Genomic DNA, 112517 nt, shown 5'->3' with positions numbered 1-112517 from the left:
ATCATGCGCAGCAGCGGCGCGGGCGGCGGCTTCGACCTCTGCATCAGTGGCATTAGGGCGACCAAAGCGGATGTTTTCCCGCGCCGAGGCGGCAAAGATAATCGGATCCTGCGGCACCATGGCGATATGTTTGCGGAAGGCATCCCGGCGCAGATCGCTGAGCACAACACCATCCAGGCGCACCGCACCCGCGTTCGGGTCATAAAACCGCTGGATCAGCTGAATGATCGTCGTCTTGCCTGCGCCCGACGGGCCGACAAAGGCCACCGTTTCACCGGGTTCGATGGAGAGAGAAACATCGTCCAGCGCCAGCACATCGGGGCGCGCGGGATAGCGGAACATCACGTTTTCAAAACTGATTTCGCCGCTCACCGGCTCAACCAGCGCCTTGGGCGCGCTGGGATCGTTGACGGCATCCTCGGCATTCAGCAACTCGACCAGCCGTTCGGTGGCCCCGGCCGCCCGTTGCAATTCGCTCCAGATTTCCGACAGGGCGGCGACGGAGCCCGCCACCAGAACCGAGTAGATGACGAATTGGATCAGGGTTCCTTCGGTCATCACACCGGCGCGCACGTCGATGGCGCCCATCCACAGCACCCCGACGATGCCGGAAAACACCAGGAAGATCACGATGACTGTCAGAAACGCCCGCGTGCGGATCCGCTTGCGCGAAACGTCATAGGAGGTTTCGGTCATCTGCGCGAATTGCAGGCGGCTTGCGTCCTCATGAGTAAAGGCCTGCACGGTCTGCACCGCACCCAGCGCCTCTCCGGCATTGCCAGAGGAGGCCGCGATCCAGTCTTGGTTTTCGCGGCTGATAGCTCGCAAGCGCCGTCCCAGCACCAGAATCGGCACAATGACGGCAGGGACGATCAGCAGCACCAGACCGGTCAGCTTGGCCGAGGTCAGCAGCATCAGGAACAGCCCCCCGCCAAACAGCAGCATATTGCGCAGGGCGATGGAAACGGAAGAGCCGAGAACCGATTGGATCAGCGTGGTATCGGTGGTGATCCGGCTCAGCACCTCGCCGGTCATAATCCGCTCGTAGAACACGGGGCTCATCCCGATGACACGGTCGAACACCGCCTTGCGGATATCAGCCACTACCCGTTCACCCAGCCGCGTCACCAGCGCATAGCGCAGGCCGGTGCCCACAGCCAAAAGGGCCGCCATCGCCAAGGCGGCCATGAAATACTGGTTCAGCAACGCATTGTCGGAAATACGGAAGTTGTCCACCACCCGGCGCACGGCCAGCGGCAGGCTCAGCGACACGCCTGCGGTCAGGACCAGCGCGCAGGTGGCAACGAACATCAGCGCCTTGTAGGGGCGCATGAAAGGCCACAGCGCCGCCAGCACTCCGATTTTGCGCGAACTTTGCCGCTCTTCTTTCGCGTTCGGGGCTGCCGTCTTGCGCGCCATTGCTGATCCTTATGACAATTTCCTGGCAAAGCCATGAGCCTTGCGGTCCAGTGTGGTTCATGGCCCTCAAGGCCCCGCAGGTCAAGCGTTCCGCCCAAGGGCATCTGGACGCACACCTTGTCAAAAGTGGCAAACGGCCCCTGAAACTGTGACCAATCAACAGAAGACCGTGCCGGTAAATCAGAAAATCTATGCTTGGGGGAGTTTCTGGAGCGGGTAGCGGGAATCGAACCCGCACCTTAAGCTTGGAAGGCTCTTATGATACCATTTCACCATACCCGCTCAGAGTAATCCGTGATTTATTTGAAGCCGCAGGTGAGGTCAACCACCTTCTTGACCACAAAACCCAGGATAAGGGATGCGCGCCCCTCCTGGCGCGAAAACTTCTATATCAAAGGGGCTTGCGTGGAATTCTTGCCCGAACCTAAGGGCAGCACACGCCCGCTCCAGCGGTCATCTCCCATCAATGTGCAACCGGCTGCGGCTCTGATCTTTCGGCCTTTGTCACAATCAGGATAGACAGGCGCCTGAGCGGCCCTAATTGTCACCCTACGCCATCGTTTTGCCGCCACAATCGCTGCCTTGGAAACTGCCTCCATGACCACAAAGACCGCCATTCTGACATCCCACGGGCAACCTTCGGCGCCTGAGCCGCCGGAACAAGCCTTTGCCGCCCTGGCGGCAGAGGTTGCGGCATTCCTCCCCGGCTGGGATATTCGCTCCGCCACCCTGGCCAATCCCGGCAGGCTCGATGCGGTGATGACAGACGGCGCGATCATCTACCCATTTTTCATGGCACGCGGCTGGTTCACCGCAAAGGTCCTGCCCGAGCGGCTGTCGGGACGTGATTACACCATGGCCTGCCCCTTTGGGCTGGATCCCTCCCTGCCCGGTCTGACCGCAGCTGCCCTGCAAGACGTGCAAAGAGAGGCCGGATGGGTCGAGGACAACCTCTCCGTGCTGCTCGCCGCGCATGGCTCCGCCCGCGGCCCAAAGGCAGCCGAAGCCGCAGAGGCATTCGCCACCCACTTGCGCGCCCTTCTACCCGGCGCCCAGATCAGCCCCGCCTTTGTGGAGCAAGCCCCCGGCATCGACACGATCGCACGCGCCCTGCCCCGCCGGACCCTATGCCTGCCGTTTTTCGCTCAGGCCGGTGATCATGTACGCGAGGATATTCCACAAGCGCTTGCCAGCGCCGCGTTCGAGGGACAGGTTCTGCCGGTTGTCGGCGCCCTTCCCAGCACCGCGGCCCTGATCGCAAAGGCCATTGCCGCCGCCGACAGCGAGTAACAACAGCCAATCGATCGGCAAGCCATGACAAACGCATGCCTACTGGCGGGCATCTGCTTGTTTTCAGAAAATTTGTCGCCGTGGAGGATTGGAGGCGAGTACCGGAATCGAACCGGTGTACACGGATTTGCAATCCGCTGCGTCACCACTCCGCCAACTCGCCTTTTGCCCTGTCGCCAAGGTCTTTGTGGTGTGGCGCTGGGAGTAGCGTGATTCATTTCCAAGCACAAGGCCAAACCTGCATTCCGCGCCATTCATGGACAGCCCTTGCCCCACCTTCGGGACAAGAGCCCCAGAAGGATCAACCTTTCAGGCGGAACCTTTGGATCTTTCCGGTTTCCGTCTTGGGCAGAGCTTTGGTGAAAACCACTGAACGCGGGTACTTGTAAGGCGCGATGCTCGCCTTCACGTGGTCCTGCAACAGCTTGACCAGCGCATCAGAGGGCATATGCCCGGCGGTCAGCACCACATGCGCCTCGACGATCTGGCCGCGCGCCTCGTCCGGGGCGCCGACGACAGCGCATTCAGAAACGGCTTCATGCGCCAGAAGCGCGGCTTCCACCTCGGGGCCGGCAATATTGTAGCCGGAGGAGATGATCATATCGTCATTGCGGGCGGCGAAATGCAGGTAACCCTCTTCATCCATTACAAAGCTGTCGCCAGTGACGTTCCAGCCGTCCTGGACATAGGTTTTCTGGCGCGCGTCCGCCATGTAACGGCACCCCGTGGGTCCCTTGACCGCCAGACGGCCGATTTCTCCGCGCGGTGCCTCATTCCCATCGGCGTCCAGCACCCGAACCTGATAGCCTGAGACGGGTTTGCCGGTGCAGGCGGGCTTGTGGTCGGTGAACCGGTTGGTGATGAAGATATGCAGCATTTCGGTGGCACCGATGCCGTCCAGCATCGGCTTGCCGGTCTTCGCCATCCAGTCATCATAGACCGGCGCCGGCAGGGTTTCGCCGGCCGAAACAGCCGCCCGCAGGGACGACAGGTCGGCGCCGTCCTCCATCGCCTGCAGCATCACCCGATAGGCAGTGGGCGCGGTAAAGCAGACAGTCGCCTTGTATTTCTCAATAATTTCAATCAGATTTGGCGGTGATGCATTTTCCAAAAGCGTTGCGGCAGCGCCAAAGCGCAGCGGGAAAATCGCCAATCCGCCAAGGCCAAAGGTAAAGGCCAGCGGCGGCGAGCCGACAAAGATATCCTCGGGCTGCACATCAAGCACTTCGCGCGCATAGCCATCCGCGATGATCAGAAGATCGCGGTGGAAATGCATGGTCGCCTTGGGCGATCCCGTGGTGCCCGAGGTAAAGCCCAACAGCGCTACATCATCGCGCCCGGTTTCAACCGCATCAAAGGTCACCGGTTTTTCCAGCGCCAGACGGTCAAGTTCCGCATCGTGGTTGGAGGTGCCATCAAAGCCAACCACCGAGGTCAGGAAGTCCGAGGTCTTGGCGCAGGAGACCAGCTCATCCATCAGCCGCGTATCGCAGAGCGCGTGGCTGATCTCGGCCTTGTCGACGATTGCGGCCAGTTCCCCGGCGCGCAGCATCGGCATGGTGTTGACCACCACCGCGCCCGCCTTGGTCGCGGCCAGCCAGCAGGCCACCATGGCCGGGTTGTTGGCTGAGCGGATCAGCACCCGATTGCCCGGTTTAACGCCGAGATCCTCGGTCAGCACATTGGCCAGCCGGTTGGTCCAGTCCGACAGTTCCTTGTAGGTGCGGCGGCGTCCGTTGCCGATCAGGGCGGTGTGATCGCCAAACCCCTTTTCCACCATGGCATCGGTCAGCTCGACCGCGGCGTTCAGCCGTTCCGGATAGTCGAAGCCCTCTAGCAGAAAGTCCGGCCACTGGTCCGCAGGTGGCAGGTTATCGCGGGTGAAGGTGTCGCTATGTGCAGTCGGTCCCAGCATCTCAGTTGCCTCCTTCAAAGGCGCCAAGGGTCTGGCGCGCGATCACCACTCGCTGCACGTCTGATGCGCCCTCATAGATGCGCAAGGCGCGGATATCGCGGTAAAGTTCCTCGACCTTCTGACCGTGGCGCACGCCATCTCCGCCGTGTAGCTGCACCGCCTTGTCGATGACCTGCTGCGCCTGATCGGTGGAAAAGAGCTTCGCCATCGCCGCTTCGCGGGTCACGCGGGCGGCACCGGAATCCTTGGTCCAGGCGGCACGGTAGACCAGCAGAGCCGCCGCATCCACATCCAGCGCCATATCGGCGATATGCCCCTGCACCATCTGCAGATCGAACAGAGGCGCGCCCTGCACCTGGCGGCTGGTGACACGGCTTAGCGCCTCGTCCAGCGCCCGGCGGGCAAAGCCAAGCGCCGCGGCCGCAACGGTAGAGCGGAAGACGTCCAGAACCGACATGGCGATCCGGAACCCCTGCCCCGGTCCGCCGATCATCGCGCTTGCCGGGATCCGGCAATCGGTGAAGCGCAGGGTGGCAAGCGGGTGCGGCGCGATCACCTGCTGGCGTTCGACCACCTCGAACCCCGGCAGCCCAGCAGGGACGATGAAGGCGGACAACCCCTTGGCGCCCGGTCCCTCTCCGGTGCGGGCAAACAGGGTGTAAACGTCTGCAATCCCGCCGTTTGAGATCCAGGTCTTTTCTCCATTCAGCACATATTCATCGCCATCCAGCGTCGCTGTCATTGTGGAATTTGCCACATCCGAACCAGATTGCGGTTCCGTGAGCGCAAATGCCGAAATCGCCTGCCCCGAGCGGGTCAGCGGCAGCCATTCTGCCTGTTGCGATTCGTTGCCGAACAGAGAAATCGCCCCGGTTCCAAGCCCTTGCATGGCAAAGGCAAAATCGGCGAGCCCATCGTGACGGGCCAGAGTTTCCCGGATCAGGCACAGGCTGCGCACATCCAGGGTTTCACCGGCTGGCGCGCCGGAATGCTGCGCCCAGCCGCCCTCTCCAAGCGCGGTCACAAGCGCCCGGCAGGCGGCATCGGTGTCCGAATGGTCGATCCCGCTGACGGTCTCGGCCGCCCAGGCATCCAGATCCGCTGCCAGCGTTCTGTGCCGGTCCTCGAAGAATGGCCAGTTCAGAAATGTCCGGTCCGCCATGATGAAACTCCCCTTTGGCTGTCTTGTGCAGCTCTTCTCCGTCAATGCGAAGCCCGCCGCGGCATAGACCGGGCGGGCGATAGAACTCAGTCTCCTTCGAAGACCGGTTTTTCCTTGTTTACAAAGGCATGGTAGGCGCGTTCAAAGTCCGCTGTCTGCATGCAGATAGCCTGCGCCTGGGCCTCAGCCTCGATCGCCTGTTCGATGGACATCGACCATTCCTGCGCCAGCATTGTCTTGGTCATCATGTGACCAAAATTCGGCCCCGCCGCGATCCGCGTCGCCCATTGGCGCGCCTCTGCGGCCAAATCTTCGGCCGGGACCAGCTTGTTATGGAAACCCCAGACGGCGCCTTCCTCGGCGCTCATCGAACGGCCAGTATAAAGCAGCTCCGCCGCGCGGCCCTGACCGATAATCCGGGGCAGGATGGCGCAGGCCCCCATATCACAGCCCGCCAGCCCGACGCGGGTGAACAGAAATGCCGTCTTGGCCTCCGGCGTGGCAATACGCAGATCCGACGCCATCGCGATGATCGCCCCGGCGCCCACGCAGATACCATCAATCGCCGCAATCACCGGCTTGCCGCAGTTCACCATCGCCTTGACCAGATCGCCAGTCATCCGCGTAAAGGCCAGCAGTTCCTTCATGCTCATCTTGGTGAGGGGGCCAATAATATCATGTACATCGCCGCCCGAGCTGAAGTTGCCGCCATTGGAGGCAAAGATCACCGCCTTGATGTCATCGTCATAGTGCAACTCGCGGAACCAGTCGCGCATCTCGGCATAGCTGTCAAAGGTCAGCGGGTTCTTACGCTCGGGCCGGTCCAGCGACACGGTCGCAATGCCATCTTCAACGTGGCAGAGAAAATGTTTGGTATCCGTATTGATCATCGACTTTCATCCTTGTTTTCCAAACGGCGGGCGACAGCATCCAGCGCCTCGGCCATGGTCTGGGCCGCCTCGGGGGGCACATCCGCAAACATCTTGTCGATCCAGGCCTCATGCGCTTCGGCCTGCCGTGCGAATTCGGCGCGGCCCTGCTCGGTCATCCGCACCAGGCTGGCGCGGCGATCACCGGGCACCGGTTCACGCTGTACGTGGCCATCCTCGACCAGACGTTCGATGATGCCGGTCACGTTGCCGTTCGACACTTTCAGCACGCCAGAGAGCTGGCTCATCTTGAGCCCGTCTTCGTGCTGGACCAGCGCTGCCATCACATCGAAACGCGGCAGGGTGGTCGAAAAATCGCGGCGCAGGTTTTCGCGGATCTCGCTTTCCACCGCGCGGGTCGCCTTCAGCACCCGCAGCCACAGCCGCAATCTGTCTTTTGAGGTTTCCGCCACGTTCAGATCTCGCCTCCTGATATGGGCAGGGCAGAACCGTTCACCGATCCCGCCCCCTCGCTTGCCAGCCACAACGCCGCTTCGGCAACCTCGGCAGGTTGGATGAAACGACCCTGCGGATTGCTGGCGCGCAGTGATTTTTCCGCCTTCTCAGGGGTCATCCCGGTCTTGGCGACGATATTATCCACCGATCTTTGCAGGAGCGGCGTTTCAATGAAACCCGGACAAATCGAATTTACCGTGATGCCGGTGCGTGCCAGTTCCAGCGAGAGCGCCCGCGTCAACCCGATGACCCCGTGTTTCGCCGCGCAATAGCCTGAAACATAGGGGTATCCCTTCAACCCCGCGGTCGAGGCGATGGCGATCATACGGCCCCAGCCTGCCTCTTTCATGCCCGGCAGAGCCGCCTGCCAGAGGTTGAAAACCCCCGCCAGATTGACCGACAAAGCCGCGCCGAAATCCTCGGCGCTCATCCGGTCAAAGGGTTTGGAGGGCGCCGCCCCGGCATTGGCTAGGGCAATGGCGACCGGTCCGTTCTTGGCCGCCGCCTCGGTGAGCGCTGCCTCAACGGCAGCGCGGTCGGTGACATCGCAGGTCAGCGGCAGGGCCTTGGTCGCCGCGCTGACCTCTTCCAGGGGCTCCATCCGGCGCCCCAGGATGGTCACGCGGGCGCCCTGGCCCGCGAACTGTGCCGCCAGTTCGGCGCCAACGCCAGAGCCACCGCCAGAGATGACGACGTGTTTGCCCGCGACACTCATGCCCGGATCACCTCTGCGTCGCGGTCCGCCAGACGCCAGGCCTGATCCCGGCCCGCCTCGTAGGGCAACGGCCAGGCGGCCTGTCGATCCCCGATCCGGGTGGCTTCGTGCAGTGTCCAGTAGGGATCCGCCAGATGTGGGCGCCCCACACAGATCAGATCGGCGCGGCCTGCCATCAGGATCGAATTGGCATGATCAGCCTCGTAGATATTGCCGACAGCCATGGTCGCGATACCTGCCTCATTCCGGATGCGGTCCGAAAACGGCGTCTGGAACATGCGCCCATAGACCGGTTTCGCGTCGATCGAGGTCTGACCGGCAGAGACGTCGATAATATCGGCGCCTGCTTCAGAGAAGGCCTTGGCGATCTCGACCGCCTCTTCCGGTGTCACACCTTCGTCGCCGATCCAGTCGTTGGCCGAGATCCGGACCGACATCGGTTTATGGGCAGGCCAGACGTCACGCATCGCCTTGAAGACCTCCAGCGGGTACCGCAGGCGGTTTTCCAGGGAGCCGCCGAACTCATCCTCACGAATATTGGATTTTGGCGAAATGAAGGAGGAGATCAGATAACCATGCGCCGCATGAAGTTCGATCATGTCAAATCCGGCGCGCTCTGCCATCTCGGCCGAAGCGACGAATTCAGCCTTCACGGCCTCCATTTCTGCGCGGGTGATTTCGCGCGGGGTGGCGTTATTGGGGGACCAAGGCAAGGGTGAGGCCGAGACCAGATCCCAGTTGTCCTCTTTCAAAGGCGCGTCCATTACTTCCCAGCCAACCTGAGTCGAACCCTTGCGGCCCGAATGGCCGATCTGGCAGCAAATCTTGGCCCGGGTTTCGCTATGTACGAAATCGGTCAGACGGGTCCAGGCGGCTTCATGTTCTGGCGCGTAAAGACCGGGACAGCCAGGGGTGATCCGCCCTTCGGCGCTGACGCAGGTCATTTCCGTATAGACCATTCCGGCGCCGCCCTTGGCGCGCTCACCATAGTGGATCAGGTGCCAATCCGTGGGACAGCCATCCACCGCCTTGTACTGCGCCATGGGGGAGACGACGATGCGGTTTTCCAACGTCATGTCGCGCAGTTTATAGGGGGCAAACATCGGCGCGCGCACTGGCGCCTCCGCCGGAACACCCGCCCGCTCCTGGAACCATTTCTCCGCGGATTTCAGCCAGTCGGGATCACGCAGACGCAGGTTTTCGTGGGAGATCCGCTGCGAGCGGGTCAGCAGAGAATAATTGAACTGAACCGGATCCATATCCAGATAGCGTTCGACTTCCTCAAACCATTCCAATGAGTTACGCGCAGCTGACTGCAGGCGCAACACATCAAGCCGCCGCTCGTCCTGATAGCGTTCAAAGGCACGTTCCATAGACGGTTCTACCGTCAGCAACTCGGCCAAGGCGATGGCGCTGTCAAAGGCCAGCCGCGATCCGGAGCCGATGGAGAAATGCGCCGTGGCCGAGGCATCGCCCAGCAGCACGACGTTTTCGTGGTGCCATTTTTCGCACAGCACCCGCGGGAAGTTGATCCAGACAGCCGATCCGCGCAGGTGGTCGGCGTTGGACATCAGATTGTGGCCACCCAGATGGTCGGCAAAGATCTCTTCGCAGGTGCGAATAATCTCTTCCTTGCTCATATCCTCAAAGCCCCAGTTGTCCCAGGTCTCTGCCGAACACTCCACGATCACGGTCGCCGTATCCGCATCGAATTGGTAGGCGTGGATCCAGACCCAGCCGTGTTTGGTGTTTTCGAACACGAATGTGAAGGCGTCATCGAACTTCTGATGGGTGCCCAGCCAGATAAACTTGCACGGGCGCACGTCGATATTGGGTTTAAAGTGTTCCGCGAACTCATTGCGGACGCTGGAATTAAGCCCATCACAGGCAACCACGATGTCATAGTCATCCTGATAGTCCGCTGCCGGTCCGACCTCGGTCTCAAACTGCAGGTTCACCCCGAGCTCCCGCGCGCGCTCCTGCAGGATCAGCAGCATCTTCTTACGCCCGATCCCGGCAAACCCGTGACCGCCGGACACCGTACGCACGCCGTTGTGCACCACCGCGATGTCATCCCAATAGGCAAAGTTCCGACGGATTTCGGCGGCGCTTTCAGGGTCATTTTCCGTAAGATTTTCAAGCGCATCATCGGAAAGGACAACACCCCAGCCAAAGGTGTCGTCCGCCTTGTTTCGCTCAAACACCGTGACATCAGCGTCCGGCTGACGCAGCTTCATTGAAATCGCGAAGTAGAGCCCCGCGGGACCACCTCCCAAACAGGCAACTTTCATGATCCTACCCTCCGCATGAGATTGTTATGTTGGGATCAGGATAAGCGAGACGACAAACACTTCAAGCTTAAAGTTTCATACTTGAAATTTAAACGCCCCATTCCGGGGCCCGTCGTTTACCACTTAGCAACCAAGAGAAGGTAAAATTGAATGCAAATAATTTGAGATTTGCAGGGCGTGCAGAGATCCTATCCCCCCGATTGGTTTGCCTTTTGTGTTTTTACATCAATACACAGGCATCATACATTAATGTGGATAAACCTGGGATAACTTTGGGATAAGACATCCCGTTTGGCGAGATCGTGAGCCACATCAGTATGCGATCCGGCGCCCCACTGCCAATCTGACGCAGACCTCACCGGATATCCTTCGAACCTTCGCCAGAACAGAAGCCCCTCCTGTGGATGAACATGTGGGCAACATTTGAATGAATCTGGCGAACCAGTCAAAATCATTGAATTTTGTAAATTTGGAGAGGCCAAGGACGATCACACGTCAAATTTGCTAATATTTTAGACAAACCTTATCCCCCCGCAGTTTCATCTGATTCCCCCCTGTTCTCCCCTAAAATCCAGCATCACAAACGGTTCGGCTGACTGTAGCGGCTAATGGGACAAGCGCCTGGCCAATCTGCGGCAACCCAGCAGAAAAAGGCCCTGTTTCCAGAGCCGCACCATTGTTTACTGTCAGGAAGGTCGCCGCGCTCAGAGTTCCCGCAGGTATCGCATCACAGCAGGTCTTACGGATTGATCGCCCCGGTGGCGGGAGTCCGAAATAATCTTGCGAACATCCGAAAGGTTAACACGCATTAACAAAGACTTGACCGGCCCAATTGAAGCAGGCCGCATCGACAGCGTCCGGATACCCATTGCAGCAAGACAGACAGCCTCGATCGGCCGCCCAGCGTCTTCGCCGCAGAAACTCAGCGGTGTTTCGAACCGGTCGCAGCGCTCCACGATCTGCTCGATAAAGGTCAAAAAGCTGACGTTCAGCGTGTCATAGCGTTTGCGGACGCGCTCATTCTCTCGGTCGGCAGCAAAGAAGAACTGCTTCAGATCGTTGCCGCCGATCGAGAGAAAATCGACTTCTTCAAAGAACTTATGCGGCGCAAATGCCAGCGAGGGGGTTTCCAGCATCGCCCCCACTTCCAGCCGTTCCGGCAGCGCGTGGCCAAGGATTCGCTCGCGCTCCAGCGTTTTGTCGATCTCCTGGCGCGCAGCACGGTATTCTTCGAATTGCGCAACAAAGGGGAACATAATCGACAGCGGCCGCCCATTGGCCGCCCGCATCAACGCCTGCAGCTGCATGCGCATGACGCCCGGTTTATCGAGACCCACCCGGATCGCCCGCCAGCCGAGGGCCGGGTTCGGCTCATCCGTCGGTTTCATATAGGGCAGAACCTTGTCCGACCCGATGTCGAGCGTCCGGAACACCACCCGCTTGCCGTGCGATGCATCCAGAACCCGCTGATAGAGCGTCACCAGCTCAGACCGCTTAGGCATCTGATCACGCACAAGAAACTGCAGCTCGGTGCGGAACAGCCCCACCCCTTCGGCGCCGGATCCTTCGAGCGACGGCAAATCCGCCATCAACCCGGCGTTCATCAGCAAGGTGACATGTTGCTCGTCTTGCGTAATGGCAGGTTTTTCCCGGATCGAGGCATAGCGCTCCTGGGCATCGGCCTGCATCGCGATCTTGTCCCGAAAGGCGCTAACCACGGTTTCATCCGGGCGCAGGTGCACGACCCCCTGATCGCCATCCACCATGATATGATCGCCGTTCAGCGCCTCGGTGGTGATGCGTTTGGCGTTCACCACCAGAGGAATCGCCAATGCCCGCGCTACGATCGCCGCGTGCGAGCCGACAGAGCCTTCCTCCAGCACGATGCCACGCAGCGAGCGGCCGTATTCCAGCAACTCTGCCGGGCCGATATTGCGGGCAATCAGAATCGGGTCCACTGGCAGATCGGCGCCGGTTTCGGCGCCCTGCCCGGTCAGAATCCTAAGCAGCCGATTCGACAGATCATCAAGATCACTCAGCCGTTCCCGCAGGTAGGCATCCTGCACCTGAGACATACGCGCTCGGGCCTGGGACTGCTCCTTTTCAACCGCGGCCTCGGCGCTCAACCCGCGCGAGATGTCTTCTTCCATGCGCCGCATCCAGCCTTTGGAATTGGCGAACATGCGATAGGTTTCAAGAACTTGCAGCTGATCCTTGTCTCCGTTTTCAGAGATCTTCAGCATCTTGTCGACGCCGACGCGCAGCTCTTCCACTGCTTCGTTCAGGCGCTCCAACTCTCGGTGGGGATCATCGGCAATCGGGTTGGTTACCACGACGCGCGGTTCGTGCAGCCAGACATGGCCTTCGGCAGCGCCTTCCTGCGCGGCAGTTGCACTCAGCAGAACCGGCTGCTGGTGCATCGGAGACAAGGCTGCGCCCTCCCCGACAAAGGCACCGAGTTCCGCCATTTCGGCGATCACCATCGCCACCACTTCGAGCGCGTAAACCGCATCAGAGGAGAATTCGCGCGCTTCCTTGGACTGGACGACGAGCACGCCCATCATCTCGCCCAGACGCTGGATCGGAATGCCAAGGAAGGAAGAATACCGCTCTTCGCCGGTTTCCGGCATATAGCGGAACCCCTTGGCGTTCGGGGCATCGGGAGTATTGACCACCTTGCCGTATCTGGCCACCCGGCCCACCAGACCTTCGCCAATCCGCATACGGGTCTGGTGCACGGATTCGACGTTCAAACCCTCTGTCGCGCAAAGCTCAAGCGTCTCGTCATCGCGGAACAGGTAGACCGAGCAGACCTCGGTCCCCATGCTGTCGGCAATCAGGTGAGTGATCTTGTCCAGACGGGCCTGGCCAGGGTCATCCCCGGCCATGGCCTCGCGCAGGCGGCCTAGCAACCTGCGGCTCTCGGATTCAGTACTTTCGACCATGGGCCCTGTTCACGTGGTTATTGTGCCAGGCAGCCCACGCACGATCAGGCTGCCTTATCCAGTTCAAAGGCATCATGCAGTGCCTGAACAGCAAGTTCCATGTATTTCCGGTCGATGAGTACGGAAATTTTGATCTCTGAGGTTGTAATGACCTTGATGTTGATCCCCTCATCCGAGAGGACCTTGAACATCTTGGCCGCCACGCCCGATTGCGAGCGCATGCCAATCCCCACGACCGAAACCTTTGCAACGTCCTTGTCGGCGACCAGTTCGGCGTAGTTGAGATCGCCCTTTTCCTTGCTCTCCTGCAAGGCCTGTTCGGCGCGCGCCACCTGATCGGTGGGGCAGGAAAAGGTCATATCCGTGCGGCCCTCGTCCGAGATGTCCTGCACGATCATGTCCACATTCACGCCTGCATCAGACAGGCAGGTAAAGATGGTTGCCGCAATGCCGGGACGGTCGGCGACCGATTGCACGGTCAGCTTGGCTTCGTCGCGGGAATAGGCCACACCGGCCACAACGTTGGATTCCATGATGTCCTCCTCGGCACAGACCAGCGTGCCAGCATTGTCATTTTGTTCTTCGAAACTGGACAGGACGCGCAGCCGTACCTGATAGCGCATCGCCAGCTCGACCGAGCGGGTCTGCAGGACCTTCGCCCCCAGAGAGGCCAGTTCCAGCATCTCTTCGAATGCGATCTTGTCAAGCTTGCGGGCCTTATCGCAGATGCGTGGGTCCGTGGTATAGACGCCGTCCACATCCGTGTAGATATCGCAGCGTTCTGCATCAAAGGCAGCCGCAAAGGCCACCGCCGTGGTGTCCGAACCGCCCCGGCCCAGCGTGGTGATGCGCCCTTCGGGGCTGATGCCCTGGAAACCGGCAACAACGGCCACGCGCATGCCTTCGGCAAATTTGGCGCTGATATTCTCGGTCGGGATTTCTTCGATCCGCGCCTGGCTGTGGGCGCTGGTCGTCTTCAGCGGCACCTGCCAGCCCTGCCAGCTGCGCGCGGGAACATCCATTTCCTGCAGCGTCAGCGCCATCAGACCGGCGGTGACGTTTTCGCCGGAAGAAACCACTGCGTCATATTCGCGGGCGTCAAACAGCGGCGAGGTTTCATTGACCCAGCCAACAAGCTCGTTGGTCTTTCCCGACATGGCCGAGACGATGACAATGACATCATAGCCTTTGGCCACTTCGACACCGACCCGCTTTGCCGCGCGCCGGATCCGGTCAAGGTTGGCGACAGAGGTGCCGCCGAATTTCATTACTAGAACGGGCATGGGGCATTCGTCTCCGTGCGCTCGCAGATTCCGATCACCGCCTCATAGGGGAGGTCCGTGATCAGGGCAAGACTGCGGATTGTAGCAATACAAGGGCCAAACCGCCGCAGGGGGCCCTGCCTGAGGCCCCAATCCCCCTTACACGCCCCCAGAGCTCCGGCACGGTGTCAGTTGCGCCAGAACCGCAACGTCAGGATCGCGTAGACCGCCATCAGTTCCAGACGCCCGATCAGCATGGCCGCGCTCAGGATCCATTTAGCCGCATCATTCAGGGTGGAAAAATTGCCCGCAGGCCCGATGATATCGCCCAGCCCCGGCCCGACATTGGCCACTGCGGTTGCCGCGCCCGAGACGGCTGTGATGAAGTCCAGCCCTGTCAGAGCCAGCCCCCAGGACACAACCCCCAGCGTCACCACGAAGAACATGAAAAAGGAAATCACCGAGCTGAGGACATCCGGCCCGACCGGGCGTCCGTCAAAGCGCGGAATGAAGATACCGTTGGGGGAGCGGATACGCTGGATCTGAACCCGGATCGAGGCAAACAGGATCTGATAGCGGAACACCTTGACCGAACAGGCTGTGGAACCCGCGCAGCCACCGATCAGACCGATGAAAAAGAACACCATGATCAGGAAGCTGCCCCACTCCATATAGTCGACGCTGGCATAGCCGGTGCCGGAAATGATCGAGGTGATGTTGAACAGCGCCTCGCGCAGCGCCTGCTCGGGGTGGTGCGGGAAGATATAGAGCAGCACGCTGGCGGTCACGATGATCAGCACCAGAATAGTACCCAGAAAGGCGCGGATCTGGCTGTCGCGCAGCAGCGGCTGCCCCTGCCCGTTGATCAGCTGTACGTAGCGCACGAAGGGCAGCGCCGCCATGATCATGAAGAACGATGCCGCATATTCGGCCGGACCGGAGAAGGTGCCGAAAGAGGCATCGTAATTCGAAAAGCCACCGGTCGACATGGTGGTCAGGGCATGCACCAGCGCATCGAACAGCCCCATGCCCAGCACCACATAGACCACCATGCACAGCAGCGTCAGCGCCACGTAGATCAACGAGATCTGACGTGCGATCGTCTGCGCACGGGGCAGGATCTTCCCCAAGGTATCAAAAGCTTCGGAGCGGAAGATCTGCATACCCCCGACCCGTAGCTCGGGCAGAAACACCATGGCGACGACAATGATACCAATCCCGCCGAGCCACTGCAGGATACCCCGCCACAAGAGGATCCCCCGTGGCAGGTCATCAAGGCCGGAGATTACCGTGGACCCGGTGGTCGTCAGCCCCGACATCGCTTCGAAAAACGCATCTGTAAAGCTGAGCTCGGTCGCCCCCATCATCAGCGGGATCGCACCGAACACCGGCAGCGCCGCCCAGACCGAAGTGGTCAGCAGAAAGGTCTGACGAATGCTGAGCCCCTGCCGCACTGAATTACCACAGCTGAGCGCCAGCAGCCCGCCCGCCAGAATGGTGATCAGGCCGCTTTCGAGAAACACCGGCCATTCGCCCTGCCCATCGTAAAGATCGATCAGGAACGGAAAGACCATCATGGCGCCAAGAATGACGACCAACAGGCCAATGACATATGCGACCGGGCGAAGATCCAACATGACGGGCAGCGTTGGCGCCCCCTGCGCAAAGTGTCAAGTCAAAGGCGGCGTCATGCCTTCTCGGCGTCACTCTTTGCCGCGGAGCGCTCTGGCAGCGCCGGAGGCTTGGACGGCGCACGTTTTGCCTTGGACGCGGTGGATTGTGCCGGTGCCGCTGTGGTGGCTTCAGCCTTATTCGCCTGTGGCGGAGTGGATGCCGCAGCGGACGGCTTGGCTGTCGCCTTGGCCGCAGTAGTATCCGCTGCGGGCTTTGTTGCTGCAGGTTTGGCCGAGGAAGGTTTCGTTGGGGAGGCTTTTGCCGGTGCGGGTTTTGCTGCTGCGGTCTTGGTGGGTGTTCGTGTCGCTGGTGCAGGCTTAGCAGGCGATGTTTTGGGCGCGGTCGTCTTTGCCGCTGTCGACTTAGGCGTTGTCGCCGCAGGCTTGGGTGTTGTCGCCTTGCGGACCGCAGCCTTGCTCTCAGTCTTACTCGCAGTCGCTGTGGTAGCAGCCGCCTTGGGCGTTGCGGGTCTGGCCGCGACCGGTTTCTCTGCGGCAGGTTTGGCAGCAGGCGATTTGCGCGCCGTAGCCCTGGCCGCCAGGGCGGCTTTGCTTTTGCGTGCCGGACGCCGCGCAGGGGTCTTGGTTTTGGCGGCTGGACTTTCGCCGGTTGCCCGTTTCGCAGGTGTTTTCGCTTTTTGCGGCGCCGGGGCCGGAGCAGCAACAGCAGCCGGTCTGAACACCGCCGTTCCGGCGGTCAACAGTACATGCGTCAGGCGTATCTGTTCGTAAGGCGCATGAACCGCCAGCGCCGTCATCGCACGCCAGCATCGCAATTGGGTCCCGGCAGAATAGCCGACCCATTGCGGCAGCGTTGCAGGCTGATCTTGGAGGATAGGCGAAAAGAACATCGGGAACTCCTTACATCAAAGAGATCCGGCATGGATATCTGGCCAGCAGAAGGATTCCGTAGCCATCTGGGTCCGGACCTGATGGAAGGCTAACACGAGAATGCGGCAACGCAGCAAAAAATGCGGCATTGCAGCGGAAATTCGTGCTTGAGTGATACCGGAACAGGCAGGAGGCGGCGCAACGTGCGCCGCTGCCAACCTGTTACCCCCGATGGATCAGGGTCGAGAACAGCCCCGGATCAAGGCTGGTTTCGGCAAACAGTGGCCCTTGGGTCAGCACGCTGACTGCATCGTGGCTGTGCAGGCTTTCCTGATGGCTGGCCACCACGCGAAAATCGCCAATGCGCGGATCGCTTTGCAGGGCTTCGCAGAACAGGCGCGCAGCATCCTCGACAAAGATCGGGTTGGCAGCGTTCAGTTCGGCAAAGGCCTGTTCGTCCTCGCGCTTGACCATGACCTGCGTCTCGGTAGGCACCGCGCGGCGGCAATGATCGATCAGATCCTCGAACCACAGGCAGGGGGCCTCGGGGTCGATCTGCACCGACAGCCGCGCCACTGACCGCTGCGAATGCGGGGTTGCCAGTTGCCCGCGCGACTGACGCGCGTGTTCCGACAATTCCAGCGAACAGGGGCAGGTCGAGGAATAGACATAGTCCAGATGCACGATCTTGTTGCGCACCCCGTCCCGATCCACCAGTTCCAGCGCGATATCGTAATATTGATAGCCCGACAGTCCCGAACGCAGGCTGTCGATCTTCACCGGAAAGGAGAACCGCATCTGGATGCGCGCGTCCATGCTGCCGAGATCGCTGAGGTAATCCTCAAGCGCGGCCTCAATCACCTCAAAGCTGAAGGTCTTTTCTGCGTGTTTGTAAAAGGACCGCATGATCCGGGACATGTTGATGCCCTTCTTGTCGGCCTCAAGGCTGACGGTGCCAGTCACGCTGGTTTCCAGCGTCAGATCGCCATTGTCCCGTGTGTGAAAGCGAATCGGCAGACGGAAGTTGGAGATCCCCACATGCTGGATCTGCTCATTGGCGCCCCGGATCAGGCTGGAGGGGCCGTTCTGCAGGTCGGGCAATGTGGCGCGATAGCCCTCATCCGCCACAAAATCCTCGGGGTAGTTGCGCGACAGATCGGGGTAGTTCTGCACCGCCCGCTCTGGCAGAAGCCGGGCAACGGCTGGGTCAAGCTGCGCAATTTCCGTCTGGGTGGCTGTCGCGGCCCATTGGCGAAGCGTCTCAAGAGCCGCCTCAGCCTCGGTCCGGTCCGGTGTCTCGTCCACGCCGCGCATATGGATATTCATACGACCACTTCCTCCGCTGCTGCTACGCCCCGGGGCGCAGCGATGTTCAGTATTACTCTGTTACGCGGGAAAACACAAAATGGATCAGACAAATACGGCAGGTTCCGGCCCGGAACTGACCCCGCACCACAAGTAAGCCCGCCCCGGCCCGCGAACAACGCGGGCCGCAGCGTCCCCAAGACTTCAGCCGCCACAGGCATCCAATGCCTGCGTTAGATCCGCAATCAGATCCTCCGGATCCTCAAGCCCAACCGAGAAGCGCACCAGACCCGGCGTGATGCCCAGCGCCACCTTCTGATCATCGGGCAGCCGCTGGTGGGTGGTGGTGGCCGGATGGGTTGCGATGGATTTCGCATCGCCCAGGTTGTTGGAAATCACCGGAATCGTCAGGGCGTTCAGGAAGGCAAAGGCCGCCTCCTTGCCACCCTTCAGATCCAGCGACAGGACCGTTCCGCCCTTACCGCCCAATTGCCGCTGCACCAGCGCGTTCTGAGCATGATCGGCTAGGCCGGGATAGATCGTGCGCGCCAGCTTCGGATGCCCCTGAAGGGCAGTCGCAATCTGCAGCGCCGTTTCGGCCTGTGCATTCACCCGCAGGGAAATCGTCTCCAGCCCCTTTAGCAGCGTCCAGGCGTTGAACGGGCTAAGGGAACCGCCGGTGTGCTTCATATAGGGCTCAACCGTGCCGCGGATGAAATCGCGTGTGCCAAGGATGACACCGCCCAGAACCCGGCCCTGACCGTCGATATGTTTGGTGGCCGAGTAGACCACCACATCCGCGCCTTGTGCGATGGCGTCAGAGAAGACCGGCGTCGAGAACACGTTGTCCACCACTACCATCGCGCCGACGGCATGGGCGATTTCCGCGACCGCAGCCACGTCGATCACTTCCAGCGTCGGGTTCGACATGGATTCAAAGAAAACCGCCTTGGTGTCCGGTCGTACCGCAGCGCGCCATTGCTCCAGATCGGTGCCATCGACGAATGTCACTTCGACTCCGAAGCGGGTCAGGATGTTTTCAAGGATATAAAGGCAAGAGCCAAACAGCGCCCGCGCCGACACAACGTGATCGCCCGCCTTAAGAAGCGAGGTCAGCGCGCCATTGACCGCTGCCATGCCAGAAGCGGTGGCAAAGGCATCCTCTGCGCCCTCAAGCGCGGCGATCCGCTCTTCGAACATCGCCACGGTCGGGTTGCCATAGCGGGCATAGATGAACTCATCCGGGCCGGTTTCGATGAACCGGGCCTCGGCCTGTTCGGCGCTGTCATAGACAAAGCCCTGAGTCAGGAAGATCGCTTCGCTCACCTCGCCCCATTGGCTGCGGCGGGTGCCGCCGTGCACCAGTTTGGTGCGGCTGTTCCAGTTGCTGTCTTTCGTGTCGTTCATGGCACACACTCCTGCGCGTCGGCGCAATAAAAAACCCCATTCGGCCAAGCGAAAGGGGTTCCTTTGCGTCCTGACCTCTTTAGCGGTGTGTTTAACGTGGCCCGCAATCCGGTAACAAATCCCACACGTCCAAGGTGGCAAACCTCAGAAATTCGGCGGGACAGAAACCGGAGAATTAACCGATTTCTTTCATGGGGTCTTTGCCGCGACCGCGCCCCTCTCACCAGCAGTTCGATTGGGGCGACCCCAGACGACCGGTAAGGCTTGCGCCTTAACGCAGGCCGCCGCAACTGCGCAAGTCCAAATGCACCGCCCCTCGTCAGATTGAGCAGGCCTCGCACTCGCGTGCCGCCCACACAGGCAGGTATCACCGTCTCCAGACGGCTTCGCGGCCGCGAACGTCGATCCTGTCGGCCAGACCGGAAAACTCACCCTTGAGGAACTTCTGAAACCGGGACACTGCGGGGCGCACCGGGCGGTCGTTGCGCCAGAGCAAACCCAGTTGCCGGTCCGGGTGTTCAAGCTTCACCGGCAGCGCTGTGACCATATTGGACGGTCGCTGCATGAACACCACTGAATAAGGCAGCACCGTCAGCGCATCCGATCCGGACATGATGCGCAGGATCGCCGCCAGCGAGCCGCCAGTAAAACTGACGCGAAAATCGGTGATGCCTACGATCTCCAGCGCGTTTTTCAGGTCCGCATAAAGAGGGCTGCCCGCCGGGGGGGCGATCCAAGGGTATTGGGCGATATCTTCCAATCGAAACGTGGATTTACGCGCCAATGGGTGCGACGGCGCACAGGCAATCACGTTGCGGCCACGCAGGATCGGTTCAAACGACAGCTCTTCCGGGATGTCATCGCCGCGCATCGGGCAGATCGCCAGATCGATGTTCCCCGTCTTCAGCTGTTCAGACAGCTCCGCGAAATAGCCATAGCTTTGCTGGATCGCCACATCCGGGAAAGCAGATTGGAACGACGCGATCATGTAGGAGATCACTCCATCCATGAAGATGGGCGTCCCGGCGATCCGCGCGGTGCCCGCCTTGCCCCCTGAATAAAGCTCGGCTGCGATGCGCGCCGCCTCACTTGCCTGACCGATCACCCGGCCCTGTTCGGCCAGCGACATACACAGCTCGGTCGGCCGCAGCGGCCGGATACCCTTTTCAAATAATCGTGAACCGAGCCGCGACTCCAGCATCGCAACCGTGCGCGACAGGCTGGGCTGGGATTTGTTTAGCGCGGCCGCGCCTTCACTTAGCCCGCCCGAGTCGACGATCGCTGCCAGGATGCGCAGGTGATTGGGATCGATGTACATAACATCGTGGTATATTAAATGCCGTAATCTCGATCAACAGACCATTCACTGAGGTTTAACGTCCGGCACAACCGGAGGAGAAAGGTCTGAAATGACACAAGAGGCAGAAACCGCAACAGATGATGTGCGCGTTGTATTCCAGGCTGGGGTGAAGGACATCCTTGTCGCAGAGACTCAGCGGCTGGGCGCGAAGAACGCCCTGGTTCTGTCCACCCCTCAGCAATCCGACGCAGCGCTGGAAATGGCCGAAACACTGGGCGAACTGGCCGCTGGCGTTTTCTGTCAGGCGGCGATGCACACCCCCGTCACCGTCACCAATGCGGCCATGGCCCACGCCAAAGAGGTCGCAGCGGACTGCATCATCTCAATCGGCGGCGGTTCGACCATCGGGCTGGGCAAGGCAATCGCCTATCGCACAGGCCTGCCGCAGATCGTGATCCCGACCACCTACGCCGGCAGTGAAGCGACGCCGATCCTCGGTCAGACCGAGAACGGCATCAAGACGACGCTGAGCCACCCCGAGGTGCTGCCCGAAGTCATCCTCTATGATCCCGAGCGCGTCGCAACGCTGCCGGTTGCCATGACCGTGACCTCGGCGCTTAACGCCATGGCGCATGCAGCCGAGGCGCTTTATGCGCGCGACCGCACCGAAAAGACGGTGCATTTGGCCATCGACGGGCTGAAGGCCTTCGTCGACGGCCTGCCCCGCGTTCTGGCCGCGCCTGCGGATCTCGCAGCCCGCGCCGAGACGCAGCGCGGCGCATGGGCCTGTGGCACGGTGCTGGGCCAGGTCGGCATGGCCCTGCATCACAAGCTGTGCCACACGCTGGGCGGCTCATTCGACCTGCCCCACGCCGAAACCCACGCAATCGTTCTGCCCCATGCCATTGCCTATAACGCCCGCGCGGCAGCGACCGAACTGCTGCCGATCTGCGATCTTCTGGGCGGCGAGAATGCCGGGCGCGCCTTGTATGACTTTGCACAAAAACTCGGGGGGCCGCTGGCGCTGCGCGATCTGGGTCTGAAGGAGGAAGACCTGGACCGCGCAGCCGAACTGGCCACCACCAAACCCTACCCCAATCCACAGCCTGTCACGCGCGACGATATCCGCGCGCTGCTGCAGGCGGCCTGGGCGGGAACACCACCCGCCCACTGAACCGGGGCTTCGCGAACACTTTTGATGACGTCAGGGAGGACATCATGATTACACGCCGTAAACTGCTCAAATCCACCGCCGCCACCGGCCTCACGCTTGCTGCCGGGGGGCTGGCGGCACCAGTTCTGGCCCGGGATGCCAAGATCCGGCTGGGCTATGTCAGCCCGCAATCCGGCCCGCTGGCCGCATTTTCTGACGCCGACCGGTTCATCATCGAGGGTTTTCTAGCCTCGGATGCAGGCAGCAACTTCGAAGTGATCGTCAAGGACAGCCAGTCCAACCCCAACCGCGCCGCAGAGGTCGCCAAGGAACTGATCATCGACGACGAGATCGACATGATGCTCGTCGCCTCGACCCCCGAGACGACCAATCCGGTCGCCACCACCTGCGAGGCCGAGGAAATCCCGGTGATCTCCACCGTGGCCCCGTGGCAACCCTATTTCATCGGTCAGCAAGGCAACCCGGGCGATCCCGGCAGCTGGCGGCCGTTTGATTTCAGCTTCCATTTCTTCTGGGGACTGGAAGACGTGATTTCCACCTTCACGGCGATGTGGAACCAACTCGACACCAATAAATCGGTTGGTGCGATCTTCCCCAACGATGGCGATGGCAACGCCTGGGGCGATCCCAACGTGGGCTTCCCGCCAGTGCTGGACGCCCAAGGGTATAAGCTGACCGACACCGGCCGCTATCAGAACCTCACCGATGACTTCAGCGCCCAGATCAATGCCTTCAAGGCGGCAAATGCCGAAATCGTCACCGGCGTCCCGATCCCGCCGGATTTCACCACCTTCTGGACACAGGCCAAACAGCAGGGCTTCACCCCCAAGGCCGCAAGCATCGGCAAGGCCATCCTGTTCCCGCAGGCGGTCGAGGCTCTGGGCGATCAGGGGCACAACCTGTCCTCCGAGGTCTGGTGGTCACCGAACCATCCGTTCTCTTCCTCCCTGACCGGGCAATCCGCTGCCGATCTGGCCGCAGGCTACAGCCAGGCGACCGGCAAGCAGTGGACCCAGCCCATCGGTTTCGTGCACGCGCTGTTCGAAATGGCGGCCAGTGTCATGGGTCGCGTCGAAGACAGCCGCGACCCGGATGAAGTTGCAGCCGCGATCGCCGCAACGCAGCTGGATTCGATGGTCGGACGCATCGCATTCGACGGCAAGGGCCTGCCGCCATTCGCCGCCGCGAATGTCGCCAAGACCCCGCTTGTGGGCGGTCAGTGGCGGCTTCAGGACGATGGCAGCTATGATCTCGTGGTGGTGGACAACTCCGATCACCCGGAGATCCCGACCGGCGGCAAGATGGAAGAGATTTCCTGATCCCATCCTGCCCTTGCGGGTCCTGCTGCACGTAGGACCCGCGCCCTCCCCCGGCCTTTTCACACCCCGTCCTGCGGACTGGCAAAGGACCTTTCATGTCGATCCTCTCTCTCCAATCGGTTTCAAAAAGCTTTGGCGCCCTGACCGTGACCGACGATGTCACCTTCGAGGTGCCACAGGGCCAGGCGCTGGGTATCATCGGCCCCAATGGCGCCGGGAAATCGACGCTGTTCAACCTGATCACCGGCAACCTGACCGCCAATTCTGGTACCATCAATTTCGAAGGGCGCGACGTCACCCGCACCTCGGCAATGGACCGCTGCATGGCGGGAATCGGGCGTTCCTTCCAGATCCCGCAGCCGTTCGAAAAACTGACCGTCTACGAAAACCTTCTGGTCGCCGCCACCCATGGCCGCCGCCTGGGTGAGGCCGCCGTACGGGACGATTGCGCCGATATCCTGGAACGCACGGAGATGATCCGGCGTGCCAACACCCCGGCCGGACAGTTGTCGCTGTTGGAGCGCAAGCGTCTGGAACTGGCCCGCGCCATGGCGACCCAGCCCAAGCTGTTGCTACTGGACGAAATCGCAGGCGGCCTGACCGAGGCCGAGTGCCAGTCGCTGATCGGCACCATCCGGGACATCCACGCGCAGGGCGTGACGATCATCTGGATCGAGCATGTCCTGCACGCGCTCACCTCGGTGGTGGAGCGCCTGCTGGTGCTCGATTTCGGCAAGGTCATCGGTCTGGGTGACCCCGACGCCATCATGGCCAGCCGCGAAGTGCAGCAAATCTATCTGGGGATCGAAGTCTGATGTCATTGCTGGAAACCCATAACCTGACCGCCCACTACGGTGATTTTCAGGCCCTGTTCGGGGTGGATATCACCCTTGAAGAGGCGGAAACCGTGGCCATCATCGGCGCCAATGGCGCGGGTAAGACCACGCTGATGCGCTCGATTGCCGGGGTGCTGCGCAATGCAGCCGAGGCAGTCACCTACGATGGCCGCCCCGTTGGCGCGCAGCCCGCTGATGAAATCATGGCGCAGGGCGTCGCCATGGTGCCCGAGGGGCGCAAGCTGTTCCCCTCTCTCTCGGTCGAGGAGAACCTCCTGATCGGGACCTACGGGCGCAAAAAAGGCGGCCACTGGACGCTGAACACCGTCTACGACCTGTTCCCCATCCTGCGGGAGCGCCGCAACAGCCCCGGCACGGCCCTGTCAGGTGGCCAGCAGCAGATGGTCGCCATCGGCCGCGCCCTGATGAGCAACCCGCGGGTTCTCTTGTGTGATGAGATCAGCCTTGGCCTTGCCCCGGTGGTGATCAAGGACATCTACGCCGCCGTCCCGGCGATCAAGGCGGCGGGCGCCTCGCTGGTGGTGGTGGAACAGGACATCGCCCAGGCAATGGCCGTCGCCGACCGCGTCTACTGCATGATGGAAGGCCGCATCACCCTGTCCGGCACCCCCGAGAGCCTCAGCCGCGAGGCCATCCACGACGCCTATTTCGGAGCAGCCGTATGATCTGGATCGACACGATAATCCAAGGCATCCTTCTGGGTGGCCTTTATGCCCTTTTTGCCGCCGGGCTGAGCCTGGTGTTCGGCATCATGCGGCTGGTAAACCTCGCGCATGGCGATCTGATCGTGATGGGTGCCTACCTGATCCTGTTGCTGGTGACGCTGCTCGGGATCTCTCCCTTTCTCGCGCTGCTCATTGCCATGCCGGTGATGTTCGTCCTTGGCTGGGCCTTGCAGAAGTTCCTGCTGAACCGGACGCTGGGGGATGACATCCTGCCGCCGCTGCTGATCACCTTTGGCCTGTCGATTGCGCTGCAAAACGCGCTCTTGGAAGTCTTTTCCGCCGACAGCCAGCGCCTGCCGCCCAACGCGCTGACCACGGCATCGGTGCAGATGGGGCCGATCTCGCTTGGCGTGATGCCGCTGCTGACCTTTGCCTCTGCCGTTCTGGTCATCGTCGGGCTGAACCAGTTGTTCTACCGCACCGAACTGGGGCGCGCCTTCCGCGCCACCTCGGATGATCCGACCACGGCCAGCCTGATGGGGATCAAGCCCGCAAACATCTTTGCGACCGCGACCGGGATCGCATTGATCATCGTGACCATCGCCGCCCTTTACCTGGGCCTGCGCGCCAACTTCGACCCCAACATCGGACCGGCCCGGCTGATCTATGCCTTCGAGGCGGTGATCATCGGCGGGCTTGGCTCTCTCTGGGGCACGCTGGCGGGCGGCATCATCATCGGGGTGGCGCAGACCCTCGGGGCCGCGATCACCCCGGAATGGCAAATCCTGGCCGGGCATGTCGCCTTCCTTCTGGTGCTGCTGATCAAACCGCGGGGGCTGTTCCCCCGGGCACACGACTAAAGAGGGCAGACATGACGTATACTGTATCCACCCGAACCCCTGTCTCGCGCATCGCGGCAATCCTTGGCCTTGGCGGCACGCTAGCCCTGGCGGCCCTGCCCTTCTTTGCCGGGCGCGGAACCATTCAGGACATGTTTTTCATCCTGACGATGCTGGTGCTGGCGCAGTTCTGGAACCTTCTGGCGGGCTATGGCGGTCTCGTCAGCATCGGTCAGCAGGCATTCGTCGGCATGGGCGCCTATGCGCTGTTTGGCGGCGTGATCCTTTGGGGACTTGATCCGGTTTCCGCCATCCTTCTGGGCGGCATCGCGGCGCTGGTGATTGCCGTGCCCACCGCATTTTTCGCCTTCCGCCTGAACGGCGCCTACTTTGCCATTGGGACATGGGTGATCGCCGAGGTTGTCCGCCTCACCGTCGCCCAGTGGAAGACGCTTGGCGGCGGCACCGGCACCTCACTGCCGCGCAGCGCCACCCGCGACATGTGGCTGGTCGAGATGATCGAAGAGGTGCTGGACGTGCGCTCTGCTGCGGCGCGCGATATCCTCGCCTATTGGCTGGCGCTGGTGCTGGCGCTGGCGACGATTGGCGGCATCTACTGGCTGCTGCGCAGCAAGAACGGACTGGCCCTCGCTGCGGTGCGTGACAACACCGAAGCGGCCAAATCCGTTGGCGTCGACGCCGGACGCATGAAGCTGGTGGTGTTCCTGACCTCGGCCTTTGGCACCGGCCTCACCGGGGCGCTGATCTACCTGCAAAAAGCCCGGATTTCGCCCGAGGCCGCCTTCAGCGTCACCGACTGGACCGCCTATGTGCTGTTCATCGTGGTGATCGGCGGCATCGGCACCATCGAAGGTCCGATCCTCGGCGTTCTCATTTTCTTTGCGCTGCAATCCCTGCTGGCCGATTTCGGCAGCTGGTACCTGCTGACGCTGGGCCTTCTGGCCATTGCCATCATGCTGATCGCCCCGCGTGGGCTCTGGGGACTGATCTCCGAGCGCACAGGGCTGCACCTTTTCCCAATTCGCCGAACCCTTCGGGGCGGCAAACTATCACCATCGGAGGAATAAACATGGCTGACATCACCACAGAGGTTCTGATCATCGGCACCGGGCCTGCAGGGTCGGTCGCGGCGGCACTGTTGTCGAGCTATGGCATCGAGAATGTCGCGATCAATCGCTATCACTGGCTAGCCAATACCCCGCGCGCGCACATCACCAACCAGCGCACGATGGAGGTCCTGCGCGATCTGGGCAAAGAGGTCGAAGACGAGGTCTACCTCAACGCGATGGACCAGAGCATCATGGGCGAGAACGTCTTCTGCGAAAGCCTCGCCGGTGAGGAAATCGGCCGGATGAAATCCTGGGGCACCCATCCCCTGTCCAAGGCCGAGCACATGCTCTCCTCGCCGACCTTCATGAACGATCTGCCGCAGACCTTTATGGAGCCGATCCTGTTCAAGACCGCCTGTAAACGCGGCACCCGGGCGCGGATGAGCACCGAGTACAAAAGCCACGTGCAGGACGCTGAAGGTGTCACCACCACCTGCTATGACCGGATGACCGGGCAAGAGTTGACGATCCGCTCGAAATATCTGATCGGCGCCGATGGTGGCAATTCTCTGGTGGCCGAGAATGAAAACCTGCCCTTCGAAGGCCAGATGGGCGTCGGCGGCTCGATGAACATCGTGTTCCGGGCTGACCTGTCCAAATACGTCGCCCATCGTCCTTCGGTCCTTTACTGGGTGATGCAGCCCGGCGCGGATGTCGGCGGCATCGGCATGGGGCTGGTGCGCTGTGTGCGCCCGTGGAACGAATGGCTGATCGTCTGGGGCTATGACATCAACGAGCCCGCCCCCAACGTGGATGAGGCCATGGCGACGGATGTGGCCCGGCAGCTGGTGGGCGATCCCGAGCTTGAGATCGAATTGCTCAGCGCCAACACTTGGACGGTGAACGACACCTACGCCACCCAGATGTCGCGCGGACGTGTCTTTATCATGGGCGACGCTGCCCACCGCCACCCGCCGTCAAACGGTCTGGGCTCCAATACATCGATCCAGGATGCCTTCAACCTGGCGTGGAAACTTGCCGCCGTGGTCAAAGGTCAGGCCGGGGAACGGCTGTTGGAAACCTATTCCGAAGAGCGCGCGCCGGTGGCCAAGCAGATCGTCACCCGCGCCAACCAGTCCATCGGCGAATTCGGTCCCATCTTCGAGGCCCTTGGCATGACCGGCGGCACCGACATTACCAAGATCAAGGCCAACATGGACGCCCGCTGTGACTCCACCCCCGAAGCCGAGGCCCAGCGCGAGGCGCTGAACAAGGCCATCGCCTTCAAGAAGTACGAGTTCGATGCCCATGGTGTCGAGATGAACCAACGTTACCGGTCAGATGCGACCGTGACCGATGGTCAGATCGAGCCGGATTTCAAACTGGATGCCGACCTGCACTACCAGCCAACCACGTGGCCCGGGGCACGCATTCCCCATGCCTGGTTGTTCGACGCGGCGGGGCAGAAACACTCCACACTTGATCTGGCGGGCGGCGGTGCCTTCACCATCTTTACCGGCCTTGGCGGCGAAGCCTGGGTCGAAGCGGCCAGCAAGATCGCAAAGGAGTTCGGCATCACGCTCAACGCCCATGTCATCGGCCCGCGTCAGGAATACATGGATTACACCGGCGACTGGGCCCGCGCCCGCGAGGTCGGCGATAGCGGCTGCATCATCACCCGCCCCGACCAGCATGTCTGCTGGCGTCACGATGGCGCGCCCGACAATGCCGAGGCCAAGCTGACCCGCGTCTTCAAAACCATTCTGGCCCGATAGGAGGCGACAATGAGCGATCAGGAACAAGGGTATTTCACCGAAGAAAACTCAGCCGAGGTTGTCATCAGCCGCAATGCCAACGCCAAGAATGAACGCCTCGCCGAGGTCATGGCGGTGGTGACAAAGCATCTGCATGCCGCCGTGAAGGAGATCGAGCCAACGCAGGAGGAATGGTTCGAGGCGATCCAGTTTCTGACCAAGGTGGGCCACGCCTGCAACGACTGGCGGCAGGAGTTCATCCTGCTGTCCGACAGTCTGGGCGTCTCCATGCTGGTCGATGCGATCAACAACCGCAAACCCTCCGGCGCCTCGGAATCCACCGTCCTCGGCCCCTTCCACGTCGAGGACGCGCCGGAGCTGCCCATGGGCGCGGATATCTGCCTGGATCAGAAGGGTGAGCCGATGCTGGTCAAGGGCCGCATCACCGGCACCGATGGCCAACCCATCGCCAATGCCAAGATTGACGTCTGGCAGGCCAATGACGAAGGTTTCTACGACGTGCAGCAAAAGGGCCTTCAGCCCGATTTCAACCTGCGCGGCGTCTTCCGCACCGGGGCCGATGGCACCTATCATTTCAAAGGGGTGAAACCGAAATACTACCCGATCCCCGATGATGGCCCGGTGGGGCAGATGCTGACGCAACTGGGGCGCCACCCCTACCGGCCCGCGCATCTGCACTACATCCTCGAGGCAGACGGATTTGATACGCTGATCACCCATATCTTTGACCCGGATGATCCCTATATCCACTCCGATGCGGTCTTTGGCGTAAAGGAAAGCCTGCTGGCTAAGTTCGATCTGATCGAAGATCCCGCCCGGATCAGCGCAGCCGGTTTCGACCGCCCCTATTACGAGGTCTTGCACGACTTCGTGCTGGCGCCGAAATCATGACGGCGCCCTGCATCATCTGCGTGGCAATCACCGGCAGCTTGCCACGCAAGGAAAACAATCCCGCCGTGCCGATCACCGTCAGCGAACAGATCGAAAGCACCCATGAGGCTTTTGAAGCGGGCGCTGCCATCGTGCACGCCCATGTGCGCAACGACGATGAAACCCCCTCCAGCGATCCGGACAAGTTCGCAGCGCTGAAGGAAGGTATCGAAAAACACTGCTCGGGGATGATCATTCAGTTCTCCACCGGCGGGCGGTCCGGCGCGGGCAAGACGCGCGGCGGCATGCTGCCGCTTGCACCGGACATGGCGTCCTTGTCGGTGGGATCGAACAACTTTCCCAACCGGGTCTATGAAAACCCGCCGGATCTGGTCGACTGGCTCGCCTCTGAAATGCGCAGTTATCAGATCAAGCCCGAGATCGAGGCCTTTGATCTGTCGCATATCCTGAAGGCCTCCCAGATGCATGCGTCCGGGCAGATCACGGACACGCCCTATGTGCAGTTTGTCATGGGGGTGAAGAACGCCATGCCCGCGGACAAGGTGGTGTTCGATTTCTACGTCGAAACGGTAAAGCGCCTGTTCGGCGCGGACGCGCCCTGGTGCGCGGCTGGGATCGGGGCAAACCAATCCGTTCTCAACGAATGGTCCGTGGCCGCGGGCGGGCATGCCCGCACCGGGCTCGAGGATAATATCCGGCTCGACAAGGATCGCCTCGCCCCCTCGAACGCGGCGTTGGTGCAGCGAGTTGTGGCGCTATGTGAGCAGAATGGCCGCAGCGTTGCCGATGCCGCCACCGCGCGCCGGATCCTGGGCCTGCGCCAAGGCGCGCAGTAGCGCAGCATCGCGTGCAGCTTCCCCGGCCGTCCCAAGCCGACCGGGGAAGCCCTGATTGCGGCGTCCTCTTAGGTGCCGCGCCTTTCGTTCCTCCCCTCCCTCTGCTCCCAACAGCTGCCGCCTGCGATCACAGAGTTGTGCGCGCGCCGCTGGTCGTCTTGCTGCCCCGGGGCGATCTATGATCACATGGCGCATCCAATCGCAGGCGACACCGGAACAAGGGGAACAGGGCATTGCAGGAACCGATCGATCTTTACTACTGGCCAACGCCGAACGGCTGGAAGGTCTCCATCGCGCTTGAGGAAATGGGCCTCCCCTATCGGGTGCATCTGATCAATATCGGCAAAGGCGATCAGTTCGCGCCGGATTTCCTCAAGATCGCCCCCAACAACCGCATGCCCGCGATTGTCGATCCCGCTGGCCCGGGAGATGCGCCCCTCTCCCTGTTCGAAAGCGGCGCCATCCTGCAGTATCTCGCGCGCAAGACCGGACGCTTCTACGGCGCCGATGAACGGACGCGCCTAGTGGTGGATCAATGGCTAATGTGGCAGATGGGCGGGGTTGGCCCGATGGCTGGTCAGGCGCATCACTTCCTGAAATACGCGCCCCAGGACCTGCCCTATGCCAAGGACCGCTACAGGTCCGAGGTCGCCCGGATCTATGGCGTGCTGGACCGGCAGCTGGCCGAGAATGAATATGTGGCGGGGGATGAATTCACCATCGCCGATATGGCGATCTGGCCTTGGGCGTCGCTCTGGGAAGGACAGGAACAGACGCTTGAGGACAAACCGCATCTGGCCCGCTGGCTGGACCTTCTGTGGCAACGCCCCGGCCTGGTGGCAGGGCGTGCCCTCCACGCCGATCTGCGCGCCGACCGCTCGGACAGCAAGGCGCAGGAAATCCTCTTTGGCGGCAAGGGCTGACAGCGCCTTCATGATGCCAACCGCAGCGCGCCCTGCGCGCTGCCCGGCCCAAGGCTGTTTGTGGCGCATCCTTGATGCGCCACACAGGCGCGGGAGCCCTGCGCCCCGGAAATCTACGCCTTAGGGTCTTCGACCTCTTCGTCGTCCTCAAGACCGTATTTTTGCAGCAGCGGCCCCTGGGTCATGAAGAACAGGAACATCGCCACCGGCAGGCCGAAGGTCTTGAAATAGACCCATGTGTCAGTGGTGAAGAACCGCCAGATCACCTCGTTGGCCACGGCGAGCCCCAGGAAAAAACCGCAGATCCGCCGGGTGAGGATCATCCAGCCCGTCTCTTCCATCGGCATGACCTCTTCCATCACCACCTTCAGCCAGCTTTCGCCGCGCATCAGCCCGACGGCCAGCAGCCCGCCGAACAACAGGTAGATCATCGTCGGCTTCATCTTGAAGAACCGCTCGTCGTTGAACCAGACCGACAGCCCGCCGAACAGCACCACCAGCACCAGCGTCGCCAGCTGCATCTTGGACAGATGCCCGGTCAGCTTCCACAGGGCAGCGGTCGACATCATCATCAGCGGCACAAAGGCAGCTGTCACCAGGATGAAACCCTTGTATTCCTCGCCCCCGATCAGAAAGATCTCATCCTTCAGCTTTAGGTAACCGATGAAAAACAGCACGATGGGGCCGAACTCCAGCACCATCTTCAGGATCGGATTGATTTTCTTGCCAGCCATTGGCGCTCCTGTTCGGTTGTCTCCCGGCAGCCCTTGTCAGCCGCCCACTTCCACAATCACCGCGCCCAGCGCGATCAGGGACATCAGCGCGATCCGCCGCGGCCCCACGGTTTCTTTCAGCACCAGCCAGCCGATCAGCGCGGCAAAGACGGTCGAGGTTTCCCGCAGCACCGCCGCTTCGCCCACCTTATCGAGCCGCGTCGCCAGCATCACCGCCCCGAAAGAGGCAAAGGCCACCAGCCCGCCAAAGACGCCCCGGACCAAAAGCGGCCCCGGATCCGGGCGCTCTGCCATCTTGCGCCAGCGCAGGTAGGCGACCGGAGGCATGGCGATTGCGTCGATCATGAAGAACCAGGCCAGAAAGGTGAACGGGTTCGCGGTGGCGCGGATACCATATGCGTCATAGGTGGTATAAAGTGCCACAAACAGCCCCGTCAAAACCGCAAGGCCCAGCGCCACCATCAGCGTGTCGCGGTTGGTTTCCAGATAGCGGTAGTTATAGGCCGCCAAACCAAAAATCCCCATGAGCAGCACCGCAACGCCCATCCATTGCATCACCGTGAAGGTCTCGGAAAACAGGTAATAGGCGCCGATGACGGTGAATAGCGGGCCAGTGCCTCGGACCACCGGATAAACCACCGTGTAGCTGCCCTTGGTATAGGCCAGCGCTTGCAGCACCTTGTAGGCGACGTGAATGACCCAGACCACGGCGAAGATCGGCCACATATGCGGCTCGGGCCAGGGCACGACGAAAAGCGCGAACGGCGCTGCCATCAGCCCGTAGGAGGCGTCAATCGCCCCGCGTGACAGCCAGGGATCGTGTCGCCCTTTTTGAAGTGCACCAAAGACCGCGTGCAGGAAAGCCGCCATCAAGGCCAGCATTAGTGCAGCCTGGTGGCCCGCCTCGGTGCCCTCCAGCGAGATCAGCCAGTCGCTCATCCGCGGTGGCCCTCAGGGCGCGACGGCGCCGGGACAGTGGACCTCATCCGGCCGACGAACCGGCGGCTCAAGATCGGTCCAGCCCGGTCAGGGCCGCGGCAAATTCTTCTGGATCAAAGGGCGCAAGGTCATCGATCTGCTCACCCACACCGATGGCATGGATCGGCAGGCCGAACTTGTCCGCCAGCGCCACCAGCACGCCGCCCTTGGCGGTGCCGTCCAGCTTGGTCATCACCAGCCCCGAAACATCGGCCAGCTTCTGGAAGGTGTCGACCTGGTTCAGCGCGTTCTGGCCAGTGGTCGCATCCAGCACCAAAAGCGTATTGTGCGGCGCGGTCTCGTCCTTTTTGCGGATCACCCGCACGATCTTGGCCAGCTCCTCCATCAGGTCGGCGCGGTTCTGCAGCCGCCCGGCGGTGTCGATCAGCAACAGATCCGCCCCGTCCGCTTCGGCGCGGGCCATCGCGTCAAAGGCGAGGCTCGCCGGATCCGATCCTTCGGGCGCGGTCAGTACCGGCACCCCGGCGCGATCGCCCCAGACCTGCAGCTGTTCCACCGCCGCGGCGCGGAAGGTATCGCCGGCCGCGATCACCACGTTCTTACCCGCCGCCTTGAACTGGCTGGCCAGCTTGCCGATGGTGGTGGTCTTGCCGGATCCGTTGACGCCGACGACCAGCACCACCTGCGGTCGCTTGGCGTAGATCGGCAGTGGCTTGGCCACCGGCTCCATCACGCGGGCGATCTCGGCCGAGAGCAGTTCCTTGATCTCCTGCGTGGACAGGCGTTTTCCGAAACGGCCTTCGGCCATATTCGCGGTCACCCGCAGGGCCGTATCCACCCCCATGTCCGAAGCGATCAGCAGCTCTTCCAACTGCTCCAGCATATCGTCGTCCAGCACCCGGCGCGGCGCAGTGCCCCCGGCGCGCCCCATGAGCCGCCCCAGCAGCCCCGGCGATTTCTGCGGCTTTTCAGGCTCTGGTTCGGGGATTGGTTCAGCAACAGGTTTGGGGGCGGCGGGCTTCGGTTCAGTCGCGGCAGGCTGCGGCGTGGGCACCTCCTCCGCGACGGGCTGCGGTTCTTCCGATACAGCCTCGGACGCGGCTTCAGGTGCAGCGGCATTCTCGACTGCAGCCTTATCCTCGGCCTTATCGTCGGCCCCTTCTGCAACAATTGCATCCAGCCCATCCTCCAGTTTCGAAGAGGATTTGAACAACCGGTCCTTGAGCTTTGTGAAAAACGCCATCGGGGTCTCCGCAGTAAGTCTGTAACTCACCTAATGCGGTTTGCTCGCGGTTGCAAAGCGGATGACAGCCCTGAGGTCAGGAAAATGCATACCAAAAGCCAAGCTGGGCGCCCCAATAGAGCGGCCAGACCGCATAGGGGGCAATCCGGCGAAACCGGTGCCCCTCCGGCAGTACGAAGGTTTCAAAGGCCAGAACCACGTCCGATGCGACAAAGGCAAGGGCAGCAGGCAGCGCCCAGACCAACGCGCCCTGCCCAGGCAGGGTGGCGGCAGCCGCCCCCATCGACAGGATGATCGGGATATAGGCCAGCACCGCGCCCTTCAGCGCCCCTGCGCGCGGCGCAAGTACCCGCACCATGATACCGCCCAGAAGGACCAGAGCGGTCAAGATGAGAAGGCCTGACATCTGCAAGAGCCGCCCGGGATCGCTTCCCGGCGTGCTGAGGAACAGCACAACATAGGCCAGATGCCCGGCGGCAAAGGCCCCGACCCCGGCCATGAAGGCACCCTCGCCCTCGCGGGACAGGCAGTAATCGCCCAGCGCGCAGAGCAGCAACCCCAGCGCCAGCAGGACCGGTGCCCCGGCAATCAGCCCCAGCAAAGCCAGCAAGGCAACAGAGGAGGTTTTGAGAATACTGCGCAGCAGCCCTGCGGGGCGTGCCGTGAAAAACAGATAGGCCAGCGCGCAGCCTGCCGCGGCACTCAGCAATACGGTTTCCATTCTGGCCTCTCTCCCCTGCCTCATCTTGCTGCGGCGGATGCAGCGCGTCATTGCCCCGCATGCTTGCCCGAGGCGATGGCTTCGGTCAAAGGTAACCAAGGGAAAAGCACGCCTTCATCCCTTTGCACCTGCACAAGGACCGCCCCATGTTCTGGTTTTCCATTGCCAGCCTGACGCCGCCCGTTCTGATCGGGCTTGCCAGCCTCTGGGGCGGGGTCTGGAGCTGGGCAGCCCTTGGATCCATGTCCGCACTGGTGCTGGTACTGGACCGGATCGGGCGACAGGCGCGGAACCACAGCGGCGCGCGCGGTGCAGTGCTGCTTCAGGTCGTTCTGGCCCTTGCCCATATTGCCCTGCTGCTGCCCGTGGCAACGGCGCTGCCCCGGATCGGCTGGGGCGCGACGGTTCCACTGGTTCTGGCGCAGGGGCTGTTCATGGGACAGATCTCGCACCCCAACGCGCATGAGCTGATCCACCGACCGGGCCGGGCTTTGCGCCGCCTCGGCGTACTGGTCTATGCCACCATGCTGATCGGGCACCATGCCTCTGCGCATCTGAAGGTGCATCATGTGCATGTAGCTACCCCACAGGACCCCAATACGGCCCGGCGCGGCGAAGGCTTTTACCGGTTCCTGCCGCGGGCGTGGATTGGCTCTTTTCGCGCAGGGCTGGCTGCTGAAAACGCCGCGCGGCAGCGCAAGCAGGTCCCCCCTTCGACCCTCAGCCATCCTTATGTGGCCTATATCGCTATCGCCGTACTGTGCTGTGCGGCTGCCTATCTGGCGGGCGGGATCATCGCCCTCTTTCTTTTCCTGTTTGCCACAGCCCATGCGCAGATGCAGATCTTTCTGGCCGATTACGTGCAGCACTACGGGCTGCTGCGCCAAACCCGTGACACGGGCCGCCCGGTGCCCGTCGGGCCGCAGCATTCCTGGAACGCACCGCATTGGTATTCTTCGGCGATGATGCTGAACGCGCCGCGCCATTCCGACCACCACGTCGTGCCCGCCCGCCGGTTCCCCGAACTGCGGCTCACGCCCGATATGCCGACACTGCCGCATTCCCTGCCCGTGATGGGCGCGATTGCGCTGATCCCCTCCCTCTGGCGGCGCAAGATGGGGCGGGAACTGGCCAAACTAAGCGGCAAGCGGTCCGAAGGCTTGGACTGAGCCCCACCTGTCTGGCACACTTCACTCCATGCGGACCTTGTTGATGATTCCCCTCTGCGCTTTGCTGGCTGTCCCCGGGATGGGCAAAGCCGCTGAGCCGATGGGCGCTGAGGAGTTCGACAGCTACACACGGGGCAAGACGCTGTTCTATGGCTTTGATGGCACCGCCTACGGGGTAGAACGCTATCTGCCGAACCGCCGTGTCATCTGGTCCTTCCTCGATGGCCGCTGTCAGGAAGGGCACTGGTACCAGCAAGCCGATCAGATCTGTTTCCTCTATGAGGACCGCAATGATCCCCAGTGCTGGCGGTTCTCCCTTACCCCCAACGGTCTCAGCGCGCGGTTCCAGAATGACCCCGAAGCCACCGAGCTTTATGAGGCCGAGGATATCGGCGAAGAGATGATCTGCCTCGGCCCTGACGTCGGGGTCTGACGCGCGCTCACTCCGCGCCGAATAGTGAGGTACGGGTCGGCAGGATCAAATTGCTATCAGAACAGCGATCCCTGCTCCCCATCATCCGGGGTGCTCTTGGGTTTGGCCTTGGGCTTGCTGGCCTTTGGCTTGGCTGTCGACGCCCCCCCTCCGCCTGTCTTTGCGGCTGGCGCAGGTGCACCGCCCAGATCGAGCCGTCCGTCTTTGAACTCGATTTCCAATGGCCCCGCTGTTTCGGCCGCGGCGCGGGTGGTGATGACGGTCTGACCGGACCGCACCACAGCATAGCCACGCTCCAGCGTTGCCTTGTAGCTGAGGATCTCAAGCTGCCGCCCCGCCGCCGAAAGCTGTTGCCGCTGCCGGTCAAGCCGTTGCCGCTGCACAGTGTCCAGCCGCTGTCCCAGCTGGGTGATCCGATCCTGACGCCGCTGGATTTCCTGCTGGATGGGTCGCAAAGACAGCCGCGATGACAGGTTGCGTAAACGGTCCGTCCGCCCCGCCACAAGCTGCCGCAGGGTGGAGGGGCGCAGGCTTGCTGCCGCCTCGCTCAGCTGCACGCGGCGGCGCTGCACCACCGAGGTCAGCGCACGCGGCAAGCCATCGCTGGCCTGATCCAGCCGCTGCCGTGGCGTTTCCAGCAAGGTTTCCGGGCGGGGCAAGGCGCGCGACAGGTCATTCAGGCGTTGGCGACGCAGCTGCACCGCCTGCCCTGCGGCACGCGCCAGCCGGGCACCCTGATTCTCGCTCCAGCCCAGAAGATCCAGCCGCACCGGCACCGCCAGCTCGGCCGCCGCCGTCGGCGTCGGCGCCCTACGGTCCGATACAAAATCAATGAGAGTGGTGTCGGTTTCGTGCCCAACGGCAGAGATCAGCGGAATATCCGAGGCCGCTGCTGCCCGGGCCACGATTTCCTCGTTGAAGCCCCAGAGATCCTCGATCGAGCCACCGCCGCGCGCCACGATGATCAGATCGGGGCGCGGCAGAGCGCCGCCCGGGGTCATGCGGTTGAAACCTTCGATGGCGCGGGTCACCTCCGGGGCGCAATTGCTGCCCTGAACGGCAACTGGCCAGACCAGAACCTTGCGCGGGAACCGGTCCCGCAGCCGGTGCAGGATATCGCGGATCACCGCCCCCGAAGGCGAGGTCACGACCCCGATGATTCCCGGCAGATAAGGCAGCGGCTTCTTGCGCTCAGGCGCGAACAAACCCTCGGCCTCAAGCTGTTTTTTGCGTTTTTCCAGCAGCGCCATCAGCGCGCCCTGCCCGGCGACCGCGACTTCTTCGACGTTCATGTTGTACTTGGACTGCGCCCCGAAGGCCGTGAGGCGGCCGGTGACGATCACCTCAAGCCCCTCTTCGGGCACCACCGACAGACCCGCGACCTGACCTTTCCAGGTGGTACAGGCCAGCACATTCCGGTCGTCCTTGATGTCGTAATACAGATGCCCCGAACGCGCCTTGAACACCCGCCCTACCTCGCCGCGTACACGGATCCGGCCAAAGGTGCTTTCGAGGGTGCGTTTCACCTCACCCGAGATCTCGGAAACGGTGAATTCCGGCGCGTTCTGACCGGGGGTGGGATCGTCGAGCAGGTCGGACATCGGCGGATCTTTCGGACTGTTATCTGGGCAGTTGAGGTGACGGCAGGCCTGCGACCATACGCAGTTCTTGTTTTACAGGCCCGCGCAGCATAGAACCCGCGACAAGCATGGCAAGCCCCCGGCGCAGGTGTCATTTCCTGCTCCAGACAGGCCGCTGCCGCATGGCGATATACGCTCCGGTTCCGGGGCGGACAGACCGGAGAAGACGCGATGAATATCCTTATCCTTGGCAGTGGCGGGCGCGAACATGCTCTGGCCTGGGCGGTGATGCAGAACCCCAAATGCGACAAGCTGATCGTGGCGCCGGGCAATGCGGGCATTGCCCAGATCGCCGATTGTGCCAGCCTTGATATCGAGCAAGGCGGCGCGGTGGTGACCTTTGCCGAGGAAAACGCCATCGATTTCGTCATCGTCGGCCCCGAGGCGCCGCTGGCCGCTGGTGTTGCCGACCGGCTGCGCGAAGCGGGCATTCTGGTCTTTGGCCCCTCGCAGGCGGCAGCGGAACTGGAAGCCTCCAAAAGCTTTACCAAGGAGATCTGCGACGCGGCCAAGGCGCCGACCGCAGCCTATGGCCATTTCACCGATGCCGAGGCCGCCAAGGCCTATGTGAAGCAACAAGGCGCCCCCATCGTGGTCAAGGCCGACGGTCTGGCGGCAGGCAAGGGCGTCATCGTCGCGATGGATGAACAGACCGCGCTGGATGCCATCGAGGACATGTTCGGTGGCAGCTTCGGCGGCGCCGGCGCCGAGGTGGTGATCGAGGAGTTCATGGAGGGCGAGGAAGCCTCGCTTTTCGTACTGGTGGATGGCGAGGACGTGCTGTCCATCGGCACCGCGCAGGATCACAAACGCGTCGGCGAAGGCGATACGGGCCTCAACACCGGCGGCATGGGCGCCTATTCCCCGGCCCCCGTGCTATCGGCCGAGATCGAAGCCCGCGCCATGGAAGAGATCGTCAAACCCACCATGGCCGAGATGGCCCGGCGCGGCGCGCCTTATCAGGGCGTTCTTTATGCAGGCCTGATGATCAAGGACGGCCAACCGCGTCTGGTGGAATACAACGTGCGCTTTGGCGATCCGGAATGTCAGGTTCTGATGATGCGTCTTGGCGCCCAGGCGCTCGACCTGATGCACGCCGCCGCCGAAGGCCGCCTGAGTGACGCGCAGGTGAACTGGGGCGATGACCACGCCATCACCGTTGTCATGGCGGCAAACGGCTATCCCGGCTCTTACGAAAAAGGCACCGAGATCGGCGGCCTGGATGCCCTGCCCGAGGACAGCAGCAACATGGTCTTCCATGCCGGCACCAAGGCAGACGGCGGCAAGGTTCTGGCCAATGGCGGCCGGGTGCTGAACGTCACCGCCCGCGGCGACAGCCTGGCTGAAGCCCGCGACCGGGCCTATGCGATGGTCGACCAGATCGACTGGAAAGACGGGTTCTTCCGCCGTGACATCGGCTGGCGCGCCCTGTCGTAGCAGGTACAGTTTCCGGGGGCTGCCGACCTGGTCCGGGGCAGCCCTCAGTTGACCACTCCCACTTTTGTTGAAGGACCCTGCCGATGATCCTGCGCGAAAAGCCCGGCATTGTGGCGTTGCTGTTTGCGGTGCGTGGCTCTGTCCTGCCCCGCATACTGCCGCGCATTCTTGCGGTCTCCGCACTGGCCGCTGTGGTGGTCTGGCTGGACGGAAATATTCTTGCGCTGCCCCACACCAACGCCGCGCCCTTTGCGGTCTTCGGCGTGGCCCTGTCGCTGTTTCTCGGTTTTCGCAACAACGCCGCCTATGAACGCTGGTGGGAGGGGCGCTGCCTCTGGGGGCAGCTGCTGGCCGATCTGCGGGCGCTTGGCCGCGATGCGGAGCTGTTCCTGCCGCAGCGCGAAGATCGGCAGCAGCTGTTGCGACTGGCGCTGGGGTTCATCCACCTGCACCGGATCAATCTGCGCAAATCATCGGATTTCACCCAGGCAAACGCATGGGCCGGTGAGGATTTCTCGCAAACGCCGCATCCGCCCTGCGCCGTGATGAACCGGATGACGACATTGGCCGCAACATCCGCGCCCGACGGGTTTGCCCGCAAGGCGCTGTCAGAGCGCCTGTCCTCGATCACCCTGGCCCAGGCCGGATGCGAACGGATCGCCGCGACGCCTCTGCCTTACGTCTACTCGCTGCTGGTGTTCCGGACCACCTATCTCTACTGCCTGCTGATCCCCTTTGCGCTGCTGGAAAGCACCGGCTGGATGACCCCCGTCTTTGTCGCCATCGTGGCCTATGTGTTCTTCGGCCTTGCCGAGGTGACCGAGGAATTGTCGCACCCATTCGGCGAAACCGTTAACGGCCTGCCGCTGGATGCGGTGTGCCGGACGGCCGAGATTTCTCTATGCGACCATCTGGAGCAAACCCCGCCCGCGCCGATGACACCGCAGAACTATATCCTGACCTGAGAGCGCGCCCATTGCCCGGCACACCCTGCGGCTTTTGCGCTGTCTATAAGTGTTTTCAGCGGCTTTGCGGTAGGTTACTAACTTGGGTCAAGCCTGGGAGGCACAATGCACAATGGACAAACACCCGGATCCCGCCACGCTGGACAGGCTCTATGCCGACCGCGATCTGGCACAACTTGCCTTTGAATATTCCCCCGTCGGCATCGTGGTGACGGAAAACCGCGTGCTGCGGGAATGCAATCAACGCTTCTGCGACATGTTTGGTTATGCCCGCGAAGAGCTGCTGGACCAGCTGTTTTCCTTCCTCTACCCGTCGGATGAAGAGTTCCAGAACCTGCGAAACCGCGGTGACAAGAGCCTTGGACAGGGCAATCCCTACTGGGACGAGCGGGTGATGAAGCGCAAGACCGGGGATCTGTTCTGGGTGCGGGTGCGGGGCCATACCTTTACCCCAGATGAGCCGCTGGGCCGCGCGGTCTGGAGCTTTGCCGATCTGTCGGGCGTGCGCCCCTATCAGCCGCTCACCCGGCGCGAACGCGAGGTCTATTCGCTGCTGCGTGAAGGCAAGACCAGCAAGGAGATCGCCCGGATCCTGACGCTCAGCTATCGCACGGTCGAGGTGCACCGGGCGCGGCTTCTGAAAAAGGTTGGAGCCAACAATACCGCCAGCCTGTTCTCCTCGCTCGGGGACATCGGCGGCGATCACGTGGTGGGCGGCAACAGCCCGTGACCGACGATGCCTGACGCGCCACGCCTGACACCAGAACAGCTGACACCAGAGCGCCTGACCGCGTCGGATGCACGTCTTGAGGTGGTTCTCGACCTGATCCGGCGCAGCTTTGCCTTCATGGAGGGGCGCATTGACCCGCCCTCCTCGATGCGGCGTCTGACGGTAGAGGCGCTGCAGGAACAATGCCGACGCGGCGAGATCTGGATCCTTGGCACGCCGCCCTTGGCCTGCGTGTTCCTGACCCCGAAACCGGACTGTCTGTATCTTGGAAAACTGGCGGTGGAGGAAAGCAGCCGCGGAGCCGGTCTGGCGCGCATTCTGGTGGATCACGCCGCCCAGCGGGCAAGGGAACTGGGCCTGCCCGCCGTGGAGCTACAAACCCGCGTGGAGCTGGAGGAAAACCATCAGGCCTTTTCACGGCTGGGATTTGTGCAGGTCAGCGCCACGGCGCATTCCGGCTATGACCGGCCAACCTCGCTGACATTTCGTCGCCCTGTCTGAGGCTGCCCTGTCTGAAGGTGTATCGTCGCCCTCCCGTCCGCTGAGGCACATTCACGGAATGCTTCCAGCCCTTGGGCCCGGCGCCGCCTGGTGGTGCAGCGCTCCCACGCTCCTCGGCGGGCATGCCGCCTTATTCGCAGGTTAGGGCATCCTCAACCGACTGCGTCCCGGAAAAGGGGCCAATGTCGCGGGTCTTGATCCCCGCGACGGTCAGGCGAGAGGCCATGATGCGGGACCAGCTGGCATTGGCGGTCACAATCTCGGGGCCGTTTTCACAGTTGCGAATGCCGGAGGTGATGAAATCCTGCCCGATCCGGTGATTGGTTACCCCCGGCAGGTTTGCAACCTCGGTCAGCGTCCTGCCGTCATAGCGCCAGATGCGCAGTGTCTTGGCCAGATGCGGTCGGTCGATATAGGCAAGCTCCACATGGCCATCGCCATCCAGATCTGCAGCGCCGATAGGGGCCAGCCAGCGGTTGCTTTGCCCGATGTGTGGCGTCTCCGCGATCTTCCCATCAGCGCCATAAAGCGCCAGCGCCGCCCCCCGCGCCATATCCGTTTCCACGACCATGACGGCGTCGGCACGGCCATCCAGTGACAGATCCACGAGGCGCGGTTTCAGATCTTCGAACACGTGATCCTTGGGTAATTCGATCTCGACACGCATGGCGGTGCCATTCGGGCCTGCAAATGTCAGGGAAAGACCGGACCATTCTACCCCGTCCCCCAGCACGCCATGGGCATAGCGTGTCGTCGGGCCGGTATACTCGGCGGACAGGATCTCGCTTCCGCTCGGGTACCAATGAGCGATGTCATTTTTTCCCATTTGCGCAGTGGCCGAACCGCTGCCAAAAACTCCCCCGCACAGGAGCCACAGGCACAACACCTGCCCGGCGCGGCGAATGGACCGGGGCCAGGATCGTAACGGCAGACGCCGCGCTCCCATCCCCGGCAACTTCATCAGATCTGCTTTTCGGGCATCTTTACAACGAGACCGTCCAGAGCATCCGTCACCTTCAGCTGACAGGTCAGACGGGAGCGCTCGGGATCGGGCTCAAAGGCGAAATCCAGCATGTCCTCTTCCATGTCGTCCTTGGCGGGTAGCTTCTCGACCCAGGCAGGATCGACATAGACGTGGCAGGTAGAGCAGGCACAGGCGCCGCCGCAGTCGGCTTCGATCCCCGGAATATTGTTATCCCGCGCGCCTTCCATCACGGTCAGCCCGTTGGCCACTTCCACAACATGCTCGGTGCCGTTGTGCTCGACATAGGTAATCTTTGCCATGGTCGTTTCTTCCCCTTCTCGGTCCTTCCCGCCTGTTTATCCAAGGCCCCGCCGCTGCACCAGTCCAATCTGCCCTGACCCGGGCCAGGGGTGGACTTTGGTGGCAAATGTTCTATTTTTGTTCTAAAATATCCAAACCACCAAAGCGCCACGATGACACCCGCCCTACCACAGCAAAGCCGCACCGCCCCCGGATGGCCCCGCCCGCCCGCCTGTCTGCAGGCCGACCGGTTGGAGCGGGTGCCGCAACAGGCCCGCGTCACGGTGGCCGGGCTGGTGATCCTGCGCCAGCGCCCCGGCACCGCCAAGGGGGTGATCTTCATCACGCTGGAGGATGAAACCGGAGTGGTGAATGTCATCGTCTGGCGCAAGGTATACGAAGCCTACCGCCGCGCCGTCATTTCCGGGCGGCTTCTGCGGATCACCGGCCGCCTGCAACGCGGCGACGGTGTCACCCATGTGATTGCCGAAGGGATCGAGGATATCTCGGGCATGCTGGACATCCTGCTGAGCCGTCAGGGACGCAGCGAGGACCCGGCCTTTGCGCCAGTGCAGAAAATGGACTAACCTGCGGTAAAACCCGCCGGTCTGCCTGCAGACCCTCAGAGGTCCGAGCATATGATCAGCGCCCCCTTGCCGAGGCTCCAGATACGACAGCTGAAACGCCCGTCGATGCCGCCCCAGATAAGACATCTGGCAGGGTTGCTGCGGCGGCCCCCGCTCCAGTCCTCGGTCATCCTTCTGACATTCGCAGCGCTCAGCGCCTGTACACCGGCCAGTGCTCCCGGCACCGGCGCCGATGCGCGCTCCCGACCTGCCGCTCCGCCCGGCGCAGCGCCGGACAGTTGCTGGGACCGCCATGTCAGCCCCGCCATCATCGAAACGGTAACTGTCCAGGTTTTGGCCGAGCCGGAACAGCGCGACGCCGATGGCCGGATTGTTCAGCCCGCTGTCTTCCGCACCGAAACCCGGCAGGACATCGTGCGCCCGCGCACCGAAAGCTGGCTGCAGATCACCTGCCCCGTCGACATGACGCCGGACTTCATCGCCTCGCTACAGCGCGCCTTGGCCGTGCGGGGGCACTACAAGGGCAGCGTTACCGGCAAGCTGGACCGGCCCACGCGGCAGGCGATCCTGCGCTATCAGCAGCGACACGGCCTTGAGAGCCACATCCTGTCGCTGGACAGCGCCCGCCGTCTGGGCCTGATCGCGATCCCGAAATCGTAAGCGCAACAGCAGTTCCCCGCCCGCCCCGCCTCTGATAGTGTCTGGCGCAAAAGACCGTACCGGCGCCGGACAACGGCATGCCGGGCAAACCTCTGCGGAGATGACACGATGCGACATGACCGCCTGCCGGAAACAGGGTTCCTTTCCGGGGCCTCGGCGCCGCTGCGGCAGATGCTGGAAAGCCAGGCCAGTGACATCCGGCTGTCCCAAGGCGAAGTTCTGTTCGAACAAGGCGATACCGGCGATGCGCTTTATGCCATCATCGAGGGCGCCCTGGAGTTCTCGATCCTGTCCATCGCGGGACGCAAACTGACGCTCGATCTGATGCGCCCCGGAGCGGTGTTTGGAGAGATTGCCCTGTTTGATCCGGGCGCTCGCACCGCGACAGTCACCGCCAGTGAGCCCAGCCGTATCCGGCGACTGCGCAATCGGGATGTGCTGGCTCAGATCCAGCAACATCCCGAACTGGCCGGGGACCTGTTGCGACTGGCGGGGCAGCGCATGCGCTGGATGAATGCACAGCTGAACGAACAGGTGTTTCTGCCGATGCCGGTCCGGCTGGCCCGCAAATTGCTGTACCTTACCCCGGACAGCGGCGACGGGCGACTGGGGCTGTCGCAAAGTGAGCTTGCCGAATTCGTCGGCGCCACCCGCGAGGCGGTGTCGAAAACACTGTCGAACTGGAAACGCAGCGGCATCATCGAAATCAACCGCGGCGCCCTGCAGATCCTCGACCGCACAGCCCTGGGCCTGCTGGCGGAACCGGAACTGATCTAAGCCAAACAATCCAAAAACACATTTTCTGACATTGGTGTGAACTGGGTCACAGAGCCGGGACCGCTGATCTGCGAAGGTCATTTCAAGGGCAGGCATTTACCGTTCCATCCCAATGCCCGCCTGTACCTACAAGAGCCATGTGCCCGCCAGCACATGGCTCTTTTCTATTCGCGCCCAGAGCCCAGAGCCCAGAGCCCAGAGCCCAGCGTGGCGCCACCCGCCTCCGGCCCCAAATAGAAAAGGCCGGGACAATGCCCGGCCTTTTGCACGAAGTCCTGCGCCGCGCCCGGCGACAGGCCCGCGGATTATTCCGCCAGATTGAGCGCCACGAAACGCGGCTCACCGTTGCGGCGGACCAGCAGCAGGAGCGACTTGCGGCCTGCTTCCTTGGCCTCGTCGATACGGGCCTCCAGATCGCTGATGCCAGAGAGTTTCTGCTGCCCGGCTTCGGTGATCACATCACCTGCGCGCAGCCCCTTCTCCCAGGCTTCCGAGGTTTCGTCGACCGACAGGATCACCAGACCATTGGTGCCTTCGGGGACATTCAGCTCACCACGTAGCTGGTCGTTCAGAACGCCAACCGACAGACCCAGAAGCTGCTTCTCGGTCTGCTCCTGCGGGGTATCGTCCCCACCGGCAGGACCGGCCTTGCGCTCGGCATCTTCACGACGACCCAGCGTGACCTTGAGCGTCTCAGTCTTGCCTTCACGGTAGACGATCACGCGCACGGTCTTGCCGACTTCGGTGTTACCCACGGTGCGCACCAGGCTGCGGGTGTCTTCGACATCGTTGCCGTCAAAGCTGAGGATCACATCGCCCGCCAGCATGCCAGCCTCTTGTGCCGGACCTTCGGGAACGTCTGTAACCAGAGCGCCTTTGGCTTTGTCCATGCCCATCGCCTCGGCCACGTCACTGGTCACGTCCTGGATCCGCACACCCAGCCAGCCACGGCGGGTTTCGCCGAATTCCTTCAGCTGTTTAACCACCTTGCTGACCACGTTCGACGCCATCGAAAAGCCAATCCCGATGGAGCCGCCATTAGGCGACAGGATCGCGGTGTTCACGCCGACAACCGAACCATCCATGTTGAACAGCGGCCCGCCCGAGTTGCCCCGGTTGATGGCTGCGTCCGTCTGAATGTAGTCGTCATAGGAACCCGAAAGTTCCCGGTTACGAGCGGAGACGATACCGGCCGACAGGGAGAACCCCTGCCCCAGTGGGTTGCCCATGGCAATCACCCAGTCGCCGACACGGGCGGTGTCGCTGTCGCCAAAGGTCACGAATTTCAGCGGCATCGGCGCATCGACCTTCAGCAGGGCGATATCGGTGTTGGGGTCGGTGCCGACCACCTTCGCCGGGAGCGGCTGCGCAGGCTGACCGTCGCCCGGGAAGAATTCGATCTCGATCTCGTCGGCGGATTCGATCACGTGGTTGTTGGTGACGATGTAGCCGTCTTCGGAGATCACGAAGCCGGAGCCAAGTGCCGAAGAGCGGCGCGGACGGTCATTGCCGCCATTGCTTCCATTGCGGTCCTGGAACTCGCGAAAGAAATCTTCGAAGGGAGAGCCTTCGGGGACGATCCCCTGTGGACCAGACCGGCCTTCGATCACGGTCGTGGTGGTGATGTTGACTACAGCAGGGCTGACTTTTTCCGCCAGCGGTGCCAGGCTTTCGGGGCGGGCCTGGGCCATCAGGACCTGGGCCAGTACCATGATGCTGCTGATCAGGGCGAGCATCAGAAGCCGCCACGGCGCCCCTGTCCTGTCCTGCGCATCCGAATAAGAAATTGCCTGTGCTTGCACGGCACTACTCCTTGTCATCGCCATTCCGGTTTTTCCTCCTGACCTCTGCCTGCGGTTCCACGCGTGATCGGCAGAAGTACAGGATGGGATTAATGTAGGGACTCTCTCCCTCGCTGCAATGAATGTTGCACGTCTTCGAGGCAAAGTGAAAGCGGTAGAGAACCGGAGCACGCCATTTTCCCCCATTTAATCCGTCACTTAAAGGGCACCAAGAATCCACCAGGATGCCCGGCGCGGCGATCATCACAAGGTTTTGAACAAAATTGCAGGTTTGGTGCAGCTCAGGGTGTTCCTTGCAGCCCCTGCCTTTTCCCGCCTTTTTCCCGCCAGACCAAGACTGGGGAGACACCGACAGCGGACGTCAGCCCGGCTGCCCCTCCAACGCGACGCAAGCCACGCAGAGAAAATGAAAAGGGGGCCGACGCAATGTCGGCCCCCTTTTATTTTTGAAACTCTTCGAAACCCTGTGAAAACAGCGCGTTATCGCGTCGAAACTCCACCGGTCGAGGATTTCAGGTAGTTGAAGAACTCGCTGTCCGGCGACAGAACCATCGAGGAATTGCCGTCCTGCATCGACCGCGCATAGGCGGTGAGGCTACGGTAGAACTCGAAGAACTCCGGATCGCGGCCATAGGCTTCGGCGAAGATCGCGTTGCGCTCCGCATCCGCTTCACCGCGAATGACTTCGGCTTCGCGTTCAGCTTCGGACACCAATTCGACCTCGGTCCGGTCCGCTTGCGCACGCACTCGCTGGGCGGCTTCCTCACCGCGGGCGATCTCGTCGGCGGCCTCTCGCTCACGCTCAGCGCGCATCCGCGCAAAGGTAGCATCGAGGTTCGCCTGCGGCAGGTCGGTACGCTTCAGACGCACGTCGATCACCTCGATCCCGAAACCGCTGGCCTCGCTGATCGCACCGTTGCGGATGCGCAGCATCAGGGCAGCCCGGTCCGAAGACAGGATGTCATTCGAGCTGACGGAGCCCAGCACCTCACGCGTCTGAGCGCGCATGATTTTGTCCAGACGGTTTTCTGCGCCCGGAATGCCGGAGGCACCCACCGCCTCACGGAATTGACGCAGATCGGTGATCCGGTAGCGGGCAAAGGCATCGACCACCAGACGGCGGTCATCCTCGGGCGTGACTTCCAGCGGACCAACCTCAAGGCTGAGGATCCGGTCATCATAGGTGACAACTTCGTCGATCAGCGGCACCTTGAAGGCCAGACCGGGCTGTTCCTGTACCGCGACCACACGGCCAAAGCGCAGCACCAGCGCCTTTTCGCGTTCGTCCACGATGAAGACAGCGGACAGGGCCGCGACAACGGCGATCACCAGAATGGGGAGGATAAACGTAGTCTTTTTCATCACTTGCCCTCCGTCCGGCGCAACTCGTTAAGCGGCAGATAAGGCACCACGCCCTGGCCGCCTTCGCCGACGGACGAGTCGATGATGACCTTGTCCACGTTGCCCAGCACCTCTTCCATGGTCTCCAGATACAGACGCTTGCGGGTCACCTCAGGAGCCTTTTCATATTCGGCAAGAACCGCCGAGAAACGGCTGGCTTCACCGCTGGCCTGGTTGACCACCTGAGCACGATAGGCTTCGGCCTCTTCCAGCGTCTGTGCGGATTGACCCCGTGCGGAGGCCAGTTTCCGGTTGGCATAGGCATCCGCTTGTTTTTCCAGACGGTCACGTTCCTGACCGGCGGACTGCACTTCGCGGAAGGCATCCTTCACAGGCTCTGGCGGATCGGCACCATCAAAGTTGACCCTGACGATGTTCACGCCACTGTCGTAGCTGTCCAGCGTCGACTGGATCAGCTCCTCAAGCCGCGAGGTAATCACACCCCGGTCCCGGTTGAGGATCGGTGCCAGTTCGGACTGGGCAATGATTTCCCGCATAGCGGATTCGGCGACAGCCTGAATCGTGGCCCGCGGATCACGCAGGTTGAACAGGTACTTGTCCGGCTCGTTGATGTTCCAGACGACCTGGAAATCGACGTCGATGATATTCTCATCGCCCGTCAGCATCAGCCCGGCATCAACTCCGCGCGAGCCTGCCCCGATGTTCTCGGTCTGCTCGACCAGAACCGGGATCACCTCGTAGGTGACCAGCGGCCAGGGGGCAAAGTTCAGACCGGGCTGGCCGGTATCCCAGTATTCGCCAAGGAACAGTTCGACAGAGCGTTCTTCGGTCTTGACCGAATAGAAGCTGGCCATGCCCCACAAAACCGCAGCGGCAATCGCGCCAATGGCTACGGTGCCTTTGGTGAACAGCGGCGCACCGCCGCCGGAACCACCGCGACCACCACCACCGGAGCCATCACCGCCCCGGCCGCCCATCAGGACCCGGAATTGCTCCTGGCCTTTCTTGAGCAGCTCGTCGATTTCGGGAATCTGAGGATCCTCGGGGCGACGGCCACCGCCGCCGCCACCGCCGTTGTTATCGCCTCGGTTGCCTCCACCGCCACCGGAAGAGCCTCCGCCCCCCCAGGGACCACCGCTATTTCCCGCCATGTGTCTCCTATCCCTTTGCTGCCGCATGGTTGCGGCACATGTTTTCCTGCGACCTAACCTGTGGTCCGAAACCGATAATTCAAGCGGTCCGGACCGGAGTCTTCATCGTCACAAGCTCTTCGGACATGGTCGGGTGTACCGCCACGGTCCGGTCAAAGTCTTCTTTTGTCGCGCCCATCTTGACCGCAATGCCTGCCAGCTGGATCATCTCGCCTGCGCCGGGTGCGACGATATGGCATCCCAGCACCTTGCGAGTGGCCTGGCTGACGACCAGTTTCATCAGCACCCGCTGGGCGCGCCCGGCAAAGGCCTGCTGCATCGGCTTGAACGATGTCGCATAGACCTCGATCGGCTCCTGCTTGGCTGCGTCTTCCTCGCTCAGACCCACGGTGCCCATTTCAGGCTGGGTAAAGATCGCCGTCGGGATCAGCTCGTGATCCGGGCTGGTCGGGTTGCCATTGAACACGGTTTCGACAAAGGCCATGCCTTCGCGGATCGCCACCGGCGTCAGGTTCACCCGATCGGTCACATCGCCGATCGCATAGACAGACGGCACCCCGGTCTGGCTGTACTCATCGACCAGAATCTCGCCCTTGCGGCCGCGTTCGATGCCAAGACCTTCGAGCCCCAGATCATCGGCATTGGGCGCACGACCGGTGGCATACATCACCTGATCGAACAGCGCCTCGTCGCCATTGGTGGCCTTGACGCGGATCTTGTCGCCCTCGCGGGCCATCTCGATCACATTGGTGCCCAGATGCAGGTTGATCCCAGCCTGGCACATTTCATCGGAGACCAGACCGCGCGCCTCATCGTCGAAGCCGCGCAGGATCTGCGCACCGCGGTAGTATTGCGTGGTTTTCACGCCCAGCCCGTTCATGATGCCGGCAAATTCGCAGGCGATATAGCCGCCGCCGACAATCAGGATGCTCTCGGGCAGTTTATCAAGGTGGAAGATATCGTTTGAGGTGATCGCCAGATCGCTGCCCGGGAATTCCGGCACGATGGGGCGGCCACCGGTGGCGATCAGGATGTGCTTGGCGCTTTTGCGGGTCCCATCGGACAGCTCCACCGTATGGGCGTCGACCAGTTTTGCGCGCGCATCAAAGCTTTCGACACCGCTGTTTTTCAGAAGATTGCGGTAGATCCCTTCGAGCCGGTCCAGCTCCGCTTCCAGCTTGCCCTTGAAGGCATCCCAGTTGAAGGCGCCGGGCTGAATGTCCCAGCCATAGGCCTGTGCATCCTCGACCATGCCAGAGTATTCGCTGGCAAAAACCATCAGTTTCTTGGGCACACAGCCACGGATCACGCAGGTCCCGCCATAGCGGTCTTCCTCGGCCAGGGCGACCTTGGCACCACCGCCAGCCGCCACACGTGCCGCGCGTACGCCGCCGGAGCCACCGCCAATGACAAAGAGATCATAATCAAAACTCATGGAATTTCAGCCTTTTCAGTCCGCCAGATCCGTGAACAGGTTGTCGGTCTCGACAAAGTCGAGCCTGTCCTTCTCCACGGTTCCTTCATTGATATCGCGTGTTTCAACCTCACCATCGCCATAGCCGATGATGACGGTGTCACAAATATCGATAAAGAGTCCGTTTTCAACCACACCGGGGATCTGGTTCAGCACCATGGCAAGCTGTCGGCAATTGCCGATCCGCTTCAGATGCAGGTCCAGAATATAGTTGCCTTCATCGGTCACAAACGGCGCATCACCATTCATCCGCAGCGTTGCCGTGCGCCCCAGAACATCCATAGAAACAAGGGTTTCCTCAATCAGCGCCTGACTGGTCTGCCAACCAAAGGGAATCACCTCTGCCGGAAGCGGGAAAGCCCCCAGTGTTTCCACCTCTTTTCCGGCATCGGCGATAACAACCATTTGATCGGATGCGGTCGCGACGATCTTCTCCTGCAACAGCGCGCCGCCGCCGCCCTTGATCAGGTTGAGGTCGGCGTCAAATTCATCAGCGCCGTCGATGGTCAGGTCGAGCCACTTGGCCTCATCCAGCGAAATCACCCGGATGCCCATTTCACGCGCCAGCTCCGCCGTGCGGGTCGAGGTCGGCACCGCCGTGAAATTCAGCCCCTGTTCGCGCACCATCTCACCAAGGCAGCGCACTAGCCAGGCGGCGGTCGACCCGGTTCCCAGCCCCACGCGCATGCCATCCTCAACCAGATCGGCAGCCCGTTTCGCGGCAACGAATTTTGCCTTGTCGATGGGTGACAGTTCTCCGGCCATAGTAACGGCTCCGTGATAAGGGTTTGATGGCCTTATAAAGAATGTCCCCCGGAAGGGCGAGAAACAATTCCACGGCTTTTGCCATGTATCCTTGGCGGCTGCGGAGCCTTTGGCGTGTTTCCTATTGGAAACGCCGGAAACGGACGTTACCCCTGTGACGAGTATTTCTAAGGTTGCCCCATGACGCCCAGCTACCGCCTTCACTATGCCCCCGACAACGCCTCGCTGGTGATCCGCCTGGCGCTGGAAGAGATGCAGCAACCCTATGAGACGGTTTTGATCGACCGTCGGGGCGGCGCGCTGGACAGCCCGGCCTATCGCAGCCTCAACCCGCAGGGGCTGATCCCGGTGCTCGAAACGCCTGCTGGCACCCTATTTGAGACCGGCGCGATCCTGTTGTGGCTGGCCGACCGCCACGCTGCGCTGCTGCCGATGGCGGATAGTCCGGACCGGGGATGGACGCTGAAGTGGTTGTTCTTTCTGTCCAACACCCTGCATGCTGACCTGCGCATGTTATTCTACCCGCAGAAATACATCGGCGATGATCTGGCGCAGCAGGATACGTTGCACCGTCATCTGAACGACCGCCTCACAACACATCTGACCACGCTGGAGCGCGCAGCAAGCGACGGCGGCATCTGGCTGGCGGCAGAGGATCCTTCGATACTGGACCTCTATCTCGCCTGCCTGATGCGCTGGATGGCGCTGTATCCCATGAGCCGGGATCGCAGCTGGTTCGATCTGGCCGCCTATCCACGCCTCTCTGCCATGCTGCACCGCCTTGAGCAGCGCCCCGCTACGGCTGCCGCCCAGACCGCCGAAGGTCTGGGTCCTGCGCCCTTCACCGCCCCTGTTTACGCAAATCCCCCAGAAGGATCGGCTACCTGAATGTTCCTCTCCGTTTTTGATATGTTCAAAGTGGGCATCGGCCCCTCGTCCTCGCACACCATGGGCCCGATGGTGGCAGCGGCGCGGTTCCTTGACCAGATGCGCGCCTCGCCCTTTGATTTTCACGGGCTGCGCGCCTCGCTGCATGGATCGCTGGCTTTTACCGGCGTCGGCCACGCCAGTGACCGCGCCACCACCCTGGGCCTCGCCGGGTTCCGCCCCGACACCTACGACGACGAAAAGGCCGAAACCGCGCTGGCCCAGATCCGCGAGACCGGTCAGGTCAGCCCCGAGGGGCTGGGCACGCTGGCCTACGATCCGAAGACCGACCTGATCTTCGACTACGATCACACGCTTGAAGGCCACGCCAACGGAATGATCCTGATGGGCACCGATGCGCAGGGCGACGTGATCCTGCAGCAGGTGTTCTACTCTGTCGGCGGTGGCTTTGTCCTGACCGAGGAAGAACTGGCGGCAGGCAAGGCGACGGACGAAGGCGCGCCAGTGCCCTATCCGTTCAAATCCGCCGCCGAGATGCTGGAAATGGCGAAGCGCAGCGGCAAAAGCATCGCCGCGATGAAACGCGCGAACGAGGTCTCCCGCTGCAGTGAGATCAGCCTGAAAGAGGGCACCGCGCGCCTGTGGCAGGTGATGAACGATTGCATCAACCGCGGGCTGGAGCGCGACGGTATCCTGCCCGGTGGTCTCAGCATCCGCCGCCGCGCCAAGGGGATCCACGAGGCGCTGATGGCCGAGCGCGGCATGAACCTGACTGCGCCGCATACGATCAACGACTGGATCAGCGTCTACGCGATTGCCGTCAACGAAGAGAACGCCGCCGGCGGACAGGTGGTGACCGCCCCCACCAATGGCGCAGCCGGGGTACTGCCGGCCGTCATGCGCTATTACCTTGATCACGTCCCTGGCGCATCCGAGCGCAATATCGAAGATTTCCTTCTGACCGCCGCCGCAATCGGCGGGCTGGTAAAATTCAACGCCTCCATCTCGGGCGCCGAAGCGGGCTGCCAAGCCGAAGTGGGCTCCGCTGCCGCGATGGCGGCTGCCGGTCTTTGCGCCGTGATGGGCGGCAACCCCGAACAGGTCGAAAACGCCGCCGAGATCGCGCTGGAACACCACCTGGGCATGACCTGCGATCCCGTCAAAGGTCTGGTGCAGGTGCCTTGTATCGAACGCAACGGTCTGGGCGCGATCAAGGCGGTCTCTGCTGCATCGCTGGCCCTGCGCGGTGACGGGCATCACTTTGTGCCGCTTGATGCGGTGATCGAAACCATGCGGCAGACCGGCGCCGACATGAATGAAAAATACAAGGAAACATCGCTTGGGGGGCTGGCCGTAAACGTGCCAAATTGCTGATCAGGCGGGATTACCTGTCTTGCCCTTCCCGGGACGCCCGCCTAGCGTGCGTTTCATGACCCAAGATCGTCCCCTTCTCGGCATCCTTCTGATGCTTGGCTTTTGCATCCTCGCGCCGCTGGGCGATGCGGTGGCCAAACTGCTTGGCCAGCATATCCCACTGGGAGAGCTGATTTTTGTCCGTTTTGCCGCACAGGTGATTCTGCTGATGCCGCTGGTTTGGGCGGGCGCCCGCATGTGGCGCATGCGCGGGCGTGTGCTGCGGCTGACCTTTTTGCGTACCCTGCTGCATATCGGCGGGATCGGCGCGATGTTTACCGCCCTCAAATACCTGCCGCTGGCGGATGCGGTGGCGATTGCCTTTGTCATGCCCTTTATCATGTTGCTGATCGGCAAGTTCATCCTGCTCGAAGAGGTCGGCCTGCGCCGCATCCTGGCCTGCGTTGTCGGCTTTGCCGGCACCCTCTTGGTGATCCAGCCCAGCTTTGCCGAAGTTGGCCTGCACGCCCTCTGGCCGCTGGCGGTGGCGGTGATCTTTGCCCTGTTCATGATGGTCACCCGGCAGATCGCCAAGGAGACAGATCCGATCAGCCTACAGGCCGTATCCGGCACGATGGCCTGTGTTATGCTGGCGCCGCTGCTGCTGATCGGCGATCCGCTGGGGATCGAGGGTTTGCAGATCGTGGTTCCGGATCTGTGGACCAGCTTTCTGATGCTTGGCATCGGGGTTCTGGGCACCGGCGCGCATCTGCTGATGACCTGGAGCCTGCGCTATGCCCCGGCCGCGACCCTGGCGCCAATGCAGTATCTGGAAATCCCGGTGGCCACCCTGTTCGGCTGGCTGATCTTCATCGAACTGCCGGATGGCCTCGCCGCCCTTGGGATCACCATCACCGTTGCGGCGGGTCTTTACGTCATCCTGCGCGAACAGGCCGTGGCGCGGCAAGCGGCGCAATCTAGCAAGGCGCCGGTGACGCAATCGCCTGCATAAGTGCTGCCAGATAGTGGCGCGGCACGATGCCCAGCAACCCCGGCCCATCCGCTTCGATCCAGACCGGTCCCACGGCGCGGTTGGATGTTCCGATCCGGCTGGTCGGGCACATCTGAAGCCCCTCGATCGGCCAGACCAGCCCACCGGAGCGTCCCGTTACCGGCTGCATCGGGAACAGCGACACCACATCGCCCGCCGCCATCGGCAGGGCAATACGCCGGGTGACGTGAAATACCAGTTCAGTCGCACCGATCAGAATGCAGGGGCTGCGCCCGGGCTGGATCAGCGTGTGAAAGGCCGCCAACTGGTGATCGACGCGCGCCCCAAGGAACCCCGCCCCCAGCACTACCGGCGCTCGGATCGACCGCAGCGCCTTGTCAAAATCGGTGGTGTCCTGCTCTGGAAGATGGAACAGGTTTTCCGCAGGCAAACGGTTTTGTACCGCCTCAGGCAGCGAATCGAAGTCCCCGATTACCGCCTCAGGTACGTGTCCCTGCTCCAGCGCGGCCCCCGCGCCGCCGTCCGCAGCAACGAGCACCGGCGCATGGCGCAACGCCTCATTCAGGTCTTCCAGACCCAGATGACCGCCACCAACCAGGGTTACTGGCGTCATCTCATCAACAATCAGCTTATTCATGCCGGGATTTCTCGCAGATCTGGAAACAGGCCACAATCTAAACACAAAATGATACGATCAATTGCACGGATTCGCGCAGAATTTGACGACCTGATCCATACTATAAACGTCAACGACTTTGGTGAGGACGCGCAGCCCTATGGTACAAAATAACAAAGTTTTGACCGTTTCTTACGGGACATTCTCCTGCACGCTGGAAGGGTTCGAGGACTCCTTTGGCACCATGAAGGCGATTGCAGAGTATTTTCGTGACCTGGCCTCTGACGACCGATATTTCGGTGCCGAACCGCCACAGCCCGACGCAGACATGCTCGCCCGTATTGCGCAGCGGGAGATCGCACGTCAGGTCGAGGCCCGTACCAGCACCGAAGGCATCCATCTGCGCGCCGCCACAGCGCCACAGTCCGCGCCCGCTGCAGACGCAGCGGTTTCTGACGCACCGACTGAAGAAGCGCAGGTTAGAGATACACAGAAAACAGATGTTGAAGACACTGTCGCTCCGATCAGCGAACAGTCAGAGCCGACGGAAAACAGCGCAGCCGAGCCGAGCATCGAAGAATCCCCGGCGCCCGAAGCTTCTGCCGACGAGGCTGCAGAAGAACCCGCGAAAGCAACAGATACTGATGAGGCGGACGGCGATGCCGCCACCCTAGCCGACGAAGAGCAGGCACAGCCCCCGGCTCCTGACGCGGACAAGATCGCCGCCATCTCGGCCGCTGCCGCTGCCCATGACAGTGAAGTCGCTGAAGCTGTAGAAGACGAACATTCGAAGCCCGCGAAAGCAGCTGAAGACGAAAGCGCCGAAGCGGAAATCGCAGAGCCGAAAGCGCCGAAGCGTGACGCCGCCGCCGCCGAAAGCATCGCCGCCAAACTGCGCCGGATCCGTGCCGTGGTCTCCCAGACCCCACAAGAGGATTTCTCCGAAGACGAACACGCCGAAAGCATCCTGTCAGAGGCCGCAAGCGACATCTCCGAAGCCCTGGCCGAGGACGCGGCCGCAGAGGAAGCCAAAGTCGACGAAGACACTTCGGAGGATGACGAGATCTCCCGTGTTCTGGCTCAGCTGGGCAAAGGCAACGCCGAAGCGGAGGACAGCGTAGCGGATCAGCCCGTTGTAGAGGCAGCGGTTGAAGCTGAACCTGCGCCCGAGACAGCCCCGGAACAGGAACCCGCGCAGCCAGAGGCACAGGCTGAACCGGAACAGGCTGAACCAGCCGCCGAACCCGAACAAGCCGAGCCGGAAACGGCTGAGGAGCCGCGCCGTCCGATGCGCGCCCGTGTTATCAAAGTCAAACGGGCCGATCTTGAACAGGTTGTCGCCACAGGGGCCCTGACAAACCTTTCCGACAGCGCCGAGTACGAGCCTGCCACTGCCTCCGCAACCCCTGGCGTCGACAGCAGCCTGTCGGACGAGGATGAAGCCGATCTGATGCGCGAACTGGCAGAGGTCGAGGCCGAACTCCTCGCCGCCTCGCAAGAGACCGAAGAAGACCGGCAGGAAGAGCAAAAAGCCCAAACCGCGACGGCAGGAGAAAGCACCGAAGCGGCAGCGGCCGCAGAGGATGTTGCCAGGAAACGCCCGGCAGCCCCTGCCGCAGATTTCCCCGACAGCGATGTATCGCGGCTGATGGATGCAGCAGATGCCAAGCTGGACGCGCCGGAAACCGCCTCTTCGCGCGAAACCTACGGCCATCTGCGCGCCGCAGTGGCAGCAGCCGAGGCAGATCGCACTGCCGGTGGCAGCACAGGTAGCGAAAACAGTGAAGACGCCTACCGTCAGGATCTGGCCAGCGTGGTTAAACCGCGTCGGCCGGTGCCGACCGGTGCCCGCAGCGCGCGCGAACGCAGCAATGCGTCCCGTCCCGCGCCTTTGAAACTGGTGGCGGAGCAGCGCATCGATCCCTCCCCCGCGGCCGAGGACAACGCCAGCAGCACGCCGCAAGCCACGCGCCCCGTGCGCCCGCGTCGGATTTCGGTGCTGAAGGATGAAGGCTCTGCCTCGGATGCCACTGCAGCAGATTTCGCGGCCTATGCCGCAGAGCGCGGCGCGGTCGAGCTGCAGGATCTGCTGGAGGCTGCAGCCGCTTATATGAGCTTTGTCGAAGGCCGCGATCACTTCTCCCGCCCGCAGCTGATGAACAAGGTGCGCGATGCAGGCGCTGCCGAATTCAATCGCGAAGACGGGCTGCGCTCCTTTGGGCAGTTGCTGCGGGAAGGCAAGATCGAGCGATCCGAAAACGGCCGCTTTGCCGCAACCGAGGAAACCGGCTTCCGCCCGGCCAAACGGGCCGTTGGCTAATCCGACGCGGTAGGGGTTTGCACCCAAACCATCCAAACGAAAAGGCGGGCCGAACAGCCCGCCTTTTTTGCATTTGGATATGCCCTTACCGGACCGGGTCTATTCTTCCGGTGGCTGATCCGGGTCGGCCTGGCCGATCCCCCGGAACACGAACTTGAACGGCAGCGCCCAGGCGATGCCCAGCACCGCGTAGACCAGCAGTTCAACCACCACCGGCGGTCGGTTCAGCAGGTTGAGGATGGTCACCGCGATGACGATATAAAGCGGCATGCCAATCAGTAGCAGCACCAGCGCCCAGCGACGGCGGGCCTTGTAGCTGAGACGGGGTTTATCCGCCATCAGTCAGCAAACGGGTCCGTCACCAGAATGGTGTCGTCCCGCTCCGGGCTGGTGGACAGAAGCGCGACCGGGCATTCGATCAGCTCTTCCACGCGTTTCACGTACTTGATGGCATTGGCAGGCAGGTCGTTCCAGCTGCGCGCGCCTTCGGTGGATTCGGACCAGCCGGGCATTTCCTCGTATATCGGCGTGCAGCGGGCCTGCTGGTCTGCCGCAGTCGGCAGGTAATCCAGACGTTCTCCGTCCAGATCGTAGCCGGTGCAGATCTTCAGCGTCTCAAACCCATCCAGAACGTCCAGCTTGGTCAGCGAAATACCGTTGATGCCAGAGGTGGCACAGGTCTGGCGCACCAGACAGGCATCGAACCAGCCACAGCGGCGTTGACGGCCGGTAGTGGTGCCGAATTCATGCCCGCGGGTGCCAAGGCGTTCACCATCCGCATCGGGTTTGCCATCGGCGCCCAGCAGTTCGGTCGGGAACGGGCCTTCCCCCACGCGGGTGGTATAGGCTTTGACGATGCCCAGAACATAGTCGATGGACCCAGGCCCGATACCGACACCCGTTGCCGCTTGACCCGCAATCACATTGGAGGAGGTCACAAAGGGATAAGTGCCGAAATCGATATCCAGCAGCGCGCCTTGGGCTCCTTCAAAGAGGATCCGCTTTCCGGCCTTGCGCTTTTCGTTGAGAACCTTCCAGACCGGCGCCGCATAGGGCAGGATCTTGGGAGCGATCTCTTTCAGCTGCGCGATCAACGCATCGCGGTCGATCGGGTCGACGCCAAGCCCCTTACGCAGCGGATCGTGATGCTGCAGCGCGCGGTCCACACGGGCCTCCAGCGTGGCTTCGTCTGCCAGGTCGGCAACGCGGATGGCACGGCGGCCAACCTTGTCTTCGTATGCCGGGCCAATGCCACGACCGGTGGTACCGATCTTGGTGCCCTTGCTGGCGGCTTCTTCGCGGGCGCGATCCAACTCACCATGCAGCGGCAGGATCAGCGGCGTGTTTTCGGCGATCATCAGCGTCTCGGGCGTGATATCGACGCCCTGTTCCCGTACGGTTTCGATCTCCTTGATCAGGTGCCAGGGATCAAGAACCACGCCGTTGCCGATGACCGACAGCTTGCCACCACGCACAACACCAGAGGGCAGCGCGTGCAGCTTGTAGACCTTGCTGTCGATGACCAGCGTATGGCCGGCGTTATGGCCGCCCTGAAAGCGCGCGATCACATCGGCGCGCTCGCTCAGCCAGTCCACGATCTTGCCTTTTCCCTCGTCGCCCCACTGGGCGCCGACTACGACGACATTGGCCATATCCGGTCCTTTATAGCTGTCTGGTTCAAACCCGGGCCGGTATAGCGGTGCCGCAGGCCCAGTAAAACCGCAAATTCGCCGCAGCAGCGGGTCGGCGCCGTGATTCTTGCAGGTTACCCCGTGTTATCCGTCCTGCAGGACCACCGGATGCCCATGCGGAGTTTCCAGATAGGCCTGTTTCCACCCTTCGCGGGTGGTTACGACCTCCTCGGCGAGGGCGACGCCGTCCTCTGCTAGAATCGCCTCCAGGGTTTCAAGCCAGGCGGTGAAGTAGTCATCGCCGCCGTTGAGGTCTCGCGACACGCCATGCCGGGCCAGGGTGGCCGAGAACCGCGAAACCCAGTCGGCCCAGGTGAAACGACCGCTTTCATTGAGATGCACCGTCAGCGCAAAGGCCTGCGCGTGCCAGGGCTGCTCAAACGCCGGTTCCGGGGCATCATCAGGACGACATATGTTCATGGTCATACAGCCTCCAGATAGCTTTGCCACAGGTCCAGAACCACCTCATCCGCCGGGTCTTCCGGATGGCTCCACAATTCCCCCGCCGGGAAAACGACCGCATAAAGTGGCTCCGGCGCCTCACCCAGACCGTGGGCAGCGCTGTCTGGCAGCACGTGGGTTCCTTGCAGGCGTAGAATGCGGCCCGTCGCGCCGGTGGCATAGGCAGGCAGCCGTGTGTGGCCGCCATCGACCAACCTGCTGCCACCGGGATGGCGCGTGCGCACGCTCTGGCCTTCGCTGAAAACCGGCTCCGGTCCGCCGGTACGGGTAGCCGGATCGCCCTTGGCCAGCATCGCGGCCACGGCGTCGGCAGAAAGTTTTCGATCGGCCAGCGGGTGTGGGCCATCACCTCCCTGCCCGGCCAGATCATCCTCGCTAAGGACCCCCTTCTGGACCAGAAGATCCGCGAGCGCGGCAAGCCAGATTTCATAGTAGGAAAACCGGGTGTAATCGAGCGGCGCCAGTTTTTCGCGGGCATGGCGGGAGGTATCGATATTCCATTGTCCCAGGGCGCCACAGGCCAGCGTCACCGCCAGCGCGCGGGCATGCCATTCTGCGGCGAAGACCGGCGCATTCGGCCCCTCCGGCCGTACCGGCCCGTCACCAAAGCGTCCGCCCATATCATGCAGTCGGGTCATCAGGGTGCCCCAGGCGTTTGCGGCAGGCCGGTGCCCACCATGCTGTCGCGGGTCACAAGCGCAGCAAGCGCATCTTCGTCCAGTCCTTCACTGCCCTCGGGACGCATTGGAAGGACCAGATAACGGACCTCGGCGGTGGAATCCCAGACCCGCACCCGGGTGCCTTCAGGCAGAGTCACGCCAAATTCAGAGAGCACCGCACGTGGCGCCCGCACGGCGCGGGCGCGGTAGGCATCCGATTTATACCAGCCCGGCGGGATTCCCAAAAGCGGCCACGGATAGCAACTGCACAGGGTGCAGACGACCATATTATGTTGCTCGGGTGTGTTTTCGACCACCACCATGTGTTCTCCCTGACGGCCATAATAGCCGAGTTCGGACAACACCGGGTCCGCATCCGCCAGCAGCGCTGCCTTGAAGGCGGGATCGCTCCAGGCGCGGGCGACCACGCGGGCGCCATTCTGCGGACCCACCTTGGTCTGATAGGTGTCGATGATCTCATCGAGTGCAGCCGGGTCAATAAGCCCCTTGCGGGTCAGAATCGTTTCAAGCGCCTTGACCCGCAGGGCGGGATCGGGCGGCAGCAAAGCATGCGGGTGGTCAGAATGATCATGTGGCATAGTCAAACAGTGCCCCCCGGGCGCCAATTCTGTCCAGTCACAAATACCGGAAATTCCGCAGAAGGGCGCGAAAACAGGGCGCTTCCCGCGTCCGGTTCTGTTTCATTTGACACATTCGGGCGCGACAGAATGCGGCCCGGCCAACTCGGCCCTTGCCCCTGTCTGCATTCTTCCCTATTTACCGCCCGATACTGAGCCAACCGCCGCAGGGACCCATGGAAAACGTTGTACTGATCATCCATCTTCTTCTGGCTCTGGGCCTGATTGCTGTCGTTCTGCTGCAACGGTCCGAAGGCGGCGGCCTTGGCATGGGCGGCGGTGGCGGTGGCGGCGCAATGACCGGCCGCGCTGCTGCGACGGCGCTGAGCAAAGTGACCTGGATCCTCGCAGCGGCCTTCATCGTTACCTCGATCACCCTGACCGTTCTGGCGGCCCAGAAATCCGCAGGTTCTTCGGTTGCTGACCGCATCGTTGCACCCGCTGGCAATGACGGCGCAGAGACGGCACCGGCGGCGCCCCTTGGCAGCGACCTGCTGCCGCCGGCAGAAGGCGACAACGCACCGCTGGTACCCAGCGCCGACTAACCTACTACAGCTAGAAAATAAAATGGGGACCGTAACAGCATCTTGCGGTTCCCTTGCGCTTATTGCGCGAATCCTTTATACGTAAAGTCCCGTGATGCTGCGGTTTTTACAGGCCGCCGGGCAGCTGAAATCTGACTTCTCACGGGGGCAGCCGAACACTCATGGCGCGATTTATTTTTATCACTGGTGGCGTTGTTTCATCGCTTGGCAAAGGGCTGGCATCTGCAGCCCTTGGCGCATTGTTGCAGGCACGCGGCTACTCCGTTCGCCTACGCAAGCTGGATCCGTATCTGAACGTCGATCCCGGCACGATGAGCCCCTTTGAACACGGCGAGGTCTTCGTCACCGACGATGGCGCAGAAACCGACCTCGACCTTGGTCACTACGAGCGGTTCACTGGCGTACCGGCGCGCAAGACCGACTCGATTTCATCGGGCCGCATCTACACCAACGTGCTGGAGAAGGAGCGCCGCGGCGACTACCTCGGCAAGACCATTCAGGTGATCCCGCACGTCACCAACGAGATCAAGGACTTCATCTCGATCGGCGAAGACGAGGTCGATTTCATGCTTTGTGAGATCGGCGGCACCGTGGGGGACATCGAAGGCCTGCCCTTCTTCGAAGCAATCCGTCAGTTCAGCCAGGACAAACCGCGCGGTCAGTGTATCTTCATGCACCTGACCCTGCTGCCCTATATCAAGGCATCGGGCGAGCTGAAAACCAAGCCAACCCAGCACTCGGTGAAGGAACTGCGCTCCATCGGTCTGGCGCCTGACATTCTCGTCTGCCGCTCCGAAGGCCCTATTCCGAAGAAAGAGCGCGAGAAGCTCGCATTGTTCTGCAACGTGCGCCCCGACAGCGTCATCGCCGCGCAGGATCTGAAATCCATCTACGAGGCGCCGCTGGCCTACCACCGCGAGGGCATGGATCAGGCGGTTCTGGATGCCTTTGGCATTGCCCCGGCCCCAAAACCCAATCTGATGCGCTGGGACGATGTGGCCGACCGCATCTACAACCCCGAAGGCGAAGTGAAGGTCGCCATCGTGGGCAAATACACCCAGCTGGAAGACGCTTATAAGTCCATCGCCGAGGCCCTGACCCACGGCGGCATGGCCAACCGCGTCAAGGTCAAGATCGAATGGGTCGACGCCGAACTGTTCGACCGTGAGGACGCCACGCCGCACCTGCAGGGGTTCCACGCGATTCTGGTACCCGGCGGGTTTGGCGAACGCGGAACCGAAGGCAAGATCAAGGCGGCCCAATATGCACGCGAGCATAATGTTCCCTATCTGGGGATCTGCCTCGGCATGCAGATGGCGGTAATCGAGGCCGCCCGCAATGTGGCCGGGATCACCGAGGCCGGTTCTGAGGAATTCGACCACGAGGCAGGCAAGAAACGGTTTGAACCCGTCGTCTACCACCTCAAGGAATGGGTACAGGGCAACCACAAGGTCAGCCGCAAGGCCGATGACGACAAGGGTGGCACCATGCGTCTGGGCGCCTATGATGCCACGCTGGCCGAAGGCTCCAAAGTGGCCGAAGTCTATGGCAGCACCCACATCGAGGAACGTCACCGCCACCGCTATGAGGTGGACATCAAATACAAGGACCAGCTGGAAGCCTGCGGGCTGAAATTCTCCGGCATGTCGCCGGATGGCCGCCTGCCGGAAATCGTGGAATGGTCCGACCATCCCTGGTTCATCGGCGTGCAGTTCCACCCGGAACTGAAATCCAAACCCTTTGCGCCGCATCCCCTGTTCAAGGACTTCGTGCGCGCGGCCAAGGAAACCTCGCGTCTGGTTTAAAACCAGAGTGACAAACCAAATTCAGCAAACGGCAGACCTAAACGTCTGCCGTTTTGCATTTCACCCTGCACAGTCGCCGCGACACTATACCGTTCTTGCAACTGGCTGCGGTCCACCCCATTCTGCCACTCATGATACGGGCCTTTCGCAAACTCATCGAAGATCAGATCCGCTCGGCCAATGCCCGGGGGCAGCTCTCGGGGCTTGAGGGCGAAGGCAAACCCCTACCCGACCGCACCGGACAGGAACTGGTTGATCCCGGTTTAGCGGCGGGATTGCGGGTGATGGCCGAGGCAGGCGCGGTTCCCGAAGAATTCACGCTCAAGAAAGAACTCGACGCAGCCCGGGCGGAATACGCCACACTGACCGATGCAGAGGAGCGCCGCGCAGCCATGGCCCGTATCGCGGATCTGGAACTGCGCTGGGGCATGGCGCGGGATGCGCGTAAATCCTTCTTCCGTTAGCGCAATCGCTCACACTGTTAGCGCAACCGTATGACAGGCCAGTTGTTTCTGTTCACGGGCACGGTATAGACGGTTGGAAATAGTCCAACAGATATTCGCGGAGATCCCGACCCATGGCGCAAGAGACGTCCACCAAGCAGGAACAGTTTGACCGTATTGCAAAGGGCAAGGGCTTCATCGCCGCATTGGATCAGTCGGGCGGCTCCACCCCCAAGGCGCTGGCGCTTTATGGTGTGATGGAAGACGCCTATTCGAACGATGATGAGATGTTTGGCGAGATCCAGAAAATGCGCGCCCGGATCATCACCGCGCCGGATTTCAACAGCGACAAGATCCTTGGCGCGATCCTGTTCGAAAAGACGATGGACAATGCAATTGATGGCATTCAGGTCCCCACCTACCTGTGGGAAAAATGCGGCGTAGTGCCCTTTCTGAAGGTGGACAAGGGGCTGGCCGACGAACAGGACGGCGCCCAGATGATGAAACCGATGCCCGATCTGGATGCGCTTCTGGCACGGGCCGTTGCGGCGGGGATCTTTGGCACAAAGATGCGCTCGGTCATCAAGGAAGCCAATGCAACCGGCATCAAGAACGTGGTCGCCCAGCAGTTCGAAGTGGGCAAGCAGATCGCCGCCGCCGGACTGGTTCCGATCATCGAACCCGAGGTCGACATCCACTCCGCGACCAAAGCCGAAGCCGAAACCATCCTGAAGACCGAGCTGAAAGCCGCGCTAGACGCCCTGCCGAGCGGCACCAAGGTTGCGCTGAAGCTGACCATCCCGAATGAAGCCGGTCTTTATGATGATCTGGCCGACCACCCCGAGGTGGTGCGCGTTGTTGCCCTGTCCGGCGGCTACAGCACCGACGATGCCTGCGCGAAACTGTCCCAGAACCCCAAGATGATCGCCTCCTTCAGCCGCGCGCTGACCGAAGGTCTGAACGTGTCGATGAGCGATGCGGAGTATAATGCCGCCCTTGGCGCGAATATTTCCAAGATCTATGACGCGTCGCTGTAAGGCGCGCTAGCAGCAAAAGATCCGGGCCGCGTCTGATATCAGGCGCGGCCTTTTCCTTTTGTCCCGGATGTGAAATCCTGTTTCTAGTATTGCAGCTCCGGGCAACAGCCACGGGCATGATGATTTGCAGCAGGAACCACCCAGCGGGATTTACGATGGCACAGAGTGACGACGACAAGATTGATGGCCGTCTGCACGGCGAACAATTTGAACCCGAGGGCGAGGATGGCCTGCTGACACGGCTGATCTACATGCTGATCATCGCCGTCCTGATCTCACTGGCGCAGACGGTGCTGGGCGTGGTGACTGTCATTCAGTTCGTGGTAATGTTGCTCAACAACAAGCAGCCAAACGAACGGCTGGCGGAGTTCGGCACGGACCTTGGCATATGGGTCGCAAAGGCGGCGCGCTATCAGACCGCCGCCAGTAAGGTCAAACCCTGGCCCTGGACGGATCTGGACTGACAAGGGCGCTCCACCCTATCGCAGGACAAAGACCAGCAGCGCCAACAGGGTCACAATGACCACCGCCCGGATCGCCAGAGCCACCCGGCGCCGCATTGGTCGGTTTCGCAGGAACTCAGCCATAGTCGAACCTTTCTGACAGGATCCGGCCAGATGAAACGCCACGTGCGATCAGGTGATCCTCGACCGTATCCATCATGATCGGCGGCCCGCAGAGGACGAACAGCCACTCTGCAAACTCATCATCCGTGAAACTCCCATCCAACAGGTCTGGGCCGATCATCCCGGTCTCCTCCTGCCAGCCCACAGGAGGCTCTGACAGTACCAGAATCGTATCCTCACGCGGCAGGTCCTCCCGGAACACGATCTGCTCTTCTAGGCGGTTGCCATAGATCAGCCGGACCCGGCGGGGATCCCCGGTCAGACGCAGCTGGTTCAGAATGCTCAGCATCGGCGCAATACCAACGCCACCCGCGATCAATGCGATCCCCGGCTCTGACCGCCCCTCAACCGACATGCTGCCATAGGGACCATCCAGATAGGCGCGCATACCCGGCTTCACCTGGTCCAGAGAACCGGTGAAATCGCCAAGCTCCTTGATCACGAAAGACACCTCTGCCCCCGCAGCCGGGGCGGAACTGATCGAAAACGGGTTTTCATCAAGCGAGAAGGCCGAGTGACCAATGTTCAGCCAGGCAAACTGCCCGGCCTTGTAGCGCAGCCCATCGTGCCCTTCCGGCCTTAAGGTCAGGCCCCATTGCCGGGGCGTCAGGCGTTTGATCTTGGCCACCCGCCAGGGCCGCGCCCGCAGCGGCTCAACCACATAGACCCAGACCAGCGACCCCACCGCCACGGCGGTCATCCCACCCCAGAGCCAGACCGTCGCAGGGTCAGCGCTGTAGCGCCCCGCCGCCAGAGCATGATGCAGCAAGGCACCGGCGATCAGCACCGCGCCAACCCCGTGCATCAGGCGCCAGGTCTCGTACTTGTAATCCAGCTGCGTGCGAAAGGCAGCCAACGCCACCAGTGCGGGCAGCAGCAGGAAGGCGACAATCCCGGTCGACAGGGCGGAAAAATCGGTCGTCACGGTCAAAACCCGCGTCGGATCCCAGGGCCGTTGCCCGCCGACAAGGCTGCCGCCGTAGAAAAACGGATGCAGCAGCGCAAACACCAGCGCCACCCGCGCCATGACCTGATGAAACCGCATGGTCACATCCATACCGATCTCGGACGACACCCGCCTGAACCGGCCAGACAAGACGAATTCGGCCAGGATCATGGCATAGGCGAGCATCCCCAGCCCGGTGCCCAGTTCAGCCCCGAAAGAGCGCGGCGGTCCCCCGAAGATCGCAGAGACCACAAGCGGCGATATGACCACAGCAACGTAAAGCAGTATGAGAAATAGCGATTTCATAGGCCTTGTCTGATCGGTTTCCCTCCCGGCGTCCTTGATCCGTCTCAATATCCCGCAGTGCGATCACTGCCCTTGTGGCTTGTGGCCCATGCCGGTTCTTCCCACAGGTGGGCGGCGTCGGCCAGGATGGCATCGGCCCGGCTGCGGACCAGTTTGTAAAACACCCAGTTCTTGATTTTCTTGCTAGTCACCAGCCCGGCCTCTTGCAGGACGCGCATATGGTTCGTCACCGTCGGCTGTCGCAGCCCGATCTTCTCGGTGATGAACCCTACACAGACCCCGTCCCTGACCAGATCACCATCCTCCTGTGGCGGAAAATGCCGCTCCGGATCGCTGAGCCAGTGCAGAATTTGCAGCCGGTTCTCATTGGCCAGCGCCTTCAACGCGGTGGCCGTTGACAGCAAATCGGCATGAGTATAGTCAATCATCTATATAGATTCTCCGCTATGCAGGTCAGTCATGTCACAGCGCAACCGCTCTTACAACTTTGTCCATTGTGATGTCTTCGCATCCCGCCCCTACTCCGGCAACAGTCTTGCGGTTTTTCCCGATAGTGCGGGCCTCAGCGCCGCACAGATGCTGACCATGACCCAGGAGCTTCGTCATTTCGAATCCATCTTCCTGACGGAAACCGAAGGCCAGATCGAAGCGCGGGTCTTCGACATGATCGAGGAACTGCCCTTTGCCGGCCATCCGATCATCGGAGCGGCCTGTAGCCTGCATATGAGGTGCGGGGCGCCCGGGCAAAAAACCTGGACCTTCACCCTGCAGGGCGGCCGAACCGTACGTGTGACCACCATGGCCCGCGCCGGACGCTATTTCGGAACGCTGGATCAGGGACAGCCCGACTTCCTGGGCACCGTGCCGGACGACAGCCGCACTGCCTTCGCCGAAGCCTTCAACCTACCCCCCGACTACCTGTCGCCTCTGCCACTTGAGATCATATCGACGGGGTTGAAGTACCTGGTGGTCCCCGTGACCGGCGGACTACGTGAGGCCCGGATCATGGTTCCCGACCTCGAGGACAGGCTGCGGACCGTTGGCGCCGAATTCGCTTACCTTTTCGACACGGAAACCTTCGAAGGCCGCCACTGGAACAACGACGGTCTGCTTGAGGACGTCGCCACCGGCAGTGCCGCTGGTGTCATCGGCGCCTATGCATTGAAACACGGACTGGCGCAGGCGGACCACACCTTTACCCTGACGCAAGGCCACTACATCGGACGGCCCAGCGCCCTGCTCGTGACCCCCTATGGCACCCCTGATGCCATCAGCCATGTCACCGTTACGGGCGAGGTTGCCTTTGTCGGAACCGGAGAGATCAGCGCGCCATGATCCCGATCTACACCGCAGAGGATATTCATCCCCATATGTCTGTCGCGGATCTGATCCCCTCCGCGAAACAGGCCTTTCGCGCGCTGTCCGAAGGGACGGCAACAGCGCCTGTGCAGGTGCTCTACCCATCACCGGGCGCAGACATTCATGTGAAATCCGCGACGCTTGCAGGCTGCCGCATTTTCACGGTCAAGATGGCGGGATGGTCGCAGGATCTCGCCAACATCGGCGCACCGCCGTCGAGCGGAATGATCGCGGTGTTCGACAGCCAGACCTGCAGGCCAGTTGCTATCCTGCAAGATGATCATCTGATCTCGGATTACCGGACCGCCGCCGCTGGCGCGGTCGTGGCCGACCTTCTGGTCGCCGACCGGGCGCAACACGCCGTCGTCATCGGCACCGGCACGCAGGCGCGGCTGCAGGTTGAGGCGCTGCTTTTGGTACGTCCCGTGACCTCGGTTCAGGTCTGGGGGCGGGTGCGGGCCAAGGCGCAGGCGCTGGTGGATAAGTTGCAGGCACAATTTGCTGGGGTGCAGTTTGAGGTCGCCGATGATCTGGAACAGGCCGTCCGGTCCTCCGATGTGATCCTGACCGCCACCGGAGCAAAAAAACCGCTGATCCATGCCGATTGGCTCAGCCCCGGCCAACATATCACTTCGGTCGGATCAGACGACGAAACCAAATGCGAAATTGATCCCGTGGCCCTGTCGCAGGCGCAGGTCTTTGTCGATGCGCGCGCGTCAGGCCTGGCTTTTGGCGCGCCGCACCGTGCGATCCGATCCGGACTGATGGCCGCGACAGATCTGACCGAAGTCGGTGCGGCGCTGGAGGCGGGCATCTCCGAAAACCCTGAGCGGACAAGCATCGCCTGCCTGTCCGGGCTCGGGGTTCAGGATCTCACCGCGATCAATGCCATCTGGCCCAAGCCGTTGCACAAGGCGCCGTTGCCGCCTCAGGGCGCGCCTATCAGTCCTTGAACTGCGGCGGGCGTTTCTGCATCTGCGCTGCAATGGCCTCCATCTGGTTGGGCGTGCCGATCAGGGCCACCTGCTCGCGGCTTTCCTCCATCAGCACTGTGGCCTGATCGGCGGTTTCGGCCACACCGATCAGCCGTTTGGCCGCGCGGATGCCTTCGGGGTTCTTGCCTGCGATCTCTGCCGCCAGCGCCTGCGCAGCGGCAAGGGGATCGTCGGAGACTTCGGTCACTAGCCCCCAGTCCAACGCCTGCGGAGCCTCGAACACTTCGGCGGTATAGGTCAGGCGTCGCAGCACGTCCGAGCGCAACAGCCGGGGCAACAGCGCCATGCCGCCCATGTCGGGGACGATGCCCCATTTCATCTCCATCACAGAAAACCGCGCATCCGGCGCAGCGATGCGGATATCCGCGCCGAGCGCCAGTTGCAAACCGCCGCCAAAGCAGACGCCCTGCACGGCCGCAATCACCGGCACCGGTACCCGGCGCCAGGCCATCGCGACCTCCTGCACCTCGTTGGCATCATCAAAACTGCGGGCCATCAGCCACTCTTCGGGATCCATCTGCCCCATCTTGGCAAAGCTCATCAGGTCAAGCCCGGCGCAAAACGCCTTACCCTCCCCCGCCAGCACCACGGCCCGCGCCTTGGAGGCGGCGACCTCGTGCCCAGCGGCGATGATCCCCTTGATCATCTCGTCGTCCAGCGCGTTCATCTTGTCCCCGCGCGTCAGCGTCACATGGGCGATGTGGTCTTTGTACTCGACGGATACCCGTGCCATCTGCGGCTCCTCCTGCTTTCGGTTTGCGCCAGACTGCACCGCAACGCCGCCGCGATCCAGACTAACGCCGGGGCAGATTGGACCGAGCCGAACCCGCCTAGGGCCGGATCGGCGGCAGATCCGCCACCGGCAGCCGCGCGAAACTGTCACTATCCAGCGTCATCACGTAAAGCTGGTCGCCGACAATGCGCCCGCCAGTGGTGATCCCCAGCCCGCCCGCAGGATCCTGCAGGGTGCGTAGAATGTTACCATCCGCATCGAACTGCATGATCATGCCGCGATGGATCGGCGCTGGGCGCACCTTCGGTCCCAGCCGCCACAGCACCTTGCGCAGGAAGGGATAGGGCATCAGCACTTCGGACGGTACGCGCGGGCTTGCAAAGGCCAGCCAGAAGGTGCCATCGCCCTGCGCCTCAAGGTTATCCGGATAGCCCGGCAAGTTGCCGAGAAACAGTTCCTGCTGCCCGGCGTCGGGACCGGTCAACCACAACCGATGCACCCGGGCGCGGCCTGTTTCATTGATCAGCAGGAAATCCTCATCCGGCGACAGGGCAACACCGTTGGTATAGACAAACCCGGTGGCGATCTTCTCAACCGTTCCATCGGGGGTGCGGCGGGCCACGTAGCCCGTGCCGGACTGTTCCCAGACGGTCAGCACCGAGGTGGGTTTGGTGCCGCCCATGGTCTCCGGGTCGAACCGGTCCGAGGAATTGGAGAAATAGATCGTGCCATCGCGCGCCACATCCAATTGGTTGGCATAGATCACCGGGGCACCGTCAATCTCGCTCACCAGGGTTTCCAGCGTGCCGGGGCCGTTCCAGCGCATGATGCCACGGAAACTGTCGGCGATATAAAGCGCACCATCCGGCCCGGCCTTCAGCCCCAGCGGCCGCCCGCCCAGCGCCTCCACCAGTTTGGGTTGGTCGCCATCAATGCGATAAAGGTTCCCGTCCAGATCGGTGGTGTAGACCGTCCCATCCGGCATCACCGCCAGATCCTCGGGACCGATGGCGCCATTGGGCAGGACCACCTTTTGCGCGCCCTCAAGGGCGGTGTTTTCCTCAAACTCTCCGGTAAATCCCGGCCCCTTGGGCGGATCATAGGACACAGGTTCGACCGGCACCGGCCAGAACAGAAGATAGGCCAGCCCCAGCGCCAGCACGCCCAGAAAAATGCGCATCGTTAAATTCTCCCAAAACTGGCACCAGTCTGCGCTGCCCGGGCGCCCTCTGCAAGGCTTGCCACCCGCAGAACCTGCGACATTCGCTGCCGCCATGCCCACTTGATGCGGCGGGCCGGTTCACGTTATCTGCCCGCATGACCACACCTCGTTATACCCCGCTTACCCAGTCCCTGCCTGCAACCGTGCCCTTTGTTGGCCCCGAAACGCAGGAGCGTGAGCGCGGCGCGCCCTTTGTCGCCCGCCTTGGCGCCAATGAGAACATCTTTGGCCCCTCGCCCAAGGCGATTGCCGCGATGCAGGCCGAAGCGGGCGAGATTTGGAAATACGGCGACGCGCAAAGCTATGATCTGCGCATGGAACTCGCGAGGTTCCACGGCGTCGCGCCTGAGAATATTCTGGTCGGCGAAGGCATCGACGGGCTGCTTGGCTATCTGGTACGCATGCTGGTGACCAGCGGCGATCACGTAGTGACATCGCTGGGCGCCTATCCGACATTTAATTACCACGTCGCGGGCTTTGGCGGCACACTGCACACGGTCCCCTATCGCGACGACCACGAAGATCCCGAGGCCCTGTTCGCCAAGGCGGCGGAGGTCGATGCCAAGCTGGTCTACCTTGCCAACCCCGACAACCCGATGGGCAGCTGGCACAGCGGCGCCGATATCGTTGCCGCACTGGATCACCTGCCAGATGGCTGCCTGCTGTTGCTGGACGAAGCCTATGTGGAATGCGCGCCCGAAGGCACCGCAGCGCCGGTCGACATCAACGATACCCGCGTCATCCGCATGCGCACCTTTTCCAAGGCCTATGGCATGGCGGGCGCCCGCGTTGGCTATGCCATGGCGCAGGCGGATCTGATTTCGGCCTTCAACAAGGTGCGCAACCATTTCGGCATGAACCGGATGGCGCAAGCGGGTGCATTGGCGGCGCTGCTGGATCAGGACTGGCTTGCGCATGTGACGAATGAGATCGCAGTGGCCCGGACCCGCATTGGAGAGATCGCCAGTGAGAACGGCCTGACTGCCCTGCCCTCGGCCACCAATTTCGTTGCTATTGATTGCGGACAGGACGGAGCCTTTGCCAAGGCGGTACTGGACGGCCTGGTGGATCAGGGCGTTTTTGTACGCATGCCCTTCGCCGCGCCGCAAAACCGCTGCATCCGCGTAAGCTGTGGTCGGCCCCAGGATCTGGACGCCTTTGCCAAGGCGCTGCCCATCGCGCTGGAGCGCGCCCGACAAGCCTGAGTGAAGGGTATCGACCAAAACCCTGCGACCGACCGGCCGCAGGGGGCTTTACGCCGCATTCACTGAATTATGTCAGTCTTGAGCCCGAACCACGTCACATCGCGTTTGGGAACTGCATCATGCAACAGGACAAGACCGCACGGAAACAGCCGCGTCAGGCGGCGGCGCAGGCACCGGATCTGCTGGAAACCACCCTGCGTTTTGCCGTCATCAACATGCCGTGGATCTTTTTCACCCTCTGGCTGCTCTACGGCATGGTGCCGGTGTTGCTACTGGCCACGCTGATCAACCACATGATCACGCGCCTCGAGATGAGACCGTGAAACGCGAGCCTGACCTCAGACGGGGACAAGACCCCGCCTGATCAACTGTTTTGGCTCACGCCCTCTCAGGACGCCTTTTGCCCGGCTTCGGACAGAACTGCAGCCGCCGCATCCAGCGCCCCGGCGCCGTGGGGAATATCAAGGGCGCGCAGGCCCGCCTCGATACCGCCCAGAAGCCCCATGACCATGTGACCGTTCAGGTGGCCCATATGGCCCAGCCGGAAGAACCCGTGCCATTCCGGGCTGCGCGGTGGCGCCATGCCAAGACCGATCCCCAATGTCAGCCCCAGGGTCTGCTCCAGCCACTCGCGCAGCTGCGTCGCGCGCGATCCGCCCAAACGCAGTGCCGTCACCGCATGAGAACGCAGCGCGGGATCGGTCACGTTCATTGCCATTGGTCCGTCTTGCCCCCAGGCCTCACACGCCGCCCAGATCGCACGGGCCAGCTGCGCATGCCGTGCCCAGACGTTTTCGATCCCTTCGGCGTGGATCATGTCGAGCGAGGCCCGCAGCCCATAAAGATGGTGGGTCGGAGCGGTGCCGCCGAAATACTGGTAGAACTCTTCCGGGTTGGCGCGCGGGGTCCAGTCCCAGTAGCGGCTGACCCGCGGCATCGCGGCGCGCACCGTGGCGGCCTTGTCGTTGAAGAACACGAAGGCCAGCCCCGCCGGGACCATCAGCCCTTTCTGGCTGCCGGTGACCATGACATCGACGCCCCAGTCGTCCATCTCGAACCGGTCACAGCCCAGCGAGGCGATGCAATCGGCCATCAACAGCGCCGGGTGCTGCTCCGCATCCAGAACCGCGCGCAGGCCGGGTACGTCGTTACGGATCGAACTGGATGTATCGACATGCACCCCCAGCACCGCCTTGATCTGATGGCTGGTATCCGCCTTCAGCCGCTCTGCCACACGGGCCAGATCCCAGGGCGCATGGTTGCCAAAATCGATGACCTCCACGTCAATGCCCAGCCCCTCAGCCATTTCCGACCAACCGATAGCAAACCGCCCCGAGGACGGGACCAGCACCTTGTCCCCCGGTTGCAGTACATTCGAAAGGGCAGCCTCCCAGGCGCCATGACCGTTGCAAATGTAGATCGCCGCGTGATGCTTTGTGCGCGCCACCCGGCGTAGATCCGGGATCAGTGTCGCGGTCATATCCACCAGCTCACCCGCGTAGATATTGGGTGACGGACGGTGCATCGCCTGCAGCACCTGATCCGGAATCACCGAAGGTCCGGGGATCGCCAGATAGGATCGCCCTGCCGATAGGTTTAAAGTCCCGCTCATTTTTGATCTTCCCTGCAATGGAACCCTGGGCCTGGGGCCGGTTCGCGCTCAAATTTCCGGTACAGTACAATGCGGCAGAGGAAGGTCAATTCCACAATGGGTGCAGTACAACGGGACTGCCCATCAACCGGGCATGGCGCAAAGCTTGCGCCTAAAGCCTCAGCTGCTTAAATGGCCCGGGTCAAAAACAGAAAGCGCCGCATGACCCTCACATCCTGCAAACACACCAGCCGGAACTGTCCTGCATGACCCGCAAGCACACCTCCTCCAAAGAGCTGATCGTCTGGCTGTGGCGCGATTACCTGCGCCATTACATGGGGCTACTGGGCCTTGCCGTGTTCTTCATGCTCATCGAAGGCGGCACTGTTGGTGCGCTCAGCTATATGATGCAACCGATGTTCGACCTGGTCTTTGTCGCCGGAAATTCCGACGCGCTGTTCTGGGTCAGCCTCGCCTTTCTGGTCATCTTCTCGCTACGCGGCGTCGTCAGTGTCTGCCAGAAGGTCATCCTGTCGAAGATCTCGCAGACCTCGGCCGCACATATGCGCAAAGACATGCTGGACCGGCTGATCCGGCAGGATCCCGCGTTTCACCAGGTGCACCCGCCGGGTTTCCTGATCCAGCGCGTTCAAAGCGACGTCATGGCGATCAATCAGGTTTGGCAGGCGCTGATCACCGGTGCAGGCCGCGACATGGCACAGATGGTGGCCGTCCTTGGCGTTGCCATCAGCGTCGACTGGCGCTGGACCGCGATCATGCTGATCGGCCTGCCTCTGCTGCTGCTGCCGATTTCAGCGCTTCAACGCTACGTCCGCAAAAAGGCCGCCACGGCGCGCGACCTCGGCGCCTCGCTGGCGACGCGGCTGGACGAGATTTTCCACGGCATCGTGCCGATCAAACTGAACAGCTTGGAGCAGTACCAGGCGCGCCGGTTCAGCAACCATATGGACCAGTTCGTGCGCTCCGAAGTGCGCGCCTCTTTCGGCACTGCCTCGATCACCGGCATGATCGACATCATGGCCGGTCTCGGTGTCATGGGCGTGGTTCTTTATGGCGGCCAGGAAATCATCACCGGCGAAAAGACTGTCGGCCAGTTCATGAGCTTCTTCACCGCCATCGGTCTGGCCTTTGACCCGATGCGCCGCCTCGCCTCCATCAGTGGCACCTGGCAAAGCGCCGCCGCCGCGATGGAGCGTATCAAGGAACTGCTGGACGCGCCGATCAAGCTGCTGCCGCCGGTGAAGCCCGTGGCCGCGCCAAAGGGCCTGCCCGAGGTGCGTTTGGATCACGTCACGCTGAACTATGGCGACACCACGATCCTGAAGGATCTGTCTCTGATCGCCGAGCCGGGCAAGACCACGGCGCTTGTCGGGGCCTCGGGCGCCGGTAAATCCACCATTTTCAATCTGCTGACACGGCTGGTCGATCCGCAATCCGGACTGGTCACAATTGGCGGTACCCCGGTGGGCGATCTCGCCTTCGAGGACCTGCGCGGCCTGTTCTCGGTGGTCTCGCAAGAGGCGCTACTGTTTGACGAAACCCTGCGGGAAAACATCCTGCTGGGCCGCACCGATGTCAGCGAAGAGCGCCTGAAAGAGGTTCTGGACGCCGCCCATGTCTCTGACTTCCTGCCCAAGCTGGCCAATGGTCTTGAGACGCTTGTTGGGCCGCGCGGTTCTGCCCTGTCGGGCGGGCAGCGGCAGCGAGTGGTGATCGCCCGCGCCCTGCTGCGGGACACGCCTGTGCTGTTGCTGGACGAGGCGACCTCGGCGCTGGATGCGCAATCGGAAAAGGTCGTGCAGCAGGCGCTTGACCGGCTGGCGGGCGGACGCACCACACTGGTCATCGCCCACCGTCTGTCAACCATCCGCAACGCCGACAAGATCGTGGTGATGGAGCGCGGCGAAGTGATGGATCAGGGCACCCATGCTGAGCTGCTGGAGCGCGGTGGGATCTACGCCGATCTCTATCGCCTGCAATTCCAGGACGGCAAGACGCTGGTAGAACGCGAAGACCTCAATATGGCGCAGCCTCTGGCGGCGCAGCAGTCTGCGGATCAATCCGGTCTGTTCCGGCGGGTCTGGCGCCGGGTCTTCCGGTAAAGAAGCAGAGGGTTATTTGCGATAGGCCCGCGCCAGCCGCTCTGGGCTGACGCCAAGGGCATAGCGCGTGAGCGTCCAGAGATTGCGGGCGCCACGCCGCAGCCAGCCGTCGCGCTCGTATCGCGCGGCCGAGGTCTGCGCCTGAACCGGGATCTCGACAAGACCCTTCAGACGCAGCGACAGGGCAACATCCTCCATCAATGGCTGATCGGGGTAGCCGCCCATTGCCTCATAATCGCTGCGGCGCACAAGCAGCCCCTGATCGCCGTAGGGCAGACCAAACAGGCGCGCCCGCAGGTTCGCCCAGCCTGCAACCAGCGCGGGGCGCAGCCCCCGGGCCCGGAACGCGAGGCGGAAATACCCCGGCCTGCCTTCGCCCTGCTCCAGATGGCGGGACACCGCATCGCTCCAGCCCGCGGACAGTCGGGTATCGGCGTGCAGGATCAGCAGCCAGTCGCCTTGTGCCGCTTCGCAGCCCCGGCGCAGCTGTCCGCCCCGCGACGGCGCGCCGCTCAGCAGTTCGGCACCGACCTCTTCGGCAATGGTGGCCGTGTGATCCTGCGATCCGCCATCCGAGATCACCAACTCCCGGATCAGTCCTGAGGCCAACCCTTCCATCAGCGCCTCAAGGCAGCCGGGCAGTTCCGCCTCGGAATTGAGTGTCGGGATCACGATACTGATCGGAGCGGGCATGGGCAGTTTCCTGTTCAACTCGGCTGTGATTTCTATATCACTTGCTGAAACAAGAACATGGTGATCTGCTGATCCGCCCCAATCAACTGGAGAACAGACATGAGTGCCCGCACAATTCTTCGCCTGTCCGGCCCCGACACCCGTGACTTCCTACAGGGGCTGGTCACCAACGATGTCGCAAAACTGGACCAGAACGTGCTGGTCTATGCCGCGATGCTGACGCCGCAGGGCAAATTTTTGGCCGATTTTTTTCTGGCCCCTGACGGTGCAGATGTGTTGCTGGATGTAGACGCGGATCTGGCCGAAGGGCTGATGAAACGCCTGTCGATGTACCGCCTGCGTGCAGATGTTCAGATCGAGGTCACAGATCTGCAGGTGCGCCGAGGCACCGGCCCCGCCCCCGAAGGCGCCTTTGCCGATCCGCGCCACCCGGATATGGGCTGGCGCCTTTATGGCGCCGAGGGCGGCGATGACGGCAGCGACTGGGATGCGCTGCGCATCGCCCATTGCATACCCGAAAGCGGCGTCGAACTGACGCCGGACAGCTATATCCTTGAGGCCGGGTTCGAGGCGCTGAACGGGGTCGATTTCCGCAAGGGCTGCTATGTCGGGCAAGAGGTGACTGCCCGGATGAAACACAAGACCGAGCTGCGTAAGGGGCTGCAGATCGTGGAAATCGAAGGGTCTGCCCCCGTGGGCACCGATATCACCGCCGGAGACAAGGCCGCAGGCACCCTTTTCACGCAAAGCGGTGGCAAGGCAATTGCCTATCTGCGCTATGACCGTGCCAGGGACAAAGACTTGCAGGCAGGCGAGGCAAGACTCTCCTGGTCCGAATAGGCGGCCCTACAGCACGCAAGCCTCATTTAACCTGTTGGGTTTAGATACGCAGACGTCGGCATGTTATGGCGGCGACGGTATCACTGAGGGATTACTCAAATGCGTGCGATTTTTCTGCTGGCCCTGACCAGCCTGCCCCTGCAGGCAGGTGCAGCCGATTACTGGGAATACAAGGACTGGCGCGTCTGGAGCGAGCAGATCGACACTGGCGAAGACCTGCGCCGCACCTGTGCGGCCTCGACCGGCGGCGATGGCGACCCGGTGCTGCGCCTTGAGGTGTCGGACGGCGATGTCGGTCCGCCGGATTTCTATCCATACCCGGTGATCAGCGAAACCGCGCCGCGCCATTACACCACCCAGATGCAGGACGGTCAGGTCATCCAGTTCCGCGTCGACACCGGCACCATCTTTTCCGGCGCCGCCTTCGTCACGCTCACGAATGAAGGTCTTGCGCACGCCGAGGCCGCGATCAACCTGCCCAACAACCGGCCGGTCCTGAAGGCCATGAAAAAGGGCAGCAGCATGGTGATCGAGGCGGGCGGACGCACCATCTTACGCGCCTCTCTCGCCGGGTTCACGGCGGCCTATGGCAAGATGATGGATATCTGCGGCTTCAACCTGTCGCTCGACTGACCGCACAGAACGCAAAGACGTTATGCAAAAGAAAACCCCGCGCAGGACTGCGCGGGGCATTATAGCGTCAATGCAGCAGACCCGGATCAGGCGCGCTCGGCATATTCCATGGTTTCGGTGTTCACCACGATCATCTCGTCCTGACCGACGAAGGGCGGCACCATGACTTTGACACCGTTATCAAGGATCGCGGGCTTGAAGGAATTCGCGGCGGTCTGGCCTTTTACAACCGGCTCGGTTTCGACGATCTTGCAGGTGACCTTCTGCGGCACGGTGGCGTTCAGAGCTTCGGAGTCGTAGAACTCGACAACGATGGTCATGCCGTCCTGCAGGAACGGGCGACGATCACCCAGCAGCTCGGCGGGCAGTTCGATCTGCTCATAAGTCTCGGTGTCCATGAACACGAGCATACCGTCGTTTTCATAGAGGAACTGCTGGTCTTTCTGCTCAAGGCGTACACGCTCGACCTTGTCGGCGCTGCGGAACCGCTCGTTCAGCTTGGAGCCGTTACGCAGGTTGCGCAGTTCGACCTGAGCAAAGGCGCCGCCCTTGCCGGGTTTGACGTGATCGACCTTCACAGCGGCCCACAGACCGTCGTTGTGCTCCAGAACATTGCCAGGGCGGATTTCGTTACCGTTGATCTTGGGCATCGGAAAAATCCCTCTCGGGTGGTTGATGAACTCTTAACTGCCCCTATATCTGGCGTGGACTCGGCTGGCAAGACAACGATATCTCGTGGGCACCCCCGGCAAGCTATGCACAAATCGCATGAAAGCTATGCATCTACGGGCTATCCGAATCGTCATAGTTCCGTCATAAGGAGCGCCACGCCGAAATTGCAATAGCAAGAACAACAAAGGAAACGGGATGCGAGATTTCGTTGACGGCACCGCTTACAATAACGAGCAAGGCAACCGCGCACGCAAACTTTTTGCCGCCGTGGTGCTGGCCGCATTGGACGACGCCATCGCTGACGACAAGAAATACGGGAACGGCCCCGAGCAGATCGCGCGGTGGGCGCGCTCTCGCGATGGCCGTGAAGTCCTTTCCTGCGCCGGGATCGACCCGAACGAGCGCGTGGTCGAAGGGCTGATGGAATTCGTCGGTCGTGGCGTGCGGACTTCGGTCGCACTGTCGCGTGAAGAAAGCGAGCGCCGCAATGCTGCACAGGCCGAAGCTGCCTGATCTAAGCTGCCATTGAGACACAGAAAAGCGCGTCCTGGGGGGCGCGTTTTTCTTTTGTGGCTCCGCTTTTTTCGCCTGCGCTTTCCGTACACCTCCTGACCGCCAATATCTCCGCACAGCTTCCGCAAGCCCCTGCCCGGCCATCCGATCAGGCAATGCCTTCGATTGCCGTTGACCTGCGCCCGCCCACATTGCAACTGTCTGCGCGAACGAGTGTGAGCGGTGGGGCAGGCGCATGACGGCACGGGCACTGATGATCCAAGGCACCGGCAGCAATGTCGGAAAATCGCTTCTGGTTGCGGGGCTGGCGCGCGCCTATACGCGGCGCGGCCTGCGGGTGGCCCCGTTCAAACCGCAGAACATGTCGAACAACGCGGCAGTCACCTCCGAAGGTGGCGAAATTGGCCGCGCGCAGGCGCTACAGGCCCGCGCTGCCATGCGTGCGCCGCATACGGATATGAACCCGGTGCTGCTGAAGCCCGAGACGGACACCGGCGCGCAAATTATCGTTCAGGGAAAACGGCGCGGCACCCAAGGCGCCGGATCCTTCATGCGCGATAAATCGGGGCTGCTCGAGGCTGTACTCGACAGCTATTACCGGCTGGCCGCTGACGCCGATCTGGTGCTGATCGAAGGGGCCGGTTCTCCGGCGGAAACCAACCTGCGCCCGCGTGACATCGCCAACATGGGCTTTGCCTGCGCGGCAGAGGTGCCGGTGGTTCTGGTGGGTGACATTCACCGCGGCGGCGTCATCGCGCAGATCGTCGGTACCAAGGCAGTGCTAGAGCCTGCGGATCTGGAACGCATCGTCGGCTTTGCCGTGAACCGGTTCCGCGGCGATCTGAGCCTGTTTGGCGGCGGGCGCGACGATATCGTGGCCCGCACCGGCTGGCCATCACTGGGCATTGTTCCCTGGTTCTGGGACGCCTGGAAACTGCCAGCTGAGGATATGATGGACATCGCCTCCCGCGCGGGTGGGGCCTGCAAGGTGGTGGTGCCACAGCTGGAGCGGATGGCGAATTTCGATGATCTGGATCCGCTGGCCGCCGAACCTGATGTGACGGTCGAGATCGTGCCCCCCGGGCGTGCCCTGCCCGGCGATGCGGATCTGGTGCTGATCCCCGGCAGCAAATCCACGATTGGCGATCTCGCCTTCCTGCGCGCCCAAGGCTGGGACATCGACATCCTTGCCCACCACCGGCGCAGTGGTCATGTGCTGGGTCTCTGCGGGGGCTATCAGATGCTTGGCCAGACCATTGATGATCCGGAGGGGGTCGACGGTCGCCCCGGGAAGGTGGCCGGGCTTGGCCTGCTGGACGTGCATACAACCATGGTGGGCGACAAGCGCGTGACCCTGACCGAGGCCACCACGCGGGACGGTAACTTGCCGGTCTCTGGCTATGAAATCCACATGGGACGCACCAGTGGCCCCGATACAGACCGCGCCTGGCTCAGCGTCGATGGACGGGCCGAGGGCGCCGCCTCTCCGGATGGACGTGTGCGCGGTTCTTATCTGCATGGGCTGTTTAGTTCCGATGCCTTCCGTGCTGCCTTTCTGGCTGGTCTGGGGCACGAAAGCCGCACCTCCTACGAAGATGGCGTCGATGCGGCTCTGGATGATCTTGCGGCGCATCTGGAGCGCTACATGGACCTCAATCGACTGCTCGAGCTATCGCAGCCCGTCAGCCCCCGCACATAGGCGCAGCGCCCCGTGCCAGAGCGCGACCGCGCCGTGCGCAGCGCGGCGCCCGGCCCAACGGGAGAGGGAATTGAAAAATGCCCGATCCGGGCGGGAGCGCTCTGCCCTGATGTTCGGCTTGCGCGCCACTTACACGGGACATGACCGTAACTCAGGAGGCAACCAATGCCACCTAATGCCGTAGCGCAGGAGGTCAGAGCAGGTCTTGTGCTGCCAGCGCCCGGTGGATTTCCCGGCGCACCAGTTTACGGACGTTGCGGGTGATGCGCTCACCAAGCGCGCCCTGCAATTCTTCGCGTACGATCTCGGCCACCAACTCGCGCAGGCTCTCCTCGTCTAGATACGTGTCCTCTTCGGTCAGCGCGCCCAGCGTTTCGACGGTGATGGCCTCTTCGGCAATGCCGCGCGCTGGATCCTCAGTTTCTGCTTCCACCGCAGTCTCGGCATCGTCGCCTGCACCCGAAGAGATATCGCTGTCAGGCCAGGACACCACCTCTTCACGCGCATCAGCTGCTTCCTCAGAAGACAGATCCTCGTCGTGATGATCCTGCCACTGCAGCGTTTCGACATTGGTACCTGCATAGGGATCGCTGGACCTGCCGTCTGGCTCCCATTGCTCTTCGGAGCGCGCAACCTTGGCTTCCAGCTCCGTAATTTTCTGCACAACGGCGAACACCCGGTCAGCCGGGTCGATCTCTTCCAGCATTGCATCGGACAGGGAGGCTTCAGACTGCGCCTCTACCTCGTCAGAAGCATCCTGAAAGCCCTCAACTCCGGTTACGCCCGCCGCTTGATAGAGGGTCGCCCAGGGATCTTTCCAGGGCGCATCTTCCGCCGCATCAGTGGCATCCTCATCGGAAGTGCTCTGGGCTTCCTCTGCCGGTGTTTCTTCTGCCGGTTCAACGGCCTGCCCTGCCGCCCCTGCGTCTGTCTCATCAGTCGCCACCGAGGTGAGGTCTGTATCGACTTCCACCGCGGGGATCGAACTGGCGCTGATGTCGGTGACCTCAGGGGGTACCTCCCGCGCATATGCGGTATCGATAGGGTCGGCCTCCTCGGGCTTGGCCTCTGACACCCGTAGCGCAGGCGTCAGCACAAGTCGCGTCGCCGCCTTCTCGGACCGTGGTTCGGCTGGCTCCGGTGAAGCAGGCTCCGCAGACCCGGTGACCCGGGCAGCCCCTTTTCTGTCGTCTTCACTCACGAGACGACGGATAGAGGACAGGACATCTTCGATTTCTGCCTGCGTTACAGGTTCGGACATAATAATCAGCACCACTTTAGCCAGTGACACAACTGTAGCCGCCGAACGGCGGCCACACAACAATTAGGGTAAATTTTCAGTTGTTCCCGGTGGTGTCCGGCGCCAGAACGCGCGTCAGTCGCGGCCCAGAGCCTTCAGCACCCGGTCCAGATCCTTGCTACGCTTGCTGATATGGGCCGGAGCGTCCTTGACCAGATTATAATACAGGGTCGGGTCATAGATCTCGACGGCAAGCCCCAGATGCTCGGCTGTGAGCAGGCCCTGCGCCTGCAACAACTGATAGGCCGCCAGCGCCTGATTGGCTCGCGCCTGCACCCGCGCGGTCTGCGCGCCCAGAAGTTCCTGCTCGGCCTGCAGCACATCCAGTGTCGTGCGCGCGCCCAGCGTGGCCTCTTCGCGGATCCCTTCGAATGCGACCTGCGCCGCCCGCACCCGCTCGACCGAAGACACAAGGCTGGCCCGCGCTGCTTCAAGCGACACATAGGCCGCCGCCACCGATTGGGTCACGGATCTTTGGGTGGAGATCAGCGCGCCCTTTTCGGCATCCAGCCGGGCAATATCTGCCCGCCGCGCTGCGGCAAGCCCGCCGCCCGCGTAAAGCCGTTGGGACAGGGTCAGGCTAACACCTGAGGTATCCGAATCGCCGTTGCCGTTCAGATCATAGGTATGGCCTGCATCGGCGCGCAGGCGCACGCTGGGGCCAAGGTTCTTTTCAGTGCTGGCCGCAGTATGCTGCGCTGCCTTCACCGAATGCTGACGCGCCAGAAGGCTGGGATGATTGCGCATCGCAACGCTTTCAGCGGCCTGCAAGGAGGCAACCCGCTGCGGCAGCGGCGGTTGGCCTGCAACTACGTTGATCGGGTTGCCGACCACCTCGATATAGGTCGCCTTGGCCTCCAGCAGATCGCCCTGGCTTTCGGTGAGGCTGGCCTGCGCGGCTGCCACACGGCTTTCGGCGAGGGCAACATCGGTGCGGGTCACTTCGCCGACCTCGAACCGGTCCTGAGCAGCGCGCAGTTCTTCGCGCAGAAGACGCAGGTTGTTGCCCCGCAGGCGCACGGTGTCCTGCTGCAACAGCACGTTCACATAGGCCTGAACGGCGGAAAACAGAACTTGCTGTTCGATATCCAGCAGGCTTTGACGGGTGGCCAGAACCGTTTCCTGCGCCGCCAGCTGACCCAGCCGCGAGGCGCCGCCGTCATAAAGCAGCCATTCCATCGAGACACCGACATCAAGCCCATTGGTATCGTGGTCACGGAACCCGAAGGTGGAGATGCCCCGGCTGTAGCGGTGGCTTGCGGTCATCGCAAAATCAACGATCGGGCGCAAACGGGCAACCGCAACAGCGACGCTTTCATCCGTGGCGCGCAGCAGCGCCCTGTTTTGCTCCAGCAATCCGCTGGTTTTGTAGGCGCCTATCATGGCGTCCGACAGGTTGTCCGCCACCGCGGATTTTGGCGCGGCCAGCGCCGCTGCAACTGCGCCGACATATACAAACGTTTTCAAAAAACGGACCGAGAATTTCTTTCGCATCGGTTGCCTTATCGTTTGCCGCGCCGCCAGCCGCGGTTGGTTTGCCTCACCCCGCGTCCCCTGCCCGGGACGCGGGAATATTCTGCCCCGGCGGGTTATAGTGCGAATTCGCGAACCTTTTCAAAGCCCGGCAGTACCGGGGCGCCCGCGTTGAATGCAAAACGCCAGGAAACCTGGCCGCCTGTCTTATGGCCGATCTTCACCTCTCCGAGCGCGCCGGTCATGAAGACCGCGGCGATCCGGCCACCATCGCGCAGCTGTTCGAGCAGCGCCGAAGGAACATCTTCGACGCCACCCTGGATCATGATCACATCATAGGGACCATGTTCCGCTGCGCCTTCGGCCAACGCACCAACGTGCACGATGGCATTGTCAGCTCCGGCCTCGGCCAGTTGATCCTGAGCATCGCGGCCCATGTCCTCGTCCTGTTCGACGCCGATCACCATCTGGGCAACGCGGGCAGCCACAGCCGTGGAATAGCCCAGCCCGCAAGCCACATCGAGCACCAGCTCATCATTCTGGATATCCAGTGCATCCAGAACCTTGGCCAGGGTGCGCGGTTCCAGCAGGACGCGGCTGTCGCCAAGATCGATGTTCTGATCCGCATAGGCGGCTTCACGTTGTGCATCAGGCACAAAGCTTTCGCGAGGTACCGCGAGCATCGCTTCGATAATCGGGTATTTCGTCACATCCGAGGGGCGGACCTGGGTGTCGACCATCATGCGGCGACGTTCGGCGAAGTCAGTCATGTGCTAAACTCGTCTGTTCAGTCTGTTGATATTGCTTGTGCCACATCGCGGAAGGCGCGGCAACGGTGGCTTTGGGAAATTGCTGGGCTGATGCCATGCGGCATCTACTTCTTCTTCACGAATTTCGTGAGGATGACGATCCGCTGGCCCTCGACCCGCCCTTCGATGTGTTCGGGGTTGTCCTGAACCAGGGAAATACCGCGCACCGCCGTACCGCGTTTGGCGGTGAACCCGCCCCCTTTGACCGGAAGGTCCTTGATCAAAACGACGTTATCACCTTGCGCCAGAGGCGCCCCGTTGCTGTCCACATGGGCGCTGGCCGCCGGAACATTGTCGGCCCAGGCGCGGGTTTCATCGTCCAGCCACAGCTGCTCGGCCAGATCGCGGGCCCAGTCCTGATCGGAAAGACGTGCAAGAAGACGCGCCGCCAGCACCTGCACGGCAGGCTCTTCCGACCACATCGATGATGACAGGCAGCGCCAGTGGTTGGGATCAAGATCTCCGGCGATCTGCTCTGCACAGGTGGCACAGATCTCGACCCCGGCGCCGTCCGGCCCTCCCGGAACCTCAACAAAGGACAGGGGCGCGTCGGCGGAACAGAGGGCGCAGGGCATAAGGGTATCTCCGTGTCAGAATAGCTATGATCGCTTTAGACCCGGCGCGCGCCAAAGGAAAGCGCCGCCCGACGCCCCGCGCGCCTATGCCCCGGTCACCAGTCTTATTTGGCGCACTTCTTGCAAAAAGGTGTCGCAGGAAGCAGGTCCAGCCGTTCAACCGAAATGGCATCACCGCAGATCTGACAGAAACCGTAGTCACCGCTTTCGATACGCGCCAGTGCCGCATCGATCTGGCGCAGCTCATCCAGTTCAGCCTTGCCAAGGCTTTCCAGCACCTCGTCGCCCTGCCGCTCGGACGATCGATCCTCCCAATCCTTGGGCATGGGCGCGTCCAGCGTGTGCTCCACCTCGACCAGATGCCCTGTCAGGGCCTTGCGCCGCGCCTCAAGCGCCTCTTTACGGATCTCAAATGCCATTCGTCTAATCCTCCCGATAGGTCGTGTTCGGTACATGTTGCCACGCGCTTATCCCCGAACACCTATTAGAGAACATTGACCTCCATCAACAAAGCTGTCGAACCGCGCAGTTCGATGAGCAGCGACTTTCCGCCTCTGGCTGCTCATCTCAGGCGATGCTAGACAACACGCCAAGAACGATGGAGTACACCATGATCAAACATGTCCTGATTGCCCTGAGCCTGCTGAGCCTTGCTGCCTGCGAAACCGCAAAAGGTGCGGGCCGCGACATCAACAAAGCCGGAACCGCCCTTGAGCAGGCGGCCGACGACATTCAGAAGAAACTGTAAGGCTGGGCGCAGGTCAGCGCAGGTTGTAAAGCTTGCGCGCGACCAGCCACGTCACCGGAAAGGCCGCGATAAAGCCAAGCGCTGCCGCGATCAGAATGGGCTGAAGGCTGTCCTGCCCCGTGGCCAAGGCCGCTACCACGGCGCTGCCTGCAAGGGTGGAGCCGATAAATAGATGCAGGATGAAAGCAAGACGATACATGTGATGGCCTTTCCGAATAGATGAATCGGGGTCCTGTCGGTGAACCGGACCCATGCCATCATGTTTCAGAATTTGCTGGCAATCGCCTTGATCTGGGTCAGCTTCGGCGCTGCGCGCACCTGAATGGCAGGCCCCTCACAACTTCAAGCCGGACAACCTCACGATTGCCCACCTCAGTCTATACTCAAAATGGTGTGAATTGACCCAGAGCGCTGTCGGTTGGAGGCCAGAGGTCAGTCGCGCGGCTGTTTCCGGCGATCCTGCGGGCGCGGCGCCACGGCTTTTACCCGGATCGGTTCAAAATGGTTCACCACCGGAGTTCCCCGGCGCGGCCCTGCGTCATCATCGCGGGCCAGTGACATCACCGCCCAGGCGAATTGCACCCCGGCAAAGACAATCCCGTTCATGAACCAAAGAATGCCGATCGCCAGAAGCCCGACATCAGACGTGCTGACCAGCCCCCAAAGGTTCATTACGTTGAACCAGAGCAGCAGCCCGACGAATACCGCAGCGATTCCGAACCCCAGCGCAACGTTGCGGATATAGAGTTGAATGAGCTTTGGCATGAGATTCCCTCCATAGGCTGCTTCTTAATGTTAGCACCCGGCGGCAGGCGGTCCAGAGAATAAAGCGGAAAATACATGCGATCGGCGGAATTTGTCCTGCATCTCGCCCACGTTCGGAACGAATAACGATACCCCCCTGTAAAAACAAAAACAGGCGCACCGGGGTGCGCCTGATTGCAAAGGTCACCTGAAAAGAAGGTTCAGAACGCCTCGGGGCGCGCTTCGCGGGCCATGTGATCCAGAACCGCGTTGACGAATTTCGGCTCTTTGCCTTCGGGGAAAAACGCGCGCGCCACATCGACGAATTCGTTGATCACCACCTTGGGCGGGGTCGTCGCCTCAACCAGTTCCGAGCCTGCAGCGCGGAACAGCGCCCGCAGGGTCGGGTCGATCCGGGCAATCGGCCATTTCGCCACCAGCGCGCGGTCGGTCATCTGGTCGATCTTAGCCTGATGATTGACGGCGCCTTCGACCAGCTGGCGAAACAACTTGGGGTCACCCTCGGCATATTCATCACCTTCATAGACAGCGCCAAAACGGTGATCCTCGAATTCGACGATCACCTTGTCATAGGTCTGGCTGCTGTGTTCCATCTGGAACAGCGCCTGCACGGCAAAAAGCCGGGCCGCCGATTTCATCTGAGTCTTGCCGTTGCCCTTCGGGGCGCTGTCTGGGTTGGTCATGCCGTGGTGGATCCGTTGTCTGTGCCAGCCAGCTGGATGGCCTCGGAAGGGGCCTTAAAGCCGACTCCCTTGCTCTGGGCGCTCCACTTACGCGTCAGTGCGATCAGATGCAAGGCCGCAGCCGCTGCGCCTCCGCCCTTATTCTGATCGGCGGGATCGGCGCGCACCTCTGCCTGGGCGCGGTTCTCTACGGTCAGGATGCCGTTGCCGATGCACAGGCCCTGCAGGCCCATCAGCTGGATCGCACGGCTACTGTCGTTGCAGACCGTATCGTAGTGGGTGGTCTCGCCGCGGATCACACAGCCCAGTGCCACGTAGCCATCAAAGTTCGAGGTCCGGTCCGCAATAGAGATCGCCGTAGGAACCTCCAGCGCGCCGGGCACTTCGACCAGATCCCAGGTGCCACCTGCGGCCTCGATCTCGGCCTTGGCACCTGCGACCATATTGTCGGCGATGTCCTTGTAATAAGGCGCAACCACGATCAGCAGCTTGACCGGTTTGTCAAAGCTGGGGCGCGGCAGGATGTAGTGGCTTTCGTGTCCGGCCATATCAGTCTTCCTTCAGGATGGGGCGGCTGCCGACGATGGACAGCCCATAGGCATCAAGGCCCACATATTTGGTCGAGGGGGAATCGGTCAGCAGGATCAGGTCCTTCAGGCCAAGGTTCGACAGGATCTGCGCGCCGATGCCGGTCTGTTTGATGGTCACCGTGCGCGATCCGTCATCCTCATAGGCATAAAGCGCGTTGCGCGGCTGGCGGAACAGGGTCACAACACCGCGCCCCTCGGCCGCGATGATCTCCATCGCGCGGGGCAGCTGGCGGGCGGACTTGGGGCCAAGGCCCAGAATGTCGGTCGCCTCGTGCAGCGCGTGGGTGCGGGCCAGAACCGGCTCGGGCGTGGTGATGTCACCCTTGATCATCACCACGTGTTCAACGCCGTGGGTCTGATCGGTGAACAGGCGCATATCCCATTCGCCGCCGAATTCGGAGTTCACGATCTCCCGCGAGGTTTCGGTGACCAGATTGTCGTTGCGGGCGCGATAGGCGATCAGATCGCTGATGGTGCCGATCTTCTGGCCGTGCTCAGCAGCGAAGGCCACCAGATCGGGCAGCCGCGCCATGGTGCCGTCTTCCTTCATGATCTCGCAGATCACCCCCGACGGATGCAGCCCGGCGAGGCGCGAGATATCCACGGCCGCTTCGGTATGGCCCGCACGGACCAGAACGCCGCCGCGTTTGGCGCGCAGCGGGAAGACATGGCCCGGCGTTGCGATTTCCGCCATCGAATTCTGCTCGTTGATCGCGGTCGCGACGGTCAGCGCGCGGTCAGCAGCGGAAATACCGGTCGAAACACCTTCGCGCGCCTCGATGGAGACGGTAAAGGCGGTCTCATGCCGGGAGGAATTGTTGACCGCCATCATCGGCAGCCCGAGGCTGTCGATCCGGTCCGCGGTCATCGGCAGGCAGATCAGCCCGCGCCCGTGTGTCGCCATGAAGTTGATGGCATCGGCATCCGCGAATTGCGCCGGGATCACCAGATCGCCTTCGTTTTCGCGGTCCTCGTGATCCACTAGGATGAACATGCGGCCCTGTCGGGCTTCTTCGATGATCTCTTCAATCGGGCTGATTGCGTCGCGCAGGCGGGCCTCGACCGGCCCCGGTGTTTCAAAGCTCATGTCATGGCCTTTCATGATCCGTGTCGCAGGCCCTCGAATGGCGCTGCCGCGTTGCCAGCGAAATAGCGCAGCCGCGCCCCAAAGGCCAGCCCGCTTGGCTCTCTTGGAATCACGGACGCGACGTTTGCAGATGCGCAGAAGACTGCTAGCGTTCCAGCATAAAACTTAATTCAGACCAAACGCGAAAGCCAAGCCCATGCGCACTTCCCGTATCCTGCAAGCCTATGAAGCCCACGCCGAGGGCGAACAGGGCCGCGTCATCACCGGTGGCATGCCGCTGCTGAAGGGCGCCAGCGTGTTTGAAAAGATGCAGGACATGGCCGCCAACCATGATGAGATCCGCCTGATGATGCTGCGCGAGCCGCGCGGCAATCCAGGGCTTTGCGGCAATGTCCTCGTGCCGCCCTGCCATCCGGAGGCGGACGCCGGTTTCATCATCTTCGAGCAGACCGAATACCCGCCGATGTCCGGCTCCAACACCATCTGCGTGGTGACGGTGCTGCTGGAGACCGGCATCCTGCCGATGATTGAGCCGGTGACCGAGCTGGTGTTGGAGGCCCCCGCCGGGCTGATCCGGGTGCGTGCGGAGTGCCGTGACGGCAAGGTTACACAGGTCAGCTTTCGCAACGTGCCCGCCTTTGCCGTGCATCTGGACGCCAAGGTCGAGGTGACGGGACTCGGCACCGTCGCGGTCGATGTCGCTTGGGGCGGGATGTTCTTCGTTCTGGCCAATGCGGACCGGCTGGGCGTCGATCTTTCAGCAGACAACGGCAAGGACATCACCCGCGTCAGCGAGGCCATCCGCCACGCCACGGCCGAGCAGCTGCCCGTCACCCACCCGGACAATCCCGCGATCACCGGCCCAACGATCACCAACCTCTGGGGGGCGCCCATTGCCAAAGACACCCACGGGCGTGGCGCCATCACGCTGTCGACCGGTGCCTTTGACCCGGCGCGCCCGCAGGATGCCAGCGGCATTCTGGACCGCTCCCCCTGCGGCACCGGCATCTGCGCCAAGATGGCGGTTCTACATGCACGGGGCCTGCTTGCGCCGGGACAGGACTACGTCAACGCCGGGCCGCTTGGCACCACCTTCACCGGACGTATTATCGAAGAAACCAAAGTCGGCCCCTACCCCGCCATCGTACCAACCCTGTCCGGGCAAGGCTGGATCTATGGATTGTCCAGCTACACGCTGGATCCCAGCGATCCTTTTCCTGCGGGCTATACCGTCGGCGATATGTGGTGATGCGCGCCGCGGCAGCGGCGCGCCTGGCCCAACGCCTCGGGCCTGCATCTTCGATGCTGGCTCAGGGGGCGGGAGCCTCCCTGCGGTTCGCAGGATGGGCGGCTCAGGCGGATTGATGCGCGAAATACTCGCTCGCGGACAGATAGGCAGCGGCGCGCCCGGCGGTGCTCCATTCGCTTTCCAGCGGCGCATCCCCGATCACCACCACCGAGGCACCGGGCAATCCCTGGCGACGCATCACGTCCTGAACCCGCACGCGCATCTCGGACCAGCTTTCACTGAACCGCGGCGCCGCACCCGCATCGTTCAGAACCGGGTGCGCGGTGAGGACCGCCTCGGGCGTATTGGGCCGGTGCACTAGCGCCAGTTTGCTGGCGTTCTGCACCGCCTCCAGCGCATGCCGCTCACGCTCAGGCATATGAGCGCCATAGGCAATGATGCGCAGCGCGTTGGAGGAGAACAGCAGCCCCGTGATGTCCTGCCCCGAGGTCTGCCGCACGCGGGCGTAGGTCTTGTAATCCATACCCAGTTCTGCGGCGCGTTTGATGCGCATCTGCAGAACCAGTTTCGGGATCGTGTTGGGCATCAGCTTTTTCTGGGCGCTGCGCCAGGCGTGTACGCGCCACGCCCGGCCCTGCTCCATGCCGGGGCCGTTGTTGTGGCCGATCCCGGCGGGCGCCGCACCGGATGCCAGACCAGACATCACCCGGCCTCCGCCAGCCGCGCCACGTAGCGGGCCAGCGTGTCGATTTCCAGATTAACCTTGTCGCCCAGCTTCACATCCCCCCAGGTGGTCACCTCTTTGGTGTGGGGGATGAAATTGATACCGAAATCGCAACCCGAGACATCGTTGACCGTCAGCGACGTCCCGTTGAGAGCCACCGAGCCCTTGGGGGCGATGAAGCGCGCCAGATCCTTGGGCGCACGCAGGGTCACCCGGGTGCTGTCGCCCTCATCCGTGATATCGACCACCTCGGCCACGCCATCGACATGGCCCGATACGATATGGCCGCCGAGTTCATCCCCGACCTTCAGGGCGCGCTCAAGGTTGACGCGTTTGCCCACGGCCCAGGCGCCGATGTTGGTCTTGGAGACGGTTTCGGCAGAGATCTGGACGTCGTACCAATCCGGTCCCAGCTCGATTACCGTCAGGCACACGCCATCCGAGGCGATGGAGGCGCCAAGGTCGATCCCTGCCGTGTCATAGCCGGTGCTGATGCGCGCGCGCAGATCGCCCTCTTGTTCCAGCGCCTTGATGGTGCCGACGTCGGTGATGATACCTGTGAACATGGGGCTGCTCCTTGCCAGTCGTCTGAACGGGTCAGGGCCCGTCCTCCATTCCGTGTTGGCCAAGAGGTAGCGCCTGCACCCTGGCTTCACAAGTCCCCGCAGGCCTTACACGCAGTAACTTGGCACCGAACCCGTTTGCACGCCTGCCGCCTCAGCCTTAGTTTCGCCCCAGTCATTCGTTAACCGGGAGATGTTACATTCCCGGAAACCCGAGAAATCGCATGTCCGAGCCTGACACAGATCCGCGTCGTCGCTTCCTGTTTCTGCAGGGGCCGCATGGGCCGTTCTTCAACCGCCTTGGCGCGATGCTGCGCGCGGCGGGCTGTTCGGTATGGCGGGTCGGGTTCAACGCCGGGGACAGCGCCTTCTGGCGCCACAGGTCCAGCTACATTCCCTATCAGGGCACGCCGCAGGACTGGCCCGCGACCTTTGCCGGGATCTGCGATCAGCATGAGATCACCGATATCGTGCTCTACGGTGACACCCGCCCGATCCACGCAGAGGCGATCAAGGCTGCAAAACAGCGGGGCCTCTGCGTGCATGTCTTTGAAGAAGGCTACATGCGCCCCTATTGGGTGACCTATGAACGGGGCGGCTCCAACGGCAATTCGCGGCTGATGGAGATGTCGGTTCCGAATATGCAGCAGGCACTGGCCCTATCGGATATGGAGGCGCCGCTGCCCCCATCTCACTGGGGGGATATGCGGCAGCATATCTTTTACGGCGCGCTCTATCACTGGTTCGTCATGTTCCGGAACCGGCGTTACCGGAACTTCCGCCCACACCGATCACTGCCGGTGGCACGCGAGTTCCAGCTCTACCTGCAACGGCTCTTGCTAATGCCTGCCCAAGCGCTGGACCGGCGGCTGGCCACATGGCGCATCCGCAGCGGTGGCTTTCCCTACCATCTGGCGCTCTTGCAGCTGGAGCATGACAGCTCGTTCCAGATGCATTCCCCGTTTGAAAGCATGGCCGATTTCCTGGCCGAGGTGATCACCGGTTTCGCCGAAAGCGCGCCGCGCCACCACCACCTGGTGCGCAGGCTGGCGCGGGAGCACGGCATCAAGGACCGCATTCACTACGTTCGCGGTGGCAAGCTGGCGCAGCTGCTGAACGAGGCGCGCACTGCCATTACCGTCAATTCGACCGCCGGACAGCAGGTCCTGTGGCGCGGCATACCGCTCAAGGTCTTTGGCCGCGCGGTCTATGACAAGGCCGAGTTCGTCTCGACCCAGAGTCTGGGGGAGTTCTTTGCCACCCCGGCCCGCCCCGACAACCGCGCCTATAAGGATTACCGTCGCTTTCTCCTCGAAACATCGCAATTGCCGGGGGGCTACTACTCTCGCAAAGGACGGCGGCAATTGCTGCGTCAGGTGGTGGACATGATGCTGGCGCCGGACGATCCCTACGATGCGCTGAGGCGTGGCACAGCGGCTCCTCGGCAACAGTTGCGTATCGTGAACTGAGCCGCACAGACCGCAAGACTGGATTTCCGTTCCCTGCTCCGCTATCCTGTCTGAAAAAATTGAGGCAAAACAATAACAGGTCGAGGAGACCGAGCAGTGACAAACGTCCCATTTCGCTGGGCGCGCCCAATCGCGATTCTCGCCGCATTATCGCTTGCGGCGTCCTGTGGCTTGCCCAGGGTTGGCCCGAACAAGCGCCAGATCTTTGCCGGTTCGGTGCAGAAAGAGGGCGATGCCTTTATCGTTTCCGTGAATGACCGGGTCGCCCGGGCAACCGCAGTGGTGCCCGCGCTTGGCTTTTCATCCGATTTCACCTCGGCCGGTCGACTGACCTCTGACATCATCCGGCCCGGCGACGTGCTGGGGCTGACCATCTGGGAAAACGTGGATGATGGCCTTCTGGCCGCCGAAACCTCGAACGCGACCGCGCTTGAAGAAGTGCAGGTCGACGGCGCCGGCTATATCTTCGTGCCCTATGCCGGTCGTCTCAGGGCTTCGGGCAACACCCCGGAGCAACTGCGTGAAGAGATCACCAAGAAACTGGAAGATCAGACCCCGGATCCGCAGGTGCAGGTCCGCCGCCTGGCCGGCGATGGCGCCACGGTCAGCCTGACCGGCGCCGTGGGCGGACAGGGGATTTATCCCATCGAGCGCCCCACCCGCACATTGGCCACCATGCTGGCCCAGGCTGGCGGCGTCACGATCCAGCCCGAAATCGCGCAGGTCACCGTGATCCGCGGGAAGCAGCAAGGCAAGATCTGGTTCCAGGACCTCTATGATCATCCCGAACTCGACATCGCCCTGCGCGGCGGTGACAAGATCCTTGTCGAAGAGGACACCCGTTCCTTTACCGCGCTTGGCGCCACCAGCGCCCAGGCCCGCGTTCCGTTTGAAAGCCAGGACCTGTCGGGGCTTGAAGCCATCGCCCAGGTTGGCGGTCTGATTTCCACCGCCTCGGACCCGACCGGGGTGTTCATCCTGCGCAACGAACCGGCCGAGATCGCCAATCAGGTGCTGGGCCGCGACGACCTGATCGGTGCCCAGCGGATGGTCTATGTGCTGAATCTAACGCAGCCGAACGGGCTGTTCATTGCCCGCGATTTCGTGATCCGCGATGATGACACGCTCTATGTCACCGAGGCGCCCTATACCCAGTGGACCAAGACGATTTCGCTGCTGGTCTCGCCGCTTGGATCGCTGTCGAGCGCCGCCTCCATCGCTGACGGGTAACACCGCGATGCTAAGGCCGCCGACAGGCATAACGAAAGCCGGGAACGACAGATCCCGGCTTTTTGTTTACAACGGCGGTTTCCTGACCCAGTCCCGGCTGCGGCGGATCCTCTCCCTTGCCGGATATGACATCCGGCTGGGCCTGCCGGGCGAGGGTGATCTGGTGGGGATCTGGGGTAATTCCCCCACTGCCCATCGTGGAAAGGCTATCGCTCACAAATATGGTTCTGCCCTGCTGCGGGTCGAAGACGCCTTTCTACGCTCGGTCTATCCGGGGCGCGCGGGTGAGCCTCCTCTGGGGCTGCTGCTGGACCGCTCGGGCGCGCATTTCGACGCCAACACGCCGTCTGACCTGGAGCAGCTGCTGGCCACGCACCCCTTGGATGACAGCAGCATGATGCGCCGCGCCCGTGATGCCATCGGGCGGCTGATGGATGCGCATCTCAGCAAGTACAACGCCTACGCTGCCGAAGCGCCGGTTCCCGATCCCGGTTACGTGCTGGTGGTGGATCAGGCGCGCGGCGATGCCTCGGTCACGGCCTCAGGAGCAGATGCAGCGCGGTTCCGCGAAATGCTGGTTTTCGCGCAAGAGGAAAACCCCGGCGCCCGTATTCTGATCAAGACCCATCCGGAAACCCGCGCCGGATACCGGCCTGGCTATTTCGGCCCGGAAGATGCCAATGATCGGATAGAACTGCTGACGCGTCCCGTGTCGCCCTGGCCGCTGCTGGAGGGTGCGGTCGCGGTCTATACCGTCTCCTCGCAACTGGGGTTCGAGGCCATTCTGGCTGGCCACAAACCGCGCGTCTTTGGCCAGCCCTTCTATGCCGGTTGGGGCCTGACGCAGGACGAGATGCCGCCGCCGCGCCGCAACCGCCGCCTGACCCGCGCACAACTGTTTTCCGCGGCAATGATCCTGTACCCCACCTGGTACGACCCCTTCCGCGACCAGCTGTGCGAGCTGGAAACCGTGATCGACGCGCTGGAGGCCCGCGTGCGCGCCTGGCGGCAGGATCGCGTCGGCTGGGCGGCGTCCGGCATGCGGATGTGGAAACGCGGGCCGTTGCAGGGGTTTTTCGGCAGCGAAAAGAAGATGCTGTTTACCGAAAACCCGGAAAAAGCACGCAAGAGCGGGCGCAACTGGATGGTCTGGGCCTCCAAAGCAGACAAATCCCACGCCGGGGCTTTTCATCTAGAGGACGGCTTCCTGCGCTCGCGCGGTCTTGGTGCCGAACTGGTGCCGCCGATGTCGTTGGTTCTGGACCGGCAGGGGATCTATTACGATCCGCGCCAGCCCTCGGATCTGGATGACCTGATCGCCCAGCGCGAAAACCTGAACGATGCCGAGGCCCGCCGCGCCGAGCGACTGATCATAAGCCTGACGCAGAACAGCCTGTCAAAATACAATCTGGGCGGAGACATTCCGGACCTGCCCGATGGGCACCGGATCCTCGTGCCCGGTCAGGTCGAAGACGATGCCTCGATCCTGGCGGGAGCGGGCAAGATACGCAGCAATCTGGATCTCTTGCGCGCTGTGCGCGCCGCCAATCCCAAGGCGGTGATCATCTACAAGCCCCACCCAGATGTCGAAGCAGGTCTTCGCAAGGGGCAGATCGTGCCCGAGGATCTGGCCGATGTCGTGGCGCAGAATGCCGATCCGATGGCGCTTCTGGATCACGTGCAGGAGGTCTGGACCATGACCTCGCTCTTGGGGTTCGAGGCACTGCTGAGGGGCGTCAAGGTGACCGTGGTCGGATCCCCCTTCTATGCCGGCTGGGGGCTGACCCGGGATATCATCTCCGCCCCGGCCTGGCGCAAGGCCCGGCCAGGTCTTATGGGCTTGGCCCATGCGGTATTGATCGACTATCCGCGCTATCACGACCCGGTCACAGGGCTGCCCTGCCCTGTCGAGGTCGTGGTTGAGCGCCTGATCAAGGGCGAGCAACCATCGCCCGGCCTTGGCAACCGCAGCCTGTCAAAACTACAGGGCCTGTTTGCAACCTACGCCCACCTGTGGCGGTGAGCTGTCGTCCTTAGCTCAGCGCCCGGCGCCAGCGATGCAGGATATCACCGCCCAGCGGGCGCACCTCAGCCAGTTCAAACCGCGGCGCCTCGTCCAGCCGTCCAAGGCCAAGCGCGCCAATCGAGGGCAGCCCCTCGGCGCCAATGCCGATCCCGGCGGTGCAGCCGATCAGCTCATCCACCAGATCAAAGGCCAGCAATGAGGCCGCCAGCGCGCTGCCGCCTTCGCAGAACACGCGGGTCAGACCCGCCTGACCAAGCTGCTGCAGGATATCCACTGCCGAGAGTTGCACCCCGTGGCTGGCACAGGGCAGCAACCGGGCGCCCAGCCCCTCCCAGGCGCGCAGCCGCTCAATATCGGCGCCCTGCCCGTGGCACAGCCAGACCGGCACCTCTTGCGCAGTGCGGGCCAGCTGGCTCATCAGCGGCAGATCCAGATGGCGGGAGGCAATCACCCGCACCGGCTGTTTGTCGATGCCCAGATCGCGCACGGTCAGCGAGGGATCATCCGCCCGCACGGTCCCAGCGCCGACCATGACCGCATCATGACAGGCACGCATAGCATGCACTGCGCGGCGTGCTTCGGGGCCCGTGATCCATTTGCTCTGCCCCGATCCGGTGGCAATCCGCCCGTCAAAACTGCTGGCCAGCTTCAGTGTAACGAAGGGCCGCCCCTGTTCGGTCTTCAGGAAGAAACCAGCGTGATCGCGGGCGGCCTGTTCTGCGAGAACCCCGGTGGTGACCTCCACCCCGGCATACCGCAGCATTTCAAACCCCTGGCCGGACACCCGCGGATCACTATCGCCGATGGCCGCGACCACACGCGCCACCCCGGCGTCGATCAGCGCCTGCGCACATGGCGGTGTCGCACCATGATGCGAACAGGGTTCAAGGGTCACATAGACGGTGGCGCCACGCGCCGCTGCGCCTGCCTGTGCAAGCGCCTGCGGCTCCGCGTGCGGCCGCCCGCCCGGTTGGGTCCAGCCCCGCCCGACGATGCGGCCATCCTTGACGATGACGCAGCCCACCGCCGGGTTGGGCCAGCAATTGCCATGCCCACGCCGCCCCAGGGACAGGGCCAGCGCCATGAACCGTTCATCCACGGCAATGTCATAACGGCTCATCGGGGTGATCACTCTTCCGGGGGGTGCGGGCGCAATTCGTGGACGAAGTCCTCGAAATCATCGGCGGCCTGGAAATTCTTGTAAACGCTGGCAAAGCGCACATAGGCGACGGTGTCGATCCGGGCCAAAGCCTCCATGACGATCTCGCCGATCTTCTTGGACTGAATATCCGTCTCGCCCATGCTTTCAAGGCGGCGGACAATGCCCGAGATCATCTGATCGATACGCTCGGGGTCGATCGGGCGCTTCTGCATCGAAATGCGGATCGAGCGCTCCAGCTTGTCCCGGTCGAAGTCTTCGCGTTTGCCGTTGGTCTTGACCACCACCAGATCGCGCAGCTGCACCCGTTCGTAGGTGGTGAAACGCCCGCCACAGGCCGGGCAGAAGCGGCGGCGACGGATCGACACGTGATCCTCTGCCGGGCGCGAATCCTTGACCTGAGTATCGATATTTCCGCAAAACGGGCAGCGCATCAGCCAGTCCCCTTCATGATCAATGCCTGTAGATTGCGCCTGACCCGGCGCAGTTACCCACAACTATAGGACAGCCTCAACAGTTTGGGTAGAGGCGAAATCACACCGCTAGATCAAGCAGTTCACGCAAGATGCGCCGCAACCTTGCGCCGGTGCGGCGCGTCGCGGTGTTCAAACAGGTAGACCCCCTGCCAGGTGCCCAGAACAGCCGCGCCATCCGTGACCGGGATCGACAGGCTGACCGGCATCATTGCTGCCTTGATATGGGCGGGCATATCATCGGGGCCTTCGTAGGTATGGCGCAGATAAGACATCGATGGGTCCGTGCTGGGCGGCACCAGTCGGGCAAAATAGGCCCGAAGATCCGTCTGCACCTCGGGGTCAGCGTTTTCCTGTATCAGTAGGGAGCAGGAAGTGTGCCGCACGAACAACGTCAGCAACCCCTGCCGCACACCGCAGGACCCAACCCAGGACTGAAGCTCTCGGGTGAATTCGTAAAGGCCCTGCCCGGCCGTTTCGATCTGAAATTCGGTTTGCATGGGGACAGCATTGCCGCAGGACGCGCTGCTTCACAAGGGTCGCGATGAAGTGATCAGGGGCGCCGGAAGAAAGGATCGTCGAACCGGTCATAGCAATAGTTGCGGGCGGTGGCGGCGTTCAGGTTGTAGCCCGGCTTTTTCACCGACAGGGAATACCCTTTTTCCGTACTCGCTCCCGGCGGTGGGGTCAGCGCGAATTTCACCGATTTTCTGCCGGGGCGGTTGACCGAAGGGCCGACCCCCTCCCAGACATAGATCCGCTGGGTGGCGCTGGTACGCAGCTGCGATATGGCAAAATCCCCGATCCCACACCAGTAATCCTGCGCCGAGGTGCCGACCCGGCTCACCACTTCCCAGACACCCTCTTCGACAGGCAGCACTTCGTGGCGGTTCCAAGACCACCAGGCCTGCACCGAGACGGATTGCGCGGTAACAGGCTGCACCGCAAGGGCTGTCGCAAAGGCCAAGGCAGGCCAGAACATCGGTTTCATCGCTCTACTCCCCTGTTGCGTCACCAGAAGTATAGCACAGGCCCGCTGTTCGGCGACCTCAGCCGGTTCGCCAGCGCCCGTCAGCGGGTCAGAAACCCGTCGGCAATTGGTGGCAGAATGACAGGGCTGCGCGCACCTGCATCGCATCGCCGACGTTCAGGCGGTTGATTGGCGGATTAGTGATAGGCTCCGCTGCCGCCAGCATATTCGCATCGAGCGTGAACTGCACCGCAGAGCGGCGGTTGGTCGTGTCGCTGGGTCCCATGGCGCGGGACACATAAACCATTGCCGACATCGGCGCGCCAAGCGCACGCACGGCATAATCCCCAGCGCCGCACCAATAGTCCAATCCGGTCCCGCCTGCGATCGGAACGACCTCGAACACCTGCTCCGATACCGGGTTGACCCGCGCCGACTTGCGGCTGGTAAAGGCGTCGGCCGCCCCGGCAAGACCAAAAGCCGCCGAGGCCGAAAAGACGACCACTGCAAATGAAAATCTTCGCGCCATTGCGACACCCTCCAATACCGTCAAGTTCTATTCATGACACGGTATGATCCTAGGGCCAGCCCCGCTTCGCGCCAGCCCCGGGGCTATCACGCTCTCGTGTATCTGTCGCTTCGAACGTGGCGCGCCCACCGGCCTTTGTATCAGGGACGGATCGGACGCTGGTTGCAATAGGTTCTGGCCTGCTGGACCGACATGGAGTCGCCGGGACGGATGCCAAAGGTGAACCAACCGCGATCCGTGCCCAGCCCGGCGACCTGATCAGCCGAAAGGGTAAATTGCACGGCAGACCTCTTACCTGTGGTGACGCTTTCACCGCGCCCACGCAGGACATAAATCGAGTCGCGCCAATCGGCCCCAAGCACACGACGAGCATATTCGGAGGCCCCGCACCAGAATTCCTCAACTGTGCCAGAACTGCGCGGAACGACTTCGAACACCGTGTCACTCACGGCATTCACCTGCACCCCATTGGCAAGCGTGAAGGCCTGCCCGACGGAGGGAGACAGGAGAAAAAGGGCGCACCCGAGGCTGGATAGAAAATTCTTCATGGCAGGAAATCCGTTGTTTTCTCAAACATAGGGATCCCCGTCGGCAGAACCAAGGGGCGGCGCCCTCACTTAGAGAAGATCAGCAAAGAGCTGCTTTAGTTCGCATTCCGCAGCAAGTACGCGGCCGCCTGCACATCCAGCTCCCCAGACGGGCCGGGATCAGTTGCGTTTGGGAAAGGGAATGATCTGCGCGCTTTGCTGTGTGCCGAGTGTCTGTTCCAGAATGGCCAGAACTTCGGGTTTCGGCGTCTTTCCCTTGGTCGGGCTGAACCGGCTTCGTGCCTGCTCCCGCAGCATGCTGCGCGCGGTATCGCCGTCGATTTCCTGCAAGCGTTCGCCTTGATCCTTCAGAACCTCCAGCATGAACTGGTTGGCCTCGGTCAGGTTCTTGAGATGCAGAAGCTTTTCCTCAAGTTCACTCAGAGCGGCGGTGGTTCCCCGGTTTGCAGACATCATTTCCCCCGAAATGCAAAGTTCCTTAACCAAAAGTTTACGCAGCTCCCCCGCCAAGGGCAAGGATCAGGGTAAAGAGATGGTTAACGAGGTGCGCAGGCCCGTCGCCCTTCCCGCGAGATGCCTGCACGGGAAGGGCATTCAACGCCTTTCGGAAGAAAGAAAAAGGCGCCGTGAGGGGCGCCTTTTTGATCACTGGTCGAGGAAGCTGCGCAGCTTGCGGCTGCGGCTGGGATGTTTGAGCTTCCGCAGCGCTTTCGCTTCGATCTGACGGATCCGTTCGCGGGTCACGCTGAACTGCTGACCGACCTCTTCGAGCGTGTGGTCGGTGTTCATGCCAATGCCAAAACGCATCCGCAGAACCCGTTCCTCGCGCGGGGTGAGCGAGGCCAGAACCCGGGTGGTGGTTTCCTTGAGGTTTTCCTGAATGGCACTGTCGAGCGGCAGTACCGCGTTCTTGTCCTCGATGAAATCGCCCAGTTGGCTGTCTTCCTCGTCCCCGATCGGGGTTTCGAGGCTGATCGGCTCTTTGGCGATCTTCATCACCTTGCGGACCTTCTCAAGCGGCATCTGCAGCTTTTCAGCCAGTTCTTCCGGCGTCGGCTCGCGGCCGATTTCGTGCAGCATCTGACGGCCTGTGCGGACCAGCTTGTTGATCGTCTCGATCATGTGGACCGGGATCCGGATCGTGCGCGCCTGATCCGCGATACTGCGGGTGATCGCCTGACGGATCCACCAGGTCGCATAGGTGGAGAACTTGTAGCCGCGGCGGTATTCGAACTTATCCACCGCCTTCATCAGGCCGATGTTGCCTTCCTGGATGAGGTCGAGGAACTGCAGGCCGCGGTTGGTGTACTTCTTCGCGATGGAGATCACGAGACGCAGGTTCGCCTCGACCATTTCCTTCTTGGCCTGACGCGCCTCTTTTTCACCCTTCTGCACCTGCTGCACAATGCGGCGGAACTCGCTGATATCGAGACCGACATACTGGCCGACCTGCGCCATGTCAGCGCGCAGCTCTTCTACCTTGTCGGTGGAGCGTTCGATGAACATCTGCCAGCCCCGCCCCGGTTTCGCGGACATATCCGCCAGCCAGTTCGGATCCAGCTCGCGGCCACGGTATTCCTCGACGAATTCGCGACGGTTAATACGGGCCTGGTCAGCCAGCTTCACCATGGCGCTATCGATCTGCATCACGCGGCGGTTGATGCCGTAAAGCTGGTCGATCAGGGCTTCGATACGGTTGTTGTGCAGGTGCAGACCATTCACCAGTTCCACGATCTCGGACCGCAGCTGTTGGTAGGTCTTTTCGTCCTGCGCGCTGAACGATCCGTCCTCATTCAGAGTGGCCGAAATCCGGCTGTCCTGCATTTCGCTCAGCTGAGCGTAATCCGAGGAGATCTGCTCCAGCGTGGTCAGCACGCGATCCTTGAGTGCGGCCTCCATCGCAGCCAGAGACATATTGGCCTGTTCGTCCTCGTCATCGTCGTCATCGCTGGCAATCGGATTGCCGTCGGCGTCGAGTTCGGGCCCCTTGTCTTCCTTGGCGGGTTTGGCGGCATCGGACACCGCACCGGTGTTCACCACCGGTTCGGCAACTTCGCCCTCTTCGTCCATCTGGTTGCCAAAGGTGGCCTCAAGATCGATGACGTCGCGCAGCAGAATGTCTTCGGACAGGAGTTCGTCGTGCCAGATCGTGATCGCCTGGAAGGTCAGCGGGCTTTCGCAGAGGCCCAGGATCATCGTATTCCGGCCGGCTTCGATCCGCTTGGCGATGGCGATCTCGCCTTCGCGGCTCAGCAGTTCGACAGAGCCCATTTCACGCAGATACATGCGGACCGGATCATCGGTGCGGTCCAGTTTTTCCGCAGCCGCCCCGGCCACCGCGACTTCGCGATTGGATTCGGTCGTCACCAGTTCGGTCGAGCCTTTGTTCTGCTCTTCCTCTTCGGCCTCTTCGTCTTCGATGATATTGATGCCCATTTCGGAGAGCATCGACATCACGTCCTCGATCTGCTCCGAACTGACCTGATCCGGCGGCAGCACCTGATTGAGCTGATCGTAGGTGATGTACCCCTTCTCGCGGGCCTCCGCGATCATCTTCTTGACCTGGGCCTGGCTCATGTCCAGAGAGATTTCGGCTTCCTGATCGTCAGGTTTGCGGTCGTCGGTGTCTTTGGCGGCCATTCAATGCTCCTCTAAGAGGCTGGGGCGATTCGGGTATCGCGAATCATTAGCGCGAACTTCTGATTCGTCACCCCGTTTACCCAATTTTCTTTCGCTCTTCCTTAGGAAAACACCCTTTTGTCGAAAGGTGTGTCATTTCTCGGAAAAGCCGATTCGGTCCAGAAGGGCGCCAAATGCATCGCGTTCCTCGCGATCCAGACGGGCGCCGTTCTCGCCAACGTCATATTGTGCCCTGTCTTCATTTTCACTTCGCACGGCCCTGTTCCGCGCCTCGGCGGCCTGCTTCAACCGCCAGGTCAAAGCCTCGTCCGCAAGACCGCTCAGGTCCTCCTCCGCCTCGGCCAGTTCCGCGTCCAGCCCGCGCAGGGCTTCGAGTTTCGGGAACTCTTCGGCCAGTGTCAGCCGGGCAGCCTCAGCATCGCCGGGTTTGCGCAGGCAGGGGATAATTGCCACATGGCGAAGGGCAAAGAGATTTTCAAGAGCGTGCGGGCCTAGGCTGTATTCGATTTCTTCTTTCAGCCGCTCCGGTGCGTCGATGCCATAGCGCAGGACCATGTCGCGCAGGGCCGCCAGATCCGGATCGGTGCACAGCATCCGCTCCAGATTGGTTTCGAACTCATGGACCACCGCAGGGGTGGTGATCACGGTGGCCAGAATGACAGCTTCGCGTGCGCGGGCCAGGCCTGCCTCGTCCGATCCGGCCAGCAGCGAGCTGCGGGTGCTGGCCAGTGGGGTTAGAACCGCTCCCGGTCCGCGCCAAGGGGGTCGCGCTCCGTCGCGAAAACCGCGTCCGCCCTTGGGGCTGCTGCCCGTCGGGGAAAACCCTTCGCTGCGCTGCGGACGGTTGCCGCGGAACAGCTGCCAGCGCAGCTCCTTGATATCCTCGCCATAGTGCTGGCGGATGGAGGGATCGCGGATCAGTCGGATCTTTTCGCGCAGCGCCTTGTCCAGCGCCGCCTTGCGTTCGGGGCTGTCGAACACACGCCCTTCGGTTTCGCGCTGCCACAGCAGTTTCACCATCGGCATCGCCTGATCCAGCACGGCCTGCACCGCGGCGGGGCCTTCGCTGCGGATCATGTCGTCGGGATCCTTGCCCTCCGGCATGATCGCAAAACGCAGGGATTTCCCAGCCTCGAGACGCGGCAGCGCCAGATCGATCAGCCGCATGGCCGCGCGGACACCCGCCTTGTCGCCATCAAGGGCGATCACGGGCTCATCCGACATCCGCCACAGCATCTGCAGCTGATTTTCGGTAATCGCCGTGCCCAGCGGCGCCACGCAGGAAGCAAAGCCGCCTTCTGACAAAGCGATCACATCCATATAGCCTTCGGCCACGATCAGTGGCGTGTCCCGCCCAGCGGCGGCGCGGGCCGGACCGTGATTGTACAGGCTGCGACCCTTGTCAAAGAGCTCGGTCTCGGGAGAGTTCAGGTATTTGGCGTTGTCGTTAGGGTCCATCGCCCGCCCGCCAAATGCAATCGCCCGTCCCCGCGCATCGCGGATCGGGAACATGATCCGGTTGCGGAAGGTGTCATAGGGTTTGCCGCCCTTGCTTGAAGGCTTGGCAAGCCCAGCCGCCATGATCAGGTCCTCGGGCACGCTTTTGCCGCGCAGGTGATCCCAAAGCCCCTGCCAACCATCGGGGGCAAAGCCGATCTGCCAGCGCTCCAGCGCCTCACCAGTCAGGCCACGTCCCGCCAGATAGGCGCGCGCGGCGGTGCCGCCTTGGGTGTTCAGTTGCAGGCGGAAGAATTGCACAGCCTGTTCCATCACCTCGGCCAGCTGGCCGCGGCGGTCCTGTTTCTGCTGCGCCTGCGGGTCGCGCCGGGGCATCTCCATGCCCGCCTCCCCCGCGAGGATCTCGACCGCCTCCATGAAGCCGACGTTTTCGGTTTCCTGCACGAATTTCAGCGCATCACCTTTGGCCTGACAGCCAAAGCAATAGTAAAAGCCCTTGCGGTCATCGACGTGGAAACTGGCGGTTTTTTCGTGATGAAACGGACAGGGCGCCCACATGTCGCCCTTGCCCATGTTGGATTTGCGCTGATCCCACATGACCTTGCGCCCGACGACAGCGGTCAGGCTGGTCCGGGTACGCAATTCATCCAGAAAACCGGGCGGCAGAGACATGTCAGTTCGATTGCAGCTGTTTTTTCATCGCCTGGATCTGATCCCAGTTTTCCAGGCACTGCTCTTCAAAGGTGGCGCCAAGGTCCACCTTGCGCACGTCGCGGCGCTTCAATGAGTAGACATGCGCGGTCAGTTGCGGGATCGCCTTGGAATACTGTTCCGGCCAGTCGGGATTGTCCGCCAGAATCGTCTGCTCCACCTTTTCCTGCCGCACCCGGTCCATCCGCGCCTGCTGCACGGCGGCCATCACCTGCCCTTGATATTTGCAGCTTTCCTCTTTGTTTTCATCTGCATATGCGGGCGCAGAAAGGAGGGCAGCCACAATGGCTGCGACAGGGGTCGCGACGGGAAGAATGCGGATCATAGATACGCTCCGGGAATCAGTTGGTGATCCCGGAAGACTACCCCCGCGCGGCGACGGCTTCCATGGCTGTTTTCAGATCGTGCACCAGCGTCGCCGCAAGCGAGCGGAACACCATGATCTGGAAACTGTCCGCGCCAATGCGGGTGACCGAAGCCATCATGTGACGCAATTCGGTACGCGCAGTGTGGCCGCGCTTGAAGCTCTGCACGCGCAGATCGATAGGACACAGCCGAGCCAGGACATCTTCAGCCCCAGCCCCTTCAAGCCGCACCACGGCCCAGGCATCGCTTTGATCCGTCAGCGCGGCATGGTCGGCCAGCGTCGGATCTGGCTGAGGCCCGGCCAGCAGCGCCATGTCCCGACCGAACCAGATCGCGCGGCTGCCCGCCTTGCCGGTGCTGCGTCCCGGCGCTGGCAGTTTCATGCCATGGGCGGCCTCAAGCGCCGCCTCCAATGCCTGATCCTTACCGTTGAACACCGCGATGGTGGTCAGATAGCCCAGATCCTCTTCGCTCAGCTTCAGGGCGCCAACGGTGACCGGCAGCAGACCGTCACAGGGGCTTTTTGCAGTCAGTTCAGCCACGGGCACGCTCTCCTTCCGGGTCATAGAATTGCGGTTCAACCACTTCGCACAGGGTGTCGATGCCACGCATGTGATCGACCAGACGCACGGTATCGCCGATCCGCTTCGCGCCCTTCGTCAGGAAGGCCAGTGCAATGGAATGCCCCAGCGTGGGCGAGAACCCGGCCGAGGTGACATAGCCCTGATCGTGCACCCGCTCGACCGGGTCCTCGGGATTGAACAGATGCGCCCCAGCGGTCAACTGCTTGACCGCGCCGACGGGTTTGAGGCCGACCATCTGCATACGATCCTCTGCCATCAACCCTTCGCGCTGGGACATGGGCTTTCCAAAGAAATCCTTCTTTTTCGACATCATACCCTGCAGCCCAAGGTCAAAGGCCGTCACGGTGCCGTTGATTTCCGCGTGGGTGATAAAGCCCTTTTCGATCCTGAGGACATTGAGCGCCTCCATGCCGTAGGCACCGCCGCCTGTGGCCTCGGCGCGCGAGACCAACTCGCGGAACAGAGCATCGCCATAGCGGGCCGGAACCGCCAGTTCATAGGCTTCCTCGCCGCTGAAGGAGATGCGGAACAGCCGCCCCGCGACGCCCATCACCGAAACCTCACCACAGGCCATGAAGGGCCAGCTTTCGCTGTCGATCTCATTGTCGAGAAGACCATTCAGCAGCGCCCGCGCCTTGGGCCCGGCGACGGCGAACTGCGCCCATTGTTCGGTGACCGAGGCGATGCGCACATCCCAGTCGGGGCGCAGGACCTGCATCACACATTCCAGATGCGCCATCACCTGGCCGGCACCAGAGGTGGTGGTGGTCATCACGAAATGCTCGTCACCCAGCCGCGCGGTGGTGCCATCGTCCATGACAAAGCCATCTTCGCGCAGCATCAGGCCATAGCGCGTTCGCCCGACCTTCAGGGTCGAGAACATGTTGGTATAGACGTAATCCAGCAGCTTGCCCGCGTCGGGGCCCTGAATGTCGATCTTGCCCAGGGTCGACACATCGCAGATGCCCACATGATTGCGCACATATGTGACTTCGCGGTCGCAGGACTGACGCCAGTTGGTCTCCCCGTGTTTCGGGAAATAGGCTGCGCGGTACCACAGGCCGACTTCCAGCTGCTGCGCACCGCGTTCATCGCTTGCCTGATGCGAGGTCAGGTGGCGCTGCGGCTTGAAGCCCTGCCCCTCGGCCCCCGCACCCATGGCGCCGATGCTGACCGGCACAAAGGGTGGACGGAAGGTGGTTGTGCCGGTCTCCGGGATGCTGCGCCCAGTAGCATCAGCCAGCACCGCCAGCGCCGCCACGTTCGAGTTCTTGCCCTGATCCGTCGCCATACCTTGGGTGGTGTAGCGTTTCATATGCTCGACCGAGCGGAAATTCTCTCCGGCGGCCTGTTTCACATCCTTGACGGTAACGTCGTTCTGGAAATCGAGCCAGGCGCGCCCCTTGCCCGGCACCGCCCACAAGGGGGTGATACGATAGGGGTCATCCTCGGCCTGCGGCAGATCCGCAGAGACCACCTTGAGGCCCAGCGCCTCAAGCGCAGTACTTGCCGCTGCAGCGCCTTCGCGCAGGGCACCGGCAGTGGAGAACTCGCCATTGCAGGCCCCCGCTGTCACCATACCCGGCACGCTGCCCTCGCGCGGCACAAAGGCGGCGATATCGCGGCGCCAGACCGGGCGGGCATTCAGATGGCAGGTCAGATGCACCGACGGGTTCCAGCCGCCCGACATGGCGAGGCAATCTGTCTGGATCTTTTCCTCACCAGCGACAGAACGCACGGTGATGTTTTCCAGCCGCTTGCGCCCGCCTGCGTCGCAGACCTGCGCGCCCTTCATTACCGGGAAGAGATCACTTCCCGGCGCATCGTGGCGGCTGTCGATCAGCGCCGCGACATGCACGCCTGCCTGTGCCAGATCACGGGCGGTGCGGTGCGCATCGTCGTTATTGGCAAAGATGGTAACCCGCTCCCCCGGGGCAACGCCCCAGCGGTTGAGATAGGCCCGCACCGCGCTGGCGGTCATGATGCCTGGGCGGTCGTTGTTGCGGAAGGCAACCGGACGCTCGATCGCGCCGGCCGCCAGTACCGCGTGTTTGGCGGAGATACGCCAGAAACATTCGCGCGGCAGATGGCATTCCTTCAGCGAATGACGGCGCGGCAGGTGGTGGGCGACACGCTCCAGCGCGCCATAGGTGCCCTGATCATAGGCGCCGGTCACGGCCGTGCGCGGCATAAGACGCACATTGTCCATCTCCGACAGCTCTTTCAAAGCGTCCTTTGCCCAGAGGTTGGCAGGCTTGCCGTCGATGTCTTCCTGTTCTGCCAGAAGACGCCCGCCCATGCGGCTGTCCTCTTCGGCCAGGATTACATCGGCGCCCGCGCGCCCCGCCACCAACGCCGCCATCAGACCCGCAGGCCCCGATCCGATCACCAGAAGGTCGCAGAAGGCATAGGCCTTTTCGTAGCAATCCGGATCGGCCGCGCCGCTGAGTGCACCAAGCCCCGCCGCGCGGCGGATCATCGGCTCATACAGCTTTTCCCAGAAGGCTGCCGGCCACATGAAAGTCTTGTAGTAGAACCCCGCGCCCAGGAACGGCGCCGCCAGATCATTGACCGCCATCAGGTCCGTCTCGACCGAAGGCCAGCAATTCTGGCTGCTGGCGCTCAGCCCTTCGAACAGCTCCTGCGTGGTGGCCCGCACATTGGGATCGGCGAATTCGCCGCTGCCCACCGTGACCAGCGCGTTCGGCTCCTCGCTGCCAGCGGTGAGGATGCCACGCGGGCGGTGGTATTTGAACGACCGACCCACCAGATGCACCCCATTGGCCAGCAAGGCCGAAGCCAACGTGTCCCCTTCGAGCCCCATCATGTGGCGACCATTGAAGGAGAAGGTGACCGGCTTTGCGCCCTCGACCAGCCCCTTGCCGGGCAATCTCATGCTCATGCCGCACCTCCCAGACCCGCGTCCGAGGCCAGTGTCACCTCAAGGATCTCATGGCTTGCGGTATTGCGCAGCACCTTCAGCCAGGCGCCGCAGCCCATTTCGTGATACCAAAGCTCTTCCAGCGGACCTGCCGGATTTTCCCGCAGGTTCACGTGCTGGTGCCAGACGTCCAGATCCGCATCCGCAGCGGGCTGCTCCAGCGCCGCACCGCGATAGTAGAATTCGCGGCGGTCCCGCTCTCCGCAATTCGGGCAGGTGATCCTCATGACTGCCGCACTCCCGTGGTTCTGATCCGTATTCCGTTCATCTGTGTTGCCGCTGTTCGGCGCGTCGCGGGGTCAATGCAGGTTATGCTGAGCACCGGTCCCCTCCTCATCCATGAGTCCGGCGCCGGTGCGGAAACGATCCAGTTTGAACCGGGTTGCCGCGCCATGCGGGCGGTCGGTGGCAATAAGATGCGCGTAGACATTTCCGGAGCCCGGCGTTGCCTTGAAGCCGCCGTAGCACCAGCCGCAATTGAGATAGAGCCCGTCGATGGGCGAATGGTCGATGATGGGTGAGCCGTCCGGCGTCATATCCATGATGCCGCCCCAGCTGCGCAAGAGCCGTGCCTTGCCCACCGCAGGTACCATGGCCATGCAGGTTTCCATGGTGTGCTCCACCATCGGCAGGTTCCCCCGGGCCGCATAAGAGCTGTAGAAATCAAGATAGCTGCCAAAGACCAGCCCGCCCTTGTCGGACTGGCTGATATACAGATGCCCCTCGGCAAAGGTGATGACGTTGTCGATGATCGGCTTCACCCCTTCGGAAACGAAGGCCTGCAAGACGTGGCTTTCGATCGGCAGGGTCAGCCCCGCCATTGCCGCCACCTGACCGGAGCGCCCGGCCGCAGCCATCGCGACCTTCTTGGCCCGGATAGGCCCGCGCGCGGTCTGCACCCCCGTGACGCGTCCGTTTTCAACGTCGATACCGGTGACTTCGCAGTTCTGGATCAGATCGACCCCGCGCATGTCGGCGCCACGGGCAAAGCCCCAGGCCACCGCATCGTGGCGCGCAGTGCCGGCCCGGCGCTGCAGCAGACCGCCCATGATCGGAAAGCGGTTGTTTTCGAAGTTGAGGAATGGCGCCATGCGGCGCACGCCTTCGCGGTCCAGAAGTTCCGCATCGTCGCCCTGATTGACGATGGAGTTGCCCCGCCGAACGATGGCATCGCGCTGGCCGTCGTTGTGAAACAGGTTGATGATCCCGCGCTGCGACATCATCGCGTTATAGTTCAGCTCCTGCTCCAGGCTTTCCCACAGGCGCAGGGAGTGAGAGTAGAATTCGGAGTTGCCCGGAAGGTAGTAGTTGGCGCGCACGATGGTGGTGTTGCGCCCTACGTTGCCACCGCCGATATAACCACGCTCCAGCACCGCGACATTGGTAATACCGTGCTCAGCGGCCAGATAGTAAGCCGTCGCCAGACCGTGGCCACCGCCGCCGATGATGATCACATCATATTCGCGCTTGGGCTCGGGATCGCGCCAATGCGGACGCCAGCCCTTGTTGCCGGTCAGCCCTTCCTTCAGCACCCGCCAACCCGAAAACCGCATCTGTGACCTCCACCTTTCAGTCTCGCCCTCGCTGCGCATGTATGGCGCCGCAGGCTCTATCGTAGTGCTAGCGATTTTACCGGGCGGCTCCTACCCCTTTTTCGACAGAAAGCTCCGGGACCGCGCATCGCACAGGCCGCAATGCACCCTTTCTGGGCAGGTCTGTCTAGTCCTCAATACGACAGATCGTGACGCAACTGGACCAAGGTGCAAATTCCCACACTGCCGTAGCCTCATCAGCAAGCCTCTCACACACAGAAACGGCGGGCACAGGGCCCGCCGCAAGATTGCGATCAGCTGTTTGCGAGAAATGCCCCTTACAGCCCCTTGGCGCGGTAGCTAGCAGCGACTTTTTCGATCGAGACCAGATAGGCGGCAGTGCGCAGATCCATCACGTCGTCGCGGTCATGCCAGACCTCGCGCATCGACTGGTAGGCGATACGCATGGTATCATCGAGGCCGGAACGCACCAGCTCAAGCTCATCGGCACCGCGCAGATACCTCTGTTTGAAATCCGGGCTTGGCGACCAAGTCTTGCCCAGCGCCTCGCTCAGGCTCTCCATCTGGTCCACCACCAGTTGGTGACGCGCCTCTTCCTGACGGCGCTGCATACGGCCAAAGCGGATGTGGCTGAGGTTCTTGACCCATTCAAAGTAAGAGACCGTCACGCCGCCCGCGTTGGCGTACATGTCCGGAATGATCACCGTACCCTTGTCGCGCAGCACCTCATCCGCACCGGCGGTGACCGGGCCATTGGCCGCCTCAATGATCAGCGGCGCCTTGATGCGGGCGGCGTTGGACATGTTGATAACGCCTTCCAGCGCCGCCGGGATCAGGATGTCGCAGTCCTGCTCCAAAAGCGCGGCACCATCAGCAGTATGGGTGGCGTCGGGATACCCGGAGATGCCGCCATGTTTGACGATCCAGTTGCGCACGGCCTCCACGTCCAGCCCCTCTTCGCGGTGCAGGGCACCGTCGCGTTCGATGATCCCGGTAATGAGAGCACCATCTTCCTCGCTCAGGAACTTGGCGGCGTGATAGCCCACGTTGCCAAGGCCCTGCACAATGACGCGCTTGCCATCGAGGGTGCCAGACAGGCCCGCCTTGGCAATATCCTCGGGGTGGCGGAAGAACTCCCGCAGGGCGTATTGCACGCCGCGCCCCGTTGCTTCGACCCGGCCAGCGATCCCGCCAGCATTGAGGGGCTTGCCGGTGACGCAGGCACGAGAGTTGATATCAGTGGTGTTCATGCGCGCATACTGGTCGGCAATCCAGGCCATTTCGCGTTCACCGGTGCCCATGTCGGGCGCCGGAACGTTCTGGCTGGGGTGAATCAGATCGCGTTTCGCCAACTCATAGGCAAAACGGCGGGTGATCAGCTCCAGCTCGTGCTCTTCGTATTCGCGCGGATCGATGCACAGACCGCCCTTGGAGCCGCCAAAGGGCGCTTCGACCAGGGCGCATTTATAGGTCATCAGCGCCGCCAGCGCCTCGACCTCGTCCTGATTGACGCCCATGGCATAGCGGATACCGCCCTTGACCGGCTCCATATGTTCGGAGTGGACCGAGCGATAGCCGGTGAAGGTATGGATTTTGCCGCGCAGGCGCACGCCAAACCGCACCGTGTAGGTCGCGTTGCAAACCCGGATCTTTTCCTCAAGCCCCGGCGGCAGGTCCATGATGGAGACCGCCCGGTTGAACATCAAATCGACGCTCTCGCGGAAACTGGGTTCGTTCTGGCTGCTCATGCTCGCTTCTCCGTGCTTTATTGCGCGACTCGTGATGAAACTTAAGGCAACTCTATGCACGGATGTTTAAGGCATGCGACCTTTTTGACCATTCCCATCCAAAAGAATCATCTTCGCAACTTTTGGTCAGCGATTCGCTCTTTGGTCTAACCGGCACTTTTTCCCAAACCGAAACAATCTACCGCCCCTCACCTAGGGTCTGTGGACATTCAGGATTCCCAAGCTGGCTGAAATCTGATTCAAGCTTCCAAAATGGAGGTTTGAATGAACGAAGAGCGGTTTGTGTTGACAGATGAGGTCTGGGTCCGCCTTGCGCCC

The 112517-nt window shown here is 62.1% G+C and carries 108 protein-coding genes, 2 tRNA genes and 1 riboswitch (1 of these 111 running past the window's edge); of the genes, 43 read left to right on the top strand and 67 right to left on the bottom strand.

The genetic code is table 11. The features are described from left to right. A protein-coding gene (locus AAFO90_RS02235; RefSeq protein ID WP_347508357.1) for an ABC transporter transmembrane domain-containing protein crosses the window boundary here: on the bottom strand, window positions 1-1419 show its 5' portion. The gene continues 381 nt to the left of window position 1, outside the view; only the first 1419 of its 1800 coding nucleotides appear in the window; the start codon lies at window positions 1417-1419; its stop codon lies off the left edge, out of view. 208 nt (window positions 1420-1627) lie between these two features. Beyond that, window positions 1628-1701, bottom strand: a tRNA-Gly gene (locus AAFO90_RS02230). 315 nt (window positions 1702-2016) lie between these two features. Between AAFO90_RS02230 and AAFO90_RS02225 the strand changes: the two genes are divergently transcribed. Then, window positions 2017-2709: a CbiX/SirB N-terminal domain-containing protein gene (locus tag AAFO90_RS02225; protein WP_347508356.1), complete on the top strand. Its 693-nt coding sequence runs from the start codon at window positions 2017-2019 to the stop codon at window positions 2707-2709. Window positions 2710-2798: 89 nt separating this feature from the next. Here AAFO90_RS02225 and AAFO90_RS02220 read toward each other — a convergent pair. From AAFO90_RS02220 to AAFO90_RS02160, 13 genes are all read right to left on the bottom strand, one after another. After that, window positions 2799-2872, bottom strand: a tRNA-Cys gene (locus tag AAFO90_RS02220). A gap of 138 nt (window positions 2873-3010) precedes the next feature. Then, window positions 3011-4624: an AMP-binding protein gene (locus tag AAFO90_RS02215; RefSeq protein WP_347508355.1), complete on the bottom strand. Its 1614-nt coding sequence runs from the start codon at window positions 4622-4624 to the stop codon at window positions 3011-3013. Window position 4625: 1 nt separating this feature from the next. Continuing rightward, on the bottom strand, window positions 4626-5786 hold the full coding sequence (locus AAFO90_RS02210) for an acyl-CoA dehydrogenase family protein (RefSeq protein WP_347508354.1): 1161 nt from the start codon (window positions 5784-5786) through the stop codon (window positions 4626-4628). Between the two features lie 86 nt (window positions 5787-5872). Further along, complete coding sequence (locus AAFO90_RS02205) at window positions 5873-6676, bottom strand: enoyl-CoA hydratase family protein (RefSeq protein ID WP_347508353.1); 804 nt, start codon at window positions 6674-6676, stop codon at window positions 5873-5875. Next, window positions 6673-7128, bottom strand: coding sequence for a MarR family transcriptional regulator (locus AAFO90_RS02200; protein WP_065270826.1), 456 nt, complete (start codon window positions 7126-7128; stop codon window positions 6673-6675). Before AAFO90_RS02200 ends, AAFO90_RS02205 begins: the two co-directional genes overlap by 4 nt. 2 nt (window positions 7129-7130) lie before the next feature. Continuing rightward, on the bottom strand, window positions 7131-7886 hold the full coding sequence (locus AAFO90_RS02195) for an SDR family NAD(P)-dependent oxidoreductase (protein WP_065270827.1): 756 nt from the start codon (window positions 7884-7886) through the stop codon (window positions 7131-7133). Continuing rightward, a complete protein-coding gene (locus AAFO90_RS02190) occupies window positions 7883-10177 on the bottom strand; it encodes a bifunctional salicylyl-CoA 5-hydroxylase/oxidoreductase (RefSeq protein ID WP_274828311.1) in 2295 nt (764 codons plus the stop codon). The genes AAFO90_RS02195 and AAFO90_RS02190 overlap by 4 nt, the downstream gene beginning before the upstream one ends. A 704-nt stretch (window positions 10178-10881) precedes the next feature. Beyond that, the gene (ptsP, locus tag AAFO90_RS02185; protein WP_065270829.1) at window positions 10882-13122 is read right to left on the bottom strand and encodes a phosphoenolpyruvate--protein phosphotransferase; all 2241 of its coding nucleotides are present in this window, start codon (window positions 13120-13122) and stop codon (window positions 10882-10884) included. Window positions 13123-13166: 44 nt separating this feature from the next. After that, a complete protein-coding gene (locus AAFO90_RS02180; RefSeq protein ID WP_065270830.1) occupies window positions 13167-14405 on the bottom strand; it encodes an aspartate kinase in 1239 nt (412 codons plus the stop codon). A 167-nt stretch (window positions 14406-14572) separates the two neighbouring features. Beyond that, a complete protein-coding gene (locus AAFO90_RS02175; protein ID WP_347508352.1) occupies window positions 14573-16021 on the bottom strand; it encodes a TrkH family potassium uptake protein in 1449 nt (482 codons plus the stop codon). A 1089-nt stretch (window positions 16022-17110) separates the two neighbouring features. After that, a complete protein-coding gene (gene folE2 / locus AAFO90_RS02170; protein ID WP_065270833.1) occupies window positions 17111-18214 on the bottom strand; it encodes a GTP cyclohydrolase FolE2 in 1104 nt (367 codons plus the stop codon). Window positions 18215-18397: 183 nt separating this feature from the next. Beyond that, window positions 18398-19600, bottom strand: coding sequence for an O-succinylhomoserine sulfhydrylase (metZ, locus tag AAFO90_RS02165; protein ID WP_347508351.1), 1203 nt, complete (start codon window positions 19598-19600; stop codon window positions 18398-18400). Window positions 19601-19658: 58 nt separating this feature from the next. Further along, window positions 19659-19735: riboswitch (SAM riboswitch) on the bottom strand. A gap of 232 nt (window positions 19736-19967) precedes the next feature. After that, a complete protein-coding gene (locus AAFO90_RS02160) occupies window positions 19968-20918 on the bottom strand; it encodes a LysR family transcriptional regulator (protein WP_347508350.1) in 951 nt (316 codons plus the stop codon). 91 nt (window positions 20919-21009) lie between these two features. Between AAFO90_RS02160 and AAFO90_RS02155 the strand changes: the two genes are divergently transcribed. The 10 genes from AAFO90_RS02155 (at window position 21010) to AAFO90_RS02110 (ending at window position 31249) form a co-directional block, all read left to right on the top strand. Continuing rightward, a complete protein-coding gene (locus AAFO90_RS02155; protein WP_347508349.1) occupies window positions 21010-22074 on the top strand; it encodes a maleylacetate reductase in 1065 nt (354 codons plus the stop codon). A 44-nt stretch (window positions 22075-22118) separates the two neighbouring features. Beyond that, window positions 22119-23393: an ABC transporter substrate-binding protein gene (locus AAFO90_RS02150; RefSeq protein ID WP_347508348.1), complete on the top strand. Its 1275-nt coding sequence runs from the start codon at window positions 22119-22121 to the stop codon at window positions 23391-23393. Window positions 23394-23488: 95 nt separating this feature from the next. Beyond that, the gene (locus AAFO90_RS02145) at window positions 23489-24208 is read left to right on the top strand and encodes an ABC transporter ATP-binding protein (protein ID WP_065270838.1); all 720 of its coding nucleotides are present in this window, start codon (window positions 23489-23491) and stop codon (window positions 24206-24208) included. Then, window positions 24208-24915: an ABC transporter ATP-binding protein gene (locus AAFO90_RS02140; protein WP_347508346.1), complete on the top strand. Its 708-nt coding sequence runs from the start codon at window positions 24208-24210 to the stop codon at window positions 24913-24915. Before AAFO90_RS02145 ends, AAFO90_RS02140 begins: the two co-directional genes overlap by 1 nt. Beyond that, window positions 24912-25775, top strand: coding sequence for a branched-chain amino acid ABC transporter permease (locus tag AAFO90_RS02135; protein ID WP_347508345.1), 864 nt, complete (start codon window positions 24912-24914; stop codon window positions 25773-25775). The genes AAFO90_RS02140 and AAFO90_RS02135 overlap by 4 nt, the downstream gene beginning before the upstream one ends. Window positions 25776-25786: 11 nt before the next feature. Beyond that, window positions 25787-26842 (top strand): branched-chain amino acid ABC transporter permease, encoded by a 1056-nt coding sequence (locus AAFO90_RS02130; protein ID WP_347508344.1) that lies wholly within the window; start codon window positions 25787-25789, stop codon window positions 26840-26842. 2 nt (window positions 26843-26844) lie between these two features. Continuing rightward, window positions 26845-28599, top strand: a complete 1755-nt coding sequence (locus AAFO90_RS02125; RefSeq protein ID WP_347508343.1) for an FAD-dependent monooxygenase — start codon at window positions 26845-26847, stop codon at window positions 28597-28599. Between the two features lie 9 nt (window positions 28600-28608). Next, window positions 28609-29490, top strand: coding sequence for an intradiol ring-cleavage dioxygenase (locus AAFO90_RS02120; RefSeq protein ID WP_347508342.1), 882 nt, complete (start codon window positions 28609-28611; stop codon window positions 29488-29490). Next, window positions 29487-30326 carry a 3-keto-5-aminohexanoate cleavage protein gene (locus tag AAFO90_RS02115; RefSeq protein ID WP_347508341.1) on the top strand — a complete coding sequence of 280 codons (840 nt, stop codon included), beginning with the start codon at window positions 29487-29489 and terminating at the stop codon, window positions 30324-30326. Before AAFO90_RS02120 ends, AAFO90_RS02115 begins: the two co-directional genes overlap by 4 nt. Window positions 30327-30559: 233 nt before the next feature. After that, window positions 30560-31249 (top strand): glutathione S-transferase N-terminal domain-containing protein, encoded by a 690-nt coding sequence (locus tag AAFO90_RS02110; RefSeq protein WP_347508340.1) that lies wholly within the window; start codon window positions 30560-30562, stop codon window positions 31247-31249. A gap of 113 nt (window positions 31250-31362) precedes the next feature. Here AAFO90_RS02110 and AAFO90_RS02105 read toward each other — a convergent pair whose 3' ends face one another. From AAFO90_RS02105 to AAFO90_RS02090, 4 genes are all read right to left on the bottom strand, one after another. After that, window positions 31363-31983, bottom strand: coding sequence for an inner membrane-spanning protein YciB (locus tag AAFO90_RS02105; RefSeq protein WP_347508339.1), 621 nt, complete (start codon window positions 31981-31983; stop codon window positions 31363-31365). 36 nt (window positions 31984-32019) lie between these two features. Then, the gene (locus AAFO90_RS02100; RefSeq protein WP_274828302.1) at window positions 32020-32922 is read right to left on the bottom strand and encodes an EamA family transporter; all 903 of its coding nucleotides are present in this window, start codon (window positions 32920-32922) and stop codon (window positions 32020-32022) included. 67 nt (window positions 32923-32989) lie between these two features. Next, complete coding sequence (ftsY, locus tag AAFO90_RS02095; protein WP_347508338.1) at window positions 32990-34165, bottom strand: signal recognition particle-docking protein FtsY; 1176 nt, start codon at window positions 34163-34165, stop codon at window positions 32990-32992. A 76-nt stretch (window positions 34166-34241) separates the two neighbouring features. After that, window positions 34242-34886 carry a lysoplasmalogenase gene (locus AAFO90_RS02090; RefSeq protein WP_347508337.1) on the bottom strand — a complete coding sequence of 215 codons (645 nt, stop codon included), beginning with the start codon at window positions 34884-34886 and terminating at the stop codon, window positions 34242-34244. A gap of 146 nt (window positions 34887-35032) precedes the next feature. On the opposite strand from AAFO90_RS02090, the gene AAFO90_RS02085 reads away from it, so the two are divergent. Both AAFO90_RS02085 and AAFO90_RS02080 read left to right on the top strand, forming a co-directional pair. Then, the gene (locus tag AAFO90_RS02085) at window positions 35033-36055 is read left to right on the top strand and encodes an alkane 1-monooxygenase (RefSeq protein WP_347508336.1); all 1023 of its coding nucleotides are present in this window, start codon (window positions 35033-35035) and stop codon (window positions 36053-36055) included. Between the two features lie 43 nt (window positions 36056-36098). Next, entirely contained in the window at window positions 36099-36488 is a 390-nt protein-coding gene (locus AAFO90_RS02080; protein ID WP_237028416.1) for a hypothetical protein, read from the top strand. A gap of 56 nt (window positions 36489-36544) precedes the next feature. Here AAFO90_RS02080 and xseA read toward each other — a convergent pair whose 3' ends face one another. Further along, complete coding sequence (xseA, locus tag AAFO90_RS02075; protein ID WP_347508335.1) at window positions 36545-38089, bottom strand: exodeoxyribonuclease VII large subunit; 1545 nt, start codon at window positions 38087-38089, stop codon at window positions 36545-36547. A gap of 210 nt (window positions 38090-38299) precedes the next feature. Between xseA and purD the strand changes: the two genes are divergently transcribed. The 4 genes from purD to AAFO90_RS02055 all read left to right on the top strand — a co-directional run bounded on the left by purD (window position 38300) and on the right by AAFO90_RS02055 (window position 41761). Then, window positions 38300-39565, top strand: coding sequence for a phosphoribosylamine--glycine ligase (gene purD / locus AAFO90_RS02070; RefSeq protein ID WP_065270852.1), 1266 nt, complete (start codon window positions 38300-38302; stop codon window positions 39563-39565). Between the two features lie 83 nt (window positions 39566-39648). Beyond that, window positions 39649-40530 carry a bestrophin family ion channel gene (locus AAFO90_RS02065; RefSeq protein ID WP_274832448.1) on the top strand — a complete coding sequence of 294 codons (882 nt, stop codon included), beginning with the start codon at window positions 39649-39651 and terminating at the stop codon, window positions 40528-40530. Between the two features lie 112 nt (window positions 40531-40642). Further along, entirely contained in the window at window positions 40643-41260 is a 618-nt protein-coding gene (locus AAFO90_RS02060) for a LuxR C-terminal-related transcriptional regulator (RefSeq protein ID WP_065270854.1), read from the top strand. A 6-nt stretch (window positions 41261-41266) separates the two neighbouring features. Then, window positions 41267-41761, top strand: coding sequence for a GNAT family N-acetyltransferase (locus tag AAFO90_RS02055; RefSeq protein ID WP_347508334.1), 495 nt, complete (start codon window positions 41267-41269; stop codon window positions 41759-41761). 130 nt (window positions 41762-41891) lie between these two features. On the opposite strand, the gene AAFO90_RS02050 is transcribed toward AAFO90_RS02055, so the two are convergent. Then, a complete protein-coding gene (locus AAFO90_RS02050; protein WP_347508333.1) occupies window positions 41892-42587 on the bottom strand; it encodes a VCBS repeat-containing protein in 696 nt (231 codons plus the stop codon). 134 nt (window positions 42588-42721) lie between these two features. Then, window positions 42722-43045: a 2Fe-2S iron-sulfur cluster-binding protein gene (locus AAFO90_RS02045; RefSeq protein ID WP_065270855.1), complete on the bottom strand. Its 324-nt coding sequence runs from the start codon at window positions 43043-43045 to the stop codon at window positions 42722-42724. Window positions 43046-43198: 153 nt separating this feature from the next. On the opposite strand from AAFO90_RS02045, the gene AAFO90_RS02040 reads away from it, so the two are divergent. From AAFO90_RS02040 to AAFO90_RS02030, 3 genes are all read left to right on the top strand, one after another. Continuing rightward, window positions 43199-43612, top strand: a complete 414-nt coding sequence (locus AAFO90_RS02040; RefSeq protein ID WP_347508332.1) for an OB-fold nucleic acid binding domain-containing protein — start codon at window positions 43199-43201, stop codon at window positions 43610-43612. A gap of 51 nt (window positions 43613-43663) precedes the next feature. Then, window positions 43664-44272 carry a peptidoglycan-binding domain-containing protein gene (locus AAFO90_RS02035; protein ID WP_347508331.1) on the top strand — a complete coding sequence of 203 codons (609 nt, stop codon included), beginning with the start codon at window positions 43664-43666 and terminating at the stop codon, window positions 44270-44272. Window positions 44273-44380: 108 nt separating this feature from the next. Next, window positions 44381-45049 carry a Crp/Fnr family transcriptional regulator gene (locus tag AAFO90_RS02030; RefSeq protein ID WP_347508330.1) on the top strand — a complete coding sequence of 223 codons (669 nt, stop codon included), beginning with the start codon at window positions 44381-44383 and terminating at the stop codon, window positions 45047-45049. 305 nt (window positions 45050-45354) lie between these two features. On the opposite strand, the gene AAFO90_RS02025 is transcribed toward AAFO90_RS02030, so the two are convergent. The 5 genes from AAFO90_RS02025 to rpiA form a co-directional block, all read right to left on the bottom strand. After that, complete coding sequence (locus AAFO90_RS02025) at window positions 45355-46785, bottom strand: Do family serine endopeptidase (RefSeq protein ID WP_237028448.1); 1431 nt, start codon at window positions 46783-46785, stop codon at window positions 45355-45357. Between the two features lie 546 nt (window positions 46786-47331). Beyond that, window positions 47332-48213 carry a protease modulator HflC gene (locus AAFO90_RS02020; RefSeq protein WP_065270860.1) on the bottom strand — a complete coding sequence of 294 codons (882 nt, stop codon included), beginning with the start codon at window positions 48211-48213 and terminating at the stop codon, window positions 47332-47334. After that, complete coding sequence (hflK, locus tag AAFO90_RS02015; RefSeq protein ID WP_065270861.1) at window positions 48213-49364, bottom strand: FtsH protease activity modulator HflK; 1152 nt, start codon at window positions 49362-49364, stop codon at window positions 48213-48215. Before hflK ends, AAFO90_RS02020 begins: the two co-directional genes overlap by 1 nt. A gap of 79 nt (window positions 49365-49443) precedes the next feature. Next, entirely contained in the window at window positions 49444-50799 is a 1356-nt protein-coding gene (gene gor, locus AAFO90_RS02010; protein WP_274828290.1) for a glutathione-disulfide reductase, read from the bottom strand. 15 nt (window positions 50800-50814) lie between these two features. Further along, complete coding sequence (gene rpiA / locus AAFO90_RS02005; protein ID WP_347508329.1) at window positions 50815-51603, bottom strand: ribose-5-phosphate isomerase RpiA; 789 nt, start codon at window positions 51601-51603, stop codon at window positions 50815-50817. 180 nt (window positions 51604-51783) lie between these two features. Here rpiA and AAFO90_RS02000 point away from each other — a divergent pair, with 180 nt between their 5' ends. Genes AAFO90_RS02000 through AAFO90_RS01990 form a run of 3 tightly spaced genes read left to right on the top strand, consistent with a single transcriptional unit; the run spans window position 51784 to window position 54856 of the window. Then, window positions 51784-52491 (top strand): glutathione S-transferase family protein, encoded by a 708-nt coding sequence (locus tag AAFO90_RS02000; RefSeq protein WP_347508328.1) that lies wholly within the window; start codon window positions 51784-51786, stop codon window positions 52489-52491. Then, window positions 52492-53865 (top strand): L-serine ammonia-lyase, encoded by a 1374-nt coding sequence (locus AAFO90_RS01995; RefSeq protein ID WP_347508327.1) that lies wholly within the window; start codon window positions 52492-52494, stop codon window positions 53863-53865. A 55-nt stretch (window positions 53866-53920) separates the two neighbouring features. Further along, the gene (locus AAFO90_RS01990) at window positions 53921-54856 is read left to right on the top strand and encodes a DMT family transporter (protein WP_347508326.1); all 936 of its coding nucleotides are present in this window, start codon (window positions 53921-53923) and stop codon (window positions 54854-54856) included. On the opposite strand, the gene AAFO90_RS01985 is transcribed toward AAFO90_RS01990, so the two are convergent. Beyond that, a complete protein-coding gene (locus AAFO90_RS01985; RefSeq protein WP_065270867.1) occupies window positions 54822-55493 on the bottom strand; it encodes a thiamine diphosphokinase in 672 nt (223 codons plus the stop codon). The two genes, AAFO90_RS01990 and AAFO90_RS01985, sit on opposite strands and share 35 nt — an antisense overlap. Before the next feature lie 139 nt (window positions 55494-55632). Here AAFO90_RS01985 and AAFO90_RS01980 point away from each other — a divergent pair, with 139 nt between their 5' ends. Then, the gene (locus AAFO90_RS01980; protein WP_347508325.1) at window positions 55633-57792 is read left to right on the top strand and encodes a chemotaxis protein CheA; all 2160 of its coding nucleotides are present in this window, start codon (window positions 55633-55635) and stop codon (window positions 57790-57792) included. 99 nt (window positions 57793-57891) lie between these two features. Here AAFO90_RS01980 and AAFO90_RS01975 read toward each other — a convergent pair whose 3' ends face one another. The 5 genes from AAFO90_RS01975 to nthA form a co-directional block, all read right to left on the bottom strand. Then, entirely contained in the window at window positions 57892-58131 is a 240-nt protein-coding gene (locus AAFO90_RS01975) for a DUF2842 domain-containing protein (protein WP_065270869.1), read from the bottom strand. Next, on the bottom strand, window positions 58131-59444 hold the full coding sequence (locus AAFO90_RS01970) for an adenylosuccinate synthase (RefSeq protein WP_065270870.1): 1314 nt from the start codon (window positions 59442-59444) through the stop codon (window positions 58131-58133). The genes AAFO90_RS01975 and AAFO90_RS01970 overlap by 1 nt, the downstream gene beginning before the upstream one ends. Before the next feature lie 123 nt (window positions 59445-59567). Continuing rightward, complete coding sequence (locus AAFO90_RS01965) at window positions 59568-59903, bottom strand: nitrile hydratase accessory protein (RefSeq protein ID WP_347508378.1); 336 nt, start codon at window positions 59901-59903, stop codon at window positions 59568-59570. Window positions 59904-59905: 2 nt separating this feature from the next. After that, window positions 59906-60583, bottom strand: a complete 678-nt coding sequence (gene nthB / locus AAFO90_RS01960; protein ID WP_347508324.1) for a nitrile hydratase subunit beta — start codon at window positions 60581-60583, stop codon at window positions 59906-59908. Beyond that, window positions 60583-61203 (bottom strand): nitrile hydratase subunit alpha, encoded by a 621-nt coding sequence (gene nthA / locus AAFO90_RS01955; protein WP_347508323.1) that lies wholly within the window; start codon window positions 61201-61203, stop codon window positions 60583-60585. Before nthA ends, nthB begins: the two co-directional genes overlap by 1 nt. A gap of 215 nt (window positions 61204-61418) precedes the next feature. Between nthA and secG the strand changes: the two genes are divergently transcribed. The 5 genes from secG to AAFO90_RS01930 all read left to right on the top strand — a co-directional run bounded on the left by secG (window position 61419) and on the right by AAFO90_RS01930 (window position 65536). Then, window positions 61419-61787: a preprotein translocase subunit SecG gene (secG, locus tag AAFO90_RS01950; protein WP_347508322.1), complete on the top strand. Its 369-nt coding sequence runs from the start codon at window positions 61419-61421 to the stop codon at window positions 61785-61787. Between the two features lie 161 nt (window positions 61788-61948). Then, complete coding sequence (locus tag AAFO90_RS01945) at window positions 61949-63592, top strand: CTP synthase (RefSeq protein WP_065270874.1); 1644 nt, start codon at window positions 61949-61951, stop codon at window positions 63590-63592. Window positions 63593-63723: 131 nt separating this feature from the next. Next, on the top strand, window positions 63724-64056 hold the full coding sequence (locus AAFO90_RS01940; RefSeq protein WP_274828281.1) for a DUF1992 domain-containing protein: 333 nt from the start codon (window positions 63724-63726) through the stop codon (window positions 64054-64056). Between the two features lie 113 nt (window positions 64057-64169). Beyond that, window positions 64170-65072 carry a fructose bisphosphate aldolase gene (locus AAFO90_RS01935; RefSeq protein WP_347508321.1) on the top strand — a complete coding sequence of 301 codons (903 nt, stop codon included), beginning with the start codon at window positions 64170-64172 and terminating at the stop codon, window positions 65070-65072. Between the two features lie 155 nt (window positions 65073-65227). Beyond that, entirely contained in the window at window positions 65228-65536 is a 309-nt protein-coding gene (locus tag AAFO90_RS01930) for a DUF4389 domain-containing protein (protein ID WP_065270877.1), read from the top strand. 115 nt (window positions 65537-65651) lie between these two features. On the opposite strand, the gene AAFO90_RS01925 is transcribed toward AAFO90_RS01930, so the two are convergent. Continuing rightward, window positions 65652-66950 (bottom strand): ferric reductase-like transmembrane domain-containing protein, encoded by a 1299-nt coding sequence (locus tag AAFO90_RS01925; protein WP_347508320.1) that lies wholly within the window; start codon window positions 66948-66950, stop codon window positions 65652-65654. Between the two features lie 44 nt (window positions 66951-66994). Further along, window positions 66995-67378 carry a metalloregulator ArsR/SmtB family transcription factor gene (locus AAFO90_RS01920; RefSeq protein WP_347508319.1) on the bottom strand — a complete coding sequence of 128 codons (384 nt, stop codon included), beginning with the start codon at window positions 67376-67378 and terminating at the stop codon, window positions 66995-66997. A 31-nt stretch (window positions 67379-67409) separates the two neighbouring features. Here AAFO90_RS01920 and AAFO90_RS01915 point away from each other — a divergent pair, with 31 nt between their 5' ends. Together AAFO90_RS01915 and AAFO90_RS01910 are read left to right on the top strand one after the other, a co-directional pair. After that, window positions 67410-68285 (top strand): PhzF family phenazine biosynthesis protein, encoded by an 876-nt coding sequence (locus AAFO90_RS01915; RefSeq protein WP_347508318.1) that lies wholly within the window; start codon window positions 67410-67412, stop codon window positions 68283-68285. Continuing rightward, window positions 68282-69262, top strand: coding sequence for a hypothetical protein (locus AAFO90_RS01910; protein ID WP_347508317.1), 981 nt, complete (start codon window positions 68282-68284; stop codon window positions 69260-69262). Before AAFO90_RS01915 ends, AAFO90_RS01910 begins: the two co-directional genes overlap by 4 nt. On the opposite strand, the gene AAFO90_RS01905 is transcribed toward AAFO90_RS01910, so the two are convergent. Further along, entirely contained in the window at window positions 69252-70037 is a 786-nt protein-coding gene (locus tag AAFO90_RS01905) for a crotonase/enoyl-CoA hydratase family protein (protein WP_065273525.1), read from the bottom strand. The two genes, AAFO90_RS01910 and AAFO90_RS01905, sit on opposite strands and share 11 nt — an antisense overlap. 97 nt (window positions 70038-70134) lie before the next feature. Further along, window positions 70135-71217 carry an SMP-30/gluconolactonase/LRE family protein gene (locus AAFO90_RS01900; RefSeq protein ID WP_347508316.1) on the bottom strand — a complete coding sequence of 361 codons (1083 nt, stop codon included), beginning with the start codon at window positions 71215-71217 and terminating at the stop codon, window positions 70135-70137. A gap of 137 nt (window positions 71218-71354) precedes the next feature. On the opposite strand from AAFO90_RS01900, the gene AAFO90_RS01895 reads away from it, so the two are divergent. Continuing rightward, window positions 71355-72464 (top strand): pyridoxal phosphate-dependent aminotransferase, encoded by a 1110-nt coding sequence (locus AAFO90_RS01895; protein ID WP_274838311.1) that lies wholly within the window; start codon window positions 71355-71357, stop codon window positions 72462-72464. 119 nt (window positions 72465-72583) lie between these two features. Beyond that, the gene (locus tag AAFO90_RS01890; protein ID WP_347508315.1) at window positions 72584-72787 is read left to right on the top strand and encodes a histidinol phosphate aminotransferase; all 204 of its coding nucleotides are present in this window, start codon (window positions 72584-72586) and stop codon (window positions 72785-72787) included. Between the two features lie 65 nt (window positions 72788-72852). Here the strand turns inward: AAFO90_RS01890 and AAFO90_RS01885 are convergent, their stop codons facing one another. Beyond that, window positions 72853-74076, bottom strand: coding sequence for an aminotransferase class V-fold PLP-dependent enzyme (locus AAFO90_RS01885; RefSeq protein ID WP_274828272.1), 1224 nt, complete (start codon window positions 74074-74076; stop codon window positions 72853-72855). A 245-nt stretch (window positions 74077-74321) separates the two neighbouring features. Here AAFO90_RS01885 and AAFO90_RS01880 point away from each other — a divergent pair, with 245 nt between their 5' ends. Further along, window positions 74322-76178 carry an ABC transporter ATP-binding protein gene (locus AAFO90_RS01880; RefSeq protein WP_347508314.1) on the top strand — a complete coding sequence of 619 codons (1857 nt, stop codon included), beginning with the start codon at window positions 74322-74324 and terminating at the stop codon, window positions 76176-76178. A 12-nt stretch (window positions 76179-76190) separates the two neighbouring features. Here AAFO90_RS01880 and AAFO90_RS01875 read toward each other — a convergent pair whose 3' ends face one another. Continuing rightward, window positions 76191-76871: a TIGR04283 family arsenosugar biosynthesis glycosyltransferase gene (locus tag AAFO90_RS01875; protein WP_347508313.1), complete on the bottom strand. Its 681-nt coding sequence runs from the start codon at window positions 76869-76871 to the stop codon at window positions 76191-76193. Between the two features lie 99 nt (window positions 76872-76970). Between AAFO90_RS01875 and AAFO90_RS01870 the strand changes: the two genes are divergently transcribed. Next, window positions 76971-77711 carry a folate-binding protein gene (locus AAFO90_RS01870; RefSeq protein WP_347508312.1) on the top strand — a complete coding sequence of 247 codons (741 nt, stop codon included), beginning with the start codon at window positions 76971-76973 and terminating at the stop codon, window positions 77709-77711. 99 nt (window positions 77712-77810) lie between these two features. Continuing rightward, the gene (locus AAFO90_RS01865; protein WP_347508311.1) at window positions 77811-78344 is read left to right on the top strand and encodes a hypothetical protein; all 534 of its coding nucleotides are present in this window, start codon (window positions 77811-77813) and stop codon (window positions 78342-78344) included. Window positions 78345-78430: 86 nt separating this feature from the next. Here the strand turns inward: AAFO90_RS01865 and efp are convergent, their stop codons facing one another. Beyond that, entirely contained in the window at window positions 78431-78994 is a 564-nt protein-coding gene (gene efp, locus AAFO90_RS01860) for an elongation factor P (protein ID WP_347508310.1), read from the bottom strand. Between the two features lie 217 nt (window positions 78995-79211). On the opposite strand from efp, the gene AAFO90_RS01855 reads away from it, so the two are divergent. After that, window positions 79212-79529, top strand: a complete 318-nt coding sequence (locus AAFO90_RS01855; protein ID WP_065270891.1) for a DUF6280 family protein — start codon at window positions 79212-79214, stop codon at window positions 79527-79529. A 235-nt stretch (window positions 79530-79764) separates the two neighbouring features. Beyond that, window positions 79765-81228 (top strand): cobyric acid synthase, encoded by a 1464-nt coding sequence (locus AAFO90_RS01850; RefSeq protein ID WP_347508309.1) that lies wholly within the window; start codon window positions 79765-79767, stop codon window positions 81226-81228. A gap of 193 nt (window positions 81229-81421) precedes the next feature. Here the strand turns inward: AAFO90_RS01850 and AAFO90_RS01845 are convergent, their stop codons facing one another. From AAFO90_RS01845 to AAFO90_RS01825, 5 genes are all read right to left on the bottom strand, one after another. Beyond that, a complete protein-coding gene (locus AAFO90_RS01845; RefSeq protein WP_347508308.1) occupies window positions 81422-82489 on the bottom strand; it encodes a hypothetical protein in 1068 nt (355 codons plus the stop codon). Window positions 82490-82603: 114 nt separating this feature from the next. Next, window positions 82604-84022 carry a TolC family outer membrane protein gene (locus AAFO90_RS01840; RefSeq protein ID WP_274836013.1) on the bottom strand — a complete coding sequence of 473 codons (1419 nt, stop codon included), beginning with the start codon at window positions 84020-84022 and terminating at the stop codon, window positions 82604-82606. A 95-nt stretch (window positions 84023-84117) separates the two neighbouring features. Continuing rightward, window positions 84118-84771: a protein-L-isoaspartate O-methyltransferase gene (locus AAFO90_RS01835; protein ID WP_274828264.1), complete on the bottom strand. Its 654-nt coding sequence runs from the start codon at window positions 84769-84771 to the stop codon at window positions 84118-84120. A 104-nt stretch (window positions 84772-84875) separates the two neighbouring features. Then, a complete protein-coding gene (locus tag AAFO90_RS01830) occupies window positions 84876-85385 on the bottom strand; it encodes an alkylphosphonate utilization protein (RefSeq protein WP_065270896.1) in 510 nt (169 codons plus the stop codon). Window positions 85386-85489: 104 nt separating this feature from the next. Next, on the bottom strand, window positions 85490-85804 hold the full coding sequence (locus tag AAFO90_RS01825) for a TraR/DksA C4-type zinc finger protein (protein ID WP_347508307.1): 315 nt from the start codon (window positions 85802-85804) through the stop codon (window positions 85490-85492). A 191-nt stretch (window positions 85805-85995) separates the two neighbouring features. Between AAFO90_RS01825 and AAFO90_RS01820 the strand changes: the two genes are divergently transcribed. Then, window positions 85996-86133 (top strand): entericidin A/B family lipoprotein, encoded by a 138-nt coding sequence (locus AAFO90_RS01820; protein WP_116560370.1) that lies wholly within the window; start codon window positions 85996-85998, stop codon window positions 86131-86133. A 13-nt stretch (window positions 86134-86146) separates the two neighbouring features. On the opposite strand, the gene AAFO90_RS01815 is transcribed toward AAFO90_RS01820, so the two are convergent. From AAFO90_RS01815 to ribB, 5 genes are all read right to left on the bottom strand, one after another. Beyond that, entirely contained in the window at window positions 86147-86332 is a 186-nt protein-coding gene (locus AAFO90_RS01815; protein WP_065270898.1) for a CTP synthetase, read from the bottom strand. A gap of 233 nt (window positions 86333-86565) precedes the next feature. After that, window positions 86566-86898: a hypothetical protein gene (locus tag AAFO90_RS01810; RefSeq protein WP_274828262.1), complete on the bottom strand. Its 333-nt coding sequence runs from the start codon at window positions 86896-86898 to the stop codon at window positions 86566-86568. A gap of 200 nt (window positions 86899-87098) precedes the next feature. Next, window positions 87099-87581, bottom strand: a complete 483-nt coding sequence (nusB, locus tag AAFO90_RS01805; protein WP_347508306.1) for a transcription antitermination factor NusB — start codon at window positions 87579-87581, stop codon at window positions 87099-87101. Beyond that, a complete protein-coding gene (locus AAFO90_RS01800; RefSeq protein ID WP_274828261.1) occupies window positions 87578-88129 on the bottom strand; it encodes a 6,7-dimethyl-8-ribityllumazine synthase in 552 nt (183 codons plus the stop codon). The genes nusB and AAFO90_RS01800 overlap by 4 nt, the downstream gene beginning before the upstream one ends. Before the next feature lies 1 nt (window position 88130). After that, window positions 88131-89258 (bottom strand): 3,4-dihydroxy-2-butanone-4-phosphate synthase, encoded by a 1128-nt coding sequence (ribB, locus tag AAFO90_RS01795; protein ID WP_347508305.1) that lies wholly within the window; start codon window positions 89256-89258, stop codon window positions 88131-88133. Between the two features lie 196 nt (window positions 89259-89454). Here ribB and AAFO90_RS01790 point away from each other — a divergent pair, with 196 nt between their 5' ends. Beyond that, window positions 89455-90507, top strand: coding sequence for a proline racemase family protein (locus AAFO90_RS01790; protein ID WP_347508304.1), 1053 nt, complete (start codon window positions 89455-89457; stop codon window positions 90505-90507). Window positions 90508-90610: 103 nt separating this feature from the next. Here AAFO90_RS01790 and AAFO90_RS01785 read toward each other — a convergent pair whose 3' ends face one another. Next, a complete protein-coding gene (locus AAFO90_RS01785) occupies window positions 90611-91210 on the bottom strand; it encodes a hypothetical protein (protein ID WP_347508303.1) in 600 nt (199 codons plus the stop codon). Continuing rightward, complete coding sequence (locus tag AAFO90_RS01780; RefSeq protein ID WP_347508302.1) at window positions 91210-91797, bottom strand: riboflavin synthase; 588 nt, start codon at window positions 91795-91797, stop codon at window positions 91210-91212. Before AAFO90_RS01780 ends, AAFO90_RS01785 begins: the two co-directional genes overlap by 1 nt. A 221-nt stretch (window positions 91798-92018) precedes the next feature. Between AAFO90_RS01780 and AAFO90_RS01775 the strand changes: the two genes are divergently transcribed. The 3 genes from AAFO90_RS01775 (at window position 92019) to AAFO90_RS01765 (ending at window position 96516) form a co-directional block, all read left to right on the top strand. After that, window positions 92019-93263 (top strand): capsule biosynthesis protein CapA, encoded by a 1245-nt coding sequence (locus AAFO90_RS01775; RefSeq protein WP_347508301.1) that lies wholly within the window; start codon window positions 92019-92021, stop codon window positions 93261-93263. Between the two features lie 96 nt (window positions 93264-93359). Continuing rightward, window positions 93360-94493, top strand: coding sequence for a polysaccharide biosynthesis/export family protein (locus AAFO90_RS01770; protein ID WP_347508300.1), 1134 nt, complete (start codon window positions 93360-93362; stop codon window positions 94491-94493). 7 nt (window positions 94494-94500) lie between these two features. Next, a complete protein-coding gene (locus AAFO90_RS01765) occupies window positions 94501-96516 on the top strand; it encodes a capsular polysaccharide biosynthesis protein (protein WP_347508299.1) in 2016 nt (671 codons plus the stop codon). A gap of 10 nt (window positions 96517-96526) precedes the next feature. Here AAFO90_RS01765 and ribD read toward each other — a convergent pair whose 3' ends face one another. The 15 genes from ribD to AAFO90_RS01690 form a co-directional block, all read right to left on the bottom strand. Further along, on the bottom strand, window positions 96527-97603 hold the full coding sequence (gene ribD / locus AAFO90_RS01760) for a bifunctional diaminohydroxyphosphoribosylaminopyrimidine deaminase/5-amino-6-(5-phosphoribosylamino)uracil reductase RibD (protein WP_347508377.1): 1077 nt from the start codon (window positions 97601-97603) through the stop codon (window positions 96527-96529). Between the two features lie 44 nt (window positions 97604-97647). Continuing rightward, a complete protein-coding gene (nrdR, locus tag AAFO90_RS01755) occupies window positions 97648-98112 on the bottom strand; it encodes a transcriptional regulator NrdR (protein WP_065270909.1) in 465 nt (154 codons plus the stop codon). Window positions 98113-98234: 122 nt separating this feature from the next. Then, window positions 98235-98651 (bottom strand): secondary thiamine-phosphate synthase enzyme YjbQ, encoded by a 417-nt coding sequence (locus tag AAFO90_RS01750; protein WP_347508298.1) that lies wholly within the window; start codon window positions 98649-98651, stop codon window positions 98235-98237. Window positions 98652-98704: 53 nt separating this feature from the next. Beyond that, window positions 98705-99142, bottom strand: coding sequence for a hypothetical protein (locus tag AAFO90_RS01745; RefSeq protein ID WP_274828253.1), 438 nt, complete (start codon window positions 99140-99142; stop codon window positions 98705-98707). Window positions 99143-99230: 88 nt separating this feature from the next. Further along, window positions 99231-99650 carry a hypothetical protein gene (locus tag AAFO90_RS01740; RefSeq protein WP_347508297.1) on the bottom strand — a complete coding sequence of 140 codons (420 nt, stop codon included), beginning with the start codon at window positions 99648-99650 and terminating at the stop codon, window positions 99231-99233. A gap of 140 nt (window positions 99651-99790) precedes the next feature. Beyond that, complete coding sequence (locus tag AAFO90_RS01735; protein ID WP_347508296.1) at window positions 99791-100198, bottom strand: hypothetical protein; 408 nt, start codon at window positions 100196-100198, stop codon at window positions 99791-99793. A gap of 159 nt (window positions 100199-100357) precedes the next feature. Further along, entirely contained in the window at window positions 100358-100651 is a 294-nt protein-coding gene (locus tag AAFO90_RS01730; RefSeq protein ID WP_065273528.1) for a hypothetical protein, read from the bottom strand. A 192-nt stretch (window positions 100652-100843) separates the two neighbouring features. After that, on the bottom strand, window positions 100844-102838 hold the full coding sequence (gene rpoD / locus AAFO90_RS01725) for an RNA polymerase sigma factor RpoD (protein ID WP_065270913.1): 1995 nt from the start codon (window positions 102836-102838) through the stop codon (window positions 100844-100846). 132 nt (window positions 102839-102970) lie between these two features. Then, window positions 102971-104968 carry a DNA primase gene (gene dnaG, locus AAFO90_RS01720; RefSeq protein WP_347508295.1) on the bottom strand — a complete coding sequence of 666 codons (1998 nt, stop codon included), beginning with the start codon at window positions 104966-104968 and terminating at the stop codon, window positions 102971-102973. 1 nt (window position 104969) lies between these two features. Beyond that, window positions 104970-105332, bottom strand: coding sequence for a hypothetical protein (locus AAFO90_RS01715; RefSeq protein WP_347508294.1), 363 nt, complete (start codon window positions 105330-105332; stop codon window positions 104970-104972). Between the two features lie 37 nt (window positions 105333-105369). Further along, the gene (locus AAFO90_RS01710; RefSeq protein ID WP_347508293.1) at window positions 105370-105915 is read right to left on the bottom strand and encodes a sarcosine oxidase subunit gamma; all 546 of its coding nucleotides are present in this window, start codon (window positions 105913-105915) and stop codon (window positions 105370-105372) included. Next, on the bottom strand, window positions 105908-108853 hold the full coding sequence (locus AAFO90_RS01705) for a sarcosine oxidase subunit alpha family protein (RefSeq protein WP_347508376.1): 2946 nt from the start codon (window positions 108851-108853) through the stop codon (window positions 105908-105910). Before AAFO90_RS01705 ends, AAFO90_RS01710 begins: the two co-directional genes overlap by 8 nt. 2 nt (window positions 108854-108855) lie before the next feature. Continuing rightward, window positions 108856-109125: a sarcosine oxidase subunit delta gene (locus tag AAFO90_RS01700; protein WP_065270917.1), complete on the bottom strand. Its 270-nt coding sequence runs from the start codon at window positions 109123-109125 to the stop codon at window positions 108856-108858. A gap of 72 nt (window positions 109126-109197) precedes the next feature. After that, entirely contained in the window at window positions 109198-110451 is a 1254-nt protein-coding gene (locus tag AAFO90_RS01695; RefSeq protein WP_347508292.1) for a sarcosine oxidase subunit beta family protein, read from the bottom strand. A 317-nt stretch (window positions 110452-110768) separates the two neighbouring features. Beyond that, window positions 110769-112199, bottom strand: coding sequence for a Glu/Leu/Phe/Val dehydrogenase (locus AAFO90_RS01690; protein ID WP_065270919.1), 1431 nt, complete (start codon window positions 112197-112199; stop codon window positions 110769-110771). Window positions 112200-112517: the final 318 nt, after the last annotated feature.

The organism is Phaeobacter sp. CAU 1743, assembly GCF_039839315.1.
GTDB classification, from domain to species: Bacteria; Pseudomonadota; Alphaproteobacteria; order Rhodobacterales; family Rhodobacteraceae; genus Phycobacter; species Phycobacter gallaeciensis_A.
The sequence above is the reverse complement of the archived record's forward strand: the minus strand, read 5'-3'. Positions and strand labels throughout refer to the sequence as shown.

What these genes read in the sequence shown, in the direction of transcription:
- AAFO90_RS02195 (WP_065270827.1), bottom strand. Translation starts at nt 7,886, where the DNA reads ATGAGTGTCGCGGGCAAACACGTCGTCATCTCTGGCGGTGGCTCTGGC.
- AAFO90_RS01835 (WP_274828264.1), bottom strand. Translation starts at nt 84,771, where the DNA reads ATGACTGACTTCGCCGAACGTCGCCGCATGATGGTCGACACCCAGGTC.
- AAFO90_RS02160 (WP_347508350.1), bottom strand. Translation starts at nt 20,918, where the DNA reads ATGTACATCGATCCCAATCACCTGCGCATCCTGGCAGCGATCGTCGAC.
- purD (WP_065270852.1), top strand. Translation starts at nt 38,300, where the DNA reads ATGAATATCCTTATCCTTGGCAGTGGCGGGCGCGAACATGCTCTGGCC.
- AAFO90_RS02055 (WP_347508334.1), top strand. Translation starts at nt 41,267, where the DNA reads ATGCCTGACGCGCCACGCCTGACACCAGAACAGCTGACACCAGAGCGC.
- AAFO90_RS01840 (WP_274836013.1), bottom strand. Translation starts at nt 84,022, where the DNA reads ATGCGAAAGAAATTCTCGGTCCGTTTTTTGAAAACGTTTGTATATGTC.
- AAFO90_RS02140 (WP_347508346.1), top strand. Translation starts at nt 24,208, where the DNA reads ATGTCATTGCTGGAAACCCATAACCTGACCGCCCACTACGGTGATTTT.
- AAFO90_RS02025 (WP_237028448.1), bottom strand. Translation starts at nt 46,785, where the DNA reads ATGCTCGCCCTGATCAGCAGCATCATGGTACTGGCCCAGGTCCTGATG.
- AAFO90_RS02125 (WP_347508343.1), top strand. Translation starts at nt 26,845, where the DNA reads ATGGCTGACATCACCACAGAGGTTCTGATCATCGGCACCGGGCCTGCA.
- AAFO90_RS02180 (WP_065270830.1), bottom strand. Translation starts at nt 14,405, where the DNA reads ATGCCCGTTCTAGTAATGAAATTCGGCGGCACCTCTGTCGCCAACCTT.
- AAFO90_RS01810 (WP_274828262.1), bottom strand. Translation starts at nt 86,898, where the DNA reads ATGCCAAAGCTCATTCAACTCTATATCCGCAACGTTGCGCTGGGGTTC.
- AAFO90_RS02205 (WP_347508353.1), bottom strand. Translation starts at nt 6,676, where the DNA reads ATGATCAATACGGATACCAAACATTTTCTCTGCCACGTTGAAGATGGC.
- metZ (WP_347508351.1), bottom strand. Translation starts at nt 19,600, where the DNA reads ATGAACGACACGAAAGACAGCAACTGGAACAGCCGCACCAAACTGGTG.
- AAFO90_RS02035 (WP_347508331.1), top strand. Translation starts at nt 43,664, where the DNA reads ATGATCAGCGCCCCCTTGCCGAGGCTCCAGATACGACAGCTGAAACGC.
- AAFO90_RS02060 (WP_065270854.1), top strand. Translation starts at nt 40,643, where the DNA reads ATGGACAAACACCCGGATCCCGCCACGCTGGACAGGCTCTATGCCGAC.
- hflK (WP_065270861.1), bottom strand. Translation starts at nt 49,364, where the DNA reads ATGGCGGGAAATAGCGGTGGTCCCTGGGGGGGCGGAGGCTCTTCCGGT.
- AAFO90_RS02210 (WP_347508354.1), bottom strand. Translation starts at nt 5,786, where the DNA reads ATGGCGGACCGGACATTTCTGAACTGGCCATTCTTCGAGGACCGGCAC.
- AAFO90_RS02120 (WP_347508342.1), top strand. Translation starts at nt 28,609, where the DNA reads ATGAGCGATCAGGAACAAGGGTATTTCACCGAAGAAAACTCAGCCGAG.
- xseA (WP_347508335.1), bottom strand. Translation starts at nt 38,089, where the DNA reads ATGTCCGACCTGCTCGACGATCCCACCCCCGGTCAGAACGCGCCGGAA.
- AAFO90_RS01990 (WP_347508326.1), top strand. Translation starts at nt 53,921, where the DNA reads ATGACCCAAGATCGTCCCCTTCTCGGCATCCTTCTGATGCTTGGCTTT.
- AAFO90_RS01895 (WP_274838311.1), top strand. Translation starts at nt 71,355, where the DNA reads ATGACCACACCTCGTTATACCCCGCTTACCCAGTCCCTGCCTGCAACC.
- AAFO90_RS01905 (WP_065273525.1), bottom strand. Translation starts at nt 70,037, where the DNA reads ATGGCACGGGTATCCGTCGAGTACAAAGACCACATCGCCCATGTGACG.
- AAFO90_RS01855 (WP_065270891.1), top strand. Translation starts at nt 79,212, where the DNA reads ATGCGAGATTTCGTTGACGGCACCGCTTACAATAACGAGCAAGGCAAC.
- AAFO90_RS01880 (WP_347508314.1), top strand. Translation starts at nt 74,322, where the DNA reads ATGACCCGCAAGCACACCTCCTCCAAAGAGCTGATCGTCTGGCTGTGG.
- AAFO90_RS02115 (WP_347508341.1), top strand. Translation starts at nt 29,487, where the DNA reads ATGACGGCGCCCTGCATCATCTGCGTGGCAATCACCGGCAGCTTGCCA.
- folE2 (WP_065270833.1), bottom strand. Translation starts at nt 18,214, where the DNA reads ATGAATATCCATATGCGCGGCGTGGACGAGACACCGGACCGGACCGAG.
- AAFO90_RS02050 (WP_347508333.1), bottom strand. Translation starts at nt 42,587, where the DNA reads ATGGGAAAAAATGACATCGCTCATTGGTACCCGAGCGGAAGCGAGATC.
- AAFO90_RS01740 (WP_347508297.1), bottom strand. Translation starts at nt 99,650, where the DNA reads ATGGCGCGAAGATTTTCATTTGCAGTGGTCGTCTTTTCGGCCTCGGCG.
- AAFO90_RS01900 (WP_347508316.1), bottom strand. Translation starts at nt 71,217, where the DNA reads ATGCGCATTTTTCTGGGCGTGCTGGCGCTGGGGCTGGCCTATCTTCTG.
- AAFO90_RS01995 (WP_347508327.1), top strand. Translation starts at nt 52,492, where the DNA reads ATGTTCCTCTCCGTTTTTGATATGTTCAAAGTGGGCATCGGCCCCTCG.
- AAFO90_RS02000 (WP_347508328.1), top strand. Translation starts at nt 51,784, where the DNA reads ATGACGCCCAGCTACCGCCTTCACTATGCCCCCGACAACGCCTCGCTG.
- AAFO90_RS01780 (WP_347508302.1), bottom strand. Translation starts at nt 91,797, where the DNA reads ATGTTCACAGGTATCATCACCGACGTCGGCACCATCAAGGCGCTGGAA.
- dnaG (WP_347508295.1), bottom strand. Translation starts at nt 104,968, where the DNA reads ATGTCTCTGCCGCCCGGTTTTCTGGATGAATTGCGTACCCGGACCAGC.
- AAFO90_RS02020 (WP_065270860.1), bottom strand. Translation starts at nt 48,213, where the DNA reads ATGAAAAAGACTACGTTTATCCTCCCCATTCTGGTGATCGCCGTTGTC.
- AAFO90_RS01815 (WP_065270898.1), bottom strand. Translation starts at nt 86,332, where the DNA reads ATGTATCGTCTTGCTTTCATCCTGCATCTATTTATCGGCTCCACCCTT.
- AAFO90_RS01985 (WP_065270867.1), bottom strand. Translation starts at nt 55,493, where the DNA reads ATGAATAAGCTGATTGTTGATGAGATGACGCCAGTAACCCTGGTTGGT.
- AAFO90_RS01980 (WP_347508325.1), top strand. Translation starts at nt 55,633, where the DNA reads ATGGTACAAAATAACAAAGTTTTGACCGTTTCTTACGGGACATTCTCC.
- AAFO90_RS01730 (WP_065273528.1), bottom strand. Translation starts at nt 100,651, where the DNA reads ATGTCTGCAAACCGGGGAACCACCGCCGCTCTGAGTGAACTTGAGGAA.
- AAFO90_RS01700 (WP_065270917.1), bottom strand. Translation starts at nt 109,125, where the DNA reads ATGAGGATCACCTGCCCGAATTGCGGAGAGCGGGACCGCCGCGAATTC.
- AAFO90_RS02040 (WP_347508332.1), top strand. Translation starts at nt 43,199, where the DNA reads ATGACACCCGCCCTACCACAGCAAAGCCGCACCGCCCCCGGATGGCCC.
- AAFO90_RS01875 (WP_347508313.1), bottom strand. Translation starts at nt 76,871, where the DNA reads ATGCCCGCTCCGATCAGTATCGTGATCCCGACACTCAATTCCGAGGCG.
- AAFO90_RS01765 (WP_347508299.1), top strand. Translation starts at nt 94,501, where the DNA reads ATGCTAAGGCCGCCGACAGGCATAACGAAAGCCGGGAACGACAGATCC.
- AAFO90_RS01785 (WP_347508303.1), bottom strand. Translation starts at nt 91,210, where the DNA reads ATGTCTGGTCTGGCATCCGGTGCGGCGCCCGCCGGGATCGGCCACAAC.
- AAFO90_RS02080 (WP_237028416.1), top strand. Translation starts at nt 36,099, where the DNA reads ATGATTCCCCTCTGCGCTTTGCTGGCTGTCCCCGGGATGGGCAAAGCC.
- AAFO90_RS02150 (WP_347508348.1), top strand. Translation starts at nt 22,119, where the DNA reads ATGATTACACGCCGTAAACTGCTCAAATCCACCGCCGCCACCGGCCTC.
- AAFO90_RS01865 (WP_347508311.1), top strand. Translation starts at nt 77,811, where the DNA reads ATGCGTGCGATTTTTCTGCTGGCCCTGACCAGCCTGCCCCTGCAGGCA.
- efp (WP_347508310.1), bottom strand. Translation starts at nt 78,994, where the DNA reads ATGCCCAAGATCAACGGTAACGAAATCCGCCCTGGCAATGTTCTGGAG.
- AAFO90_RS01690 (WP_065270919.1), bottom strand. Translation starts at nt 112,199, where the DNA reads ATGAGCAGCCAGAACGAACCCAGTTTCCGCGAGAGCGTCGATTTGATG.
- AAFO90_RS02090 (WP_347508337.1), bottom strand. Translation starts at nt 34,886, where the DNA reads ATGGAAACCGTATTGCTGAGTGCCGCGGCAGGCTGCGCGCTGGCCTAT.
- AAFO90_RS01830 (WP_065270896.1), bottom strand. Translation starts at nt 85,385, where the DNA reads ATGCCCTGCGCCCTCTGTTCCGCCGACGCGCCCCTGTCCTTTGTTGAG.
- AAFO90_RS01965 (WP_347508378.1), bottom strand. Translation starts at nt 59,903, where the DNA reads ATGAACATATGTCGTCCTGATGATGCCCCGGAACCGGCGTTTGAGCAG.
- AAFO90_RS02225 (WP_347508356.1), top strand. Translation starts at nt 2,017, where the DNA reads ATGACCACAAAGACCGCCATTCTGACATCCCACGGGCAACCTTCGGCG.
- AAFO90_RS01870 (WP_347508312.1), top strand. Translation starts at nt 76,971, where the DNA reads ATGAGTGCCCGCACAATTCTTCGCCTGTCCGGCCCCGACACCCGTGAC.
- AAFO90_RS01775 (WP_347508301.1), top strand. Translation starts at nt 92,019, where the DNA reads ATGTCCGAGCCTGACACAGATCCGCGTCGTCGCTTCCTGTTTCTGCAG.
- gor (WP_274828290.1), bottom strand. Translation starts at nt 50,799, where the DNA reads ATGAGTTTTGATTATGATCTCTTTGTCATTGGCGGTGGCTCCGGCGGC.
- AAFO90_RS01910 (WP_347508317.1), top strand. Translation starts at nt 68,282, where the DNA reads ATGATCCCGATCTACACCGCAGAGGATATTCATCCCCATATGTCTGTC.
- AAFO90_RS01920 (WP_347508319.1), bottom strand. Translation starts at nt 67,378, where the DNA reads ATGATTGACTATACTCATGCCGATTTGCTGTCAACGGCCACCGCGTTG.
- AAFO90_RS01705 (WP_347508376.1), bottom strand. Translation starts at nt 108,853, where the DNA reads ATGAGATTGCCCGGCAAGGGGCTGGTCGAGGGCGCAAAGCCGGTCACC.
- nthA (WP_347508323.1), bottom strand. Translation starts at nt 61,203, where the DNA reads ATGCCACATGATCATTCTGACCACCCGCATGCTTTGCTGCCGCCCGAT.
- AAFO90_RS02215 (WP_347508355.1), bottom strand. Translation starts at nt 4,624, where the DNA reads ATGCTGGGACCGACTGCACATAGCGACACCTTCACCCGCGATAACCTG.
- AAFO90_RS01935 (WP_347508321.1), top strand. Translation starts at nt 64,170, where the DNA reads ATGGCGCAAGAGACGTCCACCAAGCAGGAACAGTTTGACCGTATTGCA.
- rpiA (WP_347508329.1), bottom strand. Translation starts at nt 51,603, where the DNA reads ATGGCCGGAGAACTGTCACCCATCGACAAGGCAAAATTCGTTGCCGCG.
- AAFO90_RS01970 (WP_065270870.1), bottom strand. Translation starts at nt 59,444, where the DNA reads ATGGCCAATGTCGTCGTAGTCGGCGCCCAGTGGGGCGACGAGGGAAAA.
- ribD (WP_347508377.1), bottom strand. Translation starts at nt 97,603, where the DNA reads ATGGCGCTGGCCCTGTCCCTGGGGCGGCGTGGGCATGGCAATTGCTGG.
- AAFO90_RS02130 (WP_347508344.1), top strand. Translation starts at nt 25,787, where the DNA reads ATGACGTATACTGTATCCACCCGAACCCCTGTCTCGCGCATCGCGGCA.
- AAFO90_RS01925 (WP_347508320.1), bottom strand. Translation starts at nt 66,950, where the DNA reads ATGAAATCGCTATTTCTCATACTGCTTTACGTTGCTGTGGTCATATCG.
- AAFO90_RS01800 (WP_274828261.1), bottom strand. Translation starts at nt 88,129, where the DNA reads ATGGCCGGACACGAAAGCCACTACATCCTGCCGCGCCCCAGCTTTGAC.
- AAFO90_RS01850 (WP_347508309.1), top strand. Translation starts at nt 79,765, where the DNA reads ATGACGGCACGGGCACTGATGATCCAAGGCACCGGCAGCAATGTCGGA.
- AAFO90_RS02045 (WP_065270855.1), bottom strand. Translation starts at nt 43,045, where the DNA reads ATGGCAAAGATTACCTATGTCGAGCACAACGGCACCGAGCATGTTGTG.
- AAFO90_RS01745 (WP_274828253.1), bottom strand. Translation starts at nt 99,142, where the DNA reads ATGAAACCGATGTTCTGGCCTGCCTTGGCCTTTGCGACAGCCCTTGCG.
- AAFO90_RS01790 (WP_347508304.1), top strand. Translation starts at nt 89,455, where the DNA reads ATGCGCACTTCCCGTATCCTGCAAGCCTATGAAGCCCACGCCGAGGGC.
- AAFO90_RS01695 (WP_347508292.1), bottom strand. Translation starts at nt 110,451, where the DNA reads ATGCGGTTTTCGGGTTGGCGGGTGCTGAAGGAAGGGCTGACCGGCAAC.
- ptsP (WP_065270829.1), bottom strand. Translation starts at nt 13,122, where the DNA reads ATGGTCGAAAGTACTGAATCCGAGAGCCGCAGGTTGCTAGGCCGCCTG.
- AAFO90_RS01735 (WP_347508296.1), bottom strand. Translation starts at nt 100,198, where the DNA reads ATGAAGAATTTTCTATCCAGCCTCGGGTGCGCCCTTTTTCTCCTGTCT.
- AAFO90_RS02105 (WP_347508339.1), bottom strand. Translation starts at nt 31,983, where the DNA reads ATGGCTGGCAAGAAAATCAATCCGATCCTGAAGATGGTGCTGGAGTTC.
- AAFO90_RS01930 (WP_065270877.1), top strand. Translation starts at nt 65,228, where the DNA reads ATGGCACAGAGTGACGACGACAAGATTGATGGCCGTCTGCACGGCGAA.
- AAFO90_RS01975 (WP_065270869.1), bottom strand. Translation starts at nt 58,131, where the DNA reads ATGGCGGATAAACCCCGTCTCAGCTACAAGGCCCGCCGTCGCTGGGCG.
- rpoD (WP_065270913.1), bottom strand. Translation starts at nt 102,838, where the DNA reads ATGGCCGCCAAAGACACCGACGACCGCAAACCTGACGATCAGGAAGCC.
- secG (WP_347508322.1), top strand. Translation starts at nt 61,419, where the DNA reads ATGGAAAACGTTGTACTGATCATCCATCTTCTTCTGGCTCTGGGCCTG.
- AAFO90_RS02135 (WP_347508345.1), top strand. Translation starts at nt 24,912, where the DNA reads ATGATCTGGATCGACACGATAATCCAAGGCATCCTTCTGGGTGGCCTT.
- AAFO90_RS02100 (WP_274828302.1), bottom strand. Translation starts at nt 32,922, where the DNA reads ATGAGCGACTGGCTGATCTCGCTGGAGGGCACCGAGGCGGGCCACCAG.
- ftsY (WP_347508338.1), bottom strand. Translation starts at nt 34,165, where the DNA reads ATGGCGTTTTTCACAAAGCTCAAGGACCGGTTGTTCAAATCCTCTTCG.
- nrdR (WP_065270909.1), bottom strand. Translation starts at nt 98,112, where the DNA reads ATGCGCTGCCCGTTTTGCGGAAATATCGATACTCAGGTCAAGGATTCG.
- AAFO90_RS02065 (WP_274832448.1), top strand. Translation starts at nt 39,649, where the DNA reads ATGATCCTGCGCGAAAAGCCCGGCATTGTGGCGTTGCTGTTTGCGGTG.
- AAFO90_RS02190 (WP_274828311.1), bottom strand. Translation starts at nt 10,177, where the DNA reads ATGAAAGTTGCCTGTTTGGGAGGTGGTCCCGCGGGGCTCTACTTCGCG.
- AAFO90_RS01940 (WP_274828281.1), top strand. Translation starts at nt 63,724, where the DNA reads ATGATACGGGCCTTTCGCAAACTCATCGAAGATCAGATCCGCTCGGCC.
- nthB (WP_347508324.1), bottom strand. Translation starts at nt 60,583, where the DNA reads ATGACCCGACTGCATGATATGGGCGGACGCTTTGGTGACGGGCCGGTA.
- AAFO90_RS02030 (WP_347508330.1), top strand. Translation starts at nt 44,381, where the DNA reads ATGCGACATGACCGCCTGCCGGAAACAGGGTTCCTTTCCGGGGCCTCG.
- AAFO90_RS01845 (WP_347508308.1), bottom strand. Translation starts at nt 82,489, where the DNA reads ATGTCCGAACCTGTAACGCAGGCAGAAATCGAAGATGTCCTGTCCTCT.
- AAFO90_RS01750 (WP_347508298.1), bottom strand. Translation starts at nt 98,651, where the DNA reads ATGCAAACCGAATTTCAGATCGAAACGGCCGGGCAGGGCCTTTACGAA.
- AAFO90_RS02145 (WP_065270838.1), top strand. Translation starts at nt 23,489, where the DNA reads ATGTCGATCCTCTCTCTCCAATCGGTTTCAAAAAGCTTTGGCGCCCTG.
- AAFO90_RS02085 (WP_347508336.1), top strand. Translation starts at nt 35,033, where the DNA reads ATGTTCTGGTTTTCCATTGCCAGCCTGACGCCGCCCGTTCTGATCGGG.
- AAFO90_RS01825 (WP_347508307.1), bottom strand. Translation starts at nt 85,804, where the DNA reads ATGGCATTTGAGATCCGTAAAGAGGCGCTTGAGGCGCGGCGCAAGGCC.
- AAFO90_RS01890 (WP_347508315.1), top strand. Translation starts at nt 72,584, where the DNA reads ATGCAACAGGACAAGACCGCACGGAAACAGCCGCGTCAGGCGGCGGCG.
- AAFO90_RS01715 (WP_347508294.1), bottom strand. Translation starts at nt 105,332, where the DNA reads ATGATCCGCATTCTTCCCGTCGCGACCCCTGTCGCAGCCATTGTGGCT.
- AAFO90_RS01820 (WP_116560370.1), top strand. Translation starts at nt 85,996, where the DNA reads ATGATCAAACATGTCCTGATTGCCCTGAGCCTGCTGAGCCTTGCTGCC.
- AAFO90_RS02175 (WP_347508352.1), bottom strand. Translation starts at nt 16,021, where the DNA reads ATGTTGGATCTTCGCCCGGTCGCATATGTCATTGGCCTGTTGGTCGTC.
- ribB (WP_347508305.1), bottom strand. Translation starts at nt 89,258, where the DNA reads ATGAGCTTTGAAACACCGGGGCCGGTCGAGGCCCGCCTGCGCGACGCA.
- AAFO90_RS01945 (WP_065270874.1), top strand. Translation starts at nt 61,949, where the DNA reads ATGGCGCGATTTATTTTTATCACTGGTGGCGTTGTTTCATCGCTTGGC.
- AAFO90_RS01885 (WP_274828272.1), bottom strand. Translation starts at nt 74,076, where the DNA reads ATGAGCGGGACTTTAAACCTATCGGCAGGGCGATCCTATCTGGCGATC.
- nusB (WP_347508306.1), bottom strand. Translation starts at nt 87,581, where the DNA reads ATGACCAACCCAGACAGCGCCCCGAAGGGCAACGGCAAGACTCAGATG.
- AAFO90_RS02155 (WP_347508349.1), top strand. Translation starts at nt 21,010, where the DNA reads ATGACACAAGAGGCAGAAACCGCAACAGATGATGTGCGCGTTGTATTC.
- AAFO90_RS01915 (WP_347508318.1), top strand. Translation starts at nt 67,410, where the DNA reads ATGTCACAGCGCAACCGCTCTTACAACTTTGTCCATTGTGATGTCTTC.